Here is an 82,609-nt window from a genome sequence, read left to right on the forward strand (position 1 = left end):
GACAAATAGCATTTATCCTACTTATAATCAATTTGTTTTAGATTCTCATTTATGTTTTTATGAGATTGGACGCTGGATTATGAGCGATGAGGCGAGTTTTTTGCAAGTTTTAGAATCTGATTTGCTCACAAAACAGGCATTTTTTGAGATTTACAAACTAGATGATAAAAATGTCTTTACAACAAATCCCAAAAATACGCGTGTCTTAAACTATCATCTTAAATTTGGTGCGCTTAAAGCGGGATTTGACGAGAAAGAGGGCTTAGAGATTTTGCTTTTAACACAGCAAGATTATCAAAAGCACAAACCAAAAATGACTTTATTATTACATAAGGAGTAAGTATGGAAAATACAATAGAAAAACGCATTTATGGGATTTTAAGCAGTGTTTTGGATATGTGTGTAGATGAAAGCACACATATTTGTATGGAAAATTGCGAACAATGGAGTTCTTTAGCACATATTGATATTGTAATGAGCGTAGAGGAAGAATTTGGAATTTGCTTTAAAGAGAGTGATTTAGCCTCTATTGTCTCTCAAGAATCACTTATTTTAAAGGTGCAAGAGATTTTATCTCATAATAAAAAGGCTCTATAATGCTTCGCTTACCTATTCATCATATTGGCATTGCGAGTGCAGATATACATAAAGAGTTAAGTATTTTTAAGAGTCTTGGATTTATCAAAGAAGATGAGTTTATAGATAAGATGCAGGGAGTTAAAGGGATATTTGTGATTCCAAGTGATAGGTCATTGCCACAATATCGCTTTGAGCTTTTAGAAAATTTGCACGAAGAGGGTCCGCTTACAAATTACCTCAAAAATAAGACAAAAATGTATCATATTGCTTATAAGAGCGAGGATATACAAAAAGATATGCAATCCCTGCTAGATAGCGGGGGGGGGGGGGGTAATATGCTCATAACGCCCATTACGAGTGCAAGTTATTTCAAAAAAATTTGCTTTGTTATGCTTAAAAACCGCTTGTTAGTGGAATTAGTAGAAGAAAAATAAGTGGAGGAAACAATGGAATTAGATGTATTTAAAGAAAATCTCACGCGAAAAGAGATTTTAGAATTTGCAAGATTGAGAGAAAAGCACGCAAATGTATTTAAAAAATGTAAGATTAATATTCATAGAAATCACGCTTTTGAGGCGATTATCACTATCATCAATCCTTTTTTGCAAAAAAGTGGTATTTTTAGCGAATTTAATCTTAGCTCTTATGATGAGAGCTTTTTGTTTGCCTTTATGCAAGAGGAAGTGTGGCAAAAGGCGGATTTGGAGATAGTGTGGATTGATTTTAATCATTATAAAAACACAGCGATTTTGCCCTATCTTTTAGAGAGGCTAAAGGCATTAAGACATCTTTCTTTAGCTCCTATTTTGGTTATTGCTTTAGATATTGATACGAATATTAATGAAGATTCAGAGGATTTAAAAGCATTTTTAGACATTAGCGATTGTGAGATTGTTTTTATCTCTCATCTTTTAAGTGGGTTTAATAAAAGTGATTTAATAGATGAGGTGAAAAGTAAAATCGCAGGCTCAAGACTAAGTAATTTCGCCTGTGTGAAGCTCGCACAGCTACTTGGGCTTGTGTGGATTCCAGCTTTTTTACTTCCTCATCTAAAGGCAATCGTATGTGATTTGGACAATACGCTTTATCGTGGTATTTTAGGTGAAGATGGTATAAGTGGAATTATAATCAATGAGGATTATCAAAACTTGCAAAAGCAGATTCTCTCCTACAAAAAGCAAGGATTTTTACTTGCCATTGCTTCAAAAAATGAGGAGGAGGACGCAAAAGAGCTTTTTAAAACAAGAAAAGATTTTGTGCTTCAATGGGGAAATTTTGATATGAAAAAAATAAATTGGAATCCTAAAGCCCAAAGCTTGCAAGAGATAGCACAGAGATTTAATATAGGATTAGATTCTATACTTTTTATTGATGATAATCTCGCTGAAGTGCAAAGTGTGCAAAGTTTGGGTGTAAAAACGATTTTAGCAACCTCACCATCTGAAGTGTTAAGAATCCTTAGTCTTTTCCCACAATTAAAAAAGATAAATGTAAAAAGAGAAGACTTACTGCGTTCTTTAGATATAAGAGCAAATGTGCAGCGAGAATCTTTTAAAGAGTTGCCTAAGAGTGAGTATTTTGAAAGCCTTTGTATGCAGCTGGAGTTTTGCATAAATGATATAGATAATGTAGAGAGGATTGAAGAGCTGCTCAACAAAACCAATCAATTTATCGCAAACTACACGCGCCCGAGTCTAGAGCAAGTGCGAGGGTGGATTATGGATAAGCAGCATTGTGTTGTGTCTATCGCAATGCAAGATAAACTAAGCGATAGCGGGATTATTGGCATTTTTGTAGGTAAAAGTGAAGAGACTCATTTATGTCTTATTGACTTGTGCGTGAGTTGTCGCGCACTTGGTAGAAAGATAGAGGATATTATGCTTTTTCAATCTTTAAGCTTAATGGCAGATTATTTAAAAGTAAAAAAAGAGAATGTTAAGGTGTATTATCAAAATGGAGCGAGAAATGCGCCATTTTTGAGTTTTCTTGACTCTTTGAATAGAGAATCCAAAAGTGAAAATTTTGTGATTCTCAAAGTTTCAGAGCTAGATACAGACGGACTTAAAATCAACATAAAGGAAGTAAAATGAAAAAAGAACAGCAAAGACTAGAAAACATCGCACAAGATTACGATAATCCACTCCAAGCCAAAGAAGTAACGAACTTGGAGATATTTTATGGATTTGAGATTTTTAAGAGATTTTATCGTGGTGGTGATGTTTTAGAAATGGGTCCCGCAGAGGGAGTGATGACAAAGTATTTAGTGGATTATGTAGAGAATCTTGAAGTTTTAGAGGGTTCCTCGCATTTTGCTAAGAATCTAAAAGAGAAATTTCCTCATTTAAATGTGCATAATGCTTTATTTGAGGAGTTTAAGCCAAGCAAGAAATATGATTGTATCATAATGGGACACGTTTTAGAACACGTAGAATCTCCCAAGCAAATCTTAGAATTAGCCAAAAAATGGCTTAAGCCTAATGAAAATAATTCGGGGGGGGGGGGTATAATTCTCTCTTTAGTGCCTAATTCTCATTCTATTCATCGTCAAGCTGCGGTTAAAATGGGTCTATTAAAGAGTGAAGATTCTATGAGTGAGGCAGATATTTTTCACGGGCATAGACGCATTTATGACTTACAATCTTTACAAAAAGAGTTTGATAGAGCAGGATTAAAGGTTATTGATAGTGGTGGTTATTGGCTCAAACCCTTATCAAACGCTCAAATACAAGCGCATTGGGATTCTCAAATGATTCTTGCATTTATGGAATTAGGGGAGGCTTATCCACAAATAGCAGGGGATATTTATGTTGTGGCGCAGTAGCATCAAACATCAAATTGTAGGGTTTTGATTATTGTAATAACAACCTTCTAACACTAAACTTGTGTCAATATTGTTTTAATTTTGCTAAAATAAGGGCAAATATCATTAAGGAACAATAGAAAGAATGAAAAACTTGTTATTTATTTTTGGGACGAGACCCGAAGCGATAAAATTAGCTCCTGTGATGCTAGAATTTAAAAAATATCCTCAAAAATATAATGTTATCCTCTGCAATACAGAACAACAAAAAGAGTTATCTCATCAAGCTTTGAATTTTTTTGGCTTAAAAGCGGATATAAATCTAGGAGTAATGGTAGAAAATCAGAGTTTATCATCATTGCAGGCTAGAATTTTAGTAAAATTAGAAGAGGTTTTTAAAAATCATAAAATTGATGGGGTATTTATTCAAGGAGATACGATGAGCGTTTTCGCAGGTGCGCTCACTAGCTTTTATCATAAGGCGGCTATTTTTCATATTGAAGCAGGATTGCGTTCTTACGATTTATTTGAGCCATTTCCAGAAGAAGCAATAAGGCAAATGGTAAGTAGAATTACAACCCTGCATTTTGCACCAACGAAAAAATCTGCTAAATCTCTCAAAAAAGAGGGAATAAGCAAAGATAAAATCTATCAAGTAGGCAATACAGGAATTGATGCACTTTCTTTACTTAATAAAAAAGCATTGCAAAGTGCATCAAAATTTTGGAAATCAAAAAATGTGAATGTTGTCAGGGGGGGGGGTATAGTATTGGTTACTGCTCATAGAAGAGAAAATCACGGGCAGAGACTAGAGTATATTTTAGATTCCATAGAGGCACTATCTTCCAAATTCCCCTCTCATCAATTTATCCTACCGCTACACCCTAATCCAAATGTAAAAAATAGAGTGTGCCAAAGGTTATCCACACATCACAATATCATTCTTACAGAGGCTTTAGATTATCCTCAACTTGTTTATATATTGCAAAAAGCAAAACTTGTTTTAACAGATAGTGGAGGCATACAAGAGGAAGCCCCAACTTTTGGTGTGCCTATTTTAATCTTGCGCCATAGGACAGAAAGAATGGAGGGTGTCAAAAAGGGATTTGCAAAACTTGTAGGCACAAAGAGTAGTGAGATTATTAAAGAAGCAACAAAGGTTTTGTCTCAAGGCTACACAATAGAGGGTGTAAATCCCTATGGAGATGGAAAGGCAAGCCAAAAAATTGAGAAAATTATAAGGAGATTTTTAAATGGATAAATTAGTGAGTATAGTTCTGCCTACTTTTAATGGAGAGGAGTTCCTAGCCCAAAGTATAGAGAGTGTATTAAAACAGAGTTATAAAAATTTAGAATTGATTATTGTCAATGATTGCTCTACTGATAGCACACCTCGCATTATAGAAGAATTTGCAAAAAAAGATTCTAGGATTAAAATCATTCATAATACAATCAATCAAAAGTTACCAAGGTCTCTCAACATAGGCTTTAATGCGGCAAGTGGAGAATATTGGACTTGGACTTCAGATGATAATTATTATTTAGAGAATGCGATTGAGGAAATGGTGGCTTACCTTGAGGAAAATCCAAATAAAGTGCTTGTCTGCACAGATTATACGATTATCAAACACAATGGCTTTAAAGAGGAAGATTTTATCGCTAGCACGAAAATAGCAGATTTGATTTCTTGGGATAGCATAGGGGCGTGTTTTTTATACAGAGCAAAAGTGGCAAAGTCGATAGGAGAATATGATGAATCTCAATTTAAAGTAGAGGATTATGATTATTTCTTAAGATTAGGATTAGCAGGGGAAATGGGAGCGATTCATAAAAAGCATTATGTATATAGGCGACATCCAAGCAGTTTGACTTATACGCAAGGATTTGCTGAAGTCGCTGGTAAAACAGAATCCTTACTCATAAAATACCTGCCCTTATATATAGCAAAATATCCCAATGTAGATTTAGATGTGAGGTCTCAAGTGAGATTGTGCTTGATTAACGGAGAGGATTTCAAACTTAAAGAGATTTGGAAAAACTGCTCTCCCAAGGAAAAAAGAGATTTCTATGTTCATTTGAGAAATTGTTATGTTAGCCTAAAAGATGAAAAATATTTAAAATATCTTTATACATTAGGGTTGTTCTATCGTATCAAGTTTTGGATTTGGCTACTTAGTAGAAAGCATAAATTAAGGCAAAGCTAAAATGAGAAATATTTATGTTTTTTATCCTACACAAGTTATCGGCGGCGCAGAATTACTCTTTGTGCGCTTGCTAAATTTTCTTGCGCAACACTACCCAAAAATAAAAGTTGGCTATATTAATTCCGCAGAGAGCTGTATCAATGAACTTTTAAGTGAGCGTGTGGAGAAAATTGCAGTAGGAAAAAGCATTATTTTGCCTGAAAATTCTTGCATAGTAGCCCCACCACATTGTATTTATAAGTTTTCACAAATAAAAACAAAAAATCTCTTTTTTCTTTTTTGGGTATTACATATAAAAGAGAGTGGCGCAATGGCTTATTGTTCAAGGTTAAGTTTAGAAAATGAAGTCAAGAGAATCCAAACAATGATACATCATAATGCTTTAATTTGTATGGACGAAGCAACAAAAATTACCACAGAGGAATTTTCTTCTTCTAAAGTAGAGCAAAAGCACATTGTGCCCGTAGTGCTTGAGGATTATCCTTGTTCATTTACTAAAGAAATTTTAGTTGATAAAGAGTGCATTCATATTGCTTGGGTGGGGAGACTAAGTAGGGATAAAATCTATGCTTTAATTAACCTAATGGATAACTTAGAGAAGCTAGATTTAGCCAAAAAGATAAAGCTACATATCATAGGGGAGGGAGATTCTAAGCATCTCATTAGAGAATATCCTTATGAGGTTATTTATCTAGGCACACTCTCGCCCAAAGATTTACCACTTTATTTGCAAAAGAATTGTGATATTTGCTTTGCTATGGGAACTTCTATGCTAGAGGCAGAAAAATGTGGTGTGCCTGCTGCAATGGTGTTTTATACGACTGAAAATTCCTCTAGTGATTGTTTCCTTTGGACATTTAAGCTTAGAAATTATGTTTTAGGATATGAAATGAATTTAGGTTTAATCCCTGAAAAAGAGCTAATGAGTTTAGAGCAGATTTTAAATGATTTTTTAGCCAATATGTCTCATCGTTCCAAAGAGGCAAGAGCACATTTTGAGAGTTTTTTGATAGAGAAACATATAGATAAATTTTTGCAATGTGTGAATGAAACTTCGTATTCAAAAAAAATTTTGAGTAAAGAAAAATCAAGAATTAAGGCAGAGCGTATTAAATTAAAATTATTTAAAAAATTAAGGAAAGTTTTGACATAATCCATTTCATTTTTTGTTCTTAAATACCATATTGTGTATTTTGTAAATAGGAGGGGGGGTATGAACAAAGGTATAAAAGCTACAATAAGACGATGTCTTTATATCAAAAATGATATGTATAAGGGCAATTTAAGAACAAAAATTTATCTCCCTCTTTTTTTCTTTAAATTTCCTTTATTACTTAAGCGTTTTAAAGATAATCGTGTAGATTATCGCCTCTTTTTTATATTGCCTATTTTGCGTAAAAGAGGCAATCAAGAAAAATTAGAATTCATAGAACAAACACAAAATAACTATAAGACTATTTTGCAAAGGATTCAATCTGCCTCCAAAGAGGGAAAACCTGTTAGAGTAGGGTTTTTAATCATCTCTGATTGTGTATTTTCTGCCCGAGCAATCTTTGAGCAAATGCTTAAAGATTGCACATTTGAACCTTTTGTGCTTGTAATACCTGATACTTCAAGAGGAGAAGAGAGAATGTTTAGAGAAATGACAAAGACTTATAAAAGTCTTTGTGAATCTTACCCAGAGTATAAAGATAAGATTTTACATTCTTATGATGAGACAAAAAAAGATTTTATTGATTTTAGCTCTACTTTGGATATAGCGTATTTTGATAATCCTTATGATTCTATGGTGTATAAATTTTATACGATATTTTATTTATCACAATTTGCTTTAAGTATTTATATGCCTTATGGTTATACAGGGTATTTAAATTATACTTTAGGTGTTTATGCTACTTTGGAATATAGTTTATTGTGGAATATTTATGTAGAAAATCAAAATAATTGTGAATTGATTAAAACTCATCAAATAGCAAAAGTTAAGAATCTCAAACTCATAGGTTATCCAAAGTTAGATTCTTTAGCAAAATTCTTAGCACAAGGGCAAGAAAGTAATAAGGAGAGAAAGCAAATCATCATCGCTCCTCATCATACTTTAACCTTAGAGGATTTTCCTTTATATCTCTCCAATTTTATGCGCCTAAGCGAATTTTTCTTAAAACTCCCTAAGCTTTATCCTCAAATTGATTTTATTTTTCGTCCACACCCTCTTTTATTTACGCACCTCATAAGATTTAAGATTTATGAGCGAGGGGGGGGAATAGCGAACTCTTTGTGGAAAATTATCTCCAACAAATCGCACAAATCCCCAATATGATTTACCAAGAGGGTGGGGATTATTTCGAGAGTTTTGCTACTTCTTCCGCACTAATCCACGATTGTGCCGGATTTATGGCAGAATGGCTCTACACTGATAAACCTGAAGCCTTTATTATAGAATCTCAAGATACGATTGAGCGAGAATTTACGCGTTTTGGCAAAGAAATATGCAAACATATCTACCTTGTCTCTAGTGAAAAGGACATTATAAATTTTATAGATTCTGTTGTATTACAAGAACAAGATTCTATGAAGCAATCTCGTCTTACTTTTGCCAAAGAATATATCAAAATCAATTATCCCAATGTTGCACAAATGTGTGTTAGGGAGTTGAAATCTTTCTTGCAGGAGTATAGGGAATGAAACGATTTATCTTTGATTTAGATGGAACAATTACCAAAGAAGAAACCTTGCCCAAAATAGCAAAATTCTTTAATGTCCAAGCAGAAATAGATAATCTCACGCAAGAGACAATCGCAGGAAATATTCCTTTTATGGAATCTTTTATCTCTCGTGTGAATATTTTGGGTAAATTGCCTGTGGATAAAATTGCAGATTTGCTTGAGCAAATAGAAATATATGAGCATTTAAATGCGTTTATAAAGGAACATAAACGTCAATGTTGTATAGCTACAGGGAATTTAGAATGCTGGATTGACAAACTTGTAGCAAAGGTTGGTTGTGAGACTTTTAGCTCTAGTAGCATTTTGCAGGATAATAATGTCTTAAAACTCACCCACATTCTCAAAAAAGAATCCATTGTCAAGCAGTTTCAAGCACAAGGGCAAAAAGTGATTTTTATAGGTGATGGGAATAATGATGTAGAAGCGATGAGGTTAGCAGATATTTCCATAGCCTCTGGTATCACGCATAAACCATCACCGGGTGTTTTATCTGTTGCGGACTATGCAATCTTTAGCGAGGAGGCATTATGCAGACTGCTTTATCAGTTGTTATAAGTTGTGCGGGGATTGGTTCTAGGCTGGGGCTTAATTCTACAAAAGCCTTAATAAACATTGATGGTAAATCCTTGATTGCTTGGCAATTAGAGCTTTTTAAAGATGTAGAAGATGTGCGCATTGTTGTAGGATTTCAAGCGTCTTTGGTGATTGAGGAAGTTTTGAAATATAGGAAAGATGCGATTTTTGTTTATAATCATAATTATTTTGATACCAAAACGGGAGCGAGTTTTTATCTAGGAGCAAGGGATGCAAATACTTATGTAATGGAGTATGATGGAGATTTACTCGTTAATCCCCAAGATATGGCAATGCTTTTAAACCAAAGTGGAGAATGGATAGCTTATACAGATATAAGCTCAAGTGAGCCGGTGTTTGTAAGCGTCAATAGTGCGGGAGAAGTGGAATCTTTCTCTCGTCAAAATGGTGATTATGAATGGACAGGACCTTGTTGCATTAAAAGAGAAAATGTAAAATTCACTTCAGGTAATGTCTATAATCAGCTAGAGACTTATCTACCGCTTAGAGGGATTAAAATCCGTGCAGTGGATATAGACACTTATGATGATTATCAAAACGCACTTAAAATCTTAAAACAATGGAGGAGAGAATGAATTTTTTAAGAAAACTCAAGAATAAAATCAAAAGATATTTTACTAAACCTTTTAAACTAGTGATTCCACAAGAATATGCTAAAGATTTGCAGCTATGGAATAATAATAGAGGTGTTTTTAGCACTTCTTATGAAGCCATCTGTGCAGTGATTTCGCAAAATTCCGAGAAAACTCCTTTGTTTTATTTAACAAGCAAATTTTGGAATCTTAAAAGTGTGTTACCTGCGAGATTTGAAGAGCAAAAAACATTTATAGAATCTAGCTTTATTCCTAAGCTCCAAAAGAGTGATACTCTACTAGATATGGGTTGTGCAAATGGAGAATGGACGTTTATATTTGCTCCTTTTGTCAAAAAAATTATGGCGTATGATTATTCTCCTGCCTTGATAGAGGGTGCAAGGGAAATTAATCAAAAAGATTTTGCCCATATTTCAAACATTACTTTCAATCAAGGTGATGTAAGCACTCTAAAAATAGAACAAACTTATGATTGTATTTCTTTTATGGGGGTTTTAACTTATATTTTAGAATGGGAAAAGTGCGAGAATATTCTATCCAAACTCTATACTGCTTTGCGGGGGGGGGGGGCTTATGATTTATAAAGATAATACCAACTCTAGCGCGGAAGATTTTTATTACTATGCAAATGGGAATTATTGGATGGTGGCGCGAAGTCGCGCGAAATATTTAGCACTTTTTGAAAAGTTAGGGTTTAAAATCGTGCAGGAGAAAATTATACATACCGTTACACAAGAGATTGCGAACACTCAAAGAGCAGTAGAATCTTATATGTGTATCTTACAAAAGGAGTAAGCAATGAAATCAAAGCCTTGCAAATCTAAGGTGGAGAGCTTTTTACCCACCCAAATGTTGCTCAAATCATCACAAATCTCGCACAATATAAGATTCCACTTACCCAAGAGGAAATGAGACAATGGAAGCAGTTGAAAAATCAAAAATAGTTGGAATCATCGGTGGAGCAGGAGTAGCTGCTACAAATAAACTCAATGAGCTTCTTGAAATAGAGCTTACCCAAAAAGGAGCTTTTAGGGACGCACATCACCCTCAAATCCTTACTTTTCAAGCGACCCAAGCTCCCTCCCGCAGTATGTATTTAGAGGGTAAGGGAGAGGATTTTACTAAAGATTATATAGACATAGCCAAAAGATTGCAAAATTTTGGTGCACAAACACTCTGTATGTGTTGTAATACTGCGCATTATAGCTTTGAAACTATTAAAGCAGCACTTCCACAAGTAAAAATGCTTAACTTAATAGAATCTGCAGTGCTAAAGGTAAAGCAAAGCGGGGCAAAATCTGTTGGTTTAGTCGCAAGTGATGGTTGTTTAAAAGGCAGAGTATATGAAAGATATTTTGAGAAAATCTGTCCAGAAGTGAAAATCATCTATCCGAATGCAGAGTTTCAAAAAAAAGTTACGCAAGGGATTTGTAATATCAAAAATGCTCATCGTTTTGATACTATGGATTCTAAAGCGCGTCCTAAAAATATCTTTAAGCAAGTATGTGAGCATTTACTCGGGGGGGGGGGAATATAATCCTACTTGGTTGCACAGATATTCGTGTAGATTATTACGAAAAAGAAAATATAGATAGCCTAGAAGTGCTAAAAGATTTAATTTTAAAAGAGGTGTTGAATGAATGAAAAGGCATTAGATTTTTTTAAGGCTTTGAGCAAAGGAGCAAATCAAAATTCTGTAAAACTTGCAAATAACACGGATTTTTCAGATATTGATGCAAAGTTTATTTTAAAATATGCTAATGAGAAATCACATATTTTGGATTTGGGTTCGGGCAGTGGGCTGATTGTAAATAAAATTTATCCTTATGTAGATAAAATTGTTTGTGTAGATAAATTTAAAGAATTTACAAAGTTTATTGCAAAAGAGCAAAAAATTACAATTTACAATGAAGATTTGTTTGATTTTGATACAAAAGAGAAGTTTGATATTATAAGTGCATTTGGGATTATGCACTATGCGAATGATGAAGAAGCGCAAGTTTTGTATAAAAAATATCAGCAATTTTTAAAGCCTCAAGGGATTTTTATCATCAAAAACCAATTTGGCATTAATGAGACAATCAATATTTCTGGCTATTCACAGGAGCAAAAGAGAGATTATTATTCACAATATCGGTGGATAGAGAGGGAAAAAGAGATTTTGATTTCTTTAGGACATAGAATCGTAGAAGTGTGCGATATTTATCCGCCCGAAGCAAATCGCTGGGATAATACACATTTTTATGCGATTGTAGCTTCTTGTGTTTAAAAATATAGAGCAATTCATCAATTTTCTGTATAATTCCTCCTTTATTTACAAATTAAAAGGAAAGAGCCTTAATGTCTCCTAAAATCTCTATTTTAGCCCCGAGTTTTAATCACGAGAACTTTGTTGGATTCTTTATACAATCCATTCTAGCGCAGAGTTTTAGTGATTTTGAATGTATCATCGTAGATGATTGCTCTACTGATAGAAATGTGCAGGAGATTTTAAAGTGCAAAGATGCGCGTATAAAGCTAGTCCAACACCCTTATAATCAAGGTATTAATGCAAGTTTGAATACTGCCTTTGAAAATGCAAGCGGAGAATATCTCGTATTTTTAGCCACTGATGATATACTAGAACCAAATGCGCTAGAAATCTTGCACCAAAGCTTAGAACAAAATCCTAATGCAAAAGCGATTTATCCACAGCTAATGAAAATAGATAAGGATAATCAAAAGTTAGAAATCCTTGAGGTAGCACGAAGAAGCAGATACGAGCTTTTACATCATCTTTTTATGAAAGGAAATTGTTTGACTTCACCGGGTATGGCTCTAAGAAAGTCAGATTTTGCAGAGATTCTCTATCCATTAGATAGGGCAATGTGTAACTACCAAGATGTGCAAATGCACATAAAATTACTTCTACGGGGGGGGGTCGTGCTTCTTGATGAAATTCTTGTGCTCTATCGTTTTGACGAACGCACGAACAATATTAGCGCACTCAACGGAAATACATTTAAACGCGAAAATATGGAGAAATCTAAACTAATGGATACTTTTTTAGAGTTTAAAAATATCGCTGGAGCGGAGGAATTATGCAAAAGTGTTTTTGCTAGGGAAATTAAAACGCTCAATATTACCCCCAATGCGTCAATTTTGGAGTATTTCTTAGGGAGAGTCGCACTTCTCTCGCCCATAGAGTTAAATAGAATGTGGGGTTATCATCAAATTATGGAATCTTATGCAAGCAAAGAGGGTGCGCAGAAGTTAAAAGAACTCTATAACTTTGAGTTTAAGGATTATTTGAAGCTTATAGAATCTCTTGATGAAGCACATACTAAAATTTATCTTAAATATAAGAAATACAAAAGAGCCTTTAATGCTACCCTTGCTCTATCTCTTGTGCTTTGCATATTTTTAATTGCATTGATGATAAAAGGATAATAATGAAAGATAATTTAGTGATTATTAGAGTAGATGGTGGGATAGCAAGTCAAATTGCTTTTATTACGCTTGGGCTTGCGTTTGAGGAAAAAGGCATAAAAGTCAAATATGATTTAAGCTGGTTTGAGGAAAGTGGCAAAGGGTTCTTCAATCCAAGTAAAAGTTATGATAAAGTTTATGATGTGAGCTTTGATATTCCTAAAGCCTTTCCTGCGTTGTCTCTAAAAATTGCAAGCAAAGAAGAAGTGGCTCATTATAGGAAACATTATTTTGTAGATGACAATGATGTGATTATGTGTCAGCCCCCGCTTTATGTTGGAGGATATTTGGGGAGAGTGTTTGATACGCGTTATGCTGGGCTTTTAAGAGAGCATTTCAAGCCACAAGAATTACAAGAGGGCAACACACCTTTTGCCGCATTGCTCCAAGAGATAGAATCTTCTCCCTCTCCTTGTGGGGTGCATATCAGGCGAGGGGATTTATCCCAGCCTCATATTGTTTATGGCAATCCTACGAGCAATGAGTATTTTGCCAAAAGCATAGAGCTAATATGCCTTTTGCACCCACAAAGTAGCTTTTATCTCTTCAGTGATGATTTAGCTTTTGTCAAAGAGCAGATTGTCCCACTGCTTAAGGGCAAAACTTATAGAATCTGCGATGTGAATAACCCAAGTCAGGGCTATTTGGATTTGTATCTTTTAAGTCGGTGTCGCAATATCATCGGCTCACACGGAGGTATGGGAGGATATGCGAAGATTCTTTCCCCTCACAATCCGCTTTTGATTACCCCTCGCTATCGTAATATTTTTAAAGAGGTAGAAAATGTAATGTGTGTGAATTGGGGAGAGAGTGTGCAACACTCACCTTTGGTATATTCTGCCCCCCCCCACTTGTCTCCCAGCTCAAAAGAAATGCGCCGCTTAATTCGCGCTTATATAAGGAGAAAGATAATGCAAGTGCTTGAAAAGTTTAAGATAAAAAGGTTTGCAAATGGTTCCCTTTCTTGATGTCAAGGCGATAAATCAAAGATTGAGTGCAGAGATGGAATCTGCTTTTTGCGAAGTGTTAGAGAGTGGTTGGTATGTTTTGGGCGAGCAAGGCAAAGCCTTTGAGCGTGAGTTTAGCGCGTATTGTGGGACAAATTATTGTGTAGGTTGTGCAAATGGTTTAGACGCTTTGCGACTTAGCATTAAAGCATTTGGATTTGGCGTGGGTGATGAGATTATCGTCCCTGCAAATACCTATATCGCTTCCATTTTGGCAATCACTGATAATGGCTGCACACCTGTGCTTGTAGAGCCAAGCTTAAAGACTTATAATATTGATGTGGATTTGATTGAGGAGCGTATCACACCAAAAACTAAAGCAATTCTTGTCGTGCATTTGTATGGACAGGCGGTGGAAATGCAGAAAGTTTGGGATTTAGCACAAAAATATGATTTAAAAATCATAGAAGATTCCGCACAAGCGCACGGCGCAATCTATCAAGGCAAGAGAGTAGGGAGTTTGGGCGATGTAAGTGGATTCTCATTTTTTCCGGGTAAGAATTTAGGTGCATTAGGCGATGGTGGCTGTGTGGTTACAAATGATGAAGCTTTGGCACAGAGAATCCGCGCATTAGGGAATTATGGCTCACATATCAAATATGAAAACCTCTATGCAGGGCTAAATTCTAGGCTTGATGAAGTCCAAGCGGCATTTTTGCGCCTCAAACTTAAAATCCTTGATGAGGATAATAAGCGGCGACAAGAGATTGCGAGAGTTTATAGAGAGCAGATTCAAAACGAGCGTATTATCCTCCCGCAGGTTCAAAGCGAGGAGGGGGCGGTGTGGCATCTCTTTGTCGTGCGCACGAAAAATCGCGCGCGTTTGCAAGAGCATTTGAGTCAGAGTGGAATCCAAACGCTTATCCATTATCCTATCCCACCGCACAAGCAGCAGGCTTACAAGCAATATAATCATTTGAATCTGCCCATTACCGAGCGTATTCACAAAGAAGTGCTATCCTTGCCTATAAGTCCTGTGATGAGCGATGAGCAAGTAGGCATAGTGATAGATGCTGTGAATGCGTTTAAAGAATAGAATCTAAGGAGATAAAATGCAATATAAAATCGTAGAACTTACCTGTGGCTTAGGCAATCAAATGTTTCAATATGCCTTTGCTAAGAGTTTAGAGTATCATTTGCAAATGCCTATTTTGCTTGATAAAACTTGGTTTGAAGTAGAGGGGAAAAAGCATTCTATTCCCTTTAGTTTAGATATTTTCAATATTGATTTGCCTTATGCGACACAAGAACAAATCGCCTATGCTAAGGAAAAAATTAGGTATTTTGAAAGCAAACCTAAAATAATAAGAAGTATTCTAAAGCGCATAGGCTATCCTAGAGCTACGAATAGTTGTGCTACTTATGATAAATACATAACAGAGTATTTAAAGCCAAATTCTTTTACATATTTTTATGGTTGGTTTCAAAATCCTCAATATTTTAAAAATATATCCTCTCATATAAAGGAGATATTATGCCCCCCATTAAAAGCGAAATAAATAAACATAAATTAGAGCAGATTCTCCAAGCTAAAAATAGCGTTTTTATCCATATCAGACGCGGTGATTATCTCACGCATTCGTGTCAAATAGATGTGAGCTATCATAAAAAGGCAGTGGCTACTATTGTAAGTAAAATAAACAATCCTCAATTTTTTCTTTTCTGTGCGGATAGAGAGTTTGCACAGAATCTTGATTTGGGTTATCCTTTTGTGGATATGACTACGCAAGAAATTGATGAAAATAATCATTATGAAGATTTAATCCTTATGGCACATTGCCAAAATGGCATAGTGGCAAATAGCACTTATTCGTGGTGGGCAGCCTACCTTATCAACAATCCCCATAAAATTATCATCGCTCCAACGCCTTGGCTACTTGGCACTGATGAAATTATTTGTGAAGATTGGATTAAGATAGAAGCAGCCAAAGAGGTGGTATTATGAAATACTCTCTTAAAACTTTTGTTAGAAACATTAGATATTTAGCGAGGTATAACCTCAAAGAAATGGATAATAAATTATCAAGTTTGCTTACATTTGCTCCCACTCCAACCTATTTTCTTCATTTTGCAGATATGTTGCGCGATGAAATCAAAAATGACTTTGATAAAATCGCACCGCCTATTGTGAAAGATAGCTTTGAGACTTTGGAAATTTTATTACAATCTCAAAAAAGCTTTATTCGTTTTGGCGATGGTGAATATGATATTATGGAGGGTAAAAGCATACCCTTTCAAGAATATGATAAATATCTTGCTCAAACTTTGCAAGAAGCTATTACCTCACAAGATGAGAATCTCCTCATTGGTTTGGGCTATGCCTATTTTCACTTACCTTGCAATAATCGTGTTCCAGAGTTAAATATACTTGGCTCACAGATAATTATCATACCATTAAGAAGTATCTTGTGCCACACAAAGAATATGGTGCGACAGAAATGAGTCAAATCTATGCTACTTTGGAAAAGTATGATTTTGAGCGGCATTATGCGCTACTTAAGCAACTTTTTGTAGATAAAAAAATTGTGGTAATTTGCGGGGATAAAGTATTAGCGAATGTGCAATATAGCATTTTTGAGGGAGTTAAAGAGATTTTTTATATCTATGGAGCGACTAAACACGCTTATCAAGGAGTTCCACGCTTAAAAGAACAGATTCTAAAATTTAGCAAAGACTATGTGCTTATTTTTGCTCTAGGACCTGCGGGTAAAGCTTTGGGTTATGAGATGTTTAAGCTTGGCTATCGTGTGCTTGATATTGGGCATAGTATTAAGGATTATGATGCGTATAAACGCAATGTAAAAATGGATTTGCAAGGTATAGCGGAATTTTTTGCCCCTGATGAGTAAATATATGTTGCACAAGATTGCCCCAAAATGAGCAATTTCAAAACAACTTCTCACACAAGGTTTCAAAGGCTTGATAATGTTGCCAAGATTCTATAATGTCTGCTCTCTCACGCTTTAAATCTTGCAAATCTTTATCACAAATTGCTTTGAATTCCCTTGCCACTTGTGGGTGTGTAGCAAAATATGCCAACACATCTTTTTCACTTAATGCGGCTGATTTTTTGTGTTTCACAATGGCTAAAAGTGTCTCTAGTGTCGCTATAAGTTCGCTTTGGATTTGTGCAAAATGTGTTTGAATGATTTGCTCTTCTTTATACGTTTTGACATAGACCTTGCAATTTTCTAAATCGGGATTGTTTTGATAGGAGGGCGGCATAATTTTATTTGTGATGTCTATGTCTTTTGCCCATTTTGTAAGAGTAAGAGTGATTGTGCAATCTTGTATCGGGAGGCAAAGGTGTAAGGGAAAAAGGAAATATAAATGTGCATAGGCTTGCTCTTCAAAAAGATGTCTATCTGCCTCTTTAGGTTTTTCAAAGCCAAAGATATGGCTTAAATCCCTCATTGTTTCAAAAGCTTTGTCTTTAGTAATTTCACTCATATCTATATAATGCTTTTGCGTGATATGCGGCAGAGATGTAAGCAATTCATTGAGGATAAAGCAGGATTGGAACTCATTTTGGTTTTGCCACCCAGTAATATAAGATTCTATTTTATCAAGGCAAGGAGAGTTTGTATTGTAAGATTCTTTAGTTTGGGGATTGTAAGCGTTATATTGCAGATAGTCAAAAAGTTTATTTTGCCCCCCCCCCGCCATTATTTTTATATGCTCTTGTGGGTGCGTAACAAAATTAATGATAGATTTAAGAATAGAAATTGGGTCGCGCACCAAAATCAAAGCTGGCACTTTGGCATTAAGAGTGTGGGTATATTTGGCAAAGTCTTTAAAATTATATTCGCACAGCGCAAGGGCTGCATAGGTTGGATTTGTGCTTAATCTCATATAATTTTTCTTGTATCGTTCAAATCCACTTTCTTTGAACTCTACATTTAGCGAAATGTTACAGTTTTGCAAAAATTGCAACATCGCATTATGTCCTGTGGCGTGGTAGGTGATAAAGTAAAATTGATAGTTATGCGGAATTGGGCGATTTAGCCTAAACAAAATGGGTGCTATGAATTTCGCAAACTTTTTGAGAAACATATATTGAATACCTACAAAAATGCCTTGTTCTTTGATAAGGGTTAAGGTTTTACTTTTTGGTTTGTGCATTGAGAATCCTTTAAGTGCAAAATAAGCTTAAATTATATCTAAAAATTAAGGGAGAATAGTTTATGATTTGGTTGGCTAAAGTTAAAGGAGTGGGAATGTTTAGGCAGTTAAAAGCAAAGCTTAAAAAGTCAAAAAATGCTAAAAAGATAGAAGCAGATAAACAAAGTGCAAATCCTAAGCATTATCCATTGCAATTATCTCAAAATGAAATAGAATATGTGCGTAACGCACTTAGTAGTGTGGAGGAAACTTGCTAGTTGCTTCACTCACTTCTTATCCCTTAAGAATCCCCACTTTACATTACACGCTTTATTCACTTTTGACACAAACGCTTAAACCTCATAAACTTATCCTTTGGCTCTCTAAAGAAGAATTTCCAAATAAAGAACAAGATTTACCTTCAAGTGTGCTTGACTTTACAAATCACGGCTTGGAGATAAAATGGTGTGAAAAAAATATCAAATCTTATAAAAAGCTCATTCCAACTTTGCAAGATTATCTTAATGCAATTATTGTAACTTGTGATGATGATGTGATTTATCCTAAAGATTGGTTAAGCAAACTCTATAATGCTTATGTGGAGAATCAACAATATATCCATTGCCATAGAGCACATAGAATCTCCTTTGATGAGAGTGGTAGTTTATTGCCTTATATGCAATGGGAATCTTGCATATCTCATATTCAAACTTCACCTTCATTCTTAAATTTCTTTACAGGTGTAGGTGGAGTTCTCTATCCTCCGCATTGTTTATATAAAGATGTTTTAGATGAGCAGAAGTTTTTACATCTCGCACCCCATCAAGATGATATTTGGTTTTGGGCTATGGCATTGCTCAAGGAGACAAAAATCAATGTCGTAGAGGAAAACTATACAGAATTTATGAGTTATGTAGATTATACAAAATGTGGGACATTGTGGCTAGAGAATGCAAAAGGTGGAATAAATGATAAAGTCTTGCATACTCTCTTAGAATCTTATCCTGTGCTGAGGGAAAGGGTAAATATTAATCAATTAAATTGCGACTAAAATAACGGCTTAAGTCATCTGCAAAAAGTGTTACAATCAGGCTATTTTGCACTTCATTAGCGAGTTTTAGACAAGCTATCAAACACGCTCCAGAAGATATGCCTGCTAAGATTCCCTCATTTTTAGCTAGCATTCTTACACCCTCATAAGCTTCCTCATCTGTGATTTTTTGCACACTATCAATGAGTGAAATATCCATTGTATGAGGGATAAAGTTATTACCAATCCCTTCAATATTTGCACAACCCTCTTCACCACCACCGATAATAGAGCCTACAGGGTCGCATAGCACACCTTTTATGCGAGAATCTTGCTCTTTAAGATAACCAACTATACCGCTAAAGCTCCCTCCGCTCCCAGCACCACATACAAGATAATCAATGAGTGCGTCAGAGCCATTTTCACTATTTGCTTGCACTTTTGCCATATCATCATAAATTTCTTTAGCTGTAGTAAGATAATGTGCTTGTGGATTATCAAGATTCTCAAATTGATTAAGACTTAAAGCATAAGGTGTGCAAGATAACATTTCTTGTGCTCTGTCCATAGCACCTTGCATTCCTTTTTCTTTGGGCGTATTGATGACTTGTGCGCCAAGTGCGCGCATTAGAATCTGTTTTTCAATAGAGAATTTATCAGGCACGATAAGAATAGCTTTGCACCCAAAATGTTGTGCCACAAAGGCGATACCAAGTCCTGTATTCCCTGCAGTAGCTTCAATAATAACAGAATCTTTATGTAAAAGACCTTTTTCCTTAAGCTTTTGGCAGATGTAAAGAGCTACCCTGTCTTTTATTCCTCCTGCAGGATTATAGAATTCTAGCTTTGCAAAAATGCGGTTATTGTTTGCAATATTCAAATGAGTAAGTTCTAAAAGTGGTGTATGCCCTATAAGTTCAAGACTTGAACGATAGAGCATACTATACCTTTGCTTTTTTAATGGCTTGATTTAAATCATCAAGTAAATCTTGTGCATATTCAATACCAACAGAAAGGCGGATAAGATGTTCGCTTATACCCATACGCTCACGCACATCTTTGGGGATTGAAGCGTGAGTCATAGATGCAGGGTGGCAAAGCAAGGATTCTACACCTCCTAAACTTTCGGCTAAAACGATTGTTTGCGTGGATTTAAAAAAGATTCTATAATCATAGTTTTTTTTGAGTTCAAAACTTAGCATTCCTCCACCGCTACGAGCCTGTGAGTTTTGTATTTGATAGCCTTCATCACTTTTAAGTCCGGGATAATATACCTTTTCAACCCCACTATGCTCGCTAAGCGCTTGTGCTAAAAAGAGAGCATTTTCACAATGGCGCTGGAGACGCACCCCGAGTGTTTTCATACCGCGAATAAGCAAAAAGCTATCAAAAGGTGCTAACACTCCTCCAATACTATTTTGTAAAAAGCCGATACGTTCTGCAAGTGCAGAATCATTTACAACTACGAGTCCTGCTATAAGGTCGCTATGTCCTCCAAGATATTTTGTTGCTGAATGCACCACGATATCAATGCCAAGATCTAAAGGTTTTTGTAAATAAGGCGTCATAAAGGTATTATCTACAATGCTTAAAATACCTTTTTTTTTCGCAAGTATAGCAACCTGCTCTAAAGGCGTAACACTTAGAAGCGGATTTGCTGGAGTTTCAATAAGCACAGCTTTGACTTCGGGCGTAATAGCAGATTCTAATGCTTTCAAATCACGTGTATCAACAATTTTATAGCTAATATTAAAATGTGAAAAAACTTTATCTAAGATTCTAAAAGTGCCACCATAGACATTATTTGAAATGATAATGCAATCTCCACTTTGAAAGAGACTTAAAATCGTGCCAATAGCTGCCATACCCGAAGCAAAAGCGAAGCCAAATTTTCCACCCTCACATTGGGCAATAAGGCTCTCAATGCCATCTCGCGTTGGATTCTTAGTGCGTGAGTATTCATATCCTAAATGTTCTCCGAGCGCACTTTGGGCATAGGTAGAAGTTTGATAGATAGGGATATTAACTGCACCTGTTCGTGGGTCTGTGGTTGCTCCCCCGTGTATCAGCAATGTATCAAGCGTGCTTTTCATACAATATCCTTTATTTACAAATATATTTGACTTGAATTTTTGCTGTGATTTCTTGCTCTTTGGGTGAGGGCAGTTCCCAGCTTACATCAGAAGAAGCACTCATATTGCTTACTTTAGCAAACTCGCGTGGTGCGAGAGTATTATTAATAGCATCAGCGCTTACAAGGGTGCATTTCTTATCAAGAATCTTAGAATATTCTTGTGCACTTTCTTTAGCAAGCTTAAGCGCACCACCAAAGGTTTTATCTTGAGCTTCTTGCCAAGCTTGAGGAGTAGCAATGATATTAACATTAGGAGCAAGGAAGCTAAGATATTTATTTTTATTGATTTTTTTATCAATATCAGCAATAAAGGCATCATAATCTTTTTTTTGCTTACTTGGCACATCGCATTCAAGACTAAAGCTAAGTGTGTAGCCAACGGTATCACGTGCTGCCCCATCTTTATATTGAATATTTGGACGTAAATCGTGATTGCCGCCTTCACAGAACCCTTTTCGCTTACTAAGCGTAATAATGTCATTGAGCGTATTAGCAATATCTTTTTTGGTTGCAGATTCTATCTCACCACCTTTACGCAAAGTATCACTTTCTGTAATGCGAATACTTGCTTTATAAGCATTAGGCATAATATTTTGTGAAAATGAGACATTTTTATACAAACAAAGTGCATTTTTGGGGCATTCATTGGTGTTAAATGCGTTTTTTTCATCACTGCACGCACTTATCATAAGGGTAAATCCTACAATTCCTAATATTGAGGCAAAAGATAAAGCTTTCATAATCACTCCTTGTATAAAATAAGTGTGGATTATAGCTATTTTGGGTAACTTGTTAGTAATCTAGCATACCATCTTGGGGCAAAATTAAATGAATATCTTTGGGGAGGTAACCTAAGAGTTTATCAAGAAATATACTATTGCCTAGCATATCGCCAAGCAAGAGAACATTATCAATAGCAAGATTTGTTTTGGTATCACGCACGAGGGTAGCAAGAAATTCACTTAGAGAATCAAGCACGCCATAAGCAAGAATCTCATCTTCCATATCTGCGCATTTAAAGCTTATGCAAGAGCGGACAATACGATTGTAATCAAGTGAAATTGTATTATCTTTGCGTAAAAGTTTATAATCAATGCGCGGTCCTCTTTCGCGAACAAAACGATAGGCACGATAAAAAAGTGCATTTTTATCAGTTGGAGTGTCATAAGTGGAGCTAAAGCCAAGTATAAATGAAATAACACCAAATATATCAGTAAGATTATGTGAAAGCTGTGATGTTTCGGGCAAGGCAAAGATACGTTTTAAAAGCTGTGGAGAATGTGCCCCAAAGCTTTTAATGAGTTCATCTCCGTTTTCATACGATTGAATAATATTTTGGAGTATAAGATGAGGATTACATTCAAAGGCAATATCAAGAAGGATTTTTGATCTTTGATCTTTAATAAGAAATGCGCTTGGGTGAGTTGTGCTAAGGTAGATGATGAGATGAGATTGAGGGAGGGAATCTTCAGAGGGTGTAGAAATATCAGTTTGTGTATATGTGTGAAGATGTGCGTTAATGAGAGATTCTAAAGTATATTGCTGTGCAATATGTGTATCAATGAGTATGCCATTATGCGAGATAGTGAGAGTTTGTGCATTGAATGCTTGAGAATGGCAAAAATCAAAAGGCGCTGGATAAGTGTGTTGCATATCATAAGAGAGAAAAAAGTATCCGATATCATCTTGCAAAAGTAATGCACTAATGAGGGCTAGAGGCATATCATAGGGAAGTCCAATCAATACTAAGCCACACTCATCAATAGGGAAGTGTTCTTGGAATACTTCCTTTGGCACAAGATGTGTAAGAGGTTTTTCAAAACTTGCAAGCGTATCAATATGGGCTTGATGTGTGCGAAAGTAAGTTTTAATTGAGGCAATATCACAAAGTATAGTTGTGTGTGTATGGGGAGTGGGAGAAAGAGAGAGAATCTGCACGCCTCGTTGTGTGCAAAAAGGCACACTTTGTTTTTCCTTAAGCATATTTACAATGTGTATAAAATATGTTTTGTCTGGAGAAATAAGCGGTTTATGTACATAGGAATTAGGCGGATTAAGAAGTGCAAACATATCACTTGAGGAATTAAGAATCTCTTTTGTCTCTAAGGCAGTATAATAATATGTTTTGGGTGTATGAAATTGTGTGAGAATAGTGTGCGAATCTTGAAATGAATTTTGTATATGCAGAGGTAATTCAGGGAATGCGTGAGGAAGAGATTGGCGAAAAGATTCTTTGCAAAGAGTTGTATAAAATGGTGTTGGTGGCGCGATTGTATGTAATTCGCGAAAGCAAAAATACAATGAGAGTGGGAGTTCAAGTGAAATCTCATTGGCAAATTGTAAAATAAGTTGGGCGTAGGCTTTGCTTTCGTATGGACAATCAAACAAAGAAGGAATAGGCTGATTTGGACAAATTTGCGTATAAGATTCTCTTAAGGCTGGTATGTTGGGGATTAAACAATGTGTATGTTCTGCGTATGTATAAAAAAATGCTTCTAAGTTAAGGACTTGAGCTTTTGAAGCAAGGAGAAAGAGAAAAAAGCTTTCATCTTGATTTTTATTATAGAATCTAAAATCATAAATCATTCATAGCCTCTAAAAGAACCATTAGCGACTTCTTGTAAATCTCTATTGTCAACTTTTTGTGCGTGGATACCATTTTCTTCTAAAAATTCTAGAGCAAGCTTTTCCATAATCTTTGCACCTTCTTTTACAGGTTGTGAGAGAGTAAAAGCTGTATCTTCGCCAATGACTTCAGGAATGATGCCAATAATTTTAACAGGGGGTAAATCACCATTAATTGCGGTAAGACGCAATGTTTGAAGCATCTCTACTTCGTGTGCGCTTCCTGCCCAAGTGATAATATTTGGCACATTATCAAAATCAAAATAATATACCTCACCAATGTTGGCATTATTGACATCTACGCAATCAAGAATAAGAACCTTATCATAAGAAGTAATCAGGGGAATGAGCATAGAAGCAAGTGTGCCACCATCGACAAACTCTACCTCATTTTCCCCGCTAAAGCGATAATTGAGTTTAAGAAAGTTGGCTAAATGCACCCCAATACCCTCATCACCAAAGAGGATATTACCAATGCCAAGCACTAAAATTTTCATACAAGCCTTAAACTTTTACTTCATCAGTGTAGCGTATACCGCTTACAATAGCATCTACACCACCATTTGGGTATTTAATTGAATTCCATACTGCAAAATAAATATGCACTGGAATAAAGATGATAATCGCCCAAGTAAAAATATGATGCAGATTCCGCACACTTGATAATCCTCCACAAAGCACCTCTACCCATTTAAAGCAAAATTCTAAAATTGCTCCAAGTCCATTATTATAAACATTATAATAAAGCACAACTCCCGTGAGAGATATAAGGAATACGAGTATGCCAAGGCATAAATAGGTTACAAATTGTATAGGATTGTAAGTTCCATCAATATGAGGATGATTGCCTATAAACATATAGGTTTTAATTTGGGCTATCCATATTTTAGGTTGTAGTGCTTGGTTAAGCGAGATTCTCTCAGGCAGAGATTTTTTGTCAAAGAAAAAAAGATAGATTCTAAAAAATGAGATAGCAATAAGCACAAAACCCATAATCAAATGCACACTTCTGATATAACCTTGCAAGTAAGAAGTGCTTACCGCACCCATACTTTGTTCAATAACAACTTGCCCTTGTATACTTCCTTGCAAAGTAGCTTGTGTCGTATCAGGATTTGACATAATAAAAGGATAAGCGATATAGAATCCTGTAGCAATAAGTGTAAAGATACATAGTGCTCTTAGCCAGTGAAATATGCGTGTGAGCCCAGAAAACTCTTCGTGCATATGAAGCTCTTTTTTAAACATTTCAATTTTATTTGTATTCATATCGCCTCCTTTATCGTAGTCTTGCAAATGATGGCTCTACCTTATATTGACTTAGTTCATTACCTTTTGTGTCCATAACATGCACTGCGCAGGCAATACACGGGTCAAATGAATGAATATGACGAATAATCTCTAGCGGTTGAGTAATATCTTTGACTTGTGTGCCAATAAGGCTCATTTCATAGGGTCCTTTTTTACCATTAGCATCACGTGGTCCTGCATTCCAAGTTGAAGGCACAACAGCTTGATAGTTTTCAATAACACCATTTTTGATACGCACCCAGTGGCTAAGCATTCCTCGAGGCACATTACCGATAAAGCGTCCTTTGTATTCTTTGTTTTTATCAATACTATAAGGTGCACAAGTATTTTTATCTCCAGAGGCAATATTGGCAACAAGTGTATTGAAAGCTTTTATGCCGTGGTCTGCGACAACTTTACATTCAATAGCACGTGCTGCAGTTCTACCAAGAGTGCTAAAAAGAGCTTCTTTAGGCAAGCCCGTAACGTTAAGAAGTTCATTTACAATATCAACAATAGCTTTGTTTCCACTTGCATAACCTACTAGCACACTTGCAAGCGGTCCAACTTCCATAGGTTCGCCATCATAACGAGGAGATTTAATCCACGAATATTTGCCATTTTCGTCAATAACTTTAGAATCTATAAGCTTACCATCAGGTCCAATAGTTTGGGCGTCTTTAAAGCCTGTGTATTGAGGATTTGTTTTGCCATCATAGGGGTGGAGTGGCTGATTATCCTCATACCACGAATGTATAGCTTCTTCTGTGATTTTGCTCTCATCAATAGGATATACTTTACTTAAATCACCATCTTTTATGATTCCACTACTAAAAAGCCACTCTTCAGGTCCTACTTGCATTTCTTGGAAGCTGATAAAGTTTTTAACTCCACAACCTTTTAATACAGAATCTTCATTTTTGTAAGCTTCGGCTGCCATAATAATATCTGCCCAATATGCGCGATTGATAAATTCAGTAACTTCTTTATACTTAGTAAGCCATTCGCCTAAACGGCTTGGGTCTAAAATATCCATAACAGAAGTTACGCCACCTACAGTGAGACTTTGTGGATGTGGATTTTTTGCACCAAAAATTGCCATCATTTGTGCAATGACACGTTGCACTTCAAGGAGTTTAAGATAATGCGAGAGAACAATGAGATTTTGCTCTGGAGTAAAGTGATAAGTTTTGTGTCCCCAATACGCATTAGCAAATGGTCCAAGCGCACCTTGTTTAACAAAAGTGCTTACTTTTTCTTGCACAGCTTTGAGTTCATTTTCACCAGTGCAGATAGGATTTGGGCTATATTTGAAAGCAAGTTTTGCAGCAGCAGCGCAATCAGCTTTTAATGCAGAAGTAATATCACACCAATCAAGTCCGTGCAAGGTATAAAAATGCACAGCGTGGTCGTGTAAAAAAAGAGAAATATTCATTAAAGTGCGTGTAAGGATAGCATTGAGTGGAGGCTTAATCCCTAGCGCATTTTCTACAGCAGTAATTCCTGCTTTGTAGTGGGAATAAGTACATACACCGCAGATTCTTTGAACGATAAAACCTGCATCACGTGGATCGCGATTTTTAACGATTGTCTCTAAACCACGCCATAATGTTGAAGTTGAGAACGCATCTTGTATCACATTATTTTCATCAACAATAACCTCAATTCGTAAGTGCCCTTCAATTCTTGTAATTGGATCTACAATAATACGTTTTGTCATATTCTACCCCTTATTTTGCATTTTGTGTTGAACTAATAATTGCGTGTGCGGCAATACCTATGGCTGCAGCCCCGAGCACTACAGCGCCGATTGTATCTGCCGTTTTGTCTGCGCCCATTCCATTAAAACTTGTTGCATAAAGACGATTGCCTATAGGCTCTTCAAATGGGTTCATTGTATCCCAAAAATGAGGCTCACTACAACCTATACAGCCGTGTCCCGCTTGAATAGGCCAACTTGTATGTTGGTTAAATCTTAATTTTGAGCAATTGTTAAAAGTATAAGGTCCTTTACAGCCTACTTTGTAAAGGCAGTAGCCTTTTTGTGCATTTTCATCGCCAAAATGTTGAACGAATTGTCCTGCATCAAAACGTCCTCGACGTTCGCATAAATCGTGGATTCTTAGTCCATAAGCCCAAGTTGGACGATTATATGCATCGAGTGAAGGAAGTGAGCCAAAAAGGATAAAATGCAACACATTTCCTACAATATTTTTTTCACTTGGCGGACAACCAGGCACATTAATGACACTGCGGTTGGTAATTTCGCTAAGAGGCACAGCATTTGTTGGGTTAGGATGTGCAGCTTGGACACCGCCAAAGCTTGAACAAGTGCCAATGGCAAAAATTGCTTTTGCGCCTTTTGCTGCGTGTCGTGCTTCTTCTGCACCTGTGCGAGCGTGTCCTCCGATAGTGAGATAAAACTCACTACTGCCTTTGGGGATACCGCCTTCTACCATTAAAATATATTGCCCAGCATATTTTTCGATGGCATTTTCAAGATTATGTTCGGCTTGCCAACCTGAAGCAGCCATAACGGTTTCGTGGTATTCAAGGCTTATATAATCAAAGATTAAAGAATCTATGCTCGGCGCATCACCGCGAAGTAAGCTTTCACTACAACCTGTGCATTCTGCCATATGTAACCATACCACAGGGAGACGATTAGCAACTTCTGCAGCTTTAGCAGTGAGCGGGGCAAAAGTTGCGGGTAAAGCTAATGCAGCTGTCATCATTCCTGACCATTTCATAAAATCACGGCGAGAGAATCCTTTAGATTCTAATTCTTGTAATAAGTCTTTTTCTGCATTATGAGCAGGAAGCTTGGAGAGTTCATCAAGCCTTTGGGAAGCCTTTTTAAACAACTCTTGGTATGCATCTTGTGTTTTCATAAAAACCCTTTCCTTATGATTTTTGTTGTTAAGCAATAGTATTTTACATTAAATTTGAGATTTTGTTTATAATTGTTTATAAAATGCTTTGATTGTTTTATTTCAAATTACTAAAAGTAGCCAAACTCTAATTTTTAAAAATCTTGATGTTTTATTTTGCTTTTTGAAATATTTTTAAAAAATAAAGCAAAATTATAAATTTTATTGTCCAGTAAATTTTTTATTGAATAAAGCAGTGTATAATATTTTGGATTTTAAATACTACTATGACTTTAAGTTGCCTTTAGGAAAAGGTTATATTTTGGGGGAGTAGCAGATTTAAAATATATCTTAAAATGACAACAAAGGAGTTTGTTATGGCTAAATATAAAGAATTAACTAATGATAACTTTGATACAGAGGCTTTAAGTGGCGTAGCATTGGTGGATTTTTGGGCACCTTGGTGCAATCCTTGCAAGATGCTTTCTCCGGTAATAGATAAACTTGCAGATGAATATGAAGGTAAAGCAAAAATTTGCAAAGTTAATGTTGATGAGCAAGGAGAGTTATCAAAACGATTTGGTATTAGAAATATTCCTACAATCTTATTTATGAAAGATGGGGAAATTAAAGACCAAGTTACAGGCGCAATGCCAGAGCAAGTTATTCGACAAAAGCTTGATTCGATTCTTTAGAATCTTTAGAGACTTCGCTTTAAGCGGAGTTTCAAGATAAGCAATACATATAGTTTTATATGCTAAAATATTTTAAAACATTCCCTCGACTTTATCTTAATTATCACCTCCTTATTCTCTTAAGTAGCGCTTTTATTGTTTTTTGTCTTAATCATTTTTTTAATACTACTTTTAATACTACTGCGCACCAAGTGGGTTTTGATTATCTTGTATGGCTAAATGGTGTAATACATATTTTGATTTTGGCTTTAGCTTTTGAGATAATAAGTCTGCGTTTAAGTGTGAAATATGTAATAGGTATAGTGCTATTATTGTGTAGTGTGTGCGGATTCTATATGGATTCTTTGGGTGTTGCATTTGATGAGGATATTATCCAAAGCATATTTGAAACACATATAGACGAGGCTTTTGATTTAATGAGTTTCGGACTTATTAAATATATTTTATTATTTGGCGTATTTCCTATTGTTTTGCTTACCTTTATTAAACTCAAAAAAAAGCCTTTTGTTCGCGCATTTACCCAAAAAATTGTATTTATTATAATATTAAGTATGCTTATTGGGGGAAGTTATGGATTATGGGGCAAGGACATTGTTTTTGTGTTTAAAGCGCAAAAGAAACTTGAGAAGATACTCAATCCTATTGCACCTATTCGTTCTTTATTTCTTTATATCCAACATTCACAGGAAAAGCAAAGTTTTGTTCCTACTCTTATCGCCAAAGATGCAACTTTAGCTAAAGAGATACCACCACAGATTGTTGTATTTGTTATTGGTGAGAGTGCAAGAAGTGCAAATTTTGCTCTTAATGGCTATGTAAAGCCTACAAATCCTTATACAAACACACTTAATGTAATAAGTTTTAAAGAATTTTATTCCTGTGGCGTAATTACAGCTATTTCTGTGCCTTGTATGCTGACAAATTACACCCAAGAGACTTATACGAATCGGAATCTTTCTTTATATATCAATAATATCCTTGATATAGCTCAAAGTGTAGGATATGAAGTGTGGTATTTGGGCAATAATGGTGGTAAATGCGTGGGGGGTTGTGATAGAAATATTAAGCACACTATAATTTATCCAACTGATAGCCTTGATAGCGTTATGCTTCCCGATATAAAAAACATTATTGCAAATGCGCATAAGATGAGGCAAAATACCTTTATTGTCGTGCATCAATATGGAAGCCACGGAGCATCTTATAGTAAGCGCTATCCACCAGATTGGACGCGATTTACCCCTGTGTGTGAGGAAAAGGAGCTTTCAAAATGCACTTATGAGGAGATTATAAATGCTTATGATAATTCGCTTGTATATAGCGATTGGATATTAGCTCAAATGATAGAGAATCTCCAAAAGGTAGATGATATGCGCTCTATGCTATGGTATGTAAGTGATCACGGAGAGAGTTTAGGGGAACTAGGGCAATATATGCACGGAGGGCTAGGTTATACTCTTGCTCCAAAGTATCAAAAGCATATTCCTTCAATTATGTGGTTTAGCACAGGGTGGGAAAATGCTCCTGCTAAAGCGCGGGAGCGTATAAATCATCATTTAAGCCACGATTATGTGTTTCATACATTGTTGCATATACTTGGTATTCACACGCAAGATTATCAGCAAGCCCTTGATATAATGCCCTAACGCCCCTCTTCTATTTGAAGTATCTCCGTGCCTTTGAGGAGCTTATCAATATCCTTGCTCTTAGGGGCAATGCCTTGTTTTCCATTGTATTTAGTCATTACATCATCATAAGTTTTTCTCATTGTATCAATATTGCGTCCAAGTTGCTCTAGCACATTTTCAAATTTTTCAATACGTTCAAAAAGTTTTTTAATTTCATTAAATATCTTGTTGATATTTTTATCGCGGTATTCAATCTGCCATAAATTATGAATAATTTTTAGCACTGCCATAATCGTAGTAGGGGAGACAAGCACCACACCTTTTTGGTATGCTCTATCATAAAGCGTAGAATCATACTGCATTGCTTCTAAAAATGCTCCCTCAATAGGAATAAACATCAGCACAAAATCAAGCTTTTGCCCTTGCAAATATTGATGATAATTTTTGGCACTCAAATTGTTAAAATGCGTTTGTATGGAGTGTGCTAATTCTTTTTGCGCACTTAATTTTTGCATTTCATTTTGAGCATTGCATAATTTTTCGTATGCTACAAGCGAAGTTTTAGAATCCACAATCACGCATCTCTGCTCATTACCACTTTTGGGTAATTTAACAATCGCATCAGGGCGGAGTATTTGTGATTGTTCATCACGCATACTTATTTGCAGCTCATATTCTCGTCCCTCTTGCAAACCACTATTTTCAAATACGCGTTGCAAGATGATTTCACCCCAATTTCCTTGTGCCTTATTCCTACCTTTGAGAGCATTTGTGAGATTATGTGCGTCATTTGAAAGCTGCACATTGAGTTTGCTTAATTGCTCAATTTGTGTTTGTAGGGCAGTGTGTTGTGTAAGCGTAGCGGTATGATTATCGTTTAATTGCTTTGTGAATCTTGTGATTTCTTCTCGCAAAGGTTGGAGTGAGAGGAGTTGCATTTGATTGAAGCTTTGGGTATTTTGCCGCAAAATATCCGCACTTATAGCTTTAAAAGCATTTTTTAGCTCTTCTTTGTTTTTATCTTGTTCCTCTTGTGTGTGATAAAATTGCTCTTTAAGTGTGTGAATCATATGTTCAGAGCGTGTTTTTTCCTCTAATAATCGTGCTTCACATACTTTTTGCATATCGTTAAGTCGCTGGGTATGAGAAGATTCTATCATTTGGAGCGTAGTTGTGGCTTGAGCGTATTCAAGGCTAAGTGTTTGAATGTGCTTTTCAAGATTTTGGATTTGTATTTGTAGAGATTGTGTAGTAGCATTATGAGTAGCGATAAGTTGAGATTGCTTTTTTTTAAAGCGATGATGAAGCCATAACCATATACTGCCACCACTCAAAACAAAACTTGCACATATAATAAGAAGTAGGGTAGAGATATGAAGTAACATTTAAGAATCCTCACGCACAAAATCGCCACTTTTACCACCGCTTTTTGATTGCAGAGCAATATCACTTATAACCATAGACTTATCAATGGCTTTAAGCATATCATAGATTGTTAAAAGCCCGATACTCACACCCGTGAGCGCTTCCATTTCTACACCTGTTTTACCCTCACATTTGACTAAAACACCAAGTGTGATAGAGTGTTCAGCGGGATTTGGGGTTATATCCACATTGATTTTATTTATCATAAGCGGGTGGCACATAGGGATAATTTCACTTGTTTTTTTACTCCCCATAATAGCGGCAATAATCGCTGTTTGTGTAATAGGACCTTTTTTTCCTGTGTGATTTATAGCAGATTCAAAAGCTTGCTCGCTCATTGAGATAACACCGCTTGCATAAGCCTCACGTGTAGTGATATGTTTATCGCTCACATCAACCATTGTTGGATTGTTTTGTTTATTGAGATGTGTAAGCTGCATACTATTCCTTAAAAATAAAGTTTATAGAATCTAAATATAGCATTATATCAATTTTGGTTTATATCGCTTACACAATTTAATACTATTTTAATTTATATCAAAATTAAAATAGTATAGTATTACAAAAAAAAAAAAAATAACCTATAAGGTTTGGTGAAATTGACTTTAAAAGGAGACACAATGAAAACACTAGCAGAAATTAAGGCAATGAATATGGAGCAAAGAAATGCTCTTCAAGAAGAGTTATTTGCACTCGTTTTAACAAATGAGATAGAAAAGGTAAAAGCATTTTTACAAGAGTATCCCTTAAAAGAGAGTTTTTATGAGGAGCATATTGAAGACGAAGACAAAGACAGGTTCTATTTATTTCAAGTAGAACGTGTCCTTGCGAAAGCAGCAGTGGCGTATGAGAAATATAAGGACCCTGCAATGATAGAGTTTTTACAAGAGTGGGGACTAAGGATTGATTTCCACACTAAACGTGGAGAGAATACCTTGACAGATTATATCTTTGAAAATGGTGGCGAAGATGAGAATGTCATCAAATATCTTGTAGATAAGGGCTTAACTTGTGAGAAAAGAGATGAAAGAAAAGATCATAGCGGCTGGACTCCTATGCATTGGTGGGCTATGTGTAATGATTATAAATCAATTGAAATTGCGGTTACAAAAGCAGGAGCAAAGGTAGATGCAAGAGATAAACGCGGACAAACACCTTTATTTGCAGCAGTAAAAGTAAAACCTGAAGCCTACAAAACTACTCAGCTTTTAATAGAGCTTGGGGCAAATGTCAATGCTTATGCACTAATAGGCACTCCCTTAGATGTAGCACAAGGAGCTAGAAACAAAAAGCTTCTCAAAGACGCAGGGGCAATGACTTCAGCTCAAATTGAAAGGAAATTTAAACTACCGCAGAGAGAGCTTGTTGAAAGCACCATGCCTGAAGATGAAAGAAATAGAATCATTGAAGAATACTCAAAACTTGTAAGTGATACTATAAAAAAGGCAAGAGAATCAAAAGCGGATAAAACTATAAACAAATCTACAAAGGAAATCAAAAAATGAACGAAAACATAAAAATCAACTTTGCCAAAGTGCGATTTCATATCAAAGAGTTTCAAAAGGTTTAGTGTAAGGATTAAATCTATCATTGGCTTCCTTCAATTTTATGGGCTTAACTTTTTTGGATTTAAAGAAGCTTTATTGATAGAATCCACATACTTAAAACCTATTCATACTCTTTCTCCAAGCTTTCCAAATATTCTTTTACAGGGTCACATGCTAACCATTCATCTTCACTCATTTTATCTTCAAAATCTGCATACCCATATGCGGCAGGGTCATCATAAAGCTCCATATCTCTTGTTTCTATGATAGAGTTTAGTCTATCAGCTGCACTACATTCTATGCCACTCTCATCAGGATTTAAAGATTTTAAAGTATTTAAAATCTCAAAAGCTTTTGCATATTTTTTTTCATATTTTTCTTTATTAAATTTCCCTTTTTTGCCATGATTAAAGTAAGTGAGATGATAAAGTGCCTTATCAAGTGCTACAGCTAGAAAACTGCATCCCTCATATTCTTCACAGTCGTCATAATCTTCTATCACTTCAATAGGTTCATTAATATTTGCTCCCGCTTTAATTGCTTTATGGAAATTATCCACATTTGAACGAAGAATTGCTTTTAAAAGCTTTTCATTTGCACTGCTTTGTTTTGTGGGAATGTTAAGCTTTACTTTTTTTCTATCAGCAATAAATTCTTTATTTTTCACTTTAGAGAGATCCCAAGTATCAAGATTTTGATTAAATGATTTAGCCTCAGAAAACATACATTTCATATTTTCAACGCTTTTTATATCCCATTTAGCTAATGGTTGATTAAATAATGAAGTTTCATTAAACATACAATACATATTTCTAACATTAGAAACATTCCAGCTTTCTAAAGGCTGATTAAATTTTTTAGCATTATCAAACATTTTACCCATATCTCTAACATTGGATACATCCCAGTTTTCTATTGGCTGATTAAATAAATCTGTTTCACTAAACATATTTCTCATATTTGCAACATTAGAAACATTCCAGCTTTCTAAAGGTTGATTAAATTTTTCAGCTTTGTAAAACATGTCACTCATATTTGTAACATTGCTTGTGTCCCATTTATCTAATGGCTGGTTAAATACATCTGTTTCACCAAACATACCGCCCATATCTCTAACATTGGATACATCCCAGCTTTCTATAGGCTCGTTAAATGATAAAGCTTTACGAAACATATCACTCATATTTGTAACATTAGAAGTATCCCATTTATCTAGGGGTTGGTTAAAAGACTGAGCTCCATAAAACATACCACTCATATTTCTGACATTGGATACATTCCAGTTTTCTAAAGGCTTGTTAAATGATAAAGCTTTATGAAACATATCACTCATATTTGTAACATTGCTTGTGTCCCATTTATCTAAGGGTTGGTTAAAAGACTCAGCTCTATAAAACATACCACTCATATTTCTAACATTGGATACATTCCAAGATTCTAATGGTTGATTAAAAGACCGTGTATAATAAAACATTTCACTCATATTTGTAACATTTCTTGTGTCCCATTTGTCTAAGGGTTGGTTAAAAGACTGGGCTTCATAAAACATACCTTTCATACTGCTAACATTACTCATATCCCACTTGTTTAACGGATGGTTAAAGTTTTTAGCATTGTAAAACATATAGTTTGTATTAGTAACTTTACTCATATCCCAATCTTCTATTCCGCTAAAATCTTTCCTTTCACTATCAGAAAAAACAAAACTCATATCTGTAATGAGACTTATATCAATATCTTTTAAATTTATACTTTCATCTTTTATTAAAGCCTTTAACTCATCTCTTTTGTTTGGCTTGTATTTATCGCCGCTTTTTAGTTTTTCTAAATCTTTTTTGGTATATATATAATAAATCGGATTTAATTTTTCAAGATATTCGTCACTTACTTCTATAAAAATCTTCCAAAGAGGTTCATTATGGATTGTATCATAGTAGATTGCATTTTGTTGAAATATGATTTCGTTTTCTCTTTTGTTTTTACCTATTTTTTCACTTTCTTCCCATATAGAATTTTTACAATTTTTTGCTTTTTCTTCGCTTTCTAAAAGCTCTACAAGAGTTTTTCCACCTGCTTTTTGAATGATTTTGCTTATGCTTTGGCTTTCACTCATTTCTAGTGGAGTTTCTCCCCACTTATTGATAGCATTAACATCAGCTCCTGCATTAATGAGTGCTTTTACAGTGCTTAATTGTTTATCAAAAACCGCAATATGTAATGCTGTTTCATCTCTATACATGTCTGTTCTGTATTTATCAACCCTTTCATTGATGTCTTTTATCTTACCACTCTCTATGACTACTTGTGTAAAACTACTATCAGTATATACTGCATAGTGTAATAAATTCATTCCTCCAATATTTTTTATATTAGGGTCAGCTCCAATCTCTAAAAGAAAGCGTAAAAGCTCAAGCTGCTTAGGCTTTTGTTTTTTGTCTTGATATTTATAATCAGAAACGAGATCAAAAACAAGTGGTTCAAATTCGCGTCGGTCTATATCTCTATTGTAAAATAAAGTATTTAAATTTGCACCTTTATCCACTAGAAGCAAAATAACTTTTTTTACTTCTTCTAATTGGTTTTTTTTACTTATACACAAAAGATAAAGCAGAATATTTAAATATTTTTTATCGTGAATAAATTGCAAAATAAACTCATAATATTCATAAGAAAAATATACAGGATGAAGGAATATGAATTGTGCCATTGTCAGCCTATCGCTCCAATGCAGCTTTTTTACACTTTTATCTTCTAAAGGTTCTAATAGATATATCCTTTCCATATCCTCATTTTTTATATATTCCTGCCATGCTTTAAAAAACTCATCATCTGCAGTATGCTTAATTTTGCTATCAAAAAACCATTTAAGCATAGTGTTTTTTTGAATTTCCTCATAAGTTACTATCTTTTCTTGTGTGTTTTGCATTTGCTCTCCTTAAAGATATTTTTAGAATCTTTAATCATTGATTCCATAAATTTTGATATAAAACATTGTATTCTAACAAAAAAAAAAAAAATAAGTTTAGGTTATGAAATAAGTTTTTTTGTTCGGTATTGAAGTAACATTTTTTAATTAAAATTTGCATTTACTATTTAAATAATTTATGTTTTAGGGCGGAAAATGTGGATATTAGCAGTATTAGCGTGGATATAGCCTCCCTCAATTAAATCAATGCAATAAGGCACAGCAGGAAATACGGCTTCTAAGCATTCTCTAATGCTTTTAGGCTTACCCGGCAGATTGATAATAAGACTTTTTCCGCGAATCCCCGCACTTTGACGAGAAAGAATCGCTGTTGGGACATATTTGAGGCTTACACTCCGCATAAGCTCCCCAAAGCCGGGCAGCATTTTTTCACACACATTTTGTGTCGCTTCTGGGGTTACATCTCTTTTGGCTGGTCCTGTGCCACCTGTGGTAACGATTAAATCACAACCTTTTTTATCGCTTAAAAGCTTGAGGTTTTTTTCTATTAACTCTTGCTCATCGCTAATGATGTGATAGTGATATTCACAAGGATTTAAAATAAACTCATTTAAAACCTCTTGTATTGCTTTGCCTGAAATATCCTCATATACACCTTGAGAGGCTCTATCACTTGAAACCAAAATGCCTATTTTGATAGTGTGCATATTTTGCATTATGCTCCTTTAAATGAAGTAGATTTGGGATAAGCATTGATAAATGCTGCAATTTGCCCCACATCGTTGAGATTAAAAATAGGCAAATTAGAGGGGAGAATATGGGTGTTTTTGACACTCTCATCAATAGCAAAAGCATTTGCATAAGGAATATATGAAGATTCTATATGCTCTCTTGCTATCACAATGCGTGGAAAAGGCAAAGTTTTAAGCCCTTCAATAAATATATAATCATAGCTTTTAAATTGCTTTAATACTCTAAATAGAGCATTAGATTCTATTTCTTGCGTGTTTTGAGAATTTTCATTATGCTTTATTTGTAAAATCGTGCGAGTAGGGGAGAGCAGGGCTACTGCGCTAGAGCGTTGAAAAAACTCATAAGAATCTTTGCCTTGTGTATCAAAAATAGCCTTATCTTTTGGGTCGTGCTTAATCACAGCAACCTTTGCCTTTGGCTTTAAATATTCACAGAGTTTGCAAATAAGTGTCGTTTTGCCACTATTACTTTTTCCACTAAAGGCAAAGATAATGGGCGTGTGCGTGAGTTTAGAATGATGTGTCATTTTGGCTACCTAAAATACCGCTACCTTGCAAAGGTTTGCTGCGTTCTTTGGCATAGATTCTTTGATGATTGATAACATCATATTTCCAAATAGGTGCATTTGCTTTAAAATCCTCTATAAAGTCTTCATATATACCAAGCACACCTTTGCGTTGTGCGGAGATAATGCCACACATATAAGAGCTTTGTCCGCATAGCACATCGCCTACGCTGTGAGCCATACAAATATATGTATCAAAATGATTCTGCGCTTTTTGTTGCCATTTATCAAACCATTTGCGTAAAAGCGGCTCATATATATCAAAACTTAATGCGCTTATGTTATTTTCTGCACGCACGATACCCGTAAAAATACTCAATGCTCCAGCATTTTTGCTTTGGGCGAGATTCTCCCATTTGGTATAAATCTCACAAGTAGGCAATGCTCCTTTATAAAGATTGAGCATCAGCCACCGCATACAGGAGGAAGAAGTGCCACTTTATCGCCATAAGAAAGAGGATAGGAGAGGTCTTCAATAATTTCATCATTGACTGCCACAGCACTAATATCAAGCCACGAACGCAATGTCTCGTCTTGGTTGAGAATCTCTTTGAGCTCATAAAGTGTGCGTGCTTCTAATTCGCGCGAGGGAATATCGCTCATTGGACCTAAAAAATCAACTCTAATCATCTCTCTCTCCTTGTTTAGATTCTAAAAAGCATAGCAAAGCTAAAGTTAAAACTGATTTAAGAGCATTATTTGGATAGATTCTCCTGCTTGTAAGTTACTGCCATTTTCTGTAAGAAGCGCGAGGGCAGTATTATGTGTGAGATTATTAATCATTGAACTTTGCAAGGATTTTTTAGTGCTAAATTTAACCCCAAGTGTGCCATTATCATTTATAAGCTCACAGGCACGAAATTCCATACGAGAATCTGTGCGATATACATCTTCAAGGAGCTTTGCTTGAAGTGTTATGGGTTTATAGATGTTATTTTGTAATCGCGCAAGAATGAAGGAGCCAAAAAGTAGAAAAGTTATTGCACACGAATTTGGGAATCCGGGCAACCCAAGCACAAAAGTTGTTTTATTAGCATTACAAAATATACCGCAAGTTACAGGTTTGCCCGGCTTTAGTCGCACACCTTTAAATTGTATTTGTGTAAGTTCTTTTATTACTTCTTGGGTGTAATCGTAATCCCCCCTACTCATACCTCCAGCACTAAGAAGCACATCACATTCTTTAAGCGCTTGTTCATAAGTAGCTTTAATCAGCGCTTTATCATCTTTAAGAATAGGATAGATAATAGGCTCTTGATTCATTTCTAAAAGTAAAGATTCTAAAAGATGAGTATTTACACTTCGGACCATATTTGTATGCTCACTCATTGCGCCTACTTCAACAATCTCATCACCTACACATATCACGCCTACACGTACTTTTTGATAGACTTGAATAAAATTACAATTCAGTTCAGCGAGCAAACCAATTTCAAAAGCACCGATTTTATCGCCTTTACGCAACAAGATTTCACCTTTTTTATAATTATCACCCACTTGCCGAATCCATTGAGATTTACACACTTGTTCTTTAGGCACATTGAGGAAGATTCTATTATTTTTAAGTGTGATATGCTCTACAATGATAAGTGTATCGGCATTTATAGGCATTAAAGAGCCGGTAAAAGTTTTGATTGCATAGCCTTTTTCAAGAGTTGGACGTGTAGGATTCCCTGCTTTATTTGGTGGGAGGATTTTTAAACCTTGAGAGAGGAGCAGGGGCAAGTCTTCAAAAATGATTGCATAGCCGTCCATTGCTGCAGTAGGATAAGCAGGATAATCCTGCGGTGCGCATATATCTTGTGCGCAGATTCTATGAAGTGCATTTTTGAAATGCACTTGTTGTGTGCCAAGGGGTTTAATGGGGAGGTTTTGCAAAATTTCTAATGCTTCCTCATAGCTTATGAGTGTGGGATAAGCTGCCATATTTCTCCTTTTAAATTTCAATCCTTGCCCTACGCATTAGAGCAAGTGCCCAAGCTTTTGTTTTTTGACTTCCAAATATGCTTGATTATGGGGATTGCTTGGCGTGATAATGCTATGACGCACAACTTTTGCATAAGGTGCTAATGCGTCTATTTTACGCGGATTATTTGTAAGAAGATTGATGTGTGTAATATGAAAATGTTTAAAAATTTCTCCTACAATTTCGTAACTACGCATATCACCTGCAAATCCGAGTTGTTGATTTGCCTCCACTGTGTCATAGCCTTTATCTTGCAGGGCATAAGCATTAATTTTATTAAATAATCCAATACCACGTCCTTCTTGACGCAAATAAATAAGCATTCCACCTTCGGTATTGTGCGCAATTTGTTCCATTGCTAAGGCAAGTTCATTACCACAATCACATTTTTTTGAGCCAAAAACATCGCCTGTGAGACATTCAGAGTGAATCCTTACAAGAGGAGTTTCTCCAAGTGTATGTGTAAAAACTACAAGATGTTCAAAAAGAGTGTTATTTTTCCCATATTCACGAAAACTTTTAGTAAAAAAGTTACCAAAACGCGTAGGAAGTTTGGCTTGTTCTGATATTTCATATTTCATTATCTTTCCTTTTGATAATATAGCAGAGAGTTTTTGTGAAGCACATTGTAAAATAATTTGTTAAATCTTAATTTATTTTATTAATTTTTATTAATTAATAATTATTATCTATTAATTATTTTTAGCTAATATCATTACTCAATACAAATTTTATATATTAAGGAGATACGATGTCAAAGAAATTTACGACAGCAACAGGCACACCATTAGGTGATAATCAAAACTCAATTACAGCAGGCAAAAAGGGACCTACACTTTTACAAGATACTTGGCTTTTAGAAAAACTTGCACATTTTGATAGAGAGAGAATCCCAGAGAGAGTGGTGCACGCTAAAGGAAGTGCAGCATATGGTGAATTAACAATTACAAATGATATTACTCAATACACAAAAGCAGAACTTTTTAACAAAGTGGGCAAAAAAACAAAAGCATTTTTGCGTTTTTCTGTGGTGGCAGGTGAGCGAGGAGCAGCAGATGCAGAGCGTGATGTGCGTGGTTTTGCACTCAAGCTTTATACAAATGAAGGAAATTGGGATATTGTAGGTAATAACACACCTGTGTTTTTTATTAAAGATGCGATTAAATTCCCTGATTTTATTCATACGCAAAAACGAGACCCTAAGACAAATATGAAAAGCCCTACGGCAATGTGGGATTTTTGGAGTTTGCACCCAGAATCCTTACATCAAGTAACGATTTTAATGAGTGATAGGGGTATTCCACGAAGTTACCGAGAAATGCACGGATTTGGTAGCCACACATATAGCTTTATCAATGCTAAAAACGAGCGCTTTTGGGTGAAATTCCATTTTGTTTGTTTGCAAGGCATTCATAACCTTACTAATAAAGAATCAGAGGCAGTTATCGCCAAAGATAGAGAATCTCATCAAAAAGATTTGTTTGAAAATATTGAAAAGGGTAATTTCCCTAAATGGCGATTCTGTATCCAAGTAATGAGCGAAAAAGAGGCGGAAAACTATCGTTTTAATCCTTTTGATTTAACAAAAGTATGGAGTCATAAAGATTATCCGCTTATTGAAGTGGGGATTTTAGAACTCAATAAGAATCCAGAGAATTATTTTGCAGAAGTAGAACAAGCAGCTTTTAATCCTGCAAATATTGTGCCCGGAGTAGGATATAGCCCCGATAAAGTATTGCAAGGGCGGCTTTTTAGTTATGGAGATACACAAAGATACCGCTTAGGCATTAATCACACTCAACTTCCTGTAAATGCGCCTATTGTGCCTGTGAATAATACACATCGTGATGGTTTTATGCAGCAAGGTCAGTTTGGCGATAGACGCAATTATGAGCCAAGTTATTTTAATGATTATGTTGAAGATAAAAACGCACTTGAACCACCACTTTTTGTGCAAGAGGGTGATGTAATGTATAAATATGACCATCGCGAATATGAAGATGATTATTTTGTGCAAGCAGGAGATTTGTATCGCTTGATGACTGCAGAGCAAAAAGAAGCATTATGTCAAAATATTAAAGAATCAATGGAAGGTGTGCCAGATGAAATTAAAAAACGTCAGCTTGAGCACTTTAAAAAAGCAGATAAAGCGTATGGCAAGAGAGTAGCAGAGCTTTTGGGGTTATAAGTGAAATTTACGCCAGAGGAAGAGCATAAACTTGAAGAGCTATGTCAATATGCTTTTGAATGTGCAAGAAATAATGATGTAGATTCTTTAGAGATAATGCTTAATGCGGGATTGAATGTGAATCTTGCTAATCATCAAGGCAATACGCTCCTTATGTTAGCCGCATATCATAATAACCTTGAAGCAGCAAGAATACTCCTTGAAAGAGGCGCTTTGGTTGATAAGAAAAATGATAAGAATCAAACGCCTCTTGCAGGTGTATGTTTTAAAGGTTATGATGAAATGGCGCGATTGCTTCTTGCCTTTGGGGCAAATCCTAATGAAAATAATGGTATGGGGCTAACACCCATTACTTGTGCGTGTCTTTTTAGGCGAAAAAATATTCTTCGCCTCTTGCTTAAATATTCTCAAAACAAACTTACTTTTATGCAAAAAATCAGTCTTTTTTTCTTAGGCATTAAGAAATTCCATTTTTAAATTTATTGCACTGCATTGATGCTCTCTTGATTATGCTTGTTTTTGAATACGCCAATAACATATATAGCCTACTAAACATAGTATTACAAAGCCGAGTGTATATAATCCTGTTTGTTTGACTATATTTTTAAGCTCTATTTCTTGCGTGGTTGGAGTGGTGGAAGTAAAAGCGTGGATTATAGAATCTACACTCATATCTGTGCCAAACCATACACCTGCATAATATCCAATGAGTGTGAGGATAATAACCCAAATCCCAGCACCAAGAGATGTATAAAGACAAAATTTTGCAAGATTCATTCTTGCAAGTCCTGCAGGAAGAGAGATGTATTGTCTTATAATTGTAATAAGTCTTCCTACAAATGTGCTCATTGGTCCGTGTTTAATAAAAAAAGCCTCCATTTTTTGCATTGTAGATTCTGTAAAAAATACATATTTGCCATAGCGGATAAGAAAATCTCTTCCAAATTTGAGTGCAATGTAATAATTAAATAACGCACCTGCAAGAGAACCAGCAATGCCACAAATCACAGCGATAATGGCATTCATTTCACCTTTAAAAACTAAATATCCAGCGGGTATCATTACTACTTCAGAGGGGAAGGGAAAAAAACTTGATTCTAAAAACATCATTATAAAAATCCCTGTATAGCCTAAATTACCTACAATTTCTACAATACTATTGATAATATTTCCAAGTAGCGTTCCCAAACTTTTACTCCATTAAGTCAATAAATTTATTTTATAAATATCTCGTCATTATTTTAGTTTGATATAATGCCATACTTTTTTAATTAATTTAGAATCTATAGAAGTGAAAGTATAAGACATAGATTAAACACAAGGGGAAAAAGAGGTATGAAAGAGTTATTTGAAGGGGCAATCAAGTTTCGTGAGGAAGATTTTAATGAGCATAAAGAGCTTTATGAAAGTCTTAAAAAAAGACAAGAGCCTCATACATTGCTTATTACTTGCACAGATTCTCGTGTTGTGCCAAATCTTATCACAAATTCTTTACCTGGAGATTTGTTTGTCATACGCAATATGGGAAATATTGTCCCACCCTATCTTGGAAGCGATAAAGGCATACGTGGAGGATATTTAGCAACGACTTCGGGTATTGAATATGCGCTGAGCATTTTGGGCATTAAAAATGTTATTATTTGTGGGCATAGTGATTGTGGTGCGTGTTCTGCTATTTATGAACCACCAGAGGAGCTAGAAAAAGCGCCTTATGTCAAAAAGTGGATTGAACTTTTAGAGCCGGTTAAACAAAAAGTTGATGCACTTAAACCCGGCTCAAAGGCAAAGCGTAGGTGGCTTATGGAGCAGGTTAATATTGAACATCAGCTTGAGAATCTAATGACTTATCCTTTTGTGGAAGAGCGTTTTGATAGAGGAGAGCTTAATATTTATGGGTGGTATTATATTATTGAAACAGGAGAGATTCTTAATTATAATATGATACAACGCGAATTTAAGCCAATTAATAAAATTAAATCATAAAGGAGAGAAAATGATTTTAATGAGCGGACCTTGCGTAATTGAAAGTTATGAAGCACTAAGTGCAGTAGCGCAGGCATTAAAGCCTTTGAGTGAAAAGGCACATATTGATTTTTATTTTAAGGCAAGTTTTGATAAGGCAAATCGCACGAGTTTAGAGAGCTATCGCGGACCTGGGTTAGAAAAAGGACTTGAATTACTTTCTGAAATTAAAAAACAATTTGGATATAAAATTATTACTGATATACACGAAAGCTATCAAGCAAAGCATATTGCAAAAGTAGCAGATGTGATACAAATCCCTGCATTTTTGTGTCGTCAAACAGATTTAATAGTTGAGGTAGCAAAAACTGAACGCATTGTGAATATCAAAAAAGGGCAATTTATGAATCCTTCCGATATGCAACATAGCGTATTAAAGGCAATTAAAACGCGTGGAGGTACGCAAGCTACCTATGAGCAGTCGCAAAAATATGGTATATGGCTTACAGAGCGTGGGAGCACTTTTGGTTATGGGAATCTTGTCGTTGATATGCGCTCTTTGGTGATAATGCGCTCTTTTGCACCTGTGATTTTTGATGCTACGCATAGTGTGCAAATGCCCGGTGCAGCAGGAGGTAAAAGTGGAGGAGATAGCTCATTTGTGCCTTATCTCGCTAGAGCTGCGGCTGCAGTAGGTGTAGATGGATTTTTTATGGAAACACATCTAAATCCAAAAGAAGCTTTAAGTGATGGACCAAATATGGTGCAAACAAATGCACTTATTCCACTTATAGAGCAGTTGTATGATATTGAAAATCTTACACAACATAAAAATGGCAAATAGATTCTAAAATCAGTCAAGAGGAGTGAATAATGAACATTATTGAGGGTAAATTACAGCTTATAGGTGATGAGAGAATTGCAATTATTAGTTCTCGCTTTAATCATTTGATTACAGATAGATTGGTAGAAGGCGCTAAAGATTGTTTTGTGCGACACGGCGGACGCGATGATTTGCTTGATTTGGTGCTTGTTCCTGGTGCGTATGAGATTCCATTTGCATTACAAAAGATTCTCTCACAAGGCGAGTATGATGGTATTTGTTGTTTGGGTGCAGTGATACGAGGCTCTACACCACATTTTGATTATGTTTCTGCAGAGGCGACTAAAGGCATAGCGAATGTTACGCTTAAATATGGCGCACCTGTAACTTTTGGTGTTCTTACAACTGATAGTATTGAACAAGCTATTGAACGTGCTGGAACAAAGGTTGGAAATAAGGGCTTTGAAGCAATGGCTAGTCTCATTGAGCTTATCAATCTCTATCGTAAAATTGGAGCTTAAAGAGTAATTTATGGCAACACGCACACAGGCACGAGAGGCAGTTATTGGTATGCTTTATGCCTATGATTTAGGAAATGAAAGTATCATTGAAATTGCGCGGAGTATGCTTGAGGAAAAAAAGATTAAAAATAAGCAGCAAGATTTTGCTTTTTCACTTTTGCAAGGTGTGATAGAGCATCTTTCTCAGATTGATTTGTGCATCACTCCCTATTTAAAGGAATGGGAATTTTCACGACTTGGTGGAATGGAGCGCGCGATGCTAAGACTTGGAGCTTTTGAAATTCTTTATACAGAAACGGATACACCTGTAATAATCAATGAAGCAGTGGAGCTTGGAAAAATGTATGGTGGCGAAGATAATGCACCACGTTTTATTAATGGTGTGCTTGATGCGCTCAGTAAGGCACATACAAAAAATAAAAAAAGTGAAGATTGCAGCAAAACACAAGATATTATAAATGACGCCTTAGGCAAGGAATCTTAAATGAAATTGTGTATTGCCCTTGATAATCCACATTTGCAAGATAATCTTATGTTGCTTCAAGCATTAGATTCTCTTTCTCAATGTCAAAAACACGATATATGGCTTAAAGTTGGTTTAAGAAGCTTTGTGCGTGATGGCATAAAAGGTATAGAAAAGCTTAAAAAATACGGCGATTATAGAATCTTCCTTGATTTAAAACTTTATGATATTCCAAATACAATGCTTGAGACGATTATAGAGATACAAAAAATTGGCATTGATATGCTTACCATTCATACAAGCTGTGGATTTGAAGCAATGAGGACTATTGCAAAGCTTAAAGAAAATCAAAGTAATATGCCCTTAATTGTAGGTGTAAGTGCGCTCACAAGCTTTGATAATGAGAGTTTTATGGAGATTTACAATGCTTCACTTTTTTCCCACACACTCAAACTTGCTTCTTTAGCATTTCAGGCAGGGATTGATGGGGTAGTGTGTTCAGTGCAGGAGAGTTTAGCAATAAAAAAGGCAACTTGTAGCACATTTTTAACTATTACACCTGGCATTCGTCCTTTTGGCGAGAGTGCGAATGACCAAAAGCGAGTGGCAAACTTGCAAGAAGCGAGAGAAGCAATGAGTGATTTTGTTGTTATTGGGCGTCCAATTTATAAAGACGAAAATCCACTTAGCGTAGTGGAGAGAATCTTGGTTTTTAAAGATAAAAGATAGTGCTATCAATGAAGAAAGCAAAAATAATATCAATGGAGCAAAAGTGAGAGTTATACAGAGCATTTGTGAGATGAGGCATTATCGTGCAGGAATAGCAAATGATAAAACAATAGGCTTTGTAGCCACAATGGGTGCGCTTCATCAGGGGCATTTAAGCCTTATGAAAGCCTCGTTGGCAGAGAATGACTACACAATAGTTTCTATTTTTGTCAATCCCACGCAATTTGGAGCGAATGAGGATTTTGGTGCTTATCCACGCACATTAGAAGCAGATATAGCACTTTGTGAGAGAGTAGGTGTAAGTGCAATTTTTGCCCCAAGTGTAGACGATATGTATGAAGATGATGAGGTAGGATTCTCTGCGCCAAAGAAAATGGGATACATCTTAGAAGGATTTGATCGTCCAACACACTTTGCAGGTGTTTTACAAATTGTGCTTAAACTTTTTTGTTTGATTAAGCCTCATAGGGCATATTTTGGACAAAAGGACGCACAACAAGTGCTTATTTTGCAAAAAATGGTGCGTGATTTATTTCTTGATATTCATATTGTGCCTTGTCCAATACAAAGAGATAGCGATGGTTTAGCTTTAAGTTCGCGCAATATCTATTTAAGTGCGAGTGAGAGACAAAAAGCTTTGTGTATCCCCCGCACGATTGAGCTTGTAAAAAAGCGGATTCTTCAAGGAGAGAGAGAAGTTGCCACACTTAGGGAGATTGCTTTACAATCTTTGCAAAGTGAGGATATTACACTTTTTTATGCACAATTTTGTAATCATAAACTTGAGTCTATTACCCATATTGTGGAGAATGAAAGTATATTTTTAATTGCTGCAAAAGTGGGACAAACCCGTTTGCTTGATAATTTATGGATTTAGGGGGAGAAAATGAAATTTAAAAACCTGCTTTTAGTGGCAATATTTTATAGCAATATATGGGCTTATGATAGCATTGATGAGGCACTAGAAAATGGTATTTCAAGTGGAGATATTACTTTTTATGGAAGCTATACAAATGGTGCAGATTCTATAAATAAAGCTAAAAATGATTTAAATGAATCTGGCTATATGGTAGGTTCTGTGGGCTTAGCCTACCATTCTGCTTTTTGGAAGTATTTGCGCGTTGCTGTGAGCTTTCGTGCAGTTGGGACATTATATGAGCAAGATAAAGATTCGCAATGGAGTAGTGATGCATTCTTAAATAATCCGGGACGATATGGAAATGGCGATGCTTCAAGAGATTTTTATATGAATGACCGCACAATGCTTGGGCAGTCTTACATAGAATATTTTGATGGTGATACAAGCGTGAAAGTAGGGCGTGTATTTGTAGATTCTGAATGGGCAGATAGGCTTATAGATGGTGTAAGTGTGCGTAATCGTTCCTTGCCAAATACACTTATTGAAGCGTTATGGGCAAAAAATAATGGGTATGTGCAATATAATAAAATGACAGGATTCTATGATGTAAATCCCCATAGTGCATTAGGGCTTACACAAGTGAGCTTAAAATATCATCTTGGTGATGCAGTGAGCTTTAAGGTTTATGGCATTGCCAATCCAGAGGTTTTTTATGCAACGGGGATAAAAGCGAGTGCGCGATATGAAAGTTCACAATCCTACATCGGCTTAAGCGGACATTTTGCGACAAGTTTTGAACAAAGTTATGGTAGGTTTAATGGTGAAAATGGCAATGGATATAACACTGATATTAAAGTATATGTGGGTGTAAAAGATATGGCTGAAGCAAGTGGTGGATTTGTGGGGAGTGGGGCAAATGTTGGCTGGGGTTCGCTTAATACACTTGGTAATAGTATAAGCCCATTTTTTATGTGGGGTGGAAGAGCTTTGCTTGAAGGAGTAGATGCGAGTTTATGGTATGGCAAAGTGATGTTTGCTATTGATAGAGTGAGTTTTGCGTTGGTGTATGGTAGCACGAAGTTTAGGGGGATTAGCTACACGAGTATGCAAAATCCTTACGATAGGGTAAATGAAGTGAATCTTTTAGTTGATTTTGGCTTTACAGAGCATTTAAGTGCGCTTTTAAATGTGCTTAATACACACGGAGGAGCACAAAGATATTATCCACATACGACAAATGTAAATCTCGGTATGAAACTAGCATTTTAAAGTAACTAAGAATAAATATTAATTTTATTGACTTCAGATTCAAACTAAGCTAAAATGATGCCATTTAAAGAGTAGGATATATAATGAAACCAATTACGATTGTATGCGTAGGGCAACCAAATGTTGGAAAAAGTTCATTAATTAATAAAATTTGTGGTGTTCATTTAAAAGTAGGAAATTTTACAGGCGTAACGATTGAAAAATCTGAAGCACAACTCACTTACAAAGGCTATAATCTACGAATCATTGACTTACCCGGCATTTATTCGCTTAATGATTATTCGCTTGAGGAGCGTTTAACAAAGCAGTTTTTAGAAAATGAAGATTATGATGTGATTTTAAATGTGCTTGATTCTACAAATTTAGAACGTTGTTTATTCCTTACTACGCAGCTTCTAGAGCTTAATTCGCGTATGTGTTTGGCATTAAATATGAGTGATGAGGCAAAAAAAGAGGGTATTAATATTGATAATGCGCTTTTAGGAGAGATATTAGGCGTAGAATGCGTGAGTGTATCGGCTTTGCGTGGAGAAAATGTGCAGCTTTTACTTGATACAATCATCAATGTTGCCACTCTTGCTCCCAAAGCAAGTAAGCGTGTTTATACAGATTTTTTAGAAGAAGAAATTGCAAATATGAATACATTTTTAGCCCAAAAGCATTATGATGATGTGCAGATATTATTAAATCAAAAGCACAGAGGTTTGCAAAGTTTGCGTGATATAGCGATTAAACTTCTTAAACAAGATAGTTTTGTAAGTAAGGCTCTGCACGATAAAGGGTGTTGGGTAGAATTAAGTGAATATACACAAAAGTGTATTCAAAGGTTATATACCCAAAGTGGTGAAAATAATGTGCGCGATATTTTAAATAATGATGCCCTTAGCTTTGCAAAAGGTGCAAGTATGGAATCTAGTCGTATTTCCACTCCTCTTAAGCATTCTCTAACGCAAAAAATTGATGCACTTTTGCTCAATAAATATCTTGGAATCCCTATATTTTTGTTTTTGATGTGGCTTTTGTTTCAGATCACTTTTTATGTAGGAGAGTTTCCTAAAGTATGGATTGAGGAGGGTGCAGCAGATATTGGTGCGTGGATAGAGGAGCATTTGCCCTATGAATTTCTTGCTTCTTTACTCTCTGGAGGGATTATCGCAGGGGTTGGAGCAGTATTAAGTTTTTTGCCTCATATTTTAATACTTTTTTGTGGAATTGTATTTTTAGAAAGCACTGGATATATGGCACGAGTCGCATTTTTACTTGATGGATTCTTTCATAAATTTGGCTTACACGGCAAGAGTTTTATACCTCTTGTAACAGGTTTTGGTTGCTCTGTCCCTGCATATATGAGCACACGAATGCTTAAAAATCGTAATGATAGAATGCTCACACTTTTTATTATTAATTTTATGAGTTGTGGTGCGCGTTTACCTGTTTATACACTTTTTATTGGAGCTTTTTTCGCTCCACAAGTAGCTGGAAATGTGCTATATGGAATCTATATTTTTGGCGCACTTGTGGGTCTTTGTATGGCAAAGATTCTAAAGCTTACCGCATTTAAAGGTGATGATGAACCTTTTGTGATGGAAATGCCTAAATATCGTTTGCCCACTTTAAGACTTATAGCTTTTAGTGTATGGCACAAAGCAGTGAGCTATATCAAAAAAGCAGGGACTTTTATTTTACTTGCTTCTGTGATTATTTGGGTTGGGACGCAGTTTCCTAAAAATGCAGTTTTAGAGGAGCAGATGACACAATCAGTGCAGATTCTAAAAGAGAATATGAATCTTACACAAGAAAATGACGCATTGCAAGATGAAATAGATGAGATTTATCATAACTACCAAGCAGCTTTAGTAGAGCAAAGCTATCTAGGACGCATAGGGCGATTTATTCAGCCTATATTTGCACCTATGGATTTTGATTGGAAACTTTCTGTTTCACTTCTTAATGGACTTTTAGCAAAGGAAACAATCATTTCAAGTATGGGTGTGTTGTATGCACTTGGTGATGATATAGATGAAAATAACACCACACCTTTGCGCGATGTGCTCCAAGAGCATATTAGTCTGCCTAGTGCGATTGCATTTATTTTATTCATTATGTTTTATAACCCTTGTTTTGCAGCAAGCATTGTCTTTGGCAAAGAAGCTGGTGGGAAGCGATATATTGCATATTTATTTATTTTTACAAGCGTGGTATCGTATATATTTGCGCTTTTTGGATATGCACTAGCGCATTTATTTTTTTAGGGATTCAATAAAAGCAAAATAATACAATAACAATTAATGCAACTTATGCTATGCTTCATTATTGATGTAAAAAGAGTATGAGATATGACAAGTTCGCAACAAAAAACTGCCATTATCCTTTTTGATTTAGATGGCACACTTATAGATTCTACACAGGCTATTTATATGAGCTTTTGCGAGGCTTATAAGACAATGTTTGCAGAGCCGCCTACATTTGAATGTGTGAAAAACACTATCGGGCACACTTTGGAGGATATGTTTTTGCAAAATGGTGTAGCACATTCTCAAGTGAAAGAATATGTGAAAACTTATAGAATCCATTATCGTTCGCTTATGGAAGAAGGTACACATTTGCTTACTTTTGCCAAAGAGGCAATTATCAAGGCTTATGAGTTTGCTCATCTTGGCATTGTAACAACTAAACGCGGGGATTTTTCGCAGATTCTCTTACAAAAGCTTGGTGTATGGGAATATTTTGATGATATTGTCGGTATAGAATCTGTAAGCTTTCCCAAACCTCACGCACAACCCATTTTAATAGCATTAGAGCGTTTGGCTGCAACGCAAAAAGGCATTAATAATCATAGAATCTATATGATAGGTGATACTTCACTTGATTTGAGTGCTGCTTTGAGCGCGAATATTAACGCTGTGGGTGTATTATGTGGCTTTGGCAACAGGGGCGATATGGAATCTTTTAATGTGCCTTTGTGTGAAAATACGCTTGAGGCTGTGAATTATATCGCACAAAAGTGTGGCATTTAGCCCTTATTTTAGAGTTTTAGAGATTTTATAGTATATCATCATTAATTCTTTCTTTGTTGCTTGAGTGTTATTTTGCTCACATAACTAAAAGTATGTATGGCACGCCCGAAGGGAGTCGAACCCCTAACCCCCAGATCCGAAGTCTGGTGCTCTATCCAATTGAGCTACGAACGCGTAAGTGTAAAAAGTAATGGGGTGGGAGATGGGGCTCGAACCCACGACCCTCAGAGCCACAACCTGATGCTCTAACCAACTGAGCTACACCCACCATAATGAAAGAAAAAGAATGGTCGGGGCGAAAGGATTCGAACCTTCGACCCCTTGGTCCCAAACCAAGTGCGCTAACCAGACTGCGCTACGCCCCGATACAAACAAAAAGCACGATTATATTACAACAGCACCTTTTTGTCAAGAATGAATTATTTGCATTTAAGTCTTTTAGATAGTTTGTGCATTTTAGGCGTCAAAATTTTTATTCTGTATGTATTTTATTGTTTAAAATAATCCTATTTTACAATCGTGCGATATATTTCTTCCATAAGCCTTTGTAAAAAACAAAGCCAAAGATACCCGCACGCAAATATGTTTCACAGCAAATAATAGCAAAAATATATCCTACTGCAATGTTATAATGCACACACAGCCACATTGGGAGAATCCTCAAAACCCAAATGCTCCCTGTGTTAATCCACAGAGAAAGCTTCGTTGCACCGCTTCCTCGCAATGCTCCATCAAGCACAAAAATACAAATAAGGGGCACTTGAGAAAGCCCTACTGCAAGGAGATAATCAAAAGAGTAATGAATCACCTCTGTTTCTGTGCTAAAAATAGCGGAGAGTTCTTTGCCCAGCACACATAATCCTATACCTAATATGCCCATAACTACTGATGAGATAAGTAAAATTGTTTTGATAAAAGATTCTGCTAAGTCTAATCGTTTTGCACCGAGCATTTGTCCAACTAATGCCATTGCTGCCACTTGGAATCCAAAACCGGGCATAAAAATGAAGCTTTCCACTCTTGAGCCAATTTGAAATCCAGCAATGACTTCCAAACCATAATCAGTCATAAATTTTGTAATAAGCACAAGGGAAAAAATTGTCAAGCCTCGCTCAATGCCAGAGGGAATACCAATATGGAATCCATTATAAAGCGTATGCCATTTAAAGGTGGGTGAAAATGTCAAATGGCGGTGTAGCCCACAGAGAATGCCAAGTAAAACTAGCCCTTCGAAATAAGTAATGATAACATTTGCTATGCCAGCTCCCATAATACCAAATGGTGGAATACCAAGCTTTTCCACCCCAAAAATAAGTATAAAATTAAGGACAATATTTAAGCTTGTAGCGATGATTTTTACAAAAAAAACGCTTTTAGTATCGCCTACGGCTGAAAGTGCAGAAATAAATATTGTCTTAAGAAAAAGTGCGGGAATCCCATAAAAAATCCAACTTAAATAAAGCATACCTAACTCTTTGGTTTCCCCACTCACACCCATCCAGTCAAAATACAACTCATTGCTTACATATGCAAGTGCATAAATAGGAATAGAGCAAAGCCCAGCCCCGATGCTCATTGTGCTTAGAATCTGTCCCGCTTTAAGGTTATTTCTCTCTCCAAATGCACGCGAGACTTGTGCGTTTGTGCCTACATAAAAAATGGTTGTGAGTGCAAAGAGAAACATCCAGCAATTCATACCGAGTCCAAGTGCCACGATATTATGTTTTGTAACTTCAGAATCGGGTGAAATATGAGCAATAAAATACATTCCTATGGCGATATTAGCAATATCAAGCAAAGAGTTTCCTCCAGAGGGCAAGGCAATACTTAGAATCTTGCGGAGACGTTGCTTGAAATTATATGTCATCAAAGACTCTTTGTGGTGTTGGTGTGTGTTTGAGAGCAGGGTTTATATTGAGCGATAAAGCGCATAATGTGCTGATATGCGGGATTTATTGTATGAGTATCTTTTCTGTTTTGTTTATAAATACTTTGATGTAAAATTTGAAAGCCCCTTTTGGAGCTAAATACTGCTTCAAGTTCCCCTGCGTATAATATCTTGTCATTGAGAGGTTGATGAGAGGATTTATCAATAAAGGTTTCAAAAATGAGCATAGCATTGGGTTTAAGTGCTTTAATTATGGCATCAAAAAGATTCCTATCAAGGAAAAAGCTATCAAGTATGACATCATAATGTGTTTGGGGTAGGGTAAAAGTATCTAAATCTGCTAAAATAGGTGTAATATGAGGGATATTTGCAAGATTCTCTAATGCAACACAAGATATATCAAGTCCATCAACTTCAAAGCCCATTTGGGCTAAAATCTTAGAATGTCGCCCATTGCCGCAGGCAATATCAAGTGCTTTTGGAGGCTTAGAATCGGTAAAAGAAAAATTTCGCTTAAGTATCTCGCACGCTTCAAGCACAAATGGGTTTGGTTCATTGGGCATAAAGCCCTCTTGATACCGAGCATTCCATTTGAGTGCGTCTTCTTGCATTCAATATCTTTGCAATTAATTATTTTATACAAGTGAAGGAAATTTTAATATGCCACCGCCAAGAATATGCAAATGCAAATGTGGGACTTCTTGTCCACCATCAGCACCGATATTGGTAATGATTCTATATCCGCTTTTATCAATGCCTACCGATTTGGCAACTTCTTGCGCAAAACCACACAACTCTCCTAAAAGTTTAGAATCTGCACAATCAAAATCTTTTACACACACTTTAGGAATAGCGAGAATATGCACAGGGGCTTTGGGATTAATATCATAAAAAGCAAGAAATCGCTCATTTTCAAGCACTTTTTTACAAGGAATCTCGCCTGCTACAATTTTTTCAAAAATCGTTTTTTCTGCCATATTCGCTCCTTAAAGTCTCTTTTTATAGTGGTTTGATAAAAAAGAATTGATATTATAACTTTTAAACCTGAATAGAATCTATAATATGCTACAATGCCGACTTAATTTATATATCACTTATAATTCAAGGAAGGAAAGACGTTGAAGACACAAATGCAAGAGATAATGGCAAAACTAGAGCAATTAGAGAATCTCAATGATTTAGAGCGTTTGCGTGTGGAAGTAATGGGGAAAAAGGGCATTTTAACTCAGCAATTTGCACTCCTTAAGAATCTTGAGGGCGAGACAAAAAAAACCTTTGCCAAAGAGCTTAACAAAAATAAAGAAAATTTTGAAAAAATGCTTGAAAGTAAGCGAGAAAGCCTATTAAAAGTGCAAATGAATGAGAATCTCACCAAAGAAGTAGTTGATGCAAGTTTATTTACAGCCTTGCGTCCAAAGAGTAATGGACACCCAATTTATCAAACAATGGATAGAATCATTGATTTTTTTGTCAATATGAATTTTGCAATTCAAACAGGACCTTTGGTAGAAGATGATTTTCATAACTTTGAAGCACTTAATCTTCCTGTATTTCATCCGGCACGAGATATGCAAGATACTTTTTATTTTAAAGATTCAATGCTTTTGCGTACACATACCTCTCCTGTGCAAATTCGCACTATGCAATCACAAGATATTCCTATTCGTATGATAGCTCCGGGTAGCGTTTTTAGGAGAGATTATGATTTGACTCATTCACCGATGTTTCATCAAGTTGAGGGCTTAGTAGTTGATGGGAAAGATAAAATTAGTTTCGTGCATCTTAAATATATTTTAGAGGATTTTTTGCATTATATGTTTGGCGATGTGCACATTCGGTTTCGTTCAAGCTTTTTCCCCTTTACAGAGCCAAGCGCAGAAGTGGATATTAGCTGTGTATTTTGCGGTGGTAGCGGTTGTAGAGTATGTTCTCACACAGGGTGGCTTGAAGTGTTGGGCTGTGGTATTGTCAATCAAAAAGTATTTGATGCTGTGGGTCATAAAAATGTGAGCGGATATGCTTTTGGGCTTGGCGTTGAGCGATTTGCTATGCTTCTTCATCGTGTGAATGATTTGCGTAGCTTTTTTGAGACAGATTTACGTGTATTGGAGCAATTCTAATGATTTTTTCAAAACATTTATTATCGCATTTTGTTGATATTTCACATCTTGATATTGAGCAAATGTGTATGAGATTAAGCAGTATGGGACTTGAGGTAGAATCTGCGTATCCATTGAAGATGCCACAAAAGGTTGTCGTAGGCAAGATACTCTCACTTACACCTCACCCCGATGCAGACAAACTTAATGTATGTAAAGTCAGTATTGGCTCACAAGAGTTGCAAATTGTGTGCGGGGCAAATAATGTAAAAGCCAATCAATATGTCGCTGTGGCACTTGAAGGCGCAGTAATACCTCATACTAAAAGTGGCGAGATTGTGATTAAACAAACAAATCTACGTGGTATAGAGAGTTGTGGAATGCTTTGTTCTAGTGTGGAGTTAGGATTGCCAAAGATAAATGATGGAATTATGGTGCTTGATAGCACAGCTGGTCATTTGGAGCTTGGCGTTGAGCTAGGGAATCTTCCTCTTTTTAATGATTATGTGATTGAAGTAGGGATTACGCCTAATCGTGGTGATTGTCTTAGCGTGCTAGGCATTGCGCGTGAACTTGCTACAAGCTATGATTTGCGCCTAAAGCACGAAGTAGATATGGATAATGTGGTTACGCTTGGTTTAGGTAGGGTGTTGCAGATTCTTTGTGATGAAAAAATTGAAGCTCATTTACTCTATCGCGTGGTTGAAGTCAAACAAGCTTATCTACCTCTTGATATTGCACTTTGTCTTGCCCGTAATGGGAGTTTGGTTGATGATATTATGTGCAATTTTTTAGAATATGGCACTTATATGACAGGTGTTATACTTAATGCTTACAAACTCTATGATTGTGAGAATAAAGATATTGTTTTGGATAATGGTTTGGTGGCACAACTCCGAATCAAAAAAGATGAGAACGGCTTAGGAGCAGTTTTTGCTCACCAAAAGCTTTCCATAATTGGTGTATCTTATGGTGAGCGGCACTTTGGCACACGTTCTGAAATTTATATTATTGAAGCGAGTTATGTGAATCCTACTTTAATTGCCAAAAGTCTTTATAAGCACGCAATAAAAGGTGATGTGCAGCTAACTTATCGTAGCACAAGAGGGAGTAATCCAAATTTGGAGCAGGGCATTGACTTTTTATGTAGAAAAATGGTGCTTGTTTCTGATGCACTTGTGTATTCTGGCTCACATAATATTGTCCAAAACATTGATGAAATTACGATTAAAACAACGTTTAAGGCTATTAATCAAATTATAGGCATAGAGCTTGATAAAGAAGAGATAGCCACTATTTTAAAGCGACTTAATTTTAAGCTTGATGCAACTTGTGATGAGAATTTTTTTATGGTTACTGTGCCAAACTATCGGCACGACATTCAAAGTATCCAAGATGTAGCTGAAGAAGTGCTTAGAATCTATGGTATTGACAATGTTTCCTCTGTGCCATTACTTTGTTCTCAATCCCATAATATTAATAACACATATTTTACCTACAAAAACACGCGCAAACTTGCTTATGGATTGATTGCTTATGGTTTTGTAGAGTGTATTCATTATGTCTTTGCTTCTTCCCAAAATTTAGAACGATTAGGTTTTGTGCGACTTGATGAAGATTTAGAATTGCTCAATCCTATCACAAACGAGCTTGATACGCTTCGGACAAGCCTACTTCCGGCTATGCTTGATTCTGTGAAACGTAATGAGAATCTTGGCTTTAAAAATATTACACTTTTTGAGATTGGAAGTGTGTATAGTTCAAAACGAGAGGAAAAAAGTAAGCTTGCACTTGTTGCAAGTGGCTGTATGCAAGATGAATGTTATCCACACACCAAAGCTGTTAAATGGAATCTTTTTGCTTTTGGGACTATATGTCAGAGATGTGTTGGAGATTTGAGTTTTAGAAATATTCGTGATGAAGCAAATGCAAAGGAGCTTTTGAGTCATTTTTGTTTTACAGATGAGAGATTGCTTCACCCTTATCAGAGTGCATTTGTTTATCAAAAAGACAAGCCCATAGGAATAATTGCCAAATTGCATCCACAAGTTGCTACCAATATGGATTTAAGTGAGGAAATATTTATATGCGAAATTGAGATCGGTATGAGTGATTTTTCTCTCCCGCAAGCCTATGAATTTTCAAAATACCAAAAATCTACACGTGATTTAACAATCCTCATTGATAAAGATATTCCTTTTTATCGTGTGCGCCAAATTCTTCTTGAAGCTCAAATTGCTTATGTTAAAAATATTTATCCTATTGATGTGTATTATGATAAGGCTTTAGGAGAAAAAATGGCATTAAGCATACGTATTGTGCTTCAATCTGATGAGGGCACATTACAAGAAATGCAATTAGTGCAAGCAGTGGAATCCGTGCTTAGTGTTTTAGTGCGCGAGTTTGATGCTGTATTACGCACTTAGATATATTATGATAATTTACAACAAAGGATAGTCAATGCAAAAAACCTCACCACATATTACAGATGAAGATATACCTTTATTACAAAAAATGTCGCACACATTAGGGTTTTTGTGTGCAGATATGGTGCAAAAAGCAAATAGCGGACATCCCGGCGCACCTATGGGACTTTCAGATATTGCAAGTGTGTTACATTTTCATATTAATCTTGCTCCAACACAACCTCAATGGTTAAATCGAGATAGAATTATTTTTAGTGGAGGACACGCAAGCGCACTCGTATATTCGCTGCTTCATTTATGGGGTTTTGAGGTGAGTATGGCAGATTTACACTCTTTTAGGCAATTAGATTCTAAAACACCCGGACACCCCGAATATGGACATACTCAAGGTATTGAGATAACAACAGGTCCCCTTGGGCAAGGTATAGCAAATGCAGTGGGTATGGCTATGGCAAGTAAATATGCACAGAATTTGTTTGGGCGGGAAATCATTTCGCATAACATATATTGTTTATGTGGCGATGGGGATTTACAGGAGGGTATCAGCTATGAAGCAGCTTCTTTAGCTGGACATCACGCTCTTTCAAATTTGATTCTTATTTATGATAGTAATCATATCACAATAGAAGGCGATACGCAACTTGCGATGAGTGAGGATATTGCTAAACGTTTTGAAGCACAGGGTTGGGAAGTTTTAAGCTGCGATGGACACGACTATATACAAATTCACAATGTGCTCACCAATGCTAAAACTTCTTCAAAACCCACACTTATTATTGCTTATACCATTATTGCTAAGAATGCCCTTAGTCTTGAGGGTAGTCATAAAGCACACGGCGCACCTTTGGGTGAAGAAATTATCGCCACAGCAAAGCAAAAACTTTTTTTTCCTGCAGAATCTTTTTATATACCTGATGATGTAGCATTTGCTTTTGGCACGATGAAGGAGCGTGGTGAGTTGAACTTTGCACAATGGTATAAAAATTATGAGAATCTCCCTCAAATTGCAAAAGAACGGCTTGATAAAATGAGAGAGCCCGATGTTTCCCATATTGTTTATCCACAATTTGCACTTGGCGAAAGTATGGCTACACGTGTGAGTAATGGAAAGATTCTTAATAGTATTTCTCAAGCGTTAGAAGGATTTATTGGGGGAAGTGCAGATTTAGCACCATCAAATAATACACAGCTACAAGATGAGGGTGATTTTCCGCAGGGTAAAAATTGGCATTTTGGTATCCGAGAACACGCAATGGGTGCAATTTGTAATGGTGTGGCAAATTATGGCTTATTTTTACCTTTTTGTGCAACATTTTTTGTTTTCAGTGATTATATGAGCCCAAGTGTGCGTGTAGCAAGCCTTATGAAAGCGAAAGTATATTATATTTGGACGCACGATAGTATAGGTGTGGGTGAAGATGGTGCGACACATCAGCCCATTGAACAATTAAGCCATTTTAGAGCAATGCCAAATCTCCTTGTTTTTCGTCCCGCTGATGCAAATGAGAATATTGCTTGTTGGCAGGTTGGCTTAGATTCCAAGCTACCTTGCGCTTTTGTGCTTAGTCGTCAGAATCTCCCCGTTATTATGGAATCCACTCCTCAATTAAAAAAACAAGTGCAAAAAGGCGGTTATGTATTGCGTTCGTGCGACAATGCAGTTATTACCCTTATGGCAAGCGGAAGTGAGGTAAGTCTTGCACTCAAAGCGTGTGAAACACTAGAAGATTTAGGCATCAAAACACAAGTAGTAAGTGTGCCTTGCCTTGATTTGCTTTTGGAACAACCTAAGGGTTACATCAAAGAATTATGTGGAAAAAGTGCAGTGCTTGCTATTGAGGCTTCAAGAGGCTTAGAATGGTATGCAGTGGCTGATGAAGTGATTGGTATGCAGAGTTTTGGTGCTTCAGGGAAAGGCGAAGCCCTCTTTAATCGTTTTAATTTTAATATAGATTATATCATAGCTGCTGCACAAAAGCTTATTCAAAATTAAAAACATACAAAAGGGCAAAATATGGGCAGAGAAACTACCCTTTATGTATATAGCTCTCATCGTTCTTTGATGCAAAATAGCAACGAAGGAGAAATTTTTGCTCCGAGTATGATGATGGGAGATTTTTTTACGCAGCTTATTATTATTGATGGATATAGAGCATTACCACGAGGTATGCGACTACCTCTTGTTATGAGTGTATTAAAAGAGTGTGCCAAAGAGCTTGAGAGGGCAAAATTTATTTTTGAAAAGAGTTTTTTGGGATTTTTGGAAACTTCTAACTTTTTGTTTGATTTTTTTGATGAAATCGCTCAATCGCAAATACATATTAAAGATATTCCATCACGTGATATTTATGATGATTATGCAGATCATTTATATGTGTTAGAATGGTTGGAAAATCGATACAAAGAGCGACTTTTTGAACTTAAATGCTATGATGGATATATTCTTCCAGCACAAGCCCAACCACGTTTTAATGAAGCATTTGTGCGGCATTTTGAATGTATTGAAATTTTTGTAGAGGGGATTATTAGTCCTATTCATCAGGAAATGCTTTTAAATGCGGCAAAAATAATTCCTATAAAAGTGCATTTTTGGGTTGATGAATTTAATATTTCTTTGCCTTTTTTGCCCTCACATATTTTAAAACAATGCAAGCCATTTTTTAGATACAGCGCAGAATTGGACACAGGGAAGATTATACAATCTACCCCTCTACCACCTTTAGGAAAAATTGATGCTTATGGTTTTGCTTTGGGCATATCGCAAGTGGCATTAGTATTTGCCAAGATTGATGAATGGATAAAAAATGGTGTGCAAGAACAGGATATTGTGGTTATCGTGCCAAATGAAAACTTTGCTAAATATCTTTTTTTGCTTGATAGAGCGCATAACTTAAATTTTGCAATGGGTGAGGATATATCGCGCACTAAAGTTTATAAATATCTTCAAGATTATATTCACTCTCAATTAAAAAATATAACTCATATTCCACAAACTTATGCTCGAGTGTGTAAAGATATAATAGCTATGCTTGCTGGCTTTGAAGATAGGCAAAGCAAAAGAGTGCGTGAGTATGTGAGTGAGATTCTCTTTATGTGGGAAAATGTAGGTTTAAAAGAAACTACGCATATGGAGATTATTGAGCTATTGCTTGAGGAGCTTAAACATTATAGTATTGATGATATAATGGGTGGAAAAATACGTGTAATGGGCGTTTTGGAATCAAGGGGTTTTGCTTTTAAAAAGGCTGTGATTGTTGATTTTAACGAAGGTGTAATACCTAGCAAACAAGAGAGTGATTTATTTTTAAATTCTGCGTTACGTCAAAAGCTTAAGATGCCGACTATGAAGGATAAAGAACGTCTCCAAAAGCATTATTATTATGGCATTTTTAGCACTGCCGATGAAATAGCAGTAGCATATGTATCAAATGAAGATAATCACCCAAGCTTTATGCTTGAAGAATTGATGCAAAAGAGTGCAGTGGAGCATAAGAATGGAGATAATTTCTTTACTTTGCTTCCACAAGGGAGAAAATTAGAATATTGTGAAGATGAAATAAGTGGGCGTCTGCCTCGCACCCTTACACCTAGTAAATTAAAAGTATTTTTGGAATGTCCAAGAAGGTATTATTATCTTTATGAAGAATGTATGAATGATCTTTCTCTTTTCCAAGAAAGCGCATTTATGGGAAATATTGTTCATCAATGCTTAGAAGCTGTCTATAAGCCATATGTGGGGAAAAAGGTAATCTTAGATGAAAAGGCACTTTATAAGAGTGCGCAATTATGGTTAGAGCATTCTTTAGTCTCGCATAGTGCATTACAAAGTGCGCATATTGAGTGGCTTAAATGTGAGTTGAAACATTTTTTTGCCCTTGAGAATGGACGTGAGGTAGAGATTTTGCAGCTTGAGGGAGAAAATATGGAAGTTTCATATGGTGATTTTATCTTTTATGGGCGACCTGATAGAATCCAAAAAGTTAGCGAGAGTATAGAAGTCATAGATTATAAATATCGTCAGTCTTTTAAAGTGCAAAGCCTACAAAAGAGCACAGATTTTGCACTTATTTTATATATGCAGGCGTTTAAGGCTCACTATCCCCAGTATGCCCATTTAGCAATCAGTGCGTGGTATTGGGATATTAAAGGAGGTGAGAAAAAAGAGGAGAATAATGAAAAAAGCAATATTCTTTTTGAAAAGATTGCTTGCATTAAAGATAATGTTGTATTTGCTAAGAGTGAGCAGCGCTCAAATTGCCGATATTGTGAGTTTATAGACTTGTGTGATAGAAGTTAGAGTAAAAAATTAGCTAAGCCATTTGTTAGCAATTTTTGTTAGTGCAGCAGTGTTGTCGCTTGCAAAAAATTGTAGTGATTTAAGTGCATAACGCGAAGTAAGGTGCAAGTGGTTTTTTAAATACTCTACAATAGCTTCACCCGAATGGATAAGCATACTTTGATGATTGAAATAGGAATCAAGGGCTGGAGCAATAAGCGGAAAATGTGTGCAGCCTAATATTACAGCTTGAGGGGGAGTTGTGATTGAGGCAAAATAATGATGAAATACGCTTTCAAGCACTGCGCCTTCAAGCAATCCTTCTTCAACAATAGGCACAAAAAGCCCTGTGGCAAGACTTTTAAGATTCCAAAAACCTATATTTCGTAGTCTTGTTTCGTATTCACCAGAGTTAATTGTTGCACGTGTGGCAATAATGAGAATTTCAGAATCTGTATCTTTAAGGTTATTTTGCACTGCTAATACACCCGGCTCAATCACTCCTACAATAGGAATCTTACTATGTTTTTGCATCTCTTGTAGCGCATAGGCACTCACAGTATTGCAAGCCACAATGAGAATATCGATATTATGTGGTGTAAAGAACTCAAGTGCCTGAAGTGAAAATTTGATGATTGTTTGTTTATCTTTGACACCATAAGGCACACGAGCGGTATCGCCATAATAAATGATGTCCTCAAAGAGTTTTGCATTAATGAGGCTTTTAAGCACGCTTAAGCCACCAACACCACTATCAAATACCCCTGCTCGCATATATATCCTTATTCTTGACTATTCATCATATTTAAAAACTCTTCATTATTCTCTGTTTGTTTCATTTTTGAGTAAATGAAAGTGAGTGCTTCAATATCGTCCATTGTGTGCATTACATTGCGTAGCATCCATACTTTTGTGAGATTATCTTTGCCAAGAAGCAAATCATCTTTACGTGTCCCACTTTTAAGCACATCAAAAGCAGGGTAGATTCTGCGGTCAGCTATAGAACGTGCAAGGACAATTTCACTATTACCTGTGCCCTTAAATTCCTCAAAGATGACCTCGTCCATTCTTGAGCCTGTTTCAATAAGTGCAGTCGCGATAATAGTAAGGCTGCCACCTTGTTCAATGTTACGCGCTGCACCAAAAAATCGTTTAGGTTTATGCAAAGCATTTGCATCAACACCACCACTTAGCACTTTACCGCTTGAGGGAGTAGCAGCATTATATGCCCGAGCAAGACGTGTGATAGAATCAAGAAGAATTACTACATCTTTACCCATTTCAACTTTTCGTTTAGCGCTCTCAATGACTAAATCTGCTACGCGAATGTGGTTTGTTGCTGGCATATCAAAAGTAGAGCTAAAAACTTGTCCTTTGACGCTTCGTTCCATATCAGTAACTTCTTCTGGACGCTCATCTACAAGCAACACCATTAACTCAACATCGGGGTGATTTTTCGCAATGCCGTGAGCCAATTCTTTCATTAACTCTGTTTTTCCTGTGCGTGGAGGAGCAACAATAAGGGCACGTTGTCCTTTACCAATAGGGCTAAAGAGGTCAAGCATACGTCCTGTAACCTTGCTAGATTCGTATTCAAGCTTGAGCTGCTCTTGTGGGAATAGAGGGGTAAGGTTATCAAAAAGAGGGCGATTTTTGTTTTCTTCAAGCGACATATAGTTAATTGCTTCAATCTTAAGGAGTGCATAATATCGCTCTTGGTCTTTTGGTGCGCGCACTTGCCCTGTTACTATATCACCATTACGCAAAGCAAAACGGCGAATTTGAGATTGTGATACATAAGTGTCATTTTGAGAATCTGCAAGACTTTCGGTTAATGCGCGTAAGAAGCCATAGCCTTCATTTGTGATATCTAATATACCCGAAAAAAGAATGTATCCACCCTGATTAACTTGAGTTTTGAGAATCTCAAAAATCAAATCTTGTCGGCGATAGTCACTTGGATTTTCTACTCCGATTTCTTCAGCAATATTGATGAGTTGTTTAATGCTTTTAATACGCAAATCTTCAAGCTGATAGCCTTCCACAGGTGTATGAGTTCGTTTATTGTCTGCCATAAAATTCCTTAGCCAAAGAGAAGATGTTAAGAAGTTCAAGAAGTCTTTAGAATCTACAATAGCCACATTTGATTCTAAAGCCTACTCCAAAGGAGCCTTCAAAAAGATTGAAATGCAGATTCTAATCAAAACTTCCTTTGAAGTCAAGAGTTACTATGTATTTTAGATAATACTATTTTTAATATTTTGGTCTAAATCAGGGTGAATTTTATAAACTTTATTCTTAATTTTAATAAGAATTCCTGTATCGATAAGTTGTTTAAAAGTTTTTACAATCGTTGGCTTACTCACGTGTAAATGCGCAATAATATCTTCATAAGAGCCATAAAATATATTGTTCTCATCGCAGTTTGCTAAGAGAAATTGAATGATGGCAATTTTTTTGCCACCCACAAAGGTAGAAATGGCGTTAATAAGAAGATTTTTTGAGGCAAGCTCATCAGCCTGTAAGAAAGGTAAGATTGCCTTATTGAGTGCGTGGAGTAGCTCTTCAACATTAATAGGTTTTAAAATGTAGCCATCTACGCGTAAGCGAATAGCATCAAGAAGGTATTTTGTCTCTGTATGTGCAGTAGTAATCACTACGGGCACATCTGGGTGCGTGTATGAGTTACGAATAGCGTTAATGAGCTCAATACCATTCATTTTTGGCATAAGTATATCTGTTAAAACTAAATCAATCTTATGGAGTTTGAAGAGATTGAGCGCTTCTTGTCCATTTTTGGCAATAAGTAGGCGTCCTACATAATCTCCAAGCACCATATTTGTAAGATTGGCTGTGTCGGTATCATCCTCGGCATACAAAATAGTGAGTTTGCTTAGTGCATCAAGATTCATAATTATCCTTTTGTATTGGTATGTGAATGGTAAATTCTGCTCCAAAATATTGGTTCTGCTTACCCCATTGTGTATTAGATACGCTTATTGTGCCATTGAGTTGGCGTTCAATGATTTGTTTTGCCATATAAAGTCCCACGCCTGTTCCAACCGATTTATGTTTAGTGGTGAAATATGGTTCAAAAACTTTTGATTTATCTTCCAAATCAATGCCTCCCGCATTATCTTTCACACAAAGAATAATATTATATCCTAGCTTATCTAATGAAATTTCTATGAGTGGATTCTCAAACGATTTATCATTTTGACTTTTGAGCTTGAGTGCGTCAATGGCGTTATTGATGAGAATTAAAATCACTTGAGTAAAGGAATTTTGGTAACCAAGCATATTTAAATCTTGTGCTTGTGGGCTTACATCTACTTCAATACGAATAAGATTCTCTTGAAATTGAGCTTTAAGCAGCTCAATAGAATTCCAAATGCTTTGTGAGAGCTCAAAAAATTCTTTATTTGTTTCTGGGTGAAAGAAATTACGAAAATTTTCAATCGTATTTGACATTTCTGTGGCAATTTTCATACCATATTGTGTTTGTTGGTTTATAAATTCATTATCAAGTTTTTTTTGCATTGCTCTACTTTTAAAGCTTTGGATAAGTATCATAAGAGAATTAAGTGGTTGGCGCCATTGATGGGCAATATTTTGTATCATTTCTCCCATAGAAGCAAGCCTAGCTTGTTGATACATAATCAAGTCTTTTTTACGATTTTGCTCAACTTCATATTCTATTGATTTTTGCAGATTGACATTAAGAGATTGGAGTTCTTTGGTTTTTGATTGCACGAGTTGCTCTAAAAGTAGATGATTGGTATTGATAGATTGTCTGATAGAAAAGGCAAGAATAATGATTGTTGCGATGATAATAAGCATAAAGATTGCGAGGACAATAAAGGTATTTTTATAAAGAGAATCCGTGATTTTTTTGCCATAAAAAGCAATATCAAAAGAAATGAGAAATTGTTCTTCAAGTAGCGAGGAAATATCCTCTCCATCATTAATAAAAGCTTTATCAATAGATTCTATAAGAGCATTTTCTTTAGAAAGTAATCTTTGAATCTGTTGATAATAGTGCATTTTAAAAGTCTTAGCATACCACTCGCGCAAATGACTAATAGTAGAATTTTGGTCTTTTGGGAGATTATAAGTTTTATATTGTTCCCATATTTCAAGGAGTTGCGGGAGTATCTGGTCGTTTTTGTGTATATCATATGCTTTATTTAATAAGGTGAGTGTATACATATTATGACTTTGTGATGAGTTAATGTCAAATTCACTCTTTATCCCCATAAGAGCAAGTAAGCCCACACTTGCTATAAGTGTAAATCCGATGACAATAATCCATACTAAAATGGTTGTTTGTGCTTGAAAGGAAATTTTATCAATAAGGTGGGTAATGGTATTTTTCATATAAGCTCTTTTGCATTTGCTATGGCATCAGCAAGGGCACGTGAGAGTAAATCATATTGAACAAAATACTCTCTATTCTTTTTAAGCGCATAGCTGATTTGCTCTCTTAGTCTCTCTTGCATTTCAAGAAGTTTTATTTGTTCTTTGCCTAAAGCAGCGAGATTTTTTTGTGTATTTTCTATATGTGTAAGCATATTAGATTTATTAAGTATAAGCGTGTTAATTTCATTTGTAATAGCTTCTATATATACTTTTGAAGCTTTTTTATCTACAAGCATACGCAATTCTTTGTTTTTAGATTCTAAAAGTTCTTGATAGGAAGATTCTTTTGTAAGGGTATCTTTTTCTTCAGTATCATTTTGTTGTATTTGGTTGTTGATACTATGGATTTTCTCTTCAAAATCATCTAAACGTTTTTGCATTTGAGATATATCAAACTCTATGGCTTTTTTATTCTTTAAGCATTCCTTAATAAGCGGTATAGTCCAAGGATTACCATTATTATCAGTAATAAGAGGCTTTTTGAAAATCTTGCCCCTTAATTCAATAGAGCCTCCATTATAAAATTCAATAAATGCAATGGCATTCACATTATCTTTCGCACATAGCTCTAGGAGTTCTTTTGCTACAATTTCAAACATAACCCACGCATATTGTTGGGCTATATCCATACAATAAATACTCTTTGCTAAAGAATCTATATGATGTAATTGCAAACTTTCAACATATACACGCAATTTTTGAATAGCAAAAAACTTAAATCTTTTGTTAAAGCCTAGATTGTCAATTTGTTTTAAGTCAATATCTTTTTGCAGTATTAGAAGCGTATTTTGGATAATAAGAGATTGGACATTTGTCATAGAGAGCGCATTATCAAGCACCATTCTATCTTCATTACTTAGGACATTTATATGAGAGTTCCGATTAATTTGGCGGATTTCATTATTGATTTTTACTATTTCATAGTCAAATTTAAAAAGCTTAATATTGCCGTCTTTAAAAAATAAAGCATCGCGCGCTTGTATGCCAAATACATTGCGCAAAGCAATTTTTATCATTTCGCGTTTGGTGCTTTGGGTATTTAAATCAAGTGTTGTATCTACAAAATGAAAAAGTTCCTCAAAATCTTCTTTGGAAGGTTCTTGTTTATAAAGCGTGAATTTATGTTTTTTTAAAAAATCGCAAATGCGCTGCACATAAAGATTATGGGTGTGATTTTTGATGTGTGTTATAACCTGAAGTTGATTTTTATCATAATGCACAAAAGCCCCCAAACCACATTGATTATAAAAATGCAAAATTGCCATACGAATCTCGTTTTCTAGCATTGGATTTTCCTGTATTAGCGTAAAAAGATGTTTTTGACTTTGTGTTTTGGCATCTGCAATGCACGTATGAGTATCAAAGCTCTCTTGTAAAATATAGAGAGCCTCATCATATACTGCATTTAAGGGATTAGTATTATTCATACTTCACTCTCTTCACTCTTTTTAAGTATCTGAACGATTTTTGCGCGAAAGCACACTATTAATTTGCTCTTGTGAAGCAGTTTTAAGAGATTCAAAGCTACCAAAGTAATCTAAAAGTTTTTTAATTTGTGCTTGAGTATAATTTTTTCCCATCATTTGTGCCTTTTGTATATCTTTTTGTTTTTTATAGCGGTGATAAGTGATAGCATAACGATGCACTTCATCACGGAGTTTTTGGAGAAATTGTAGTCTTTTATCGTTTGGTTTTAGTTTAAACTCTGCATTTTTGCTTCGCAAAATATCAAAAGCATTACCTTTTGCACGATAAGCTTTGGCATTATGTTTCATTTTAGCAATTGCTAGGACTTCAACATTTGCCCCTACGCTTTTTAAAATATCAAGAGCTAGATTAATTTGTGCCCTGCCTCCATCAAGTAGCCATAAGGCAGGTGGTGGATTAGAATCAAAACTTTGAGCTCGGCGTAAAAGCATTTCGTGCATTTGGCTGTATTCATCGCTTGTGTGAAGCTCATATCGCCGATATTTAGAACGAATAAAATCATCATTTTCATACACAATCATACCACCCACATTATGTGTTCCGCTATGATGAGAGGTATCAAAAACCTCAATAGAATAAGGTATTTGGCTTAATGCACACAACTCTTTAATGCTTACAAGTGTAGAGAATGTATTGTTTTGCTGTGTATGTAATCGTCCTATTTCAAGAGCATTTTTATGTGCAAGTTGTAGCAAGTCTTTTTTTGCACCTCTTTGTGGTTGGACGATTTTGAGAGAACTGCGCGTTTGCTCTCTTAAGAGTTGTTGCAAATGCAGTAAGTCAGGAAAGTCAAATGGAGGAATGAGAATCTCTTGAGGTAAGAGTGGTATTTGAGTTTTATAATGGTTAAGTAAAGCTTGGGTGTAGAGTTGTGGAAGATTGTGGGATTGTATATCATCGTGTAAAAGGATAAAATCACTTGAAATAATTCGTCCATTGCGGATAAAAAGCATCATTAAAATATGCGTATGCAACGCAGTATGAGATTTTTTGTGAGAATCTTGCGAGTTTTTACCACAATCTTGTTCTTGTAATACAAATACATCATAATCTCCGCTCATCATATCAATAATAGATTGGTTTTTCATTTGTGTAATTTTTTGGATTCTATCACGCATTATAGCAGCTTCTTCAAATTGCAGATTATGAGAGAGGGTATGCATTTTAGATTCTAGTATTTTTAATAAGGCTTTTTTGTCTTCAATAAGTGCAATACCTTGTGCAATAGTTTGGGCATAAGTCTGTATGGAAACTTTATTCTCACAAGGTGCAGGACATTTGTGAATCTGATGAAAAATACACGCTTTTTTGCCTTTGACACAGGATTTTTTCTGCACAAGTGGTAGATTATCATAGAGGCTATCAAGTAATTCCCTTGCTCCGCTTACAAAAGGTCCAAAATATTGAATCTGATTTGATTTGAGCACTTGGCGAGTGAGCTCAAAGCGAGGATAGGGAAGGGATTTATCAATGTAAATATAAGGATAAGTTTTATCATCGCGCAAAAGGATATTATATTTTGGTTTGAGGCTTTTGATAAGAGAATTTTCAAGGATAAGTGCATCTTGTTCATTATTTGTTAAAAGTGTATGGATACGCGTGATTTGAGATACCATAAGGGCGATTCTTGGACTAAGATTATTTTTTGGCACAATATGTTTGTTTTCAATACTCAAGTAGCTTTTAATGCGGTTTTTTAGATTCTTTGCTTTGCCTACATAGAGTAAAGTATCTTCATTATCAAAAAATTGATAAATGCCAGATTGTGTTGGCAAATCTGCTAAATGCGCAAAGAGATTATAACTTGTAGATTCTTTATTACTCATTTTGTGCGTCCCATTGGCGCTTAATACCTAAACGCAAGGATTCAATTTTTTCATAAATTGCGGTATCTGTTGCAAGATTTTCAAAATCTCCGTTAGAATGCTCATAAAAAGTTTGCACACTTGAGGGGTGTAAGGGTGGTGGAGCAAGGATATGGTTAGGGGCATATGCATATACTTTTTCAATAGAGCTAAGTGTTGGAAAAAGTTCTTTATGCTGTTTTAAAGTCTTTATTATATATTTATGCTTATAATGATTAAACTCTACGCATAAAGCTTTGTGTTTAAAGGCAAAAAGTAATTGATTATTTTTAGGGAAGATAAATAGAATCTGCTCCCTTTCTAAAGGCGTAAGAAAGGTATTTTTAAAGCGTGCAATCTCACTTTGTTTGTCTAGTCTAGGTGCTAGATGAGGAAAGTCTCGCTTAAGATAGGAGCGTATATGGCACATATTTTTCGTATTATCTATTGTTTTCATTTGATGATTTTAGCATATTTGGTATTTATTTTTTTTGTAGGTTGTGGATACAAAGCAAACCCATTTTATAAAGAACCAACAAAGCAAGAAGTAGAATCTGAAAATCCCCAAACTCATAACAAAAAAGTGCTTTTTTATGGTATAGATTCTACACCCTTACCAAGTGAAGAACGGGACTGGTAATGGGACAATATGATGTGATTATCATTGGCGCAGGAGTAGCGGGATTGTATTGTGCGAGACATTTGCCTCCTGATTTAAAAGTATTAATTTTATGTAAGGCTCAACCTTGGGAATGCAATACATTCTATGCACAAGGCGGTATAAGCATAGCAAAAGATGAAAGTGATGTCCCTTTGCATATACAAGATACGCTTCTTGCAGGCGCAAAGCTTAATACCTTAGAATGTGTCAATAGGCTTGTAAAAGGTAGCAATGAGATTCTTAGTGAGCTTATTGCAAGTGGTTTAGCATTTGATAGAGATGAAAGCGGTGCGCTGCTTTATGCTAAAGAGGGAGGGCATTCCCACGCGAGAATCGTCCATTCAGGCGGAGATGCCACAGGGCGTAGTCTTCATACGCATCTTATTGATAAACTTCGTGCGACATTGTGGAAAAATGCTGAAGTAGTAGATTTGCTCATTGAAGAGGATAAATGCTATGGTGTATGTGTGCAGACAAAATCCGGATTGCATAATCTCTATGCACATCATATAGTTATTGCAAGTGGGGGTGTTGGGGGATTATTTAAATACCACACAAATGCCTATACAATCAGTAGCGACATACACGGCATTATTTTAGAGCATAATCTCGCCTTGCAAGATATGGAAATGTTACAATTTCACCCCACGACTTATATCAATAATCCTCAAGCACGAAAATATCTCATCTCTGAAGCAGTGCGCGGCGAGGGTGGAGTGATTGTTGATAGAGAGGGCAGGAGATTTTTGTTTGATTATGATGAGCGAGGGGAGCTTGCTCCGCGTGATATTGTGGCACGAGGGATTATGGATTATTGTCTTAAACATCAGCAAGAGGCTTTTTTGGATTTAAGTGCATTTACTTATGATGGGTTTAGAGTGCGTTTTCCTAACATATTCCGCGATTTGCACACTTGCAAACTTAATATCCCTACAGATAAAATACCCATTTCACCAGCATTTCATTATTCAATGGGCGGTATTTTGACAAATGCAGATTCTCTCGTGCAGGGTATGAGTAATCTCTATGCGATTGGAGAATGCGCGTGTAATGGAGTTCACGGGGCAAATCGCCTTGCTTCAAACTCGCTCCTTGAGGGGCTTATCTTTGGTAAAAATGTAGCCCAACATATTGTAGAAAATCGGACGCAAACACCTATTCGACATTTTCCTGTATGCGATGAGGTGCTAGAAAAAGAGGGTGATAGTAAGCTTAAAAATGTTTTGCGTGAGATTATGTGGGATAAGGTGGGGATTATTCGCTCTCAAAGTGGATTAGATTCTGCACTTGGAGGGATTGAAGTGATGTTAGAATCTCATATCGGGCGTATGTTACGCTTACGACTGCTTGTAGCAAAAAAGATTGTTCAATCCGCTTTAAAGCGCAAACAAAGTATAGGAGCTCATTTTAGAGTGGATTAATATTTCAAGGAGGGAAAAAGAATGATGAAGTTTGTTTTTATGGCGATATGTTTGTTAGTAGGACTTAGCTCTTACTCTAAGGAAAAGCAAGTTTTGCTTACAGAGTTAAAAACTGCCAAAGAGAGTGAAAGAAAAATTATTCCTCAAAACAAAAAGGAGCTTATCTCTCTTATCAGACAAGGCACACCACTTGATAAAATTGATACAAGTAAAATCACGGATATGAGTGGATTATTTGATGTAGATATTATTAGAGGAAATGAATTTTTTAAAGGTATAGAAACTTGGGATACAAGTAATGTTACAAGTATGGTTGAGATGTTTGTTAATCAAGAATACTTTAATCAAGATATAAGCTCTTGGAATGTAGCTAAAGTAAAAGATATGAGAGGAATGTTTAAAAGCACGCATTCTTTTCATCAAAATCTCAATGCTTGGGCTGTAAGTGAGGATTGCAATGTTGAGGGTATGTTTAGAAATTCAAAACTTATCCCTAAAATTAATGGGTATTGGAGTAAGGATAAGAAGCTTAGTCTGCAAGAGATTCTAAAACTTCCCCAATGGTAAAGAAATTCTAATGATGAGAGAATTATACGCATTTTTATAAGAGATTTTTTACTACCAAAATTAGAGGCAAAAAAATCCTTAAATGAAGTGCAACAATCAATCCTTGCAAAATATCTTAAAACAAATAAACAATCCGCAACGCAAGATTTATTGCTTGTGTCAGATTTTAGGATTATCCAAAAGATAAATCAATTTCAAAAAGTCCCTGATTTTGCTTTATACGAGCAAGGATTTAAACTTTATAGAGATTATTTTATAACAAGATATTTTAGTGAAAACAATGTAAATTTTATTAATACATATTTTGAAATACCAGAGGTATGTGATTTTAGAGATGAAGGCATAAATGATTTTTGTGCAGTGCGCAGTGATGGTGAAAACTTTATAATACTAAGTTTAAAAAAGCCACTCAAACTACAAGGCACACTTGTCTTTAAATGGATGGCTGGCTACGATGGAGTAATATATGAGAGTTCTCAACCTTTTTTGCTCAATACATATCTAGGAGAACAACCCATCAATGTCCTTGATAAGAGTTTGTCTCAACTTGCTTTGCCAAATGAGATTCAAAAAGGGCTTGCTCAATATGAGATTGAAGTTTGGCTTGAAGTAGCAAATAAGCGAAGCAATATGCTAAAAAATTTTAATGGCGATACCACAAATGCACAAATAGCCTATGGCTTGAATGATTATGGTGACCAAATACTGAACGTCAAAAATATTACATTTATCTCTCAACCAAAACTCAAGTTTTATAATAGAAGGGATTATAGTGAAGGCGGATATACTCATTTGGCTTTACATACACAAGATGAGTATGTCAATATCCGCCAAAGTCCAAATGGCAAGGTAATATCTAAAGTCTTTACCAAAGATGAAGACAAGATTCTTTTAATAAGCCTTATAGGTGGTAATGATATAAATAAAACACAATGGATAAAAGTGCTTTATTTTCCGCCAAATGTAAATGACGCAAAAAAAGCTATGCTAGGCTATATCCACAAAAGTCAAGTTGATTTAAACTAGTGAATACAATGGCTTACAAATTTTGAGTAATTATCAATGATAAGCCCACCTTTACGGAATCCTAAGCCACAAGATTCATAAGCAAAAAAGACATTTGGTTGATAAAATGCACCATTGTGAGTATTTAGCTCATAAAAGGCTTGATACACAGGCTTGTGATTACCATAAATGCCACTTTTAGATTCTATACTTTGCCCTTGTGTATTGAGAATCTCCACATTTGCTCCCTCGCGCCCAAATGCCCTTTTGCATACTTGTTTGGTATTTTGCAGAGGTGAGAAATCAGCAGGAAGTAGCAAAGGGTGATTAGGAAATAAATCCCATAGAATCTTTAACATTCTTTTACTTTGAAAAAGCAATGTGTAAGCAGGATTAAGAAAAATTGTATTATGATTTTGCATCATTTCGCTTATTAAAAGTGCAAGTTCAGGCTCGTCAATAGCGATGTTCTCCCACGGAATGAGTTTAAAAAGGAATTCATAATTTATACCATTATGGCTTAAACCCTCTGTGGGGGAAAAATGAACTTCATCTATGGGTGCAAATCCACAAGCAAAGCCAGATTCTTTAGCGATATACTCTAAAAAGCGCGTAGTTGTAATGTCCTCATAAGAATCTGAAATGCAAGAAAATAGAATTTTCCAACCCTCATATAGCTCCTCAAAGCGAGAAGTATCATCTTCAAGGGTGATTAATCGCTTAAAGTTTTCACTCAAAGCATTATGGATATTATTAAATTGTGCCTCTTCATCAAGCCCATTATGCTTAAGTAATGCCCATTGCATAAGTGCGCTTTCATAGAGCATAGTGGGTGTATCTGCATTAAATTCTAAAAGTTTAATCGGTGTGCCATCAAGCCCGCCAGCCAAATCAAACCGCCCATATAAATGCCAATGTATATCTTCTTCCCAGCTTTGTTTTATCGCACCAATAAGGCTTGGTGGAATGTCTAGCTCAAAGAATAAGTCGTTTTTTATCACATACTCTCCAGCTTCTATAAACATATCATACAGCTCATTTCCTGCTTCATAAAATAACTCTGCCTCTCCCTCGCTAATATGTATAAGTTCATCGCTAAGATATGAGGTATTGTCCATATCTGTATGCCAAGTAAGCCCCATAGATTCTAAAACATTTTTATCAGGAAGTGAAATATTAGTAATTGTCATATTAACTCCCCATACTGCCTGTATTTCTGTTTGTGCTTGTTGATTGAGAGCTATTGCCCCCTCCAAAGAATCCACTTTTGCCACTACTTGTTTTGCTTGCACCACTTGCACCTGCTTTAGCACTATTAAAACTATTTTTACTTCGCTCATAAGCTTGAGGCGATTTGTAATTGCGTTGGGAATTTGCTTGATAATTAGGATTATTAAAGAGTTTATTACCGATATAGCTACCAAGAATCGCTCCTGCAGCACTTGCAAGTATTGCTCCGCCTAGTCCTAAGCCACCGCCATTTGGATTTGTAAGCTGACTTTGTCCTGAATCAATAGCAACTTCTTCTTGTTTGATAAGTTCATCAATTTCTTCTTGTGAGAGGAGTCGTTCTTGTCCATTTTTATCTTTAAGCATTACACGTGTTTGTTCACTTGGATACTCTTCAAGCACCTTATAACTTCCATCATTTTGTTCTTCAACGATAACAAATGCGCCATTTTTTTGACTATTTTGTAAGGTGTTATTAAGAGCATTATTTTGCCCTGAATTTTGCTCGCACGCATTGAGTGCGAAAACAGCCATAACTCCTAATCCTCCAACCATAGCGTAATTTTTAATTTTATGAATATGTTTCATTGATACTCCTTATAATAATGTAATATTATACCAAAATTTGAGACTTTTTTTTATGGTGCAAATGAATGTATAAATGTAGGACATCAATGCTTGCAGGTGTGATTCCGCTAATTTCATTTGCCTCAAATAAGCTTTTAGGAGTGAATTTTTTAAGTTTTTCAATCACTTCAAGGCTTAGTCCGGGGATATTATCAAAGATAAAATCTCGTGGAATTTCCACTTGTAGCATTTGTCTCATTTGTCCTATTTGCTGCTTTTGTTTTTGAATATAGTCAAAATATTTAGATTCTATAAAAATCTGTTCAATAGCTAAATCACTCATAGATTCTACATCTGCTATTCCTAAATGAGTCAAAAGAGTGCGGAGAAGAGCACAATCTAATTCTTCACGACCAACAATATGAATAAGGAGTGCTTTATCGCTAATGGGTGGAAGCCCTAATGAGGCAAGCATAGCGAGATTGCTTGATGAGGGTGTGATATGATGATTTTGTAAATAATTTATTGTGTGCTCAATATGAGTTTTATCTGCCATTATTTGTGTATAACGCACCTTATCTATTAAGCCAAATTCATATGCATAAGTTCCAAGACGCAAATACGCATTATCCTCTCGCAGTAAAAGACGATATTCGGCACGTGAAGTAAAAACACGATAAGGTTCTTTTGTGCCTTTTGTTACTAAATCGTCAATCATTACGCCAATATAAGCCTCATTTCGCGCAAGAGTAAAAGATTTATTTTGCAAAGAAAGTGTAGCATTAATCCCTGCCATAATACCTTGTGCAGCAGCTTCTTCATAGCCCGTAGTGCCATTAATTTGTCCTGCGAGGAAGAGATTTGCACATTTTTTTGTCTCAAGTGTATGATAAAGCTCAGTAGGTTCAACATAATCATATTCAATAGCATAACCATAGCGCGTTATATGTGCATTTTCTAGTCCTTTAATGCTATGAATCACCGCTTCTTGTACATCAATAGGTAGTGAAGTAGAAAGTCCATTAATATAGTATTCCACAGCCTCTTGTGTTTGTGGCTCTAAAAAGAGTTGATGACGACTTTTATCGGCAAAGCGATTGACTTTATCTTCAATACTTGGACAATAACGGGGTCCTACACCCTCAATTTGCCCTGTAAAAAGTGGTGCGCGATGAAAGTTATCGCGGATAATTTTATGAGTGTTTTCATTGGTATAAGTTACAAAACAAGGAAGTTGTGTGGGTGAAAAATTTATCGTTTTATAGCTAAAATGAGGTGGTTTCTCATCTCCATTATGTATTTCAAGAGCGGAAAAATCAATGCTTCGTCCATCAATTCTTGCGCAAGTCCCTGTTTTTAATCGCCCAAGAGTTAAGCCCATATCTTGGAGTGAATTGCTAAGATTCTGTGGACTCATTTCACCAAAACGTCCATTTTGTAATTTTGTTTCTCCGATATGCACAAGCCCTCGTAAAAAAGTGCCTGTGGTAAGGATAACTTTTTTTGCAAAATAAGTTTTTCCAATGTTAGTTGTTACGCCTTTTACAATATAGCGTCCTTTAGAATCTTGCTCATAAATTAAAGATTCTACGCTTTCTTGAGAGATTGTTAGATTAGGAGTATTAAGAGCTATTTCTTTTGCAAAAATACTATATCTATCCATATCTATTTGTGCTCTTGTGCCACGCACAGCTGGTCCCTTAGAGGCATTTAAGATTCTAAATTGTATGCCGCATTTATCTGTGATTTCACCCATAACGCCACCAAGTGCGTCAATTTCCTTAACAAGATGTCCTTTTCCTAGTCCCCCTACGGCTGGATTACAACTCGCTAAGGCAATATTTTGAATTAGAAGTGTGATAAGATGTGTTTTTGCACCCATTTTTGCACTTACAATGCTTGCTTCAACTCCTGCGTGTCCACCTCCAATAACCAAAATATCATATTGCATAAATTATCCTTCAAAAATTTTATGGCATTTTACTCTTATTTGATTATTTTTGCTACCCTCACGCTTATATAAAGTGGATTTTAGATATAATGACTAAATTATAATATTTTTTAAGGATAGAAAATGAAAAAGAAGGCATTACGTTCTATCGGAGTTTTTTCAAATTTAAGTGAAGAAAGTCTCAATGAGCTCGAGAACATTACAAAATTGCAATATATTGAGAGAAACGCAATTTTGCATTATGAAGGGGAATTATTACAATCAGCAAGTTTCATTGCACGTGGTTGTGTAGAGCTTTATAAAATGGATAAAAATGATAATGAAATGTTTTTATGCTATGTAGATAATAAACGCAAAGGAGCAAGACTTATTAATGCTTTTGGCTCTTTTGAACCTTATGAAGCCACAGCGAATGTGCGTGGAGTAGAGCCAAGTGAAATTGTATTACTTGATTTGGCAAAGCTTGCTCAACTTGTTGCATCTAATATTGAAATAAGCAATGCGTTTTTGTCAGAATTTATGGATAAAATGATTGTATTTAAAAACTTTATTACTTTTAAAGAAACTTATGATAGCACCTCACGTGTAGCTTATATGCTTTATACGCAAATTGAACGTTTCAATCAAGTGCAGCGGCAAATTATAGCGCGTGAATTAAATATCAAGCTTGAGACTTTAAGCAGGATTTTACAAAAAATGTTTCAACAAGGCTTGATTGCTAAAAATGAGCGGAGTGAAGTTTATATTAAAGATACAGATGCCTTTATAAAACTTTATGGAGAGGTTAAAACTTCACGTATCAAATAATGTATTGACTTGTTCTATAAAGTCCATTGCATCTACATTTGTGCCATTTATTATGATTCCAAAATGGAGGTGTGCACCGCTCACTCGTCCGGTATCCCCGCTTTTGGCGATTATTTGTCCCCTTTTGATAGTATCTCCCTGTTTCACTTCAAAATCATTCAAATGAAAATATACACTATAGAGTCCTTCTCCGTGGTCAATAACGATTGTTTTTCCAGAAAGATAGCGCTCTTGGACAAGGGCAACTTTACCATCGTTACTAGCTTTCACGCTTGTGCCTATAGTTGCGCGAAAATCTGTGCCTCCGTGATAGCTTTTAAGTGTGCCATTAAAAACGCGTGCAGTGCCATAAGGGCTTGTGATAACTGAATCTAGTGGCTTTATAAATGGCTTGTTCCATAATCGTCCCTTTGTAATTGTGCGATATACTTTGAGCATATCGTTTCTTTCTTTTTCAATCCTTTTTGCGATATTATCGGGATAAGTAATCTTATCTTGTGAGACAACAATTTGTTCTTTTTTGTAAGTTTTTTGTAAAATAGTAATTTCAAGTGCGGTTTTACTCCCATTTTTAAGAGTTTTTACGTTTTTATCATAATATCCAATAGGAATAAAGGCAATAAATACATCTTTTTGGGTGGGGTGGGACATAAAATGTAGCATTTTTTTATTATAACTCAAAGACAAAGGCTTATCGGTATGATAAATAAAGGTTGTGCCATTATAAGCAGTATTTGGTTCAAGAGCGTAGAGCGCATTAAAACAGCAGCATAACAAAATAAATATAGGTGTAAAGATTCTCATAAAAAACATAGGTGACTCCTAAGATTGTTTTCCCCCTCCATTTAGGAAACGAAGTAGATTTTGAAATTATAGCAATTCAAAGCTTAGATTAAACAATTTTAGGATAAAATCCAACTTTTTGTTTGATGCAAAAAGAATACTTCAATTCGCAAGGATACACTAATGTATGCAATATTTAAGAATGGAGGCAAACAATACAAGGTTGTTGAAGGAAGCATTATTCTTCTTGATAAGATGAGCCTTGAGCCAAAGTCAAAGGTTGAATTGAACGAAGTTTTAGCTATTGTTGATGGAGACAAAACCGATGTTGGCACACCTTTTGTAAAGGGTGCAAAGATTGAGGCAGAAGTCATTAATGAAGGCAGAAGCAAAAAAGTCGTTACATTCAAAAAACGTAGAAGAAAAGATAGTAAAACAAAAAGGGGTTTTAGACGCGATTTTACTCGTGTGAGAATCCTCAAAATTGTGGCAAAATAATCTTTAAGGAGCAAATATGGCACATAAAAAAGGTCAGGGTAGCACTCAAAATAATCGTGATTCTGCTGGACGCCGTTTAGGTGTAAAGAAATTTGGTTCGCAATTTGTGCGTGCAGGAAATATTATTGTTCGACAAAGGGGCACAAAAGTGCATCCAGGCGATAATGTGGGTTTGGGTAAAGACCATACAATTTATGCACTCATTGATGGTGTTGTAAAATTCCAACAAAAAGATAAAAATCGCAAAAAAGTTTCTGTAATTCCTGCTTCTTAAGATATTCAATATCAATGAAGATTCTATAAATCTACAAAATTTGTAGAATCTCAATCTAGCTTCCAAATAAATAATAACATAGTAGTATTCAAAACTGCTCACTGAAAACTAAATACAAGGATTTTGAAATGTTTGTTGATAGCGTAGATATTTTTATCGCTTCTGGTAAAGGTGGAGCTGGCGCTGTAAGTTTTCGAAGGGAAAAATTTGTTATACACGGAGGTCCTGATGGCGGTGATGGTGGCGATGGCGGTGATGTATATGTGGAGGTAGATAACAATACTGACACGCTTTCTAAATTTCGTGGCGCACGGCATTATAAAGCAAAAAATGGACAACCAGGTGGCTCAAGACGTTGCAGTGGAAAAAGAGGTAATGATGTTGTGATTAAAGTGCCGCTTGGCACACAGATTCTTGATTTTGACACCAAAGAACTTATTGTGGATATGGACACTTGTCCTATGCGTGTGTGTTTGCTTAAGGGTGGTAAGGGTGGCTTAGGAAATACACATTTTAAAAATGCAGCCAACCAAGCTCCTACTTATGCTCAAAGTGGCTTAAGCGGAGAGGAGAAGCATATCCTCCTAGAATTGAAGCTTATTGCTGATGTGGGGCTAGTAGGATTCCCAAATGTAGGGAAATCTACACTTATTTCAACCCTCTCAAATGCAAAACCAGAGGTTGCAAACTATGAATTTACTACGCTTATTCCTCATCTTGGCGTGGTTGATGCAGATGAGTTTTCTTCTTTTGTAATGGCGGATATTCCCGGAATTATTGAGGGAGCAAGTGGAGGAAAGGGCTTAGGCATAGCGTTTTTAAAACATATTGAGCGCACAGGATTCTTACTTTTTGTGCTAGATATTATGCGTGAGCAGAGTTTAAAGGAGCAATGGGAGATTCTCTCCTTAGAGTTAGAAAAATTTTCTCCAATTTTATCGCAAAGAGCTTTTGGAATCGTGCTTTCAAAAAGTGATATGCGGCATTTGGGAGAAGAGTTTGCAGACAAATTTGACAAGCAAACGCAAGAACTTGAGCAGTTTTTGGCTCAAAAAGGTAATCCGCAAAGTTTTATTTTGCCTATTTCAAGTCTTCAAAAGAGCGGACTAAAGGAATTAGTTTTTGAGATTCTAAATTCTCTTCGCATTAATCCTCAATCAATATTACAATAAACTTCATCTTGAACATCATATTTTTCATATCATATTGCTACATTTTTCTACATAAATATATTTTTACACCCCAAAATTTTACTTAAAAGCAAAATTGGTGAAGAAAGGGCTGTAGACTTTAAATAGCGTTTAACGCAAATTTATTAATATAAGGTGGTTTTTAATGAAAACAATCAAAAAATATAAATATATAATAAGTTCTACTCTTGCCCTTGCTTTAGCTAGTTCTACACTTGTAGCTGAAGAGAGTGGTGGATTTGTAGGTGTTGGTGTAGGCTATGGTGGTTCTCAATTAAAAGCTGGTAGCGAAAAGCAAAACTTAAGTGGCATAAGCTATGAAGTGATTGCTGGTTATAAGCAATTCTTTACTCCTAGGTTCGGATTGCGTTATTACATAAACTTCGCTTATGCAGATGCAAGTGGAAAAGTAAAAGGCACAAGTGAGAAAATCAAAGGGAATGTAATGGATTATGGAGTAAATGTTGATGCACTTTATAATTTTATTACAGGTGGCAATACAGATTTTGGTGCATTTTTAGGACTTGGACTTGGTGCTAACTCTTGGGGTGGCAGAGATTTCAAAGATAGTAAAATAGATAAAACAGGTTTAAATCTCGCACTCAATGTTGGTTTGCGCACAGAGATTGCTAAAGCACACGGCATAGAAATAGCTGCTCGTGTGCCTTTTATTGCTACGACATTAGATGAAAGTGAACCAAAAATAACAGCTTCACATACTTATAATGTTGGTGTGAGATATATCTATAGTTTTTAGGATATAAATAAAACCTCCAACCCTTAAGTGAAAATCGCTTAAGGGCTAACTTAAAAGCTCCACTCATCTCATAAAAACCTTATTCTCATATTTTTAAGCCTAAACTTAAAGTCATATCTTTACAATATAATTCTTAGGAACGATAAAAAATAAAATATGGAGACAAAATGTGGGTAGCAGGGATTGATGAAGCAGGGCGAGGTTGCATTTGCGGAGGGTTATTTATCGCTGGAATCATTGCTAATGAGCAAGTAATCGCACAATTTGGAGCAAAAGATAGTAAAAAAATGTTACCAAAACAGCGTGAGCGTGTTTATAATGCACTTTTAGATTCTCAAAAGAGGGGGGAAATAGGATTTTATGTGGCACAAATACAAGCGTGGGATATTGATAAATATGGTTTAAGCTGGGCTATGAGAAGCGGTATAGAGGAAGTTCTATCTTATCTTGGCTCATATATGTTAGAGCAGAATATATTAGTGCAAAATCAGCCATTGGATATCGTAATAGATGGCAATACGACTTTTGGGGCGAATATTCCTACGTTTTTAGCACATAAAGATGTGCATTTAAAGACTTTGATTAAAGGTGATGAGTTGATGCCTATTATCTCGTGTGCATCTGTTGTAGCGAAAGTAAGCAAAGATAGCCAAATGTATATGCTTGATAATCTTTATCCTCAATATCTTCTTGCTAAAAATAAAGGATATGCAACCTTAGAACATAAAAAACAGATTATGAGGTATGGATATTGCCCACATCATCGCAAAAGTTTTAAAATTTCGCCTTGAGCACAGGAGTTTTAATATTAATTAAACTTAAAAGAGATAGAATACAAATTTTATAATTCAAAATAATATTTTAGTAGGAAGTATAATGTTACCACGTTGGAGTGATGATTTTAGCGTTCGTCATCAGATTATTGATGAACAGCACCAGAAGCTTTTTGCTCTTGCTCATAGAGCGTATAAAGCTGCTAATGGTCACGTTGCAGTAAATGATATAAAAAATATTCTTATTGAGTTTTTTGATTATATGAAAACGCATTTTAAAGATGAAGAGGAATATATGAAGGCAATCGGTTTCCCTCAATTAGAAGAACAT

The 82,609-nt window shown here is 35.7% G+C and carries 87 protein-coding genes and 3 tRNA genes (1 of these 90 running past the window's edge); 54 read left to right on the forward strand and 36 right to left on the reverse strand.

What is annotated here, in order from left to right; translation table 11 throughout:
* The 23 genes from LS66_RS06185 to LS66_RS06295 form a co-directional block, all read left to right on the forward strand.
* Positions 1 to 340: the 3' portion of a hypothetical protein gene (locus tag LS66_RS06185; RefSeq protein WP_011114931.1), read on the forward strand. Its footprint begins 233 nt before the window's first position; 340 of the gene's 573 nt are visible here — the last part of the coding sequence; its start codon lies off the left edge, out of view; it ends in the stop codon at positions 338 to 340.
* A gap of 14 nt (positions 341 to 354) precedes the next feature.
* Positions 355 to 597 (forward strand): acyl carrier protein, encoded by a 243-nt coding sequence (locus LS66_RS06190; RefSeq protein ID WP_034368586.1) that lies wholly within the window; start codon positions 355 to 357, stop codon positions 595 to 597.
* The gene (locus tag LS66_RS06195; protein WP_138091944.1) at positions 597 to 1,013 is read left to right on the forward strand and encodes a VOC family protein; all 417 of its coding nucleotides are present in this window, start codon (positions 597 to 599) and stop codon (positions 1,011 to 1,013) included. Before LS66_RS06190 ends, LS66_RS06195 begins: the two co-directional genes overlap by 1 nt.
* A gap of 12 nt (positions 1,014 to 1,025) precedes the next feature.
* The gene (locus tag LS66_RS06200; RefSeq protein ID WP_034368485.1) at positions 1,026 to 2,669 is read left to right on the forward strand and encodes an HAD-IIIC family phosphatase; all 1,644 of its coding nucleotides are present in this window, start codon (positions 1,026 to 1,028) and stop codon (positions 2,667 to 2,669) included.
* Complete coding sequence (locus tag LS66_RS06205) at positions 2,666 to 3,400, forward strand: class I SAM-dependent methyltransferase (RefSeq protein ID WP_011114926.1); 735 nt, start codon at positions 2,666 to 2,668, stop codon at positions 3,398 to 3,400. The genes LS66_RS06200 and LS66_RS06205 overlap by 4 nt, the downstream gene beginning before the upstream one ends.
* 124 nt (positions 3,401 to 3,524) lie before the next feature.
* The gene (wecB, locus tag LS66_RS06210; protein ID WP_034368197.1) at positions 3,525 to 4,640 is read left to right on the forward strand and encodes a non-hydrolyzing UDP-N-acetylglucosamine 2-epimerase; all 1,116 of its coding nucleotides are present in this window, start codon (positions 3,525 to 3,527) and stop codon (positions 4,638 to 4,640) included.
* Positions 4,633 to 5,583 carry a glycosyltransferase family A protein gene (locus LS66_RS06215; RefSeq protein ID WP_034368200.1) on the forward strand — a complete coding sequence of 317 codons (951 nt, stop codon included), beginning with the start codon at positions 4,633 to 4,635 and terminating at the stop codon, positions 5,581 to 5,583. The genes wecB and LS66_RS06215 overlap by 8 nt, the downstream gene beginning before the upstream one ends.
* A gap of 1 nt (position 5,584) precedes the next feature.
* The gene (locus LS66_RS06220) at positions 5,585 to 6,736 is read left to right on the forward strand and encodes a glycosyltransferase (RefSeq protein ID WP_034368202.1); all 1,152 of its coding nucleotides are present in this window, start codon (positions 5,585 to 5,587) and stop codon (positions 6,734 to 6,736) included.
* Between the two features lie 60 nt (positions 6,737 to 6,796).
* Positions 6,797 to 7,900: a hypothetical protein gene (locus LS66_RS06225; protein ID WP_052057520.1), complete on the forward strand. Its 1,104-nt coding sequence runs from the start codon at positions 6,797 to 6,799 to the stop codon at positions 7,898 to 7,900.
* Positions 7,858 to 8,265 (forward strand): hypothetical protein, encoded by a 408-nt coding sequence (locus LS66_RS06230; protein ID WP_052057521.1) that lies wholly within the window; start codon positions 7,858 to 7,860, stop codon positions 8,263 to 8,265. Before LS66_RS06225 ends, LS66_RS06230 begins: the two co-directional genes overlap by 43 nt.
* Complete coding sequence (locus tag LS66_RS06235; RefSeq protein WP_034368204.1) at positions 8,262 to 8,861, forward strand: HAD-IB family phosphatase; 600 nt, start codon at positions 8,262 to 8,264, stop codon at positions 8,859 to 8,861. Before LS66_RS06230 ends, LS66_RS06235 begins: the two co-directional genes overlap by 4 nt.
* Positions 8,834 to 9,475: an NTP transferase domain-containing protein gene (locus tag LS66_RS06240; RefSeq protein WP_011114920.1), complete on the forward strand. Its 642-nt coding sequence runs from the start codon at positions 8,834 to 8,836 to the stop codon at positions 9,473 to 9,475. Before LS66_RS06235 ends, LS66_RS06240 begins: the two co-directional genes overlap by 28 nt.
* A complete protein-coding gene (locus LS66_RS06245) occupies positions 9,472 to 10,077 on the forward strand; it encodes a class I SAM-dependent methyltransferase (protein WP_034368206.1) in 606 nt (201 codons plus the stop codon). Before LS66_RS06240 ends, LS66_RS06245 begins: the two co-directional genes overlap by 4 nt.
* On the forward strand, positions 10,067 to 10,288 hold the full coding sequence (locus LS66_RS06250) for a hypothetical protein (RefSeq protein WP_138091947.1): 222 nt from the start codon (positions 10,067 to 10,069) through the stop codon (positions 10,286 to 10,288). The genes LS66_RS06245 and LS66_RS06250 overlap by 11 nt, the downstream gene beginning before the upstream one ends.
* A 121-nt stretch (positions 10,289 to 10,409) precedes the next feature.
* Positions 10,410 to 11,030 carry an aspartate/glutamate racemase family protein gene (locus LS66_RS06255; protein WP_201273665.1) on the forward strand — a complete coding sequence of 207 codons (621 nt, stop codon included), beginning with the start codon at positions 10,410 to 10,412 and terminating at the stop codon, positions 11,028 to 11,030.
* A gap of 99 nt (positions 11,031 to 11,129) precedes the next feature.
* Positions 11,130 to 11,762 (forward strand): bifunctional 2-polyprenyl-6-hydroxyphenol methylase/3-demethylubiquinol 3-O-methyltransferase UbiG, encoded by a 633-nt coding sequence (locus LS66_RS06260; RefSeq protein WP_034368120.1) that lies wholly within the window; start codon positions 11,130 to 11,132, stop codon positions 11,760 to 11,762.
* 71 nt (positions 11,763 to 11,833) lie between these two features.
* Positions 11,834 to 12,922 carry a glycosyltransferase family A protein gene (locus LS66_RS06265; protein ID WP_034368137.1) on the forward strand — a complete coding sequence of 363 codons (1,089 nt, stop codon included), beginning with the start codon at positions 11,834 to 11,836 and terminating at the stop codon, positions 12,920 to 12,922.
* A 2-nt stretch (positions 12,923 to 12,924) separates the two neighbouring features.
* Positions 12,925 to 13,929 carry an alpha-1,2-fucosyltransferase gene (locus LS66_RS06270; protein ID WP_052057514.1) on the forward strand — a complete coding sequence of 335 codons (1,005 nt, stop codon included), beginning with the start codon at positions 12,925 to 12,927 and terminating at the stop codon, positions 13,927 to 13,929.
* The gene (locus tag LS66_RS06275) at positions 13,913 to 15,004 is read left to right on the forward strand and encodes a DegT/DnrJ/EryC1/StrS aminotransferase family protein (protein ID WP_034368123.1); all 1,092 of its coding nucleotides are present in this window, start codon (positions 13,913 to 13,915) and stop codon (positions 15,002 to 15,004) included. The genes LS66_RS06270 and LS66_RS06275 overlap by 17 nt, the downstream gene beginning before the upstream one ends.
* A gap of 16 nt (positions 15,005 to 15,020) precedes the next feature.
* Entirely contained in the window at positions 15,021 to 15,467 is a 447-nt protein-coding gene (locus LS66_RS06280) for a hypothetical protein (RefSeq protein WP_034368125.1), read from the forward strand.
* The gene (locus LS66_RS06285) at positions 15,443 to 15,913 is read left to right on the forward strand and encodes an alpha-1,2-fucosyltransferase (protein ID WP_052057515.1); all 471 of its coding nucleotides are present in this window, start codon (positions 15,443 to 15,445) and stop codon (positions 15,911 to 15,913) included. The genes LS66_RS06280 and LS66_RS06285 overlap by 25 nt, the downstream gene beginning before the upstream one ends.
* Positions 15,910 to 16,410: a GT-D fold domain-containing glycosyltransferase gene (locus LS66_RS10390; protein WP_034368128.1), complete on the forward strand. Its 501-nt coding sequence runs from the start codon at positions 15,910 to 15,912 to the stop codon at positions 16,408 to 16,410. The genes LS66_RS06285 and LS66_RS10390 overlap by 4 nt, the downstream gene beginning before the upstream one ends.
* The gene (locus LS66_RS06295) at positions 16,377 to 16,817 is read left to right on the forward strand and encodes a GT-D fold domain-containing glycosyltransferase (protein ID WP_268903661.1); all 441 of its coding nucleotides are present in this window, start codon (positions 16,377 to 16,379) and stop codon (positions 16,815 to 16,817) included. Before LS66_RS10390 ends, LS66_RS06295 begins: the two co-directional genes overlap by 34 nt.
* 37 nt (positions 16,818 to 16,854) lie before the next feature.
* Here the strand turns inward: LS66_RS06295 and LS66_RS06300 are convergent, their stop codons facing one another.
* Positions 16,855 to 18,090, reverse strand: coding sequence for a DUF2972 domain-containing protein (locus tag LS66_RS06300; RefSeq protein ID WP_034368134.1), 1,236 nt, complete (start codon positions 18,088 to 18,090; stop codon positions 16,855 to 16,857).
* Between the two features lie 95 nt (positions 18,091 to 18,185).
* Between LS66_RS06300 and LS66_RS10090 the strand changes: the two genes are divergently transcribed.
* The gene (locus LS66_RS10090; RefSeq protein WP_011114908.1) at positions 18,186 to 18,347 is read left to right on the forward strand and encodes a hypothetical protein; all 162 of its coding nucleotides are present in this window, start codon (positions 18,186 to 18,188) and stop codon (positions 18,345 to 18,347) included.
* The gene (locus tag LS66_RS06305; RefSeq protein WP_138091950.1) at positions 18,341 to 19,120 is read left to right on the forward strand and encodes a hypothetical protein; all 780 of its coding nucleotides are present in this window, start codon (positions 18,341 to 18,343) and stop codon (positions 19,118 to 19,120) included. Before LS66_RS10090 ends, LS66_RS06305 begins: the two co-directional genes overlap by 7 nt.
* Here LS66_RS06305 and LS66_RS06310 read toward each other — a convergent pair.
* From LS66_RS06310 to LS66_RS06345, 8 genes are read right to left on the reverse strand one after another with little or no spacing between them, the layout of a single operon-like run.
* Complete coding sequence (locus tag LS66_RS06310) at positions 19,098 to 20,039, reverse strand: cysteine synthase family protein (RefSeq protein ID WP_034367348.1); 942 nt, start codon at positions 20,037 to 20,039, stop codon at positions 19,098 to 19,100. The two genes, LS66_RS06305 and LS66_RS06310, sit on opposite strands and share 23 nt — an antisense overlap.
* 1 nt (position 20,040) lies before the next feature.
* Entirely contained in the window at positions 20,041 to 21,192 is a 1,152-nt protein-coding gene (locus tag LS66_RS06315) for a PLP-dependent aspartate aminotransferase family protein (protein ID WP_034367351.1), read from the reverse strand.
* Positions 21,193 to 21,202: 10 nt separating this feature from the next.
* Positions 21,203 to 21,973: an SIMPL domain-containing protein gene (locus LS66_RS06320; RefSeq protein WP_034367352.1), complete on the reverse strand. Its 771-nt coding sequence runs from the start codon at positions 21,971 to 21,973 to the stop codon at positions 21,203 to 21,205.
* Between the two features lie 52 nt (positions 21,974 to 22,025).
* The gene (locus LS66_RS06325; protein WP_034367355.1) at positions 22,026 to 23,819 is read right to left on the reverse strand and encodes a hypothetical protein; all 1,794 of its coding nucleotides are present in this window, start codon (positions 23,817 to 23,819) and stop codon (positions 22,026 to 22,028) included.
* Positions 23,816 to 24,355: a HyaD/HybD family hydrogenase maturation endopeptidase gene (locus LS66_RS06330; protein WP_011114902.1), complete on the reverse strand. Its 540-nt coding sequence runs from the start codon at positions 24,353 to 24,355 to the stop codon at positions 23,816 to 23,818. The genes LS66_RS06325 and LS66_RS06330 overlap by 4 nt, the downstream gene beginning before the upstream one ends.
* 7 nt (positions 24,356 to 24,362) lie before the next feature.
* Positions 24,363 to 25,127 carry a Ni/Fe-hydrogenase, b-type cytochrome subunit gene (gene cybH / locus LS66_RS06335; protein ID WP_011114901.1) on the reverse strand — a complete coding sequence of 255 codons (765 nt, stop codon included), beginning with the start codon at positions 25,125 to 25,127 and terminating at the stop codon, positions 24,363 to 24,365.
* 10 nt (positions 25,128 to 25,137) lie between these two features.
* Positions 25,138 to 26,868 carry a nickel-dependent hydrogenase large subunit gene (locus LS66_RS06340; protein WP_034367358.1) on the reverse strand — a complete coding sequence of 577 codons (1,731 nt, stop codon included), beginning with the start codon at positions 26,866 to 26,868 and terminating at the stop codon, positions 25,138 to 25,140.
* A gap of 10 nt (positions 26,869 to 26,878) precedes the next feature.
* On the reverse strand, positions 26,879 to 28,039 hold the full coding sequence (locus tag LS66_RS06345) for a hydrogenase small subunit (protein ID WP_034367361.1): 1,161 nt from the start codon (positions 28,037 to 28,039) through the stop codon (positions 26,879 to 26,881).
* Positions 28,040 to 28,395: 356 nt separating this feature from the next.
* On the opposite strand from LS66_RS06345, the gene trxA reads away from it, so the two are divergent.
* On the forward strand, positions 28,396 to 28,713 hold the full coding sequence (gene trxA, locus LS66_RS06350) for a thioredoxin (RefSeq protein WP_011114898.1): 318 nt from the start codon (positions 28,396 to 28,398) through the stop codon (positions 28,711 to 28,713).
* A gap of 59 nt (positions 28,714 to 28,772) precedes the next feature.
* Positions 28,773 to 30,359, forward strand: a complete 1,587-nt coding sequence (locus tag LS66_RS06355) for a phosphoethanolamine transferase (protein ID WP_034367363.1) — start codon at positions 28,773 to 28,775, stop codon at positions 30,357 to 30,359.
* Here LS66_RS06355 and rmuC read toward each other — a convergent pair.
* Complete coding sequence (rmuC, locus tag LS66_RS06360) at positions 30,356 to 31,726, reverse strand: DNA recombination protein RmuC (RefSeq protein ID WP_034367366.1); 1,371 nt, start codon at positions 31,724 to 31,726, stop codon at positions 30,356 to 30,358. The two genes, LS66_RS06355 and rmuC, sit on opposite strands and share 4 nt — an antisense overlap.
* A complete protein-coding gene (gene moaC, locus LS66_RS06365; protein WP_011114895.1) occupies positions 31,727 to 32,206 on the reverse strand; it encodes a cyclic pyranopterin monophosphate synthase MoaC in 480 nt (159 codons plus the stop codon). It lies immediately after the preceding gene.
* 180 nt (positions 32,207 to 32,386) lie between these two features.
* Here moaC and LS66_RS06370 point away from each other — a divergent pair, with 180 nt between their 5' ends.
* Entirely contained in the window at positions 32,387 to 33,271 is an 885-nt protein-coding gene (locus LS66_RS06370; protein WP_052057454.1) for an ankyrin repeat domain-containing protein, read from the forward strand.
* Between the two features lie 163 nt (positions 33,272 to 33,434).
* Here LS66_RS06370 and LS66_RS06375 read toward each other — a convergent pair whose 3' ends face one another.
* From LS66_RS06375 to ribA, 7 genes are all read right to left on the reverse strand, one after another.
* Entirely contained in the window at positions 33,435 to 36,185 is a 2,751-nt protein-coding gene (locus tag LS66_RS06375; protein WP_161594734.1) for a BspA family leucine-rich repeat surface protein, read from the reverse strand.
* A gap of 230 nt (positions 36,186 to 36,415) precedes the next feature.
* Positions 36,416 to 36,946 carry a molybdopterin adenylyltransferase gene (gene mog, locus LS66_RS06380; protein ID WP_034365739.1) on the reverse strand — a complete coding sequence of 177 codons (531 nt, stop codon included), beginning with the start codon at positions 36,944 to 36,946 and terminating at the stop codon, positions 36,416 to 36,418.
* 8 nt (positions 36,947 to 36,954) lie between these two features.
* Complete coding sequence (gene mobB, locus LS66_RS06385; RefSeq protein ID WP_011114891.1) at positions 36,955 to 37,518, reverse strand: molybdopterin-guanine dinucleotide biosynthesis protein B; 564 nt, start codon at positions 37,516 to 37,518, stop codon at positions 36,955 to 36,957.
* Complete coding sequence (locus tag LS66_RS06390) at positions 37,502 to 37,963, reverse strand: molybdenum cofactor biosynthesis protein MoaE (RefSeq protein ID WP_034365728.1); 462 nt, start codon at positions 37,961 to 37,963, stop codon at positions 37,502 to 37,504. Before LS66_RS06390 ends, mobB begins: the two co-directional genes overlap by 17 nt.
* Complete coding sequence (locus LS66_RS06395) at positions 37,963 to 38,187, reverse strand: MoaD/ThiS family protein (RefSeq protein ID WP_011114889.1); 225 nt, start codon at positions 38,185 to 38,187, stop codon at positions 37,963 to 37,965. The genes LS66_RS06390 and LS66_RS06395 overlap by 1 nt, the downstream gene beginning before the upstream one ends.
* A gap of 45 nt (positions 38,188 to 38,232) precedes the next feature.
* The gene (locus LS66_RS06400) at positions 38,233 to 39,483 is read right to left on the reverse strand and encodes a molybdopterin molybdotransferase MoeA (RefSeq protein WP_034365727.1); all 1,251 of its coding nucleotides are present in this window, start codon (positions 39,481 to 39,483) and stop codon (positions 38,233 to 38,235) included.
* A 36-nt stretch (positions 39,484 to 39,519) separates the two neighbouring features.
* Complete coding sequence (gene ribA / locus LS66_RS06405; RefSeq protein ID WP_011114887.1) at positions 39,520 to 40,104, reverse strand: GTP cyclohydrolase II; 585 nt, start codon at positions 40,102 to 40,104, stop codon at positions 39,520 to 39,522.
* A 170-nt stretch (positions 40,105 to 40,274) separates the two neighbouring features.
* On the opposite strand from ribA, the gene LS66_RS06410 reads away from it, so the two are divergent.
* A complete protein-coding gene (locus LS66_RS06410) occupies positions 40,275 to 41,711 on the forward strand; it encodes a catalase (RefSeq protein WP_011114886.1) in 1,437 nt (478 codons plus the stop codon).
* Positions 41,712 to 42,188: an ankyrin repeat domain-containing protein gene (locus tag LS66_RS06415; RefSeq protein ID WP_011114885.1), complete on the forward strand. Its 477-nt coding sequence runs from the start codon at positions 41,712 to 41,714 to the stop codon at positions 42,186 to 42,188.
* A gap of 30 nt (positions 42,189 to 42,218) precedes the next feature.
* Here the strand turns inward: LS66_RS06415 and LS66_RS06420 are convergent, their stop codons facing one another.
* Entirely contained in the window at positions 42,219 to 42,899 is a 681-nt protein-coding gene (locus tag LS66_RS06420) for a DedA family protein (protein WP_034365724.1), read from the reverse strand.
* 147 nt (positions 42,900 to 43,046) lie between these two features.
* Here LS66_RS06420 and LS66_RS06425 point away from each other — a divergent pair, with 147 nt between their 5' ends.
* From LS66_RS06425 to LS66_RS06465, 9 genes are all read left to right on the forward strand, one after another.
* Positions 43,047 to 43,694: a carbonic anhydrase gene (locus LS66_RS06425; RefSeq protein ID WP_011114883.1), complete on the forward strand. Its 648-nt coding sequence runs from the start codon at positions 43,047 to 43,049 to the stop codon at positions 43,692 to 43,694.
* A 10-nt stretch (positions 43,695 to 43,704) separates the two neighbouring features.
* Positions 43,705 to 44,517 carry a 3-deoxy-8-phosphooctulonate synthase gene (kdsA, locus tag LS66_RS06430; protein WP_011114882.1) on the forward strand — a complete coding sequence of 271 codons (813 nt, stop codon included), beginning with the start codon at positions 43,705 to 43,707 and terminating at the stop codon, positions 44,515 to 44,517.
* 29 nt (positions 44,518 to 44,546) lie between these two features.
* Entirely contained in the window at positions 44,547 to 45,017 is a 471-nt protein-coding gene (gene ribH / locus LS66_RS06435; RefSeq protein ID WP_011114881.1) for a 6,7-dimethyl-8-ribityllumazine synthase, read from the forward strand.
* Positions 45,018 to 45,027: 10 nt separating this feature from the next.
* Entirely contained in the window at positions 45,028 to 45,501 is a 474-nt protein-coding gene (nusB, locus tag LS66_RS06440) for a transcription antitermination factor NusB (protein ID WP_034365723.1), read from the forward strand.
* Positions 45,502 to 46,209 carry an orotidine-5'-phosphate decarboxylase gene (pyrF, locus tag LS66_RS06445; RefSeq protein WP_034365721.1) on the forward strand — a complete coding sequence of 236 codons (708 nt, stop codon included), beginning with the start codon at positions 45,502 to 45,504 and terminating at the stop codon, positions 46,207 to 46,209.
* A gap of 43 nt (positions 46,210 to 46,252) precedes the next feature.
* Positions 46,253 to 47,086 (forward strand): pantoate--beta-alanine ligase, encoded by an 834-nt coding sequence (gene panC, locus LS66_RS06450; protein WP_081947933.1) that lies wholly within the window; start codon positions 46,253 to 46,255, stop codon positions 47,084 to 47,086.
* A 9-nt stretch (positions 47,087 to 47,095) separates the two neighbouring features.
* Positions 47,096 to 48,337: an Opr family porin gene (locus tag LS66_RS06455; protein ID WP_034365720.1), complete on the forward strand. Its 1,242-nt coding sequence runs from the start codon at positions 47,096 to 47,098 to the stop codon at positions 48,335 to 48,337.
* Between the two features lie 83 nt (positions 48,338 to 48,420).
* Positions 48,421 to 50,589: a ferrous iron transport protein B gene (feoB, locus tag LS66_RS06460; protein ID WP_034365719.1), complete on the forward strand. Its 2,169-nt coding sequence runs from the start codon at positions 48,421 to 48,423 to the stop codon at positions 50,587 to 50,589.
* Between the two features lie 84 nt (positions 50,590 to 50,673).
* Positions 50,674 to 51,354 carry an HAD family hydrolase gene (locus LS66_RS06465; protein WP_034365717.1) on the forward strand — a complete coding sequence of 227 codons (681 nt, stop codon included), beginning with the start codon at positions 50,674 to 50,676 and terminating at the stop codon, positions 51,352 to 51,354.
* Between the two features lie 97 nt (positions 51,355 to 51,451).
* Here the strand turns inward: LS66_RS06465 and LS66_RS06470 are convergent.
* From LS66_RS06470 to LS66_RS06495, 6 genes are all read right to left on the reverse strand, one after another.
* Positions 51,452 to 51,528 (reverse strand) — tRNA-Arg (locus LS66_RS06470).
* Between the two features lie 17 nt (positions 51,529 to 51,545).
* Positions 51,546 to 51,622, reverse strand: a tRNA-His gene (locus LS66_RS06475).
* A gap of 19 nt (positions 51,623 to 51,641) precedes the next feature.
* Positions 51,642 to 51,719: transfer RNA gene (locus LS66_RS06480), tRNA-Pro, on the reverse strand.
* A gap of 146 nt (positions 51,720 to 51,865) precedes the next feature.
* Positions 51,866 to 53,221 (reverse strand): MATE family efflux transporter, encoded by a 1,356-nt coding sequence (locus tag LS66_RS06485; RefSeq protein ID WP_034365715.1) that lies wholly within the window; start codon positions 53,219 to 53,221, stop codon positions 51,866 to 51,868.
* On the reverse strand, positions 53,221 to 53,853 hold the full coding sequence (locus tag LS66_RS06490; protein WP_034365712.1) for a bifunctional 2-polyprenyl-6-hydroxyphenol methylase/3-demethylubiquinol 3-O-methyltransferase UbiG: 633 nt from the start codon (positions 53,851 to 53,853) through the stop codon (positions 53,221 to 53,223). The genes LS66_RS06485 and LS66_RS06490 overlap by 1 nt, the downstream gene beginning before the upstream one ends.
* Positions 53,854 to 53,877: 24 nt before the next feature.
* Positions 53,878 to 54,219 (reverse strand): histidine triad nucleotide-binding protein, encoded by a 342-nt coding sequence (locus tag LS66_RS06495; protein ID WP_034365710.1) that lies wholly within the window; start codon positions 54,217 to 54,219, stop codon positions 53,878 to 53,880.
* A 153-nt stretch (positions 54,220 to 54,372) separates the two neighbouring features.
* On the opposite strand from LS66_RS06495, the gene pheS reads away from it, so the two are divergent.
* From pheS to LS66_RS06515, 4 genes are read left to right on the forward strand one after another with little or no spacing between them, the layout of a single operon-like run.
* Positions 54,373 to 55,362, forward strand: a complete 990-nt coding sequence (pheS, locus tag LS66_RS06500; RefSeq protein ID WP_034365735.1) for a phenylalanine--tRNA ligase subunit alpha — start codon at positions 54,373 to 54,375, stop codon at positions 55,360 to 55,362.
* Positions 55,362 to 57,767, forward strand: a complete 2,406-nt coding sequence (gene pheT / locus LS66_RS06505) for a phenylalanine--tRNA ligase subunit beta (RefSeq protein ID WP_034365708.1) — start codon at positions 55,362 to 55,364, stop codon at positions 57,765 to 57,767. The genes pheS and pheT overlap by 1 nt, the downstream gene beginning before the upstream one ends.
* 34 nt (positions 57,768 to 57,801) lie before the next feature.
* Entirely contained in the window at positions 57,802 to 59,760 is a 1,959-nt protein-coding gene (gene tkt, locus LS66_RS06510; protein ID WP_034365706.1) for a transketolase, read from the forward strand.
* A 21-nt stretch (positions 59,761 to 59,781) separates the two neighbouring features.
* Positions 59,782 to 62,064 (forward strand): PD-(D/E)XK nuclease family protein, encoded by a 2,283-nt coding sequence (locus LS66_RS06515; RefSeq protein WP_034365704.1) that lies wholly within the window; start codon positions 59,782 to 59,784, stop codon positions 62,062 to 62,064.
* A gap of 9 nt (positions 62,065 to 62,073) precedes the next feature.
* On the opposite strand, the gene murI is transcribed toward LS66_RS06515, so the two are convergent.
* From murI to LS66_RS06550, 7 genes are all read right to left on the reverse strand, one after another.
* On the reverse strand, positions 62,074 to 62,817 hold the full coding sequence (gene murI, locus LS66_RS06520; RefSeq protein ID WP_011114867.1) for a glutamate racemase: 744 nt from the start codon (positions 62,815 to 62,817) through the stop codon (positions 62,074 to 62,076).
* 8 nt (positions 62,818 to 62,825) lie between these two features.
* Positions 62,826 to 64,118: a transcription termination factor Rho gene (gene rho, locus LS66_RS06525; protein ID WP_011114866.1), complete on the reverse strand. Its 1,293-nt coding sequence runs from the start codon at positions 64,116 to 64,118 to the stop codon at positions 62,826 to 62,828.
* A 162-nt stretch (positions 64,119 to 64,280) separates the two neighbouring features.
* The gene (locus LS66_RS06530; protein WP_034365702.1) at positions 64,281 to 64,955 is read right to left on the reverse strand and encodes a response regulator; all 675 of its coding nucleotides are present in this window, start codon (positions 64,953 to 64,955) and stop codon (positions 64,281 to 64,283) included.
* Entirely contained in the window at positions 64,945 to 66,420 is a 1,476-nt protein-coding gene (locus LS66_RS06535; RefSeq protein ID WP_034365699.1) for a sensor histidine kinase, read from the reverse strand. The genes LS66_RS06530 and LS66_RS06535 overlap by 11 nt, the downstream gene beginning before the upstream one ends.
* Complete coding sequence (locus LS66_RS06540; protein ID WP_034365696.1) at positions 66,417 to 67,889, reverse strand: hypothetical protein; 1,473 nt, start codon at positions 67,887 to 67,889, stop codon at positions 66,417 to 66,419. Before LS66_RS06540 ends, LS66_RS06535 begins: the two co-directional genes overlap by 4 nt.
* A 21-nt stretch (positions 67,890 to 67,910) precedes the next feature.
* Positions 67,911 to 69,776, reverse strand: a complete 1,866-nt coding sequence (gene uvrC / locus LS66_RS06545; RefSeq protein ID WP_034365694.1) for an excinuclease ABC subunit UvrC — start codon at positions 69,774 to 69,776, stop codon at positions 67,911 to 67,913.
* On the reverse strand, positions 69,769 to 70,224 hold the full coding sequence (locus tag LS66_RS06550) for a hypothetical protein (protein WP_138091953.1): 456 nt from the start codon (positions 70,222 to 70,224) through the stop codon (positions 69,769 to 69,771). The genes uvrC and LS66_RS06550 overlap by 8 nt, the downstream gene beginning before the upstream one ends.
* Here LS66_RS06550 and LS66_RS06555 point away from each other — a divergent pair.
* The 4 genes from LS66_RS06555 (at position 70,216) to LS66_RS06570 (ending at position 73,469) form a co-directional block, all read left to right on the forward strand.
* The gene (locus LS66_RS06555; protein ID WP_034365732.1) at positions 70,216 to 70,434 is read left to right on the forward strand and encodes a hypothetical protein; all 219 of its coding nucleotides are present in this window, start codon (positions 70,216 to 70,218) and stop codon (positions 70,432 to 70,434) included. The genes LS66_RS06550 and LS66_RS06555 overlap by 9 nt on opposite strands.
* The gene (locus LS66_RS06560) at positions 70,434 to 71,876 is read left to right on the forward strand and encodes an L-aspartate oxidase (protein ID WP_034365688.1); all 1,443 of its coding nucleotides are present in this window, start codon (positions 70,434 to 70,436) and stop codon (positions 71,874 to 71,876) included. The genes LS66_RS06555 and LS66_RS06560 overlap by 1 nt, the downstream gene beginning before the upstream one ends.
* Positions 71,877 to 71,897: 21 nt before the next feature.
* Positions 71,898 to 72,443: a BspA family leucine-rich repeat surface protein gene (locus LS66_RS06565; RefSeq protein WP_052057316.1), complete on the forward strand. Its 546-nt coding sequence runs from the start codon at positions 71,898 to 71,900 to the stop codon at positions 72,441 to 72,443.
* Between the two features lie 87 nt (positions 72,444 to 72,530).
* A complete protein-coding gene (locus tag LS66_RS06570) occupies positions 72,531 to 73,469 on the forward strand; it encodes a hypothetical protein (RefSeq protein ID WP_052057314.1) in 939 nt (312 codons plus the stop codon).
* On the opposite strand, the gene LS66_RS06575 is transcribed toward LS66_RS06570, so the two are convergent.
* The 3 genes from LS66_RS06575 to mnmG are packed head-to-tail and all read right to left on the reverse strand — an operon-like array spanning position 73,466 to position 77,196.
* The gene (locus LS66_RS06575; RefSeq protein WP_034365685.1) at positions 73,466 to 74,638 is read right to left on the reverse strand and encodes a glutathionylspermidine synthase family protein; all 1,173 of its coding nucleotides are present in this window, start codon (positions 74,636 to 74,638) and stop codon (positions 73,466 to 73,468) included. The genes LS66_RS06570 and LS66_RS06575 overlap by 4 nt on opposite strands.
* A 1-nt stretch (position 74,639) precedes the next feature.
* The gene (locus LS66_RS06580) at positions 74,640 to 75,266 is read right to left on the reverse strand and encodes a UPF0323 family lipoprotein (RefSeq protein WP_034365682.1); all 627 of its coding nucleotides are present in this window, start codon (positions 75,264 to 75,266) and stop codon (positions 74,640 to 74,642) included.
* A gap of 25 nt (positions 75,267 to 75,291) precedes the next feature.
* Entirely contained in the window at positions 75,292 to 77,196 is a 1,905-nt protein-coding gene (gene mnmG, locus LS66_RS06585) for a tRNA uridine-5-carboxymethylaminomethyl(34) synthesis enzyme MnmG (RefSeq protein WP_034365679.1), read from the reverse strand.
* A gap of 123 nt (positions 77,197 to 77,319) precedes the next feature.
* Between mnmG and LS66_RS06590 the strand changes: the two genes are divergently transcribed.
* On the forward strand, positions 77,320 to 78,003 hold the full coding sequence (locus LS66_RS06590; protein ID WP_034365676.1) for a Crp/Fnr family transcriptional regulator: 684 nt from the start codon (positions 77,320 to 77,322) through the stop codon (positions 78,001 to 78,003).
* Here LS66_RS06590 and LS66_RS06595 read toward each other — a convergent pair.
* The gene (locus tag LS66_RS06595) at positions 77,989 to 78,816 is read right to left on the reverse strand and encodes a M23 family metallopeptidase (RefSeq protein ID WP_034365673.1); all 828 of its coding nucleotides are present in this window, start codon (positions 78,814 to 78,816) and stop codon (positions 77,989 to 77,991) included. The two genes, LS66_RS06590 and LS66_RS06595, sit on opposite strands and share 15 nt — an antisense overlap.
* 153 nt (positions 78,817 to 78,969) lie before the next feature.
* Between LS66_RS06595 and rplU the strand changes: the two genes are divergently transcribed.
* The 6 genes from rplU to LS66_RS06625 all read left to right on the forward strand — a co-directional run.
* On the forward strand, positions 78,970 to 79,284 hold the full coding sequence (gene rplU, locus LS66_RS06600; RefSeq protein ID WP_034365670.1) for a 50S ribosomal protein L21: 315 nt from the start codon (positions 78,970 to 78,972) through the stop codon (positions 79,282 to 79,284).
* A 16-nt stretch (positions 79,285 to 79,300) separates the two neighbouring features.
* Positions 79,301 to 79,558, forward strand: a complete 258-nt coding sequence (gene rpmA, locus LS66_RS06605) for a 50S ribosomal protein L27 (protein ID WP_034365667.1) — start codon at positions 79,301 to 79,303, stop codon at positions 79,556 to 79,558.
* Between the two features lie 128 nt (positions 79,559 to 79,686).
* Positions 79,687 to 80,730 carry a GTPase ObgE gene (gene obgE / locus LS66_RS06610; protein WP_034365665.1) on the forward strand — a complete coding sequence of 348 codons (1,044 nt, stop codon included), beginning with the start codon at positions 79,687 to 79,689 and terminating at the stop codon, positions 80,728 to 80,730.
* Positions 80,731 to 80,893: 163 nt separating this feature from the next.
* On the forward strand, positions 80,894 to 81,505 hold the full coding sequence (locus LS66_RS06615; protein WP_034365662.1) for an outer membrane beta-barrel protein: 612 nt from the start codon (positions 80,894 to 80,896) through the stop codon (positions 81,503 to 81,505).
* 167 nt (positions 81,506 to 81,672) lie between these two features.
* Positions 81,673 to 82,296 carry a ribonuclease HII gene (locus LS66_RS06620; RefSeq protein ID WP_034365660.1) on the forward strand — a complete coding sequence of 208 codons (624 nt, stop codon included), beginning with the start codon at positions 81,673 to 81,675 and terminating at the stop codon, positions 82,294 to 82,296.
* 85 nt (positions 82,297 to 82,381) lie between these two features.
* Positions 82,382 to 82,609: hemerythrin domain-containing protein (locus LS66_RS06625; protein WP_201273666.1), on the forward strand; the 228-nt coding region annotated here is incomplete at its 3' end.

This window comes from Helicobacter sp. MIT 03-1614, assembly GCF_000762925.2.
In the GTDB taxonomy this organism is placed as follows: Bacteria; Campylobacterota; Campylobacteria; order Campylobacterales; family Helicobacteraceae; genus Helicobacter_C; species Helicobacter_C hepaticus.

What these genes read in the sequence shown, in the direction of transcription:
- LS66_RS06485 (WP_034365715.1), bottom strand. Translation starts at nt 53,221, where the DNA reads ATGACATATAATTTCAAGCAACGTCTCCGCAAGATTCTAAGTATTGCC.
- LS66_RS06240 (WP_011114920.1), top strand. Translation starts at nt 8,834, where the DNA reads ATGCAGACTGCTTTATCAGTTGTTATAAGTTGTGCGGGGATTGGTTCT.
- LS66_RS06455 (WP_034365720.1), top strand. Translation starts at nt 47,096, where the DNA reads ATGAAATTTAAAAACCTGCTTTTAGTGGCAATATTTTATAGCAATATA.
- mog (WP_034365739.1), bottom strand. Translation starts at nt 36,946, where the DNA reads ATGCACACTATCAAAATAGGCATTTTGGTTTCAAGTGATAGAGCCTCT.
- rmuC (WP_034367366.1), bottom strand. Translation starts at nt 31,726, where the DNA reads ATGTTACTTCATATCTCTACCCTACTTCTTATTATATGTGCAAGTTTT.
- LS66_RS06250 (WP_138091947.1), top strand. Translation starts at nt 10,067, where the DNA reads ATGATTTATAAAGATAATACCAACTCTAGCGCGGAAGATTTTTATTAC.
- pyrF (WP_034365721.1), top strand. Translation starts at nt 45,502, where the DNA reads ATGAAATTGTGTATTGCCCTTGATAATCCACATTTGCAAGATAATCTT.
- LS66_RS06535 (WP_034365699.1), bottom strand. Translation starts at nt 66,420, where the DNA reads ATGAAAAATACCATTACCCACCTTATTGATAAAATTTCCTTTCAAGCA.
- LS66_RS06325 (WP_034367355.1), bottom strand. Translation starts at nt 23,819, where the DNA reads ATGATTTATGATTTTAGATTCTATAATAAAAATCAAGATGAAAGCTTT.
- LS66_RS06560 (WP_034365688.1), top strand. Translation starts at nt 70,434, where the DNA reads ATGGGACAATATGATGTGATTATCATTGGCGCAGGAGTAGCGGGATTG.
- LS66_RS06205 (WP_011114926.1), top strand. Translation starts at nt 2,666, where the DNA reads ATGAAAAAAGAACAGCAAAGACTAGAAAACATCGCACAAGATTACGAT.
- LS66_RS06255 (WP_201273665.1), top strand. Translation starts at nt 10,410, where the DNA reads ATGGAAGCAGTTGAAAAATCAAAAATAGTTGGAATCATCGGTGGAGCA.
- LS66_RS06245 (WP_034368206.1), top strand. Translation starts at nt 9,472, where the DNA reads ATGAATTTTTTAAGAAAACTCAAGAATAAAATCAAAAGATATTTTACT.
- LS66_RS06375 (WP_161594734.1), bottom strand. Translation starts at nt 36,185, where the DNA reads ATGCTTAAATGGTTTTTTGATAGCAAAATTAAGCATACTGCAGATGAT.
- LS66_RS06225 (WP_052057520.1), top strand. Translation starts at nt 6,797, where the DNA reads ATGAACAAAGGTATAAAAGCTACAATAAGACGATGTCTTTATATCAAA.
- mobB (WP_011114891.1), bottom strand. Translation starts at nt 37,518, where the DNA reads ATGACACATCATTCTAAACTCACGCACACGCCCATTATCTTTGCCTTT.
- pheT (WP_034365708.1), top strand. Translation starts at nt 55,362, where the DNA reads ATGATTTTTTCAAAACATTTATTATCGCATTTTGTTGATATTTCACAT.
- feoB (WP_034365719.1), top strand. Translation starts at nt 48,421, where the DNA reads ATGAAACCAATTACGATTGTATGCGTAGGGCAACCAAATGTTGGAAAA.
- LS66_RS06595 (WP_034365673.1), bottom strand. Translation starts at nt 78,816, where the DNA reads ATGTTTTTTATGAGAATCTTTACACCTATATTTATTTTGTTATGCTGC.
- LS66_RS06310 (WP_034367348.1), bottom strand. Translation starts at nt 20,039, where the DNA reads ATGCTCTATCGTTCAAGTCTTGAACTTATAGGGCATACACCACTTTTA.
- LS66_RS06550 (WP_138091953.1), bottom strand. Translation starts at nt 70,224, where the DNA reads ATGTGCCATATACGCTCCTATCTTAAGCGAGACTTTCCTCATCTAGCA.
- LS66_RS06620 (WP_034365660.1), top strand. Translation starts at nt 81,673, where the DNA reads ATGTGGGTAGCAGGGATTGATGAAGCAGGGCGAGGTTGCATTTGCGGA.
- LS66_RS06425 (WP_011114883.1), top strand. Translation starts at nt 43,047, where the DNA reads ATGAAAGAGTTATTTGAAGGGGCAATCAAGTTTCGTGAGGAAGATTTT.
- LS66_RS06220 (WP_034368202.1), top strand. Translation starts at nt 5,585, where the DNA reads ATGAGAAATATTTATGTTTTTTATCCTACACAAGTTATCGGCGGCGCA.
- tkt (WP_034365706.1), top strand. Translation starts at nt 57,802, where the DNA reads ATGCAAAAAACCTCACCACATATTACAGATGAAGATATACCTTTATTA.
- LS66_RS06565 (WP_052057316.1), top strand. Translation starts at nt 71,898, where the DNA reads ATGATGAAGTTTGTTTTTATGGCGATATGTTTGTTAGTAGGACTTAGC.
- uvrC (WP_034365694.1), bottom strand. Translation starts at nt 69,776, where the DNA reads ATGAGTAATAAAGAATCTACAAGTTATAATCTCTTTGCGCATTTAGCA.
- pheS (WP_034365735.1), top strand. Translation starts at nt 54,373, where the DNA reads ATGCAAGAGATAATGGCAAAACTAGAGCAATTAGAGAATCTCAATGAT.
- wecB (WP_034368197.1), top strand. Translation starts at nt 3,525, where the DNA reads ATGAAAAACTTGTTATTTATTTTTGGGACGAGACCCGAAGCGATAAAA.
- trxA (WP_011114898.1), top strand. Translation starts at nt 28,396, where the DNA reads ATGGCTAAATATAAAGAATTAACTAATGATAACTTTGATACAGAGGCT.
- LS66_RS06575 (WP_034365685.1), bottom strand. Translation starts at nt 74,638, where the DNA reads ATGACAATTACTAATATTTCACTTCCTGATAAAAATGTTTTAGAATCT.
- ribH (WP_011114881.1), top strand. Translation starts at nt 44,547, where the DNA reads ATGAACATTATTGAGGGTAAATTACAGCTTATAGGTGATGAGAGAATT.
- LS66_RS06275 (WP_034368123.1), top strand. Translation starts at nt 13,913, where the DNA reads ATGGTTCCCTTTCTTGATGTCAAGGCGATAAATCAAAGATTGAGTGCA.
- LS66_RS06400 (WP_034365727.1), bottom strand. Translation starts at nt 39,483, where the DNA reads ATGGCAGCTTATCCCACACTCATAAGCTATGAGGAAGCATTAGAAATT.
- LS66_RS06265 (WP_034368137.1), top strand. Translation starts at nt 11,834, where the DNA reads ATGTCTCCTAAAATCTCTATTTTAGCCCCGAGTTTTAATCACGAGAAC.
- kdsA (WP_011114882.1), top strand. Translation starts at nt 43,705, where the DNA reads ATGATTTTAATGAGCGGACCTTGCGTAATTGAAAGTTATGAAGCACTA.
- LS66_RS06580 (WP_034365682.1), bottom strand. Translation starts at nt 75,266, where the DNA reads ATGAAACATATTCATAAAATTAAAAATTACGCTATGGTTGGAGGATTA.
- LS66_RS06465 (WP_034365717.1), top strand. Translation starts at nt 50,674, where the DNA reads ATGACAAGTTCGCAACAAAAAACTGCCATTATCCTTTTTGATTTAGAT.
- nusB (WP_034365723.1), top strand. Translation starts at nt 45,028, where the DNA reads ATGGCAACACGCACACAGGCACGAGAGGCAGTTATTGGTATGCTTTAT.
- mnmG (WP_034365679.1), bottom strand. Translation starts at nt 77,196, where the DNA reads ATGCAATATGATATTTTGGTTATTGGAGGTGGACACGCAGGAGTTGAA.
- LS66_RS06530 (WP_034365702.1), bottom strand. Translation starts at nt 64,955, where the DNA reads ATGAATCTTGATGCACTAAGCAAACTCACTATTTTGTATGCCGAGGAT.
- LS66_RS06215 (WP_034368200.1), top strand. Translation starts at nt 4,633, where the DNA reads ATGGATAAATTAGTGAGTATAGTTCTGCCTACTTTTAATGGAGAGGAG.
- rplU (WP_034365670.1), top strand. Translation starts at nt 78,970, where the DNA reads ATGTATGCAATATTTAAGAATGGAGGCAAACAATACAAGGTTGTTGAA.
- LS66_RS06195 (WP_138091944.1), top strand. Translation starts at nt 597, where the DNA reads ATGCTTCGCTTACCTATTCATCATATTGGCATTGCGAGTGCAGATATA.
- rpmA (WP_034365667.1), top strand. Translation starts at nt 79,301, where the DNA reads ATGGCACATAAAAAAGGTCAGGGTAGCACTCAAAATAATCGTGATTCT.
- LS66_RS06370 (WP_052057454.1), top strand. Translation starts at nt 32,387, where the DNA reads ATGAAAACACTAGCAGAAATTAAGGCAATGAATATGGAGCAAAGAAAT.
- LS66_RS06615 (WP_034365662.1), top strand. Translation starts at nt 80,894, where the DNA reads ATGAAAACAATCAAAAAATATAAATATATAATAAGTTCTACTCTTGCC.
- cybH (WP_011114901.1), bottom strand. Translation starts at nt 25,127, where the DNA reads ATGAATACAAATAAAATTGAAATGTTTAAAAAAGAGCTTCATATGCAC.
- obgE (WP_034365665.1), top strand. Translation starts at nt 79,687, where the DNA reads ATGTTTGTTGATAGCGTAGATATTTTTATCGCTTCTGGTAAAGGTGGA.
- LS66_RS06320 (WP_034367352.1), bottom strand. Translation starts at nt 21,973, where the DNA reads ATGAAAGCTTTATCTTTTGCCTCAATATTAGGAATTGTAGGATTTACC.
- LS66_RS06340 (WP_034367358.1), bottom strand. Translation starts at nt 26,868, where the DNA reads ATGACAAAACGTATTATTGTAGATCCAATTACAAGAATTGAAGGGCAC.
- LS66_RS06315 (WP_034367351.1), bottom strand. Translation starts at nt 21,192, where the DNA reads ATGAAAAGCACGCTTGATACATTGCTGATACACGGGGGAGCAACCACA.
- LS66_RS06395 (WP_011114889.1), bottom strand. Translation starts at nt 38,187, where the DNA reads ATGATTAGAGTTGATTTTTTAGGTCCAATGAGCGATATTCCCTCGCGC.
- LS66_RS06590 (WP_034365676.1), top strand. Translation starts at nt 77,320, where the DNA reads ATGAAAAAGAAGGCATTACGTTCTATCGGAGTTTTTTCAAATTTAAGT.
- rho (WP_011114866.1), bottom strand. Translation starts at nt 64,118, where the DNA reads ATGGCAGACAATAAACGAACTCATACACCTGTGGAAGGCTATCAGCTT.
- LS66_RS06495 (WP_034365710.1), bottom strand. Translation starts at nt 54,219, where the DNA reads ATGGCAGAAAAAACGATTTTTGAAAAAATTGTAGCAGGCGAGATTCCT.
- LS66_RS06300 (WP_034368134.1), bottom strand. Translation starts at nt 18,090, where the DNA reads ATGCACAAACCAAAAAGTAAAACCTTAACCCTTATCAAAGAACAAGGC.
- LS66_RS06345 (WP_034367361.1), bottom strand. Translation starts at nt 28,039, where the DNA reads ATGAAAACACAAGATGCATACCAAGAGTTGTTTAAAAAGGCTTCCCAA.
- LS66_RS06330 (WP_011114902.1), bottom strand. Translation starts at nt 24,355, where the DNA reads ATGAAAATTTTAGTGCTTGGCATTGGTAATATCCTCTTTGGTGATGAG.
- LS66_RS06270 (WP_052057514.1), top strand. Translation starts at nt 12,925, where the DNA reads ATGAAAGATAATTTAGTGATTATTAGAGTAGATGGTGGGATAGCAAGT.
- LS66_RS06515 (WP_034365704.1), top strand. Translation starts at nt 59,782, where the DNA reads ATGGGCAGAGAAACTACCCTTTATGTATATAGCTCTCATCGTTCTTTG.
- LS66_RS06200 (WP_034368485.1), top strand. Translation starts at nt 1,026, where the DNA reads ATGGAATTAGATGTATTTAAAGAAAATCTCACGCGAAAAGAGATTTTA.
- LS66_RS06235 (WP_034368204.1), top strand. Translation starts at nt 8,262, where the DNA reads ATGAAACGATTTATCTTTGATTTAGATGGAACAATTACCAAAGAAGAA.
- LS66_RS06280 (WP_034368125.1), top strand. Translation starts at nt 15,021, where the DNA reads ATGCAATATAAAATCGTAGAACTTACCTGTGGCTTAGGCAATCAAATG.
- LS66_RS06260 (WP_034368120.1), top strand. Translation starts at nt 11,130, where the DNA reads ATGAATGAAAAGGCATTAGATTTTTTTAAGGCTTTGAGCAAAGGAGCA.
- ribA (WP_011114887.1), bottom strand. Translation starts at nt 40,104, where the DNA reads ATGAAATATGAAATATCAGAACAAGCCAAACTTCCTACGCGTTTTGGT.
- LS66_RS06285 (WP_052057515.1), top strand. Translation starts at nt 15,443, where the DNA reads ATGCCCCCCATTAAAAGCGAAATAAATAAACATAAATTAGAGCAGATT.
- LS66_RS06540 (WP_034365696.1), bottom strand. Translation starts at nt 67,889, where the DNA reads ATGAATAATACTAATCCCTTAAATGCAGTATATGATGAGGCTCTCTAT.
- murI (WP_011114867.1), bottom strand. Translation starts at nt 62,817, where the DNA reads ATGCGAGCAGGGGTATTTGATAGTGGTGTTGGTGGCTTAAGCGTGCTT.
- LS66_RS06355 (WP_034367363.1), top strand. Translation starts at nt 28,773, where the DNA reads ATGCTAAAATATTTTAAAACATTCCCTCGACTTTATCTTAATTATCAC.
- LS66_RS06555 (WP_034365732.1), top strand. Translation starts at nt 70,216, where the DNA reads ATGGCACATATTTTTCGTATTATCTATTGTTTTCATTTGATGATTTTA.
- LS66_RS06390 (WP_034365728.1), bottom strand. Translation starts at nt 37,963, where the DNA reads ATGCTCAATCTTTATAAAGGAGCATTGCCTACTTGTGAGATTTATACC.
- LS66_RS06490 (WP_034365712.1), bottom strand. Translation starts at nt 53,853, where the DNA reads ATGCAAGAAGACGCACTCAAATGGAATGCTCGGTATCAAGAGGGCTTT.
- LS66_RS10390 (WP_034368128.1), top strand. Translation starts at nt 15,910, where the DNA reads ATGAAATACTCTCTTAAAACTTTTGTTAGAAACATTAGATATTTAGCG.
- LS66_RS10090 (WP_011114908.1), top strand. Translation starts at nt 18,186, where the DNA reads ATGTTTAGGCAGTTAAAAGCAAAGCTTAAAAAGTCAAAAAATGCTAAA.
- moaC (WP_011114895.1), bottom strand. Translation starts at nt 32,206, where the DNA reads ATGCAGCTTACACATCTCAATAAACAAAACAATCCAACAATGGTTGAT.
- LS66_RS06410 (WP_011114886.1), top strand. Translation starts at nt 40,275, where the DNA reads ATGTCAAAGAAATTTACGACAGCAACAGGCACACCATTAGGTGATAAT.